Below are 103,272 nucleotides of genomic sequence, written 5' to 3' on the forward strand. Positions count from 1 at the left end.
CCCCCCCCCCCCCCCCCCCCCCCCCCCCCCCCCCCCCCCCCCCCCCCCCCCCCCCCCCCCCCCCCCCCCCCCCCCCCCCCCCCCCCCCCCCCCCCCCCCCCCCCCCCGGCCCGGATCAGATCAGTCGTGGTCACTCACCCGCAGGGGCGGCGTCGGCCGGAGCCTCGGCGGGCGTGTCGGCGCCGTCGGCGGCGACCGGCGCGAGGCTGATCTTGCCGCGGGCGTCGATGTCGGTGATCTCGACCTGCAGCTTGTCGCCGACGTTGGCGACGTCCTCGACCTTGCCGATGCGCTTGCCGCCACCGAGCTTGCTGATGTGGACCAGCCCGTCCTTGCCCGGGAGCAGGGAGACGAAGGCACCGAACGGCGTGGTCTTGACGACCGTGCCGAGGAAGCGCTCGCCGACCTTCGGCATCTGGGGGTTGGCGATGGCGTTGATCCGGTCCACCGCGGCCTGCGCCGAGGGGCCGTCGGAGGCCCCGACGTAGATCGTGCCGTCGTCCTCGATGGTGATGTCGGCGCCGGTCTCGTCCTGGATGGCGTTGATCATCTGCCCCTTGGGGCCGATGACCGCACCGATCTTGTCGACCGGGATGCGCACCGTGGTGACCCGCGGCGCGTACGGGCTCATCTCGTCCGGCGCGTCGATGGCCTCGTTCATCACGTCGAGGATGTGCAGGCGGGCCGCACGTGCCTGGGTGAGCGCACCGGCGAGGACGTCGGAGGGGATGCCGTCGAGCTTGGTGTCCAGCTGCAGCGCGGTCACGAAGTCGCGGGTGCCGGCGACCTTGAAGTCCATGTCACCGAAGGCGTCCTCCGCACCGAGGATGTCGGTGAGCGCGACGTACTCGGTCTTCCCGTCGACCTCGTCGGAGACCAGGCCCATGGCGATGCCGGCGACCGGAGCCTTCAGCGGCACACCGGCGTTGAGCAGGGCCAGCGTCGAGGCGCAGACCGAGCCCATCGAGGTGGAGCCGTTGGAGCCCAGCGCCTCCGACACCTGACGGATCGCGTAGGGGAACTCCTCGCGGTCGGGCAGCACCGGCAGCAGCGCGCGCTCGGCGAGTGCGCCGTGGCCGATCTCGCGGCGCTTGGGCGAACCCACGCGGCCGGTCTCACCCGTGGAGTACGGCGGGAAGTTGTAGTTGTGCATGTAGCGCTTGCGGTCCACCGGCGAGAGGGTGTCCAGCTGCTGCTCCATGCGCAGCATGTTCAGCGTGGTGATCCCCAGGATCTGGGTCTCGCCGCGCTCGAACAGCGCGGAGCCGTGCACGCGGGGCACGACCTCGACCTCGGCCGACAGCGGCCGGATGTCGGTGAGTCCACGACCGTCGATGCGCACCTTGTCGCGCAGGATGCGCTGCCGGACGACCTTCTTGGTCAGCGCGCGGAAGGCACCGGAGATCTCCTTCTCCCGGCCCTCGAACTGACCGGCCAGCGCGGCCTTGACCTCGTCCTTGAGCGCGTCGGTCGCGTCCTCGCGCTCCTGCTTGCCGGCGATCTGCTGGACCTGGGCCAGCTTGTCGCCGACCTGCGCCTCGACGGCGGCGTAGACGTCGTCCTGGTAGTCGAGGAAGCGCGGGAACTCCGCGGCGGGCTTGGCGGCCTTGTCGGCGAGCGCGGACTGCGCGTCGCACAGCGCCTTGATGAACGGCTTGGCCGCCTCGAGGCCCTGCGCCACGACCTCCTCGGTCGGGGCGGGCGCGCCGCCGGCGACCAGCTGGACCGTCTTCTCGGTGGCCTCGGCCTCGACCATCATGATCGCGACGTCGCCGTCCGGGAGGACCCGACCGGCCACGACCATGTCGAAGACGGCGTCCTCGAGCTCGGCGTGCGTCGGGAAGCCGACCCACTGGCCGTTGATCAGCGCGACGCGGCAGCCGCCGACCGGGCCGGAGAACGGCAGCCCGGAGAGCTGGGTGGACGCCGAGGCGCCGTTGATCGCCAGCACGTCGTAGAGGTGCGCCGGGTCCAGCGACAGGACGGTGATGACGACCTGGACCTCGTTGCGCAGGCCCTTGGCGAACGTCGGGCGCAGCGGGCGGTCGATCAGCCGGCAGGTGAGGATCGCGTCCTCCGACGGCCGGCCCTCGCGGCGGAAGAACGAGCCGGGGATGCGCCCGGCGGCGTACATCCGCTCCTCGACGTCGACCGTCAGCGGGAAGAAGTCGAACTGCTCCTTGGGCTGGCGCCCGGCCGTGGTGGCCGACAGCAGCATGGTGTCGCCCATGGTGACGACGACGGAGCCGGCGGCCTGACGCGCGAGCCGGCCGGTCTCGAAGGTGATCGAACGGCTGCCGAATGCGCCGTTGTCGATCACCGCGGTGGCGGTGGTGACCCCGTCCTCGGGGTCGAACTCGGCGGCGATGGGGCCGCTGGTGGTGGGTGCGGACATCTGTCCTTCTCTCGTCTCGTCGCGCCGGCCTCGTACCGGTTCGCGACTCCTCTTACGGCGAGCGTTCGCCGTCTGCGCCCGGGGCGACCGGTGCTCGATCGAAGCCCTCGGGCCATGCCGTTCCCCGTCCGGGGTCCGGCCACTCCTCCCGGGGGCCACTACCGAGGACCGGCCCTGTGCGGGCGGCCGACGGAGGTCCCGCCTGGCCCGTGCGGCGGGTGCCGCACGAGAGAGGGGACCGACCCGGTGATCCGGAGCGGTCCCCTCGACGTGCTAGCGGCGCAGGCCGAGCCGCTCGATCAGCGACCGGTAGCGGTTGATGTCGGTCTTCGCCAGGTAGTTCAGCAGCCGACGGCGGCGGCCGACCAGCAGGAGCAGGCCCCGCCGGCTGTGGTGGTCGTGCTTGTGCATCTTCAGGTGCTCGGTCAGGTCGCTGATCCGGCGGGTCAGCATCGCGACCTGCACCTCGGGCGAACCGGTGTCCTTCTCGACCGTCGCGTAGTCGGTCATGATCTGCTGCTTGGTCGCGCTGTCGAGCGCCATGGTTCGCCTCCTGGGCGGGTCACGTGTGGCCCTCGGTCCGACTCACGAGGGCAGGTGAACACACACGTCGGTCACCCGACGTTGCTGCCAACCTTACACACCGCCCGGGCGAGGACCGGGTCCCGCGTCAGCGGAGCCCGAGCAGACGCCGGGTGTCGGCCACGTCCTGCGCCATGGCGGCGAGCAATCCGTCGACGTCGGGGAAGGCGGCCATCGGCCGGAGCCGGTGGGCGAACTCCACGCCGACGTGCTCGCCGTAGAGGTCGCCGTCGTAGTCGAGCACGTAGGCCTCGACGGTGCGGCGGCTGCCCTGGAACGTCGGGTTGGTCCCGACCGAGATGGCCGCGGGGAACCGGTCGCGGCTGGCACCGCTGCGCGGGTCACGGGTCACGAGGTGGCCGGCGTAGACACCGTCGGCGGGGATCGCCGTGTACGGGGGCGTCTCCACGTTGGCCGTCGGGTAACCGAGGTCCCGCCCCCGGCGGTCACCACGCACCACGACGCCGTCCACCCGGTGCGGCCGGCCCAGCGCGCGGGCCGCCGGCACCATGTCCCCGGCGGCGACGCAGGCGCGGATGTAGGTCGAGGAGATGGTCACCTCACCGTCCTCCGACGCGTCCTGCGCCAGGGCCATCCCCTCGACCGCGAACCCGAAGCGCCGTCCCTCCGCGGTCAGCGACGCCACCGTGCCGGCGGCGCGGTGGCCGTAGGTGAAGTTCTCCCCCACGACGACCTGGGCCGCGTGCAGCCGCTCGACGAGCACCGTGTGGGTGAACGTCTCCGGCGGGAGCTTCATGAACTCCGGGGTGAAGGGCAGCACGCACATCGCGTCCACCCCGAGCTCCGCGACCAGCTCCGCCTTCCGGTCCAGCGACGTGAGGATCGCGGGGTGCGAACCCGGCCGGACGACCTCGGCCGGGTGCGGGTCGAAGGTCAGCAGCAGGCACGGACGGCGCATCGCCCGGGCGCGCGCGACGGCGGCCCCGATCAGCTCCTGGTGCCCGCGGTGGACGCCGTCGTACATGCCGACGGTGACCACGGTCCGCCCGAGGTCCCCCGGGGTGGCCTCCAGCCCCCGCCAGCGCAGCATGCGACCGCCTCCAGCCGCGATCAGGAGACCCGGTGCAGCCAGCCGTGGGTGTCGGCCACCCGCCCGTGCTGGATGTCCAGGAGGGTCTCCCGCAGCCGCATGGTCAGCGGGCCGGGCTCGCCGTCGCCCACGGTGAAGTCACCGGTCCGCGCCTTGACCTCGCCGACGGGGGTGATGACCGCGGCCGTCCCGCAGGCGAAGGTCTCGGTGATCGAGCCGTCGAGCGCGCCGCTGCGCCACTCGTCGAGGGTCACCTTGCGCTCGGTCACCCGGTGCCCGAGCTCCCGGGCGACGGTGATCAGCGAGTCGCGGGTGATGCCCGGCAGGAGCGTGCCGGAGAGCTCGGGGGTGACCAGCTCGGCGTCCTCGCCGGAGCCCAGGACGAAGAAGAGGTTCATCCCGCCCAGCTCCTCGATGTAGCGCCGCTCCACGGCGTCGAGGTAGACGACCTGGTCGCAGCCCAGCTCGCCGGCCTGCTGCTGGGGGCGGAGGCTCGCGGCGTAGTTGCCGGCGCACTTGACGTCGCCGGTTCCGCCGGGCGCGGCCCGCACGTAGTCCTCGGAGACGAAGACCGAGACCGGGTGCACGCCGCGCGGGAAGTAGGCGCCGGCCGGGCTGGCGATGACCAGGAAGAGGTACTCGTGCGCCGGGCGGACACCGAGGAAGGACTCGCTGGCCAGCTGGTACGGACGCAGGTACAGCGTCTGGTCGGGCCCGGTCGGCACCCACTCGCGATCGGCGTCCACGAGCGCGTCGACGGCGGCGAGGAACGCCTCCTCGGGCACCGGCGGCATCGCCAGCCGCTCGGCGCTGCGGACGAAGCGCGCGGCGTTGGCCTCCGGCCGGAAGGTGGCCACGCTGCCGTCGGGCTGGGCGTAGGCCTTGAGCCCTTCGAAGATCGACTGCGCGTAGTGCAGGGCGGCCGTGCCCGGGTCCATCGGCAGCGGGCCGTACCGGGTGAGCCGGGCGTCGTACCACCCGCGGCCGGCCTGGTAGCGGGCCACGAACATGTGGTCGGTGAAGTAGCGGCCGAACCCGGGGTCCGCCAGCAGCTCCTCGCGCTCGGCCGTGGGGCGGCGCTGCACGTCCTCCACGACCACCGGCACGCCCTCGACGAACGTCCGGGACGAGGTACGGCTGTCGGCGAGCGTCTCGGTCATGGCTCCTACCTGACGGGCGGGTGTTCGGACGGAGCGGCGAGCGCCGGATCCGCGGGCTCACCCTAGCCCGCGCCCGCGCGGGAGCCGACGGCGAAGCACCCCCGGCGCCCGCGGCCGCGCGACGATCGGCGGCCACCCCAGGGGCGGCGCCCGGTCACCCGGACGTCGCCCGGGGGCCACCCGGCCGCCCTAGGCTCCGGTGGATGGGCGGGGATCCGGCGCGGACCCCCGCGTCCGGGGCGCTTCGCGCCGTCGGGTTCGGGATCACCGTGCACGCGGCCCGCCTGGTGGTCATCCTGGCCACCCTCGCGCTCGGGCCGCTGGCCGGGATCTCCGGCTGGTACCTGGGGCTGGCGGCGAACGTCGCCTGCACCGTGTACGCCGTCGCGCTGGTCACCCGGATGCGGCTGTGGCGCTCGACGGGCCTGCTCCGCCTGCTGCCCTCCCGCCTGGCGCTGCTGTCCCTCCTCCCCCTGGTGGCGGAGGCGGCGCTGTGGGCGCTGCCCGGAGGCATCACCGTCCGGGCACCGGGGCTTCCGCTCTGGCTGCTGACCCTGCTGCTGGTCGGTGTCAACGAGGAGCTGATCAGCCGGGGCGTGGTGCTCTCCAGGCTGCGGCGCGACCTCCCGGTCGGGGTCGCCGTCCTGGTCACCGCTGCCCTCTTCGGCGCCCAGCACCTCTCGCACCTGGTCACCGGCGACCGCGCCCTCTCCGACGTCGCGGTGAACGTCGTCCTGTCCGGCGTCTACGGTTTCGCCCTCGCCGCCTTCCAGGCCCGTTTCACCTGGCTGTGGCCGCTGGTGCTGGTGCACGCGGCCACCGATGTCACGTCGGTGCTCGGGCAGGAGGCGCCCACCGGCTGGTACGTGGCGGCGCACGCCGGCCTGCTGGCCTACGGGATCCTCCTGCTGCGCGGCCGGCCGGCCGACCCGGTTCCGGGACGGCCGGCGTCCGGGTCCGCGACGGTCAGGCCTGGTGGTCCTGGTTGACCTTCGGCCCGGCGTACTCCAGCACCTCGTAGGTCCACACGTGCGCCGAGTGCGGGGCGGCCGAGGCGAGGGTGTCGCCGCCGCCGTCGTGGGCGCGGTCGAAGTCCTGGCTGGACTGCCATGCCTCGTACGCCTCGACGCTGCTCCACCGCGTGTAGACCAGGTACTGGTCGGTGCCCTCGACCGGCCGCAGGAGCTCGAACCACTCGAAGCCCGGGGTGCTCTCCACGGCTCCGGCACGCCCGCGGAACCGCTCCTCGAAGCGCTCCTGCTTGTCCTTCGGCACGGTGATCGCGTTGATCTTGACGACGCTCATGGTCGTCCCCTTCCCGGTCGGCGCGGCCGCCAACCCCACGGCCACCCGCCCGTGCGGCACGCTGGCGCAGGTGAGCGCACCCCGCACCACGGACCTGGGCTTCGCCCGCCTCGACCTCGACCGCGAGGCCCGCACCGGCACCCCCGAGGTGGTGTACGCGGCCGGCAAGACCCCAGCGCAGACGGTCGCCTGCCTCGCCGGCCTGCTCGAGGGGTCACCGGCGGCGTTCGCCTGGGCGAGCCGGGTCGACGACGCCACGGCCGAGGCGATCCGCGAGCGCTGGCCCGACGCGGTGGTCGACGAGGAGGCGCGGTGCGCGTTCGTGGGGACTCCGCCGTCCCCGGTCGGCGAGGTGCTGGTCCTCACGGCGGGCACCTCCGACGGCCCGGTGGCCGCGGAGGTGGCCGCCACCCTGCGCGCGTGCGGCGTGGGATACCGGCGGGTGGACGACGTCGGGGTGGCCGGCGTGCACCGGGTGCTGGCGGTCGCGCCGGACCTGGCGGCGGCCGACGCGATCGTCGTCGCCGCCGGGATGGACGGCGCGCTGCCCAGCGTGGTCGCCGGCCTGACCGACCGCCTCGTCGTCGCCGTCCCCACCTCGGTGGGCTACGGCGCGGCGTTCGAGGGGCTGGCAGCGCTGCTCACCATGCTCACCGCCTGCGCCCCCGGGGTGCTCGTCGTGAACATCGACAACGGGTTCGGCGCCGGGGTGGCCGCCGCCCGGATCGTGCGCTCGGCTCAGCGGTAGCGGACGGGGTCGGGCAGCAGCTCGTTCATCGCGCCCGACCGGAAGCCCCGGGGATCGAGCTCCACCCGGCCGAAGCCGGGGACGGCGGTGGGCAGGTCCACCCGGGCGGCGACCTCGTCCACCAGCGCGGCGTCCACCTCGACCCGGGCGACGTCGTCCCCCAGGTCGCGCACGCGCAGGTCGCGCACCGGCAGACCCGCACTCGCGAGGGCCGAGCGCAGCGCCACCTCCGCGCGCTCGACCCGGGCCAGGGCCTCGGCGCTCACCGGCACGCCGTAGGCGATCCGGCTGGCCAGGCATGCGGCGGCGGGCTTCCCGGCCAGCGGCAGACCCCAGCGCCGGGCGGCGGCGCGGACGTCGTCCTTGGTGAGGCCCGCCCGCGCCAGCGGCGCCCAGGCACCGCGTTCGGCGGCAGCCCGGATCCCCGGCCGGAAGCCGGCCACGACGTCGTCGGCGTTCGTCCCGGTGACGACGTCGGCGATGCCCAGCCGCGCCGCCAGCGGCATCAGGACGTCGACCAGCTCGGACTTGCAGAAGGCGCACCGGTCGCCGCCGTTGGCGCGGTACCCGGCGCGGGAGAGCTCGTCGGTGCGCGGCCGCTCGTGCCGGACGCCGAGCGACGAGGCGAACTCCCCGGCGCCGGCCATCTCGGCCGTGGGCAGGCTCGGCGAGACGGCCGTGGCCGCGACCACCCGCCCCGGGCCCAGCGCACGCACCGCGGCGGCGAGGAGCACCCCCGAGTCCACGCCCCCGGAGAACGCGACGACCACCCCGGGCAGCGGGCGGAGCTGCGCGTCGAGGTCGGCCAGCCGGGCGTCGAGGGTCACGGCCGCCAGGCTGCCACCGGCTCAGGCCGGCGGGAAGCCGACGACGACGCGGGCGGTGCGGCCGGCGTCCTCGACCAGCGCCGCCAGGCGGCCGTCGGGGTCCACGGCGGCGTGCAAACCGGCGGCCCCGGTGGCCGGGATGCGCTGCCCGTACCCCAGCGCCCGCGCCTCCTCGGCGGCGAGCGCGCGCTCGGGGAAGACCAGCCGGGCCGCCTCGGTGAGCCCCAGGAACCCGGGGCCGCCGCCGGCCACCAGGGAGGCGGCGGACTCCTCCACCGTGCCCGCCTGCGCGACGGTGAACGGGCCGGAGGCGGTGCGGCGCAGCGCGGTCAGGTGGCCGCCGACGCCCAGCGCCGCCCCGGCGTCGCGCGCGATGGCCCGGATGTAGGTGCCGGCGGTGCACTCGACGGTGACGTCGGCGTCGACCAGGTCCGGCTCCGGCCGGGCGATCCGGTGCACCTCGAGGCGGTGCACCGTGACCGCGCGGGGCTCGAGGACGACCTCCTCCCCCGCGCGCACCCGGTCGTAGGACCGGCGGCCGTCGACCTTGACCGCGCTCACCGCCGACGGCACCTGCCGCAGCGGCCCGGTCTGCGCCGCCAGGGCCGCGCGGACGGCGTCGTCCGGCACGTGGGCGGTCGAGGCGGAGCTCAGCAGCTCCCCCTCGCGGTCGTCGGTGACGGTGGCCTGCCCCAGGCGGATCGTGGCCTCGTAGGTCTTGTCGTGGCCGCCGACGTACCCGAGCAGCCGGGTCGCGGTGCCGACACCCAGCACCAGCAGGCCGGTGGCCATGGGGTCCAGGGTCCCGGCGTGGCCGACCTTGCGCACCGACAGGGCGCGCCGGGCGCGCGCGACGACGTCGTGGGAGGTCATGCCGCCGGGCTTGTCCACCAGCAGCAGACCGGGCGGTACGTCGGCGTCGGGGCGTCTCGGGCTCACCCGGCAACCGTCTCAGGTGCCCGCAGCCAGCGGTCACCCGCCACCCGCACCAGCACGGCGAGCAGGCGCAGCCCGATGAACAGCGTGAGACCGGTCCAGATGCCGGCCAGCCCCAGGCCCAGCGGGGCGGCGAGCAGCGACAGCGGCAGGAAGCCGACGAGGGCGGCCGCGATCGTGACGGTGCGCAGGTAGCCGACATCCCCGGCGCCCATCAGGACGCCGTCCAGGGCGAACACCACGCCGGCCAGCGGCTGGAAGCCGGCGAGGAACCACCAGACGACGGCGGCCTGCGCGAGCACCGCCGGGTCGTCGGTGAACAGCGGCGGCAGCACCCCGCGCAGCGCGACCAGCGCGGCGGCCACGAGGCAGCCGGTGACCAGCCCCCAGACGGCGACCCGACGCGCGGTCGCCCGGGCGTCGTCGGGACGCCCGCCGCCGAGCGCCTGCCCGACCAGGGTCTGCGCGGCGATCGCGTAGGCGTCGAGCACCAGCGCGAGGAAGAAGAAGAGCTGGAGCGCGATCTGGTGGGCGCCCAAGGCGGCGGTCCCGGCCCGGGCGGCCACGCCGGCGGCGACGAGGAACGACAGCTGCAGCACCGCCGCCCGCAGCAGCAGGTCCCGGCCGATGACCAGCTGGCGCACGATCGCGGCGGGCCGCGCCCGCCAGGCCGCCCCCTCGCGCAGCAGCGCCCGCACGAACAGCGCCGCGGTGAGCGCCTGCCCGACCACGTTGGCCACGGCGGAGCCGACCAGGCCCAGCCCCGCTGGGTGCACCAGCAGCGGGCACAGGACGAGGCTGAGCAGGCTCCCCGCGACGACGTAGCGCACCGGTCGGCGCAGCTCCTGCACGCCGCGGAGCCACCCGTTGCCGGCCAGCGAGACCAGCAGCAGCGGGGCACCGAGCGAGGCGACCCGCAGCCACTGCTCCCCCGCCTCGGCGACCGGGCCCGCGCCGCCGGCCAGCGCCCGGGTCAGCGGTCCGGCCAGCGCCTGGAAGAGGGCCAGCACGAGCAGGCCCAGACCGACGGCCAACCACGTCGCCTGCACGCCCTCCTCGACGGCGCCGGCCCGGTCGCCGGCCCCGGCCCGGCGGGCGGCCCGCGCGGTGGTGCCGTAGGCCAGGAAGTTCAAGAGCGCGGCCGCCCACGCCAGCAGGCCACCCCCGACGGCCAGGCCGCCCAGCGCGACCGTCCCGAGGTTGCCGACCACGGCGGTGTCCACGAGGAGGTACAGCGGCTCGGCAGCGAGGACGACCAACGCCGGCAGGGCGAGGGAGAGGACGGACGCCGGGCGCGACGGGAGCCCCGCCGGGTCCCGCTCAGCGCCCCGATCGGCCTCGGTGCGGGGGCCCGCGCCGGGCGTGCGAGGCGTGGGGGGCTCGGTCCTTCTAGGCACCTGGTCGCGGGGGGAGGCCGGAGGCCGACACCGCGTCCAGCTCGCGGCGCAGGGCCTCGATGGTCATCTCGCGATCGAGGGAGGAGGTGTACCCCGCGGCGGCCCGGTGCCCGCCACCGCCCAGCGCCATCGCCACACGGGCGACGTCGGTCCGGCCGCGGGAGCGGAGCGACACCGACCAGGACCCGTCGTCCTGCCCCTTGAGCACGCAGGCCACGTCGGCCTCCTCCGTGGCGCGGACGACGTCGACCAGCGCCTCGAGCTGCTCGCCGGGCAGGCCGTGCTCGCCGGCCTCCGCGGTGCTCGACCAGGTCCAGACCAGCCCGGCGCCGACCCCCGGTTCCAGGACCGCCCGGCCCGCGACGACCGAGAGCAGCCCGAGCCAGCTGAACGGCGCGGTGTCGAAGAGGCGGCGGCTGATCGCCGCGTGGTCGATCCCCGTGGCGAGCAGGCGCGCGGCGAGCTCGTGGGTCTCGGGGCGGGTGCTGCCGAACCGGAAGGAGCCGGTGTCGGCGGCCAGGCCGGCGTACAGGCAGGTCGCCAGTCGGTCGTCCAGCGCGACACCGAGGCCGTCGAGCAGGTCGGCCACCAGCGTGACCGTCGCCGGTGCGGCCGGGTCCACCAGGCGGACCCGGCCGAAACCCGGATTGCTCGCGTGGTGGTCGACGACCACGGAGGTCCCGGCACGGTCCAGCAGCGGGGCCAGCTCTCCCAGCCGTCCCGGGGAGGCCGCGTCCAGGGCGACGAAGACGTCCGGGGAGGACGGCACGTCGGCGGACGGCACCAGCCCCTCGGCGCCGGGGATCCACCCGAGCGAGGCGGGCAGCGTGAACGGACCGGGGAAGGTGGCGAGCACCCGGGCGCCGCGCCGGCGCAACGCCTCGGCGAGCGCGAGGCAACTGCCCAGCGCATCGGCGTCGGGCTGCACGTGGCCGGACAGCACGACGGTCGCACGCGATCGCGCGGCCTCGGCCAGTACCGCGGTCGCCGACCGGGTCGCGTCCGCCAGATCCGCGGCGGGGCGCTCGTCGGGGACGGGGGTCACGCGCCCGGATCGGGGTCGGCCATGCGGCCGCCCTGGTGCTCGGTGATGTCGCCCCCGCCCACCGGGTAGCCGGGGCCGCCGTCGTCGGGCTCGTCGGCCGCGATGCTGGGCGCCTCGCCGATCTGGCCGCGCTTTCCGCCGTCGGTCGGGTCGCCGGTGTCCGGCACGGGTGCACCGCCCAGCACCGATGTGCCGTGGCCCTCGTCGGGCTCGTACGGGTCGGGGTCGTTCTCGGTCACTGCGCACTCCTCGTGTCGGCGGCGTCCTCGGATCCGTCGTCGACGGGGTCGGACGCCACCATGTCGTCCTCGTCGTCGTCCGCGTCCTCCACCGGCTTCCGGTAGGGGTCCGGCTCGCCGGCGTAGCTGGCGCCCTCACGGGCGCGGGCCAGCTCCGCATCGGCGTGCCGCGCCCGCTCGAGCGCTTCCTCGAGCTCACGCGCGGTGTCGGGCACGATGTCGGCGACGAAGGTCAGCGAGGGGACGAACTTGATCCCGGTCTGCCGTCCCACGGTGGAGCGCAGCACACCGGTCGCACTGCTCAGCGCCTTGGCCGAGTCGGCGACCTGGGTCTCGTCGCCGTACACGGTGTAGAAGACCGTGGCCTCGCGGAGGTCGCTGGTCACCCGGGCGTCGGTGACGGTCACCATGCCCAGGCGGGGGTCCTTGATCTGGGACTCGATCGCGGCGGAGACGATCTGTCGGATGCGCACCGCGAGCTTGCGGGCGCGGGCCGGATCGGCCATCGGGACCTCCTGGTGCGTGGATGGAACGGCCCCCTCGCAGGGCCCCGCCGCGAGCCTGCGAGCGGTGGGGGGCGAGGGGGTCCTTCTAGTCGGTGTCGCTGAACAGCTGCCGGTGCGTGGACAGCAGCGTCACCTCCGGCCGCTCGGCCAGCAACCGTTCGCAGGCGTCCAGCACGTCGGTGACCTGGGCTGCCTCCCCCGCCACGGTGGCGACCGCGACCTGCACCCGACGGTGCAGGTCCTGGTCGCCCACCTCGGCGGCGGCGACGGCGAAGCGGCGGCGCAGTTCGGCCACGATCGGTCGCACGACCGATCGCTTGCCCTTGAGCGAGTGGACGTCGCCCAGCAGCAGGTCGGCGGTCAGTGCCCCGGTGAACACCGTGCACCTCCCACCGACCCGCTACTGGTGACGTACTGGAACGGCTCCGCTGCAGGGTCCCGGGCCGAGCTTGCGAGGCACGGGGGGCAGCGGGGTCCTTCTACTCGCGCGGCTTCTCGCGCATCTCGAAGGTCTCGATCACGTCGTCGACCTTGATGTCGTTGAACGACCCCAGGCCGATACCGCACTCGAAACCCTCGCGGACCTCGGTCGCGTCGTCCTTGAAGCGGCGGAGGGACTCCACCGTCAGGTTGTCGGCGACCACGGCACCGTCGCGGATGAGCCGCGCCTTCGAGTTGCGGACGATCGTGCCGCTGCGGACCAGCGAACCGGCGACGTTGCCGATCCTCGGCACCCGGAAGACCTCGCGGACCTCCGCCGTACCGAGCTGGACCTCCTCGTAGACCGGCTTGAGCATGCCCTTGAGCGCGGCCTCGATCTCGTCGATCGCCTGGTAGATGACCGTGTAGTACCGGACGTCCACCCCTTCGCGGTTGGCGAGCTCGGTGGCCTGGCCCTCGGCCCGGACGTTGAAGCCCAGGACGATGACGTCGTCGGCCAGCGCCAGGTCGATGTCGCTCTTGGTGATCCCACCGACGCCGCGGTGGATGACCCGCAGCGAGATCTCGTCGTCGACCTCGATCTTCATCAGCGCCTCTTCGAGCGCCTCGACGGTGCCCGAGTTGTCGCCCTTGATGATCAGGTTGAGCTGACGGTTCTCCTTGAGCGCCGCGTCCAGGTCCTCCAGGCTGATCCGCTTGCGCATCGAGGCGTTCTGCGCATTGCGGATGCGGGCCTGGCGGCGGTCGGCGATCTGCCGGGCGACGCGGTCCTCGTCGACGACGAGGAAGGTGTCACCGGCGCGGGGCACCGAGGTGAGCCCGACGACCTGCACGGGGCGGGCCGGCAGGGCCTCCTTCAGCTTGTTGCCGTGCTCGTCGAGCAGCGACCGGACGCGACCGTAGGCGTCGCCGGCCACGATCGAGTCGCCCTGGCGCAGCGTGCCGCGCTGGACGAGCACCGTGGCGACGGGGCCGCGGCCCTTGTCCAGCTTGCCCTCGATGACCACCCCCTGCGGGTCCTGCTCGGTGTTCGCGCGCAGGTCCAGCGAGGCGTCGGCGGTCAGCAGGATCGCCGCGAGCAGGTCGTCGAGACCCTGCCGGGTGATCGCCGAGACGTCGACGAACATCGTCTCGCCGCCGTACTCCTCGGCGACCAGGCCGTACTCGGTGAGCTGCTGGCGGATCTTGGCGGGGTTGGCCCCCTCCTTGTCCACCTTGTTCACCGCGACCACGATCGGCACCTCGGCGGCCTGCGCGTGGTTGAGCGCCTCGACCGTCTGCGGCATGACGCCGTCGTCGGCCGCGACCACCAGGACGACGATGTCGGTGGCCTTCGCGCCACGGGCACGCATCGCGGTGAACGACTCGTGACCCGGGGTGTCGATGAAGGTGACCGGCCGCTCGTTGCCGTCGAGCTCGGTGACGATCTGGTAGGCGCCGATGTGCTGGGTGATGCCGCCGGCCTCGCGCGCCACCACGTTGGTGTTGCGCAGGGCGTCGAGCAGCTTGGTCTTCCCGTGGTCGACGTGACCCATGACGGTCACCACCGGCGGACGGGGCGACCAGTCCTCCTCGTCGCCCTCCTCGTCACCGAAGGTGAGGTCGAAGGTCTCGAGCAGCTCGCGGTCCTCGTCCTCGGGGCTGACGACCTGGATGTTCCAGCCGATCTCGGCACCCAACAGCTGCAGGGTGTCCTCGTTCACCGACTGGGTGGCGGTAACCATCTCGCCCAGGTGGAACAGCGCCGTGACCAGCGCGGCGGGCTGGGCGTTGATGCGCTCGGCCAGATCGGTCAGCGAGGCGCCGCGGGGCAGCCGGACGGTCTGCCCGTTGCCGCGCGGCAGGCTGACACCGCCCATGCTGGGCGCCGCCATGGAGTCGAACTCCTGACGCCGCTGCTTCTTGCTCTTGCGCCCGCGGACCGGACCCCGGCCACCGGGACGCCCGAAGGCACCGGCCGTACCGGCACCCGAGCCACCGCGACCGCGACCACGGCCACCGCCGCCACGGAAGCCACCGCCGGCGGGCGCGCCGGCACCCGGGGCACCGCCACCGCCGCCGGGACGGAAGCCACCGCCGCCACCGGGACCACCCGGACGGCCACGACCCGCACCTCCGGGGCCACCACCGGGACGGCCGCCGCCGGCCGGCCGCGGCGGCATCATGCCGGGCGACGGGCGCTGCGGCATCATGCCCGGGTTCGGGCGCGGACCGCCCGGACCGGCCGCGGGACGCGGGCCACCGGCACCGGGGCCGGGACGCGGCCCGCCGGGCCCGGCCGGACGGGGACCGCCGGCACCGGGCGCAGGACGGGGACCGCCGGCGCTGGGCGCAGGACGGGGACCGCCGGCTGTGGGGCCGGGGCGCGGGCCGCCGGCCGCGGGGGCCGGGCGGGGGGCGCTGCTGAAGGGGTTGTTGCCCGGACGCGGGGCCGGCCGGGGACCGGGACGCGGACCACCGGGCGCAGATCCGCCGGCCGGGGCCGGGCGGGGGGCTCCGGGACGCGGGGCCGACGGCTGCTGCGGCGGGGCCGCCGGAGCCTGCGCCGCCGGAGCCTGCGCCGCCGGAGCCTGGGCTGCCGGGGCCTGGGCCGGAGGCTGCGGAGCGGGCGCCGCGGGACGCGGACCCGGGCGCGGTCCGGGAGCGGCCGGGCGCGCCGGCGCCGACGCCGCCGGGGCCTGCGGGGCCGGAGCCTGCGGAGCAGGCGCCGCGGCCGGAGCCGTGGGCGCGGCCGGCGTGGGAGCGGGGGCGCTCGGGCGCGGGGCTGCCCCGCCGTTGCCGCCACCGGTGGCGGCGCCGAGCGCCTCGCGGAGCCGTCGGGCCACGGGGGCCTCGACGGTCGAGGACGCGGACTTCACGAACTCGCCCTGCTCCTTGAGCTTGGCGAGCACGGTCTTGCTGTCGACACCGAACTCCTTGGCGAGTTCGTGTACGCGGGCTTTGCCTGGCACGGGTCTCCTCTTGGTGAGGCCGGCGGCTTGCCCGCTCGACCTCGTCGTTAGTGGCGCATGGTCATCGTGAGAACTTCACGGCTGAGTCATCCGACGGTGTCCTGTCGACGTGCGGACCGGCCTGGTGCCGACCCGACTGGGTACTGCTGTCCTCCCCCGACCCGGCCCCGGTGGCCTCCGCGGAGGCACCCAGGACGTGAGCCCGGAGCGGGCCGGCCCCCGGCGGTGTGCTGCATCGCAGCGCCCGCTGGAAGGCCCGGCGTCGCTCCGCTGCGCGCAGGCACTCCGCGGTCGGGTGCAGCGAGGCACCACGACCGGGGAGGCGCCGCCGCGGATCGGGGACGAGGTCCCCGGCCACGACGACGACGCGCAGCAGGTCGGTGACCGACGTCCGCTTCCGGCACCCCACGCAGGTGCGGACCGGAGTCGACGTTTCGGCCATCCTCAACTCTAGCGCGTGGCCGGTCCGCGTTGTTCCGCGCGGCGGGGAGCCGAGCGGGAACCCCCCGCGGGAGCCTGCGATCGGGCCCCGGGCGCCCCGCCACGCCCCCCGCCCGGGTGGGGTGGCAACCCGGACCGCAGCGGCGGGCGGCCTACCCCCGGAGAGGGGGATGCGTCGGCGTCGTCGGCCTGGGCGTCGCTGCGGATGTCGATCCGGCAGCCGGTCAGCCGGGCGGCCAGGCGGGCGTTCTGCCCCTCCTTGCCGATGGCCAGCGACAGCTGGTAGTCGGGGACGACGACGCGCACCGCCTTCGCCTGAGGGTCGACGAGGCGGGCGCTGCTCACCCGGGCCGGGCTGAGCGCCGAGGCGACGAAGTCCGCTGGGTCGTCCGACCAGTCGACGATGTCGATCTTCTCGCCGTGCAGCTCGCTCATCACGTTGCGCACCCGCTGCCCCATGGGGCCGATGCAGGCCCCCTTGGCATTCAGCCCGGGCACCGCGGTGCGGACGGCGATCTTCGAGCGGTGCCCCGCCTCGCGCGCGACGGCGACGATCTCGACGCTGCCGTCGGCGATCTCCGGGACCTCGAGGGCGAACAGCTTGCGGACCAGGTTCGGGTGCGTCCGCGACACCGTCACCTGCGGGCCGCGGAAGGTGCGGGAGACCGCCACCACGTAGGCCTTGATCCGGTTGCCGTGGGTGTAGGTCTCCCCCGGAACCTGCTCGGCGGAGGGGAGCACGGCCTCGACCTTGCCGATGTCGATCATCACGATGCCGCTGGCGTTGCGCCGCTGGTCGGCCTGGACGATGCCGCTGACGATGTCGCCTTCCTTGCCGGCGTACTCGCCGAAGGTCTGCTCGTGTTCGGCGTCGCGCAGCCGCTGGACGATGACCTGCTTGGCGGTGCTGGCCGCGATCCGGCCGAAGTCCGACGGGGTGTCGTCCCACTCGCGCACGACCTCGCCGTCGGCGCCGATCTCCTGGGCGAGGACGGCGACCTCGCCGCTCTTGCGGTCCACGTGCACGCGCACGTGCTTCGCCGCCCCGTCGGCGTGCCGGTAGGCGGTGACCAGGGCCGTCTCGAGCGCCTCGATGACCGTGTCGACCGGGATGCCCTTCTCCCGCTCCACCGCCTTCAGCGCGGTGACATCGATGTTCACTTCTCTCCTCCGTCGTCGTCCGCGAGCCCGGCCTGGTCCAGGTCGTCGAGCTCGGCGGCGTCGTGCTCCGCGGTGTCGTCGGTGATGTCCTCGGGGGTGTCGTCGGGGGAGTCGGCGCGGCCGAACTCGACCTGCACCCGCCCCGCCCCGAGCTCCGCCCACGGCACCTGGCGCGGCTGCGGGGGCCGCTTCTTCGCCCCCGGCTTCCCCTTGGCCTCGACCGCCAGGGTCACGCCGTCGCCGTCCACCGCGGTGATCCGTCCGGTGAGCTGCTCGACGGCCCCGGCGGGGCCCACCCCCACCACCACCAGCCGACCGGTGTTCCGGCGCCAGTGGCGCGGCTCGGTGAGCGGCCGGTCGACCCCCGGACTGGTCACCTCGAGGACGTAGGGCGTGCGGCCCATCCCGTCGTCGTTGCGGTCGAGCACGTCGGAGACCGCCCGGCTCACCTCGGCGATGTCGTCGAGGGTGACACCGGCGTCGCGGTCGACGACCACGCGGACGATGCTGCGCCGGCCGGCGGGGGTGACGACGAGCTCCTCCAGGTCGTACCCGGCCTCGGTGACGACCGGGCGGATCCAGGCGGTCAGCCGGTCGGTGGCGGGGTCGCTCCGCTGGGTTCCGCGAGAGGCGGACACGCTGGCCTCCTCAGGCTCGGTCGGCGGCACGGTGCCGTGCGCGCAGTTCTGCGGCCCGGCGCCGCGGACCTGCGTCGCTGGCCGGGCCCGGTGTCGAGGGGAAGAGCTCAGGTTACCGCCCACCCCGGGACGGCGGCCCGGCGCGGGGCGACCGGACCGCTCCGGCCGGACCCTGCGCCCACTGGGGCGCACGGGGGCAGGGTGACGCGGTGGACGTCCCGACGACGCGGCGCGCCCGCCCGACCGCGCGACCGGCTGCCGGTGCGGTCGAGCTGCGAGGATGGACGGCGATGTCTGGCACCCCTCGTCCCGGTCGGCGGGCGTTCACCCGTCGGACCCTCCTGGTGGCGTCCGCCGCCGGCGTCGCCGTGGTGGCCGCCGGCTGCACCTCCTCGCCGCCGGTCGAGGAACGCGACACCGTGACCAGCGCGCAGGCCGACGAGCTGGCGGCGCAGGTCGGCGTCCAGGAGACCCTCGTCCGGGCGTACGAGCTGGCCTTCGACGCCGACCCCGCACTCGCCGCTGCCGCCGGGAACCTGGCGACCCAGGCCGGCGAGCAGCTCGACCGCCTCCGCGCGGCCACCCCGGGCAGCAGCCCGTCGGCCACCCCGCCACCGGACACGCCCCCGGCCGGCGAGGGGCAGGCCTGGCTGCGGGCGCAGGTCGCCGTCGCCGCCACCTCCCACGCCGCCGCCGCCCTGGGCCAGACCGGAGGGCGGGCGGCGCTGCTGGGCTCCATCGCCGCGGGACTGCGCGGTCACGAGGCACGACTGGCGTGAGGAAGATCGGCCATGGCTGACGACGAGACCACCGGCCCCTCCCCCGAGGACGACGCCCTGAACGCCGCGCTGGCCGCCGAGCACGCCGCCGTGTGGGGATACGGCGTGGTCGGGGCGGCGCTGGGTGCGGGCGGCCGGGCGGCCGCCGCGACCGCCGAGGCCGGGCACCGCGACGTGCGGGACCAGCTGATCACCCTGCTCGACGGGCGCGGCACGGATCCCGTGCTGCCCGAGGCCGGCTACGCGCTGCCCTTCCCGGTGCTCTCGGCGGTGGACGCCGCCGCCCTCGCCGCGGTGCTGGAGGAGGGCGTCACCGCCGCCTGGGTGCGGGTCCTGGACCGGGCCGAGGAGCGGACCACGCGCACGCTGGCGATGGAGGTGCTCAGCGCCGCGGAGGTGCGGGCGGTCGGCTGGCGGGAGGCTGCGGGCCAGACGCCCGTGACGCGCGCCCTCCCCGGGCTGCCACCCCGGTAGCAGGCCCCCGCCCTCACTCCCCCGGCGCGAGGCGGGATCCGGACGCCGCGACGCTCAGAGTGCGCCGAGGAACGCGTCGGTGACCGCGACCGCGGCGCTGCTGGACTGCCCGCCCTCGACGAGCACGGCGAAGGCGATGTCACCGGCCGGTCCGGCGACCTGGTACCCGGCGAACCAGCCGTGGGAGTCCGGCGGCGTCTTCGTGCCGTACTCCGCGGTGCCGGTCTTGCCGTGGACCTCGCCCCGGTCGGCCAGGGCCTGAGCGGTCCCCGACAGCACGACGGCTCGCATCATCGGCCGCAGCGCGTCGAGGACCGCGGCCGATGGCCCGGCCGGAACCGGCCCCGCCGCCTCGGCGCCGACCACCTCGACCGGCGCCACCGGCGTGCCCCCGGCGACACCGGCCATGACGAGGGCCATCTGGGCCGGGCTCATCAGCACCCGGCCCTGGCCGATCGCGTCGGCCGCCTTGCCCGTGCCCGTGCTGTCACGCGGGACGCTGCCGCCGAAGATGTCGACCGGCAGCTCCCAGTCGGTGCCCACGCCGTAGGCCGCCGCCGCCTCGGCGAGCGCCGGGTCCGGCAGCTCGAGGGCCTGCTGGATGAAGGTCGTGTTGCACGACTGGGCGAAGGCCTCGGTGAAGGGGACGGTGCCCAGGTCGAACTGGTCCTGGTTCTCGAACTCCCGCCCCTCCACCGTGGTCGTGGCCGGGCAGGCGACCGGCGTCTCCGGGGTCAGGCCACCCGCCGTCAGCAGGGCGGTGGCCGTCATCGTCTTCATGCTCGATCCGGGCGGGAACTGGCCGCGCAGGGCGTTGCTCGGGTCCGCCGCCTCGTTCGAGGAGACAGCGAGGATCTCCCCCGTGCCGGGGCGGACGGCCACCAGGTGGGTGGGGCGGGACTCCCCCGCCACGGCGGCGTCGGCGGCGTTCTGGATCTCCGGCACCAGGGGGATTTGCACCGGCTCCCCGGCGACCGGGGCCACCGAGGCGATCTCCCGGCCTGCATCACCGGTCGCCTCGTCGGTGCTGACCACCGACACGGTGAACCCGGGTGTGCCGGTGAGCTGGTCCTGGTACGCCCGCTGCAGCCCGGACAAGCCGAGCTGGTCACCGGCGGCGTACCGCGGCTGCCCGTCCACCGAGGTCTCCTCGATGATCTCCGCGGTCGCCGGCCCCACCCGGCCGAGCAGGGCCGAGGCGAACCGCGCCGTCGGGGCGAGCAGACGGGTCTCGGTGGGGAAGACCGCACCGGGCAGGTCGAACACCTGCGCGCGGATCTCCTCGAAGTCGGGGCGGCGCAGGGAGATCACCGGCACGAACTGACCCTCCGGCGCCGCCTGGACGTCCGCGACGATCTCCTGGGGGTCGATGCCGGTGGCCGCCCCGAGCGCCGACGCCAGCGACGGCAGGTCGATGACGCGGGCCGGGTCGACGCCCACGTTGACCACCTCGGTGGGGGTGAACAGCGGGGCACCGGTCGCATCGGTGATCGGCGCACGATCGGGCAGGGTGCGGTCGAGCTCGAGGTGCTGACCCTCCGCCAGCTCGGGGTGCACCATCGCGGGCTCGGCGACCACCTCCCAGGCGTCGTCGCCCTCCCGCAGCCGCAAGGTGGCCTCGTAGCTCCACTCCGGTGCCGCTGCCAGGTCCCAGGTCGCGGTCCAGCCGACGGTGGCCGAGCCGTCGTCGACGGTCACCTCGCCGACCTCGGTGGCCAGCTCGGCGCCGGGCAGGTCGTCGGCCGTCTGCGCGAGCAGCGCCGCCGCAGCGTCCGGATCGGTGGTCGCGTCGGCCGCCGCAGGGACGTCGCCCGCCGCCCAGTCCTCGAGGAACGCCTGGGCCGCGGCCCGCACGTCGTCCTCGCTGTTGCCCGAGCAGCCGGCCAGCACCGGGCCGGTCAGCACGATCAGAGCGGCCGGGAGAGCGAGACGTCGTCGTGTCGACACGGTCACAGATTGTCAGACGAATGAGACGGCTCAGAAGAGGACGCTCGCGTACTCGCCGACCTCGCGGAACCCCACCCGACGGTAGGACGCGCGGGCCCGGGTGTTGTAGTCGTTGACGTACAGGCTGACGACCGGCGCGATGGCGGCTCGGGCGTACTCGACCACCGCTGCGGTGCAGGCCGTGCCGATCCCCCGGCCGCGCAGGGTCGGCGCGACCCACACGCCCTGCACCTGGCAGGCGGCCCGGCAGACCGCGCCGATCTCCGCCTTGAACAGCACGCGCCCGTCCTCGATCCACGCCAGCGACTGGCCGGCCCGGACCAGCTCGTCGACCCGCGCCCGGTACCCGGCGCCCCCGTCGACCCGGAGCGGGCTGACCCCGACCTCCTCGGTGAACATCGCGACGGCCGCCGGCAGCAGGACCTCGAGCTCGTCCGGGCGCACCGGCCGCACCCGGGGCTCGGGCGCGACGGCGGGCGGGCCGTCGATCGCCAGCAGCGGCTGCCGGGGCCGGTGGTCGCGGGCCGGGCCCCAGGAGGGCTCGAGCAGCTCCCACAGCGGTGCCACGGCGGCCGACGGGCCCACGATCGTGGAGCAGCGGCGCCCGGCCCGGCGGGCCCGCTCGGCGAAGGCGACGGCGGCGGGCCGCTCGGCCCCGGGCCGGGCGAACGGGACGAGGTTGGCGCCGGCCAGGCACACCGCGTCCAGCTCGCGGCCACTGCCGATGCCCCAGAGCGGGGCTCCGAGGGCGGGCGCCGCCGTCCCCGCGACCTCGACCCGTCCCGCGAGCACGCAGGCAGCAACCGGGTCGGTGGCCAGCAGCCGGTGCACCGCCGGCTCGTCGGCCTCGTCGAGGACGCGGGCGCTGGGCGTTCGGAGCACGGGTCAGCTGACGGTGACGACCGGCGGCCCGGAAGGCTCGCCGGCGTCGACGTGCTCCCCGGCGATCCGCATGGCCTCCTCGATGAGGGTCTCGACGATCTGGGACTCCGGCACGGTCTTGACGACCTCCCCCTTGACGAAGATCTGGCCCTTGCCGTTGCCCGACGCCACACCCAGGTCGGCCTCGCGCGCCTCACCCGGACCGTTGACGACGCACCCCATGACGGCGACGCGCAACGGCACCTCCATGCCCTCCAGGCCGGCGGTGACCTCGTTCGCGAGCTTGTAGACGTCGACCTGGGCCCGGCCGCAGGACGGGCAGCTGACGATCTCCAGCCCGCGCTGCTTGAGGTTCAGCGACTCCAGGATCTGGTTGCCGACCTTGACCTCCTCGGCCGGCGGCGCGGAGAGCGAGACGCGGATGGTGTCGCCGATGCCCTGGCTCAGCAGCGCCCCGAAGGCGACGGCGGACTTGATCGTCCCCTGGAAGGCGGGGCCGGCCTCGGTGACGCCCAGGTGCAGCGGGTAGTCGCACTGGGCGGCCAGCAGTTCGTAGGCGCGGACCATGACCACCGGGTCGTTGTGCTTGACCGAGATCTTGATGTCGCGGAAGTCGTACTCCTCGAACAGCGAGCACTCCCACAGCGCCGACTCGACCAGCGCCTCGGGCGTGGCCTTGCCGTACTTGGCGAGCAGCCGCTTGTCCAGCGACCCGGCGTTCACGCCGATCCGGATCGGGACGCCGGCGTCCTTCGCGGCCTTCGCGATCTCGCCGACCTTGTCGTCGAACTTCTTGATGTTGCCCGGGTTGACGCGGACGGCGGCGCAGCCGGCGTCGATCGCGGCGAACACGTAGCGCGGCTGGAAGTGGATGTCGGCGATCACCGGGATCTGCGACTTCTTCGCGATGATCGGCAGCGCCTCGACGTCGTCGGTGTCGGGCACGGCGACCCGCACGATCTGGCACCCCGACGCGGTGAGCTCGGCGATCTGCTGGAGGGTCGCGTTGATGTCGGCGGTCTTGGTCGTGCACATCGACTGCACGCTGACCGGGTGGTCGCTGCCCACGCCCACGCCACCGACCATCAACTGGCGGGTCTTCCGGCGCGGAGCCAGGACGGGCGGAGGAGCAGCGGGCATGCCGAGGCCCACGGGGATCGCCATGGGGCCAGTATCCCCCGCGGCGCGATCGATGCTGGTGGCACTGCTGTGACGTCGGTCGGGCTGGACGACGACGACCGCGCGGCGCCGCGCCCGCCGACCGGTCAGGCGCGGCCGGCGTCGCGGTCCCGGTAGGGCTCCGCCTCCGCCACGAGCTCGCCGAGCACCGTCCGCACCGCGCGCCGGGCGGCCTTGTCCGGGCGCGCCAGCGCCTCGACGATCCGCCCGGCGCGGAGGTCGGCCAGGGGCACCAGCGCCAGCCGCCCCTCGGCCCGCTCCCGGGTCGTGTGCCGCGGCAGCAGTGCGATGCCGTGCCCCCGGGCGACCAGCTTCTCCATCAGGGGCAGGTGCGTGGTCCGGCGCACGACGTGCACCGGTCGCCCCGCCCGCGCGGCGATCGCCGTCAGCACCCGGTCGATCGGGAACTCGGCCGGGGGCGCGATCCACTGCTCGCCGATCACGTCGAGCGGGCTCACGCGGGCCCGCCGGGCCAGCGGGTGGTCCAGGGGCAGGGCGACGTCCAGCGGCTCCCGCAGGAGCAGCCGGACCTCGGTACCCGCCCGGTCCGGGGGCACCACGTCGTCGGACCGGTGCGCGACCACGATGTCGTAGCCCGCGGTGAGCGCCGCGAAGCCGTCCTGCGACACGTCCTCGTCATACGTCTCGAGGGCGATCTGCGGAACCGCGGCCAGCCGGTCGAGCAGCCCGGGGACCAGCAGCTCGCCGGCGGAGTGGAAGACCGCGAGGCGGACCGTCCCGCCGGCGCCGCCGCGGTAACCGGCCCAGTCCGCCTCGGCGACGGCCAGCGCGGTGGCGACGCCGGTGGCAATGCCGGCCAGCGCCCTGCCGGCGTCGGTCAGGCGGACGCCCCGGCCGAGCCGCTCGACCAGAGGCACGCCCACCCGTCGCTGCAGCACCTTCAGCTGCTGGGACACCGCCGACGGCGTCCGCCCGGTGGAGCGAGCGGCGGCGGTCACCGACCCGTGCTCGGCCAGCTCGCGCAGGAGGAGGAGCTGCGCGGGGTCGACCCGGTCCCACAGGCCCGGGGCGTCGTCCATGTAGTGAACCTACAGGGACCGTTCACGACTTCGTGCTTGTCCTTCATCGAAGCGGAGACGCACGCTTTCTGGCGTGCCTCTCCGCGACCGCCTCCTCGCTTGCCTCGTCGCGGTGTGCTGGGGGTTGAACTTCCCGGCCACCGCCCTGGCGCTCGAGCAGTTCCCGCCGCTGTTCATGGTCGCCCTGCGCTTCGCCCTCGTGGGCCTGCCCGCGGTCCTGCTCATCCCCCGCCCTCCCGTTCCCCTCCGCTGGCTGATCGGGGTGGCGGTGGGCATCGGGATCCTGCAGTTCGCCTTCCTCTACGCCGGGATGGCCGCCGGCATGCCGAGCGGGCTGGCCTCCCTGGTGCTGCAGGCGTCGGCACCCTTCACCGTGCTCATCGCCGGCTTCTGGCTGCACGAGCGACTGTCCGCGCGGCAGCTCGCCGGGGTCGGTATCGCCGTCCTCGGCCTCGCCGCGATCGCGGTCCACCGGGCGCAGACGGCCGCCTGGCTGCCCGTGGTCCTCACCCTCTGCGGCGCGCTGGGCTGGGCGATCGGCAACGTCTGCAGTCGGCGGGCCCAGGCCCCGAACGCCCTGCACCTCACGCTCTGGACGGCGGCGATCCCACCGCTGCCGATGCTGGCCCTGGCGCTGCTCGTCGAGGGACCGGACCGCATCCTGCGTTCGCTGTCGACCGCGGTCACGGCCGAGGCGCTGCCGTCGGTGCTCGGCCTGCTCTACGTCGTCGTGGTGGCGACGCTCATCGGCTACGGCATCTGGAACACGTTGCTGTCGCGCCACCCATCGAACGTGGTGGCACCGTTCTCCATGCTCGTGCCGGTGGTCGGCGTCCTCGCGTCGTGGCTGGCCTTCGGCGAGATCCTCGACCCGGTGGAGCTCGTCGCCGGCGGGTTCGTGGTGGGCGGCGTCCTGATCGCCTCCCGGCCGGTCCGCCGCACCGCGGCACCGGCCGCGCCGGTCACCCAGCCAGCCTGACCGGGTTGACCACGTCGGCGATGAGCAGCAGCAGGGACAGCCCCAGGAAGAGCCCGGCGACGGCGTAGGCGACCGGCATCAGCCGGGCGATGTCGAAGGGACCCGGGTCGGGCTTGCCACGCAGCCGTGCGACGACCGATCGCGCCTTCTCGTACAGCGCCCCGGCGACGTGCCCGCCGTCGAGCGGGTAGATCGGCAGCAGGTTGAACAGGAACAGCACCAGGTTCAACCCGGCCAGCAGCTGGATGAAGTACCCGATCTTCTGCACCGGGGACAACTGCTCCAGCGCGAAGACCTCGCCGGAGATGCGGCTGACGCCCACGACCCCGATCGGCCCCAGCGGGTCGCGCTCCTCGCCCAGAAAGGCGGCGCGGAACAGCTGCGGCACCCGTTCGGGGATCTCGACCAGCCGGTCGACCGACCGGACCAGGATGTCGCCGAAGTGGCCGGGCACCTCGGCGAAGGACTGGCGCACCTCTCGCTGGAGGGGGCTGATCCCGACGAACCCGACGGTCTGGGTCGTCTCGCCCTCCTCGTCGGCGTAGACGAGGTTCTGGATCGGGGTGACGGTGAGGTCCACGCGTTCCCCGTCGCGCTCGACGGTGAAGACGACCGACTCACCCGCATTGGCCCGGATCGTCTCCTGCACCTGCTCCCAGCCGACGTCGGTCTCCCGGGGAACCGGCTCCCCGTCCAGGGCGACCACCGTGTCACCGGGCTGGAGCCCGGCCCGGACGGCGGGGCTGCGCGGCGGCAGGGAGCAGTCGGCCGCCCCGGCCTCGCAGCGTTCCCCCGCCGGCGTGATCGGGATGGAGCAGGGGTCCTCGGCCGTGGCGGTGGCAGCGCCCGCCGGCAGGACGCACTCGGGCACCTGGCGGATCGTCGTGGTGATCTCCGGGATGCCGAAGCCGACCAGCACGACCGTGAAGAGGACGACGGCGAGCACCAGGTTGTGGAAGGGGCCGGCGAACATGACGATGACCCGCTGCCACCACGGCTTCTTCCAGAAGACGCGGTCGCCGTCCGTGGGCCGCACGTCGTTGAGCGCCTGCCCCCGCACCTCGGCGATGAAGCTGCGCATGCGGGTGGCCCGCTTGCTCTCGCCCTCCTCGGCCGGCGGGATCATGCCGACGATGCGGATGTAGCCGCCCAGCGGGATGGCCTTGACGCCGTACTCGGTCTCGCCGCGGCGCCGGGAGAACACGGTGGGGCCGAAGCCCACCATGAACTGCGGCACCCGCATGCCGAACTTCCGCGCCCACCAGAAGTGGCCCGCCTCGTGGAAGGCGATGGAGAACATCAGGCCGAGGGCGAACAGGACGATCCCCACGACCGTCAGCAGGATCCCGCTCAGCTCAGCCTCCGGCGATGACGCCCCGGGCGTGCTCCCGGGCCCACTTCTCCGCCGCCAGCACGTCCTCGACGCAGGTGGGGGCGCCGAGGTCCGGCGCGGCGTCGAGGGTACGCGCGACGAGCTGGACGATTCCTGGGAACGAGAGGCGACCCGCCGTGAAGGCGGCGACGGCCTCCTCGTTCGCGGCGTTGTACATGGCGGGCACCACTCCGCCGGCCTCTCCCGCCGCGCGGGCCAGCCGCACGGCGGGGAACGCCTGCTCGTCCAGCGGGAAGAACTCCCAGGTGCTCGCGGTCGACCAGTCCAGCGGCGGCTGCACGTCGGGCAGGCGGTCGGGCCAGGCCAGCCCCAGGGCGATCGGCAACCGCATGTCCGGCGGGCTGGCCTGCGCGATCGTGGCGCCGTCGGCGAACGTGACCATCGAGTGGACGATCGACTGCGGGTGCACGACGACGTCGATGTCGGCGTAGGGGACGCCGAAGAGCAGGTGCGCCTCGATCAGCTCCAGTCCCTTGTTGACCAGGGTCGCCGAGTTGATCGTCACGACGGGGCCCATCGCCCACGTCGGGTGGGCCAGCGCATCCGCCACCGTGACCTCGGCGAGCTCGGCGGCAGTGCGGCCCCGGAACGGTCCCCCGCTGGCGGTGAGCACCAGCCGGGCGACCTCGGCGCGCGAGCCGCCACGCAGGCACTGGGCGAGGGCGGAGTGCTCGGAGTCGACCGGCACCAGCTGACCGGGGGCGGCCGCCGCGAGGACCAGGTCGCCACCGGCGACGAGCGACTCCTTGTTGGCCAGGGCGACGGTGCGCCCGGCCCGCAACGCCGACAGCGTCGGCCCCAGCCCGATCGAGCCGGTGATCCCGTTGAGGACGACGTCGGCCGGGCGGGTCGCCAGCTCCTCGGCGGCGCGCGGGCCGGCGAGGATCTCGGGCAGCGCGAACTCCCCCTTGGCCCAGCCGCGCTGCTGCGCCGCGGCGTAGAAGGCCAGCTGGAGGTCCTGGGCGGCGGTGGCCCGCGCGACGGCGACGGTGCGCACGCCCAGCGCCAGCGCCTGCTCGGCGAGCCGCCCGACGTCTCCTCCTCCTGCCGCCAGGCCGGTGATGCGGAGCCGGTCGGGGTTCTGCGCGGCGACGGCCAGCGCCTGCCGGCCGATGGATCCCGTGGAGCCGAGGACTGTGACCTCGCGCGGCTGGCTCATGCGGGCATCCTGCCAACCACGGGCGCCGATGGCGCCGGCGACGGGGGGATCGGGCGGGGGCGCCACTGCTGCGCACGGTGACACCCCACCAACAAGCCCCGATTGCTTGGCAGGACATGCCATAGCGCGAACCGTCCGCTCCGCGCCCATGGTGCGATCTGGCCGAGCGATGCGAATTTTCGCGGCGTGTCGTGGGCGATTGGCTACATCTGATTCCTCTGCGTGCCGATACTCATCTCGACGGCTCGGGAGTCCGGGCCCCTGACACATCGGAGCCCTCCATGTCGCACCGCACCACGAAGCGCGTCGCCGCCACCACCGGCTTCGCCGTCGCCACCGTCTCCCTCGGTCTGGCCTTCGCCCCGACCGCGCTCGCCGCGGACCTCCCCGCCTTGGCCGCCCCCAGCACCGTGGTCGCCGGCTCGACGTTCACGATCAGCGGCACCGGCTGCACCACGCAGGACGCCGGCTACGAGCCGATCGTCGCCATCACCACCGACAGCACCTCCACGAACCCCGACGAGGTGCTGTTCGGCGCGGAGCCCGACGCCAAGGGTGCCTGGGCCGCCGAGGTCTTCTTCCCGGCCGGCGACCGCGGCGACCACCTGATCGAGGCCGTCTGCCTGACCTCCTACGACGGCCAGGACAAGGACCTCTTCTACCCGCTCGTCGAGATCACCGTGACCGCGCCGTCCACCAAGACCCCGGTGACGACTCCCCCCACGGTCGCGCCGAAGGGCGAGATCCGCGGCACCTCGGCGAACACCCCCGGCGTCGGCCCGGCGACGAGCACCGCCGCCAAGAGCGCCGCGCCCGGCCAGAAGATCGTCAAGGTCATCAAGGGGTTCAAGCCCGGCGAGAAGGTCACGCTGACCATGCACTCGACCCCGACCACGATCGGCACCTTCACCGCCGACGGCGACGGCGTCGTCACCGCGGAGTTCACCCTCGCCGAGGGCACCGCCGCGGGCACCCACACCCTCGTGTACGAGGGTGACCAGGGCACCTACTTCCAGGAGACCCTGGAGGTGGCGGCCGCCACCACCAGCACCGACAGCCTGGCCTACACCGGCGCCAGCGTCGGCCTGCCGCTGGCCCTCGGCGCCGGCCTGCTCGTCGCCGGTGGCGGTGCGCTGGTCGTCTCCCGTCGCCGCGCGGGGGCCTCGCAGGCCTGAGCATGACTTCATCGCACGACCCGGACGCCGGCCAGGAAACCCCTGGCCGGCGTCCGGCGCGTTCCGAACCGCCCAGGTACCGACTGCCGGTGGTGCTGGTGGCGCTGCTCGTCCTCCTCGGGCTGGTGGCCGCCGACGTCGTTCTCGTGTCGACGCGGATCGACTCCGTGGCGGTCGACCTCGCGGGCGGTTCCGGTGACGCCGACGGGCGGACGTGGGTCATCGTCGGCCTGGACTCCCGCGAGCGGCTCCCCGCGGGTGCCGACCCGCGCGACTTCGGCACCGTGGAGGCGGTGCCGGGCAGCCGGGCGGACGTCGTCCTGGTCGTGCACCAGACCGACACCGGGACCACTGCGTGGTCGGTGCCGCGCGACCTGCTCGTCCGTCACGGCCGCACCGCCAACCGGCTCGCCCTGAGCTGGCTGGACGGGCCGCAGGCCACCGTCGACGCGCTGTGCGGCCTCGGCATCCCCACTGACCACCTGCTGACCGTCGACCTCGCCGGCTTCGCCGAGGTGGTCGACGCCGCCGGGGGGCTGCACGTGGAGGTTCCCGAGCCGGTGCGCGACCCCGCCGCGGGGTTGCTGCTCGAGACGGCGGGTCGCACGCACGTCGACGGGGCGACCGCGCTCGCGCTCGTGCGCTCGCGCCATCCGGAGCACCTGGTCGATGGCGCCTGGGTCCCCGCACCCGTCGACCCGGACGGACGGGCGAGCGCGGCCGGCGACATCCTCGCCGCGCTGGCCACCCAGGTGCAGGCGTCGGGTGTGCAGCCCTGGCGGCTGCAGTCTGTGGCGTGGGCCGTCTCCGGCGCCCTGGCCGTGGACGGCGAGACCTCCGTGGTCGACCTGCTCGACCTGGCCCTCGCCGACGTCCGCGACGTGCGCGTGCTGCCCGTCGGCGACCCGGTGGGCTCCGGCCTGGCCCGCCTCCCGACGGCCGGCACCGCCGCCGCGCTGGCCGGGACCGGGCTCACCTGCGACGGCTGACGACCCGCCGAGGAGCCACCTCGGGGCGTGCGCGGGACCGGCTCCTGCCAGAATGGCGGGGTGACCGAGGCATTGCACTCCCCGTCGACCCAGCGGGTCAACCAGCCCGGCCGTGAAGAGGCCGTCGTCCGCGCCGGCGAGCACCCCGTGGAGCACGAGCAGCCCGAGGACTGGGGCTGGCACGGCGAGACCGGGAAGTGGGGCCAGATCGGCGGCTGGATCGCGACCGCGGTGATCCTGCTCTACCTGGTGGGCAACCACGAGGGCCGGGTGGAGGACCTCTGGCTGATCGGCCTCGCCGCCGTCATGGCGACGGTCCTCATCTGGGACATCCGCCGCAAGAAGACCGCCTGGCGCCGCTAGTTCCTTCGTCCGGGACGCCGCCACGGCGTCCCGGACGGCGAACGGCGCCGGCTCAAGTGACCGCGACGCCGATCGCCGCACCGATCAGGTAGGTGACGCCCGCCGCGGCGGCGCCGAACAGCAGTTGGCGCAGGCCCGCGTACCACCAGGGCCGTGGGGTGAAGCGCGAGGACAGCGCACCGGCCAGCAGCAGACCCAGACCCCCGCTGAGCAGAGCCACCCACAGGACCGGGGCCCCCAGGAAGTACGGCAGCAGCGGCAGCACGGCGCCCGTCGCGAAGGTCAGGAACGACGAGACCGCCGCCACCCGTGGGGAGGGGCGCTCCTCCGGGTTGACGCCCAGCTCGGCCAGCACGTGCAGCCGCAGGGCGATCTCCGGATCGGCCGACAGCTGCACGGCGACCTGCCGGGCCAGCCGCGCGTCCACCCCGCGGTCCTGCAGCATCGCGGTCAGCTCCGCGAGCTCGCCGGCGGGGTTGCGGGTGAGCTCCCGCCGCTCCTTCTCGATCTCGAGGTCCAGCTGCTCGTTCTGCGTCTTGACCGAGGTGTACTCGCCCAGCGCCATCGAGACCGCGCCGGCGACCAGGCTCGCCACGCCGGCCAGGACGATCGCGCGCGGTGCGGCGCCGCCCCCGCCGACCCCGGCGACCAGGGCCGTGTTGGTGACCAGGCCGTCCATGGCGCCGAACACCGCGGCCCGGAGCCAGCCGCCCGAGACGTCGCCGTGGGTGTGCTCGTGGGCCTCGGCGTCGGGCAGCGCCGTGCTCACTCCTGGTCGGCCTCGGCGCCCAGCGGCACCGGCTCCTCGACGGCCGGGACAGGGATCGCGACGGCCGGCACTCCCTCGACCCGGTCGGCGGCGGCGAGCTGACCGCAGGCGCCATCGATGTCCTGGCCCCGGGTGTCGCGCACGGTGGTCGCGACACCGGCCGCCCGCAGCCGGGCGACGAACTCCCGCTGCGCGGGCAGCGGGCTGGCGTCCCAGGGGCTGCCCGGCGTCGGGTTCAGCGGGATGAGGTTGACGTGCGCGAGCTTCCCGGCCAGCAGCTTCCCGAGGAGGTCGGCGCGGAACGGCTGGTCGTTGACGTCGCGGATGAGCGCGTACTCCACCGAGTAGCGCCGGCCGGTCTTCCGCGCGTAGGCGTCGGCGGCGTCGATGACCTCGCCGACCTTCCAGCGGGTGTTGATCGGCACCAGGGTGTCGCGCAGCTCGTCGTCGGGGGCGTGCAGGCTGACCGCGAGGGTGACGTTGCGCCCCTCCTCGGTGAGCCGGCGGATCGCCGGCACCAGGCCGACGGTCGAGACGGTGACCGACCGCTGCGAGAGGCCCAGTCCGTAAGGGGCGGTGCCGAGCAGCGCGTCGAGGGTCTTGCGCACCCGGGCGTAGTTGGCCAGCGGCTCCCCCATGCCCATGAACACCACGTTGGACAGCCGCCCGGGCCCACCGGCGACCTCCCCGTTGGCCATGTCCGCGGCGGCCGCAACCGCCTGGCCGATGATCTCGGCCGCGGAGAGGTTGCGGGTGAGCCCGGCCTGGCCGGTGGCGCAGAACGGGCAGGCCATGCCGCAGCCGGCCTGGCTGGAGATGCAGACGGTGGCGCGGTCGGGATACCGCATGAGGACGCTCTCCACGAGCGCCCCGTCGTGCAGCCGCCAGAGCGTCTTGCGGGTGCGACCGTTGTCCGCGGTCTGGTGGCGGACGACGGTCAGCAGCCCGGGCAGCAGGGCCTCGCGCAGCGACTCGCGGGCGGCGGCCGGGATGTCGGTCATCAGTGCGGTGTCGGTGACCCCGCGGTAGAAGTGCCGGGCGAGCTGGTCGGCCCGGAACGCCGGCTGGCCGAGCTCGGCCACCGCCGCGCGGGCCTCCTCGCGGGTGAGATCGGCGAGGTGGCGCGGCGGCTTGCCGCGGCGGGGGGCATCGAAGACCAGGGGCAGGGCAGTCATAACCACTCCATGGTCCCACTCCCCCGGGCCACCGGGGCCGGTCCGGAGACCGAACTCACGCGAGCGGGGTGAATCCCTGGCAGGGTCTGGGGCCATGAGCCGGCTGGACGACGTCGACCTGAGCCTCTCCCTGGACAAGAAGGAGGGGACGAAACAGCTGGCCGCGGCGCAGGAGCGCCTGGTCCATCTGCGCCTGCTGCTGGGCGGGCAGATCGGGCCGGGTGAGCTCGGCCCGCCGCTGCTGGTGCTGTTCGAGGGCTGGGACGCCTCGGGCAAGGGCGGCGCGATCCAGCGGCTGGTCGGCGAGCTCGACCCCCGGCACGTCCGGGTGGCGCAGTTCGCCGCTCCCACGAACGACGAGAAGCGGCACCACTTCCTGTGGCGGTTCTGGCCGGTCCTGCCCGGCTGGGGCGGCATGGCCGTGCTCGACCGCTCCTGGTACGGCCGGGTGCTGGTCGAGCGGGTGGAGGGCTTCGCCACGGAGGAGGCGTGGCGCCGGGCCTACCAGGAGATCGTCGACCTGGAGACCTCGCTGGCCGCCGAGGGCACCGTGCTGGTCAAGTTCTGGATGCACGTCTCCCCCGAGGAGCAGCTCCACCGCTTCGAGTCCCGTCGCACGAACCCCTACAAGGCGTGGAAGCTCACCGACGAGGACTGGCGCAACCGGGAGAAGCGCGGCGAGTACGAGGCGGCGGTCGAGGAGATGCTCGACCGCACCGACACCCCGGTGGCCCCGTGGCACGTCATCCCGGCCGACGACAAGCGGTGGGCGCGCGTGGCCGTCGTTCGCACCGTGTGCGAGGCCGTCGAGTCGGCGCTGCACGCCCGCGGCATCGACCCCGATCCCCCGCTGCACCGATGAGTTCCGGTCGGCGCGCCGGTCGGAAGGGCATGACCACCACGCTGTCGCTGCCCGTACCGGGCGCCACCCTCGTCTACGACGTCCGCGGCCCCCTCCCGGCCGAGGACGGACAGCCGCCGCTGCTGATGATCGGCCAGCCGATGGACGCGAGCGGGTTCGGCACGCTCGCCGGCCTCTTCCCCGAAAGGACCGTGGTCACCGTGGACCCGCGGGGCCTGGGCCGCAGCACGCGCACCGACGGGCGCACCGATCACGATCCCGCCCGTCAGGCCGAGGATCTCCACCTGCTCGTCGAGGCCCTCGGCGCCGGTCCGGTCGACGTCTTCGCCAGCAGCGGCGGCGCGGTGACCGCGCTCGCCTGGGTGGCCGAGCACCCCGGCGACGTGCGCACCCTGGTCGCGCACGAACCCCCGATCCTGTCGGTCCTGCCCGACGCCGAGCAGGCCTTCGCCGCCGAACGGCAGGTGCAGCTCACCTACGACAAGAGCGGCTGGGGTGCGGGCATGGCCGCGTTCATCGCGCTCACCTCGTGGCAGGGCGAGTTCACCGACGAAATCGCCGCCCCCGACCCGGCCGTCTTCGGGCTGCCTGCCGAGGACGACGGATCGCGTACCGACCCCCTGCTCTCGGGCGCCTCCAACGCGGTCACCGCCTTCCGGCCGGACGCCGAGGCGCTCCGGTCCGCGGCCAGCCGGGTGGTGATCGCCGCCGGGACCGAGTCCCAGGGAACGGTCACCTGGCGTACCGCCGAGGCGACCGCACGGCTCCTCGGCTCCGAGCTGGCCGTCTTCCCGAGCCACCACGGCGGGTTCATGGGCGGCGAGTTCGGCCAGCCCGGCCAGCCAGAGGAGTTCGCGGCGCGGCTGCGGGAGGTCCTCGCGGGCTAAGCGGGACCGGCGTGCTGCCGGATCCACGCGTGCATGGCGATCCCGGCGGCGACGCCCGCGTTGATCGAGCGGGTCGAGCCGAACTGGGCGATCGAGACGGTGAGCGCCGCGCCGCCGCGCGCCTCCTCGGTGAGCCCCGGCCCCTCCTGGCCGAACAGCAGCACGCAGCGCTCGGGCAGCTCGGTGGTCTCGAGCGGGACCGCGCCGGGCCCGTTGTCGACGGCGACGACGGTGAGCCCCTGCCGGACCGCGAATGTCAGCAGCTCACCCACGTCGACGTGGTGGCGGAGGTGCTGGTACCGGTCGGTGACCATCGCCCCGCGCCGGTTCCACCGCCGTCGGCCCACCACGTGCACCTCAGCCGCGAGGAAGGCGTTGGCGGTGCGCACCACCGTTCCGATGTTCAGGTCGTGGCCGAAGTTCTCGATGGCGACGTGGAAGGGGTGCCGGCGCCGGTCGAGGTCGGCCACGATCGCCTCGACCGTCCAGTAGCGGTACCGGTCCACGACGTTGCGCCGGTCGCCCTCGGCGAGCAGCTGCGGGTCGTAGCGGGGGTCGTCCGGCCACGGCCCCGCCCACGGGCCGACGCCGACGGTCGTCCCCCAGTCGGTGGGGCCGGGCAGTTCGTCGTCGTGCACCCAGGGAGGATCGCAGGGGTGAGCACCGACGTCCTCCTGCACCTCCTGGAGCCGGCGCGGTGGCGCGCCGCCCTGCGGCAGGGGTCGATCCAGCCCGGCCCGGGCGGATTCGTCCACCTGTCGACGCCCGACCAGGTGCAGCTGCCCGCGCAGCGGCTGTCCCCCGGCCGCCGCGACCTCGTCCTGCTGGTCATCGACCCGGCGCGGCTCCGGCCCCGTCCCGGGTCCCACCCTGAGGCTGCGAAGGGTGGGGAGGAGGGGGTCCTTTCCCTCTACGGCGCCCTGCCGACGTCGGCCGTGGTCGCCGTCGTGCCCCACCGGCCGCCCGCGCCGCTCATCCTCCCCGCTCCCGACGACGCACTCGGGCGGGCGCTCGCGCTGTACACGTCCATCCCGCTCCGCCGGGCGATCGGTGTGGGCGACGTACCGGGCGGTGTCGCGGTGCTCGACCCGGACTTCCCGCACTCGCGGGACAACAACCGGCTGGTGCTCACCGGACCGGTGGACGCCGGCACCGTCGAGGCAGCGGCCGAGGAGGTGGGCGGCAACGCCGGCTGGACGCACCTCGCCGCACTGCTCGCCTGGCCGGGCGCCGGTCCGGTCGCCGCCGACCTCGCGGCCCGTGGCTGGAACGTCGAGGAGCTGGTGCTGATGGGCCGCTCCACGGCGCTCCCGGTGCCGGCTGCGGCGGTCGCAGCCGAGGTGGTGGACCAGCACGAGGTGCACGACCTGTGGGAGCGGGGCTGGCGCCGGGACCTGGCGTCGCTCGGTGAAGGGCTGGAGCCGGTGGTGCGGCAGCTCGTCGGTCGCGAACAGCTCAACGACCGGGTGGTCGCGGTGACCGACGTGGTGGTGCGGGAGGACGGCCGGGTGGTGGCCGCCGCACAGCTGCGGGTCGACGGCGCGACGGCGGCGGTGGAGTCGGTGATGACCGAGCCGGCCGCACGCGGGCGCGGGTACGGCGACGCGGTGCTCACCTGGGTACTGGGGCTGGCCGCCGAGGCCGGCTGCGACCTGGTCGTGCTGGAGGCCTCGGGCGACGACTGGCCGCGGCACTGGTACGCCCGCCGCGGGTTCACCGAGCTGGGGTCGACCTGGGCGGTCGACCGGCCTGCCTAGACCGGCGCGAGCACCGTCAGCAGCACGTAGGCGACGGCTGCGGACGGCAGCAGCGAGTCCAGCCGGTCCATGATCCCGCCGTGGCCGGGCAGCAGGTCGCCCATGTCCTTGATGCCGAGGTCGCGCTTGATGAGCGACTCGGCGAGGTCACCCACGGTCGCGGAGACGGCGAGCGCCGCGCCGAAGACCAGCCCGCCCCACCAGGGGGCGCCCAGGCCGAGGACCAGGATCGGCGTCGCCACGAGCATGCAGGTGAGCACCGAGCCCGCCATGCCCTCCCACGACTTCTTGGGGCTGATCGACGGCGCCATCGGGTGCTTGCCGAGCATCACCCCGGCGGCGTAACCACCGACGTCGCTGGCCACCACCGTGGCGATGAAGGCGATCACCCGCAGCGCGCCGTCGACGGGCACCAGGAGCAGCACGGCGAAACCGGCCAGCAGCGGCACGTAGAGCGCGACCAGCACCCCGGCGGCCGCATCCCTCCGGTAGCCGACCGGCCCGCCTGCCAGCCGCCACAGCAAGACCGCCAGCGCGGTGAGGAAGAAGCCGGCCAGCAGGCCGGTCGGGCCGCGCGTCCAGGCGAGGGCCTCCATGGCGAAGGCCCCCACGAGCAGCGGGACCAGCGGGGCGGAGAACCCGCCCTTGCCCAGGGCCCGGGTGATCTCGACGACGGCGACGAGGATCGCCGCGACGAGCACGCCCAGGAACGCCGGCCGCCAGAGGAGCAGCGACAGCAGGACGAGCGCGACCAGACTCACCCCGACGCCGATGGCCGCGCGCAGGTTCCGCCCGGCCCGGCTCACCGGCTGCTCCGTGGTGGGGAGCTGCGCGACCTCCTCGGGCAGGGGCAGAGCCGTGGAGGTGGGGACGTCATCGGGCTCGGCCACCTCGCTGTCGTCCGGGACCGGGACCGGCTGGCGCGGCGGGAGCGGCGGCAGCGGACGCGAGGCCGCGATCGGGACCGGCCCGGTGTCGCCGTCCCGACGGCGCTCGCCCGACATCGGGCCGCCGCGCCGCGGGAACGGCTGACCCCCCGGGCGCAGGGCACCCGGGCGGTCGGCGGAGGGAGACGACATGGTCGTGCGGCGGCCGGCGAGGTCAGACCTCGAGCAGCTCGCTCTCCTTGTTCTTCATCGCCTCGTCGACCTGCGCCACGTGCTGCTCGGTGAGGTGGTCGAGCTCCTTCTCGGCGCGGCGCACCTCGTCCTCACCGGCCTCGCCGTCCTTGGCGATGCGGTCGAGCTCGTCCTTGGCCCGGCGCCGGATGTTCCGGATCGCCACCTTGGCATCCTCGCCCTTGGCGCGGGCCTGCTTCACCAGGTCGCGGCGCCGCTCCTCGGTCAGCTGGGGGAACACCACCCGCAGGATCTGGCCGTCGTTGGTCGGGTTGACGCCCAGGTCGCTGTCGCGGATGGCCTTCTCGATGGCCGTCAGCTGGCTCATGTCGTAGGGCTTGATGACCGCCATGCGCGCCTCGGGCACGGTGATCGACGCCATCTGCGGCACCGGCGTGTAGGCGCCGTAGTAGTCGACCATGATCTTGTTGAACATCGAGGGGGCGGCCCGGCCGGTGCGCACCGACCCCAGGTCCTCCCGTGCCACCGAGAGGGCCTTGTCCATCCGCTCCTCGGCGTCGAGCAGGGTGTCGTCGATCACGGGGTGTCCCTCCTGCGGCGGTTGTCGTCCCGCCGGCGTCCTCGTCTGTGCGCGACCGGTGCGGCCGGCGTCAGGCCGGCTGGCTGATCAGCGTGCCGATCCTCTCACCTGCGGTGGCGCGGGCGATGTTGCCGTCGCGCAGCAGGTCGAACACCACGATCGGCATCTTGTTGTCCATGCAGAGGCTGATCGCCGTCGCGTCCGCCACCTTCAGCTGCTTGGCCAGCACCGTCGCGTAGTCCAGGTCCTGGTACATGACGGCGTCCGGGTTGGTGCGCGGGTCGTCGTCGTAGACGCCGTCGACGCCGTTCTTGCCCATGAGCAGGACCTGGCACTCGATCTCCAGCGCCCGCTGCGCGGCGACGGTGTCGGTGGAGAAGTAGGGCATCCCGGCGCCGGCGCCGAAGATGACCAGCCGCCCCTTCTCCAGGTGCCGGATGGCCTTGCGCGGAATGTAGGGCTCGGCGACCTGGCCCATGGTGATCGCGGACTGCACCCGGGTCTCCAGGCCCGCCTTCTCGCAGAAGTCCTGCAGCGCGAGGCAGTTCATGACCGTGCCGAGCATGCCCATGTAGTCGGCCTTGGTGCGGTCCATGCCGGCCTGGGACAGCTCCGCGCCACGGAAGAAGTTGCCGCCACCCATCACGACGGCGACCTGCGTGCCCCGCGAGACGACCTCGGCGAGCTGCTCCGCGATGCCCCGCACGATGTCGGCGTCGACGCCGACCTTGCCGCCGCCGAAGGACTCACCGGAGAGCTTGAGCAGCACCCGCTGGTAGCCGCTGCCGTCGGCCGGCTGGAAGGCGGTGGGGGCGGAGAGCGGCGCGGTGGTGTCGGTCAACGAATCATCCCTGGAGTGGTCGATGGGTGCTGTCGGTGGTGTGTGATCCTGCCGCATCCCGCTGCCCGGCTCCTGCCGAGCGGGGGGCGTCCGCACAGACGACCGGCCCCGTCCCACGAGGGAACGGGGCCGGTCATCCGTACCGGGTGCGGCTCAGGCCTGGCCGACCTCGAAGCGCGCGAAGCGCTCGACGGTCAGGCCGGCCTCGTCGACGATCTGCTTGACCGTGCGCTTGGGCTCGGTGATCGACGGCTGCTCGAGGAGGACGAAGTCCTTGTAGTAGGCGTTGACCCGACCCTCGACGATCTTGGAGATCGCCTGCTCGGGCTTGCCCTCCTCCTTGGCGGTCTGCTCGGCCACGCGGCGCTCGGTCTCGACCGCCTCGGCCGGGACCTCGTCGCGGCTGAGGTAGCGCGGCCGCGCGGCGGCGATGTGCATCGCCAGGCTGCGGGCGGCGTCCTCGCTGCCACCGGAGTACTGCACGGCGACACCGATGGCCGGGGGCAGGTCGGTGGCCCGCTTGTGCAGGTAGACGGCGGTGGTGCCGTCGAAGGCGACGAAGCGCGAGAGGACCAGCTTCTCGCCGATGCGGGCGGACTCGCCCTCGACGAGCTTCTCGACGGTCTGCCCGTCGGCCTCGGTGCTCAGCAGCGCCGCGGCGTCGGCCGCCTTGTTCTCGAGGCCGATCGCGAGCAGCCGCTCGGCGAGGGCGACGAAGTCGGCGTTCTTCGCGACGAAGTCGGTCTCGCAGTCGAGCTCGAGCAGGGCGCCGTCCTTGCTGACGACGATGCCGTTGGTGGTCGAGCGCTCCAGGCGCTTGCCGACGTCCTTGGCACCCTTGACCCGGAGCAGCTCGACGGCCTTGTCGTACTCGCCGTCGGCCTCGGTCAGGGCCTTCTTGGCGTCCATCATGCCGGCGCCGGTGGCGTCGCGGAGACGCTTGACGTCGGCAGCGGTGAAGGCAGGCATGTCTCTTCCCTCTGGTCGGGTGGTGCGTGCTGTGGAACGGCCGTGCGGCGGCGCCGCCCTCCCGCCGATCAGCGGGAGGACGGCGCCGGACCGTCAGACGGCGTTGGTCTCCTTGCCACCGGTGGTGGCGGGGACGTCCTCGACCGGGGCGACCTCGCCGACGGTGACGTCGGCCGGCTGCGCCGGGGTCTCCGGCAGCGGGGTGGCGGTGGCGTCGGCGTCGGCCGGCGCGGCAGCGGCGTCGCCACCGCCGGTGAGCAGCTCGCGCTCCCAGTCGGCCAGCGGCTCGCCGGCGCCGACGGCCGGCTCGCCGCCGTCCTCACGACCGGCGTTGGCCTGCGCGGCCGACCGGGCCATGAGCCCCTCGGCGACGGCGTCGGCGATGACCCGGGTCAGCACCGTGATGCTGCGGATCGCGTCGTCGTTGCCCGGGATCTTGTAGTCGACCTCGTCGGGGTCGCAGTTGGTGTCCAGGATCGCGACGACCGGGATGTTGAGCTTGCGCGCCTCGCCGACGGCGATGTGCTCCTTCTTGGTGTCCACGATCCAGATGGCGCTGGGCACCTTCTGCATGTCGCGGATACCGCCGAGGCTGCGCTCGAGCTTGGCCTTCTCGCGGCTGAGGACCAGCTGCTCCTTCTTGGAGAGGCTGACCAGCACGCCGGTCTGCTCCTGGTCCTCGAGCTCCTTGAGGCGCTGGAGGCGCTTGTGCACGGTCTGGAAGTTGGTGAGCATGCCGCCCAGCCAGCGCTGGTTCACGTAGGGCATGCCGACGCGCGTCGCCTGCTCGGCGACGACTTCCTGCGCCTGGCGCTTGGTGCCGACGAAGAGGATCGAGCCACCGTGCGCGACCGTCTGCTTGACGAACTCGTAGGCGTTGTCGATGTACCCGAGCGTCTGCTGCAGGTCGATGATGTAGATGCCGTTGCGCTCGGTGAAGATGAAGCGCTTCATCTTCGGGTTCCAGCGACGGGTCTGGTGCCCGAAGTGCACGCCGCTGTCGAGCAGCTGCTTCATGCTGACGACTGCCATATCGCAGCCCTTCTGCTCCGCGCGCGACCGAGGCCGCACGCATTCCGGTTGTCGCGGGCACCGGGTGGTGCACCGCCCTGGCGCCCTGCGGCACCACTCACCCGGCTGGGCCGGGACCGAGGTGGCGACTGCCCCGCCGATCGGCGGGAAGAGGACGCGCGAAGTCGACCCGCTCGCACGGGCCGCACCGGTCAGCATACCCGTCCACAGGCGCTGCTCGTCCGCCGGTCGGATCGCCGCCGGCATGCCACGCTGCCCCTCCGGAACCGGCCCGTCCCGCCGGTCGACGAGGAGGTCCACCCGTGAGCGTTGCGCCGGACAGCACGGAGCGCAGCCCCCGGTCCCAGACGCGGCTGCAGCGAGCCGTCCGGCTCGTGATCCTCGGGGTGCTGCCCACCGTCGTGGCCGCCTCGATCCTGGACGACCGACTGGCCCGCCCGCTCGCCCACCTCATGCCCTCGGCCACCAGCGAGGCGCTGGGTGCCGCGGTGCTCCCGCTGCTCGTCGCCCTCGCCACCGTGGCCGGGGAGCAGCGGCGGGCGCGGGGCGCCCCCTATCCCCCGTGGCTGACCGGCCTGATCTGCGGCTTCGTCCTCGCGATGCTGCTGCTGGCGCCGCCGCCGGGCCGCGGTGGCACGGGGAACTCGGTCGTGCACGACACCGTGCCGGTCTTCGTCACGGGCACGTGGGTGGGCTACGCGGCGCTGGCCGCCGGCTGGTTGGTGACCATGCAGCTGCGCAGCGCACGCGAGGAACGGGACTTCCGGCGGGGCCGGCTCGACCTCGCGCTCCCGCCCGCCCCGCCCGACGGCCGGGACGCGATCCTGCTCGGCCTCGCCGTGGCGTACGCGGTGCCCGTCAGCGTGCTCGTGGCGGTCCTCGCCGTCGGGTAGCGCGGCGGTGGCTGCCCCACCCGCCGTCCACAGCGCCGACAGGCGTCCACAGGCGACGCCGGGCGCCCTCCACCGGACCGCGGGGCGGCCAGCATCGAGGGGTGCCCTACCGCGCCGCGCCCTTCGCCGCCTTGCTCCTCGGTCTGGTGACGCTGGCCGGAGGCGTCCCCGCAGCGGCCGCGCCCGAGCGGGTCGTCGAGACCCGGCTGGAATCGATCTGGAGCCCTCCCCTGCCCGGCGAGCCCGTGGTCGGCCGGCCGTTCGAGCCGCCGCCGCACCGGTACGGGCCGGGGCACCGTGGAGTGGATCTCGCGGGTGCACCCGGCTGCCCCGTCCTGGCCGCGGGGGACGGGGTGGTCGTCTTCGCGGGGATGGTCGCCGGGCGGCCGGTGGTCAGCGTCGACCACCTCGGCGGGCTGCGGACGACCTACGAACCGGTGACGCCGTCGGTGGGCGCCGGCCAGGCGGTCGCCCGCGGAGCCGTGCTCGGCGTGCTGGCGACCGGGCACACCGGCTGCCGGGCGCCCGCCTGCCTCCACTGGGGTCTGCGCCGCGGTGAGGACTACCTGGACCCGATGTCACTCCTCCGGTCTCCGCAGGTCCGGCTGCTGCCCCTCGGCACAGGCGTCAGCCCGGACGCCGGGCGCTCCAGACCGTCCAGCGGTCGGCCTCCTCCAGCGGCCCGTCGGGCAGCCTGGTTCGCAGGGCCTGGACCAGCTCGGCGAGCTCGCCGTCGGTCAGCTCGTGGAGGATCGAGCGGCCGGTGCGGGCGGTGATCTCCGCCAGGTAGGGCTCCGGGCCTGGATACCGGCGACGGACCTCCCACAGCGACGTGGTGCCGACGTCGCCGAAGCCGGCCGCGGTGAGGGTCGCCAGGAACTCCACGGGGTCAGGTCGACGACGGTCCTCGACGTCCAGCAACCGCGGGAAGACCTCGAACAGCCAGCCTCGCGGGTGGCCGGGCGAGCCCGGCTGGGCGACGTCGTCGGCGGTGCGGTCCTGAACGAGGTAGGTACCACCGGGCCGGAGCAGCCGGAACGCCTCGGCGGCAACAGCCGACGGATCGGGCGTGTGGTGCACCAGCGCCCGTTCGAAGACGACGTCGGCGCAGGCGTCCGGTAGTCCGGTGGCGGTCGCCTCCCCGACGGTGAACTCGACGCCGGGGAGACCGCCGTGATCAGCGCGCGCGGAGACGAGGATCGGCCGGCTGGAGTCGACGCCGATGACGCGAACGGCGCCGAGCTCGTGCCATGCGCGGGTGTAGGGGCCCCCGCCGCAGCCGACGTCCACGACCACGGCGCCCGTCGGCTCGACCAGCCGACTGACGGTGTCGCGCCAGGAGGCGTCCACTTCCCGGCCCGAGTACGTCCGCCGGTTCCTGGCGTCGTGGAAGTCGATGGGCACGCGCCGCCTCCAGGTTCGCGCGGCCGATGCTCCGAGCATAGGACGTTCCGCATCCCGCCGACCGACAGCCGGTGACGGATCGTGCACCGCGAGCAGGCGCAGATCCCCGACGAGCCGGTGACCCGGCGCTACCGTCGGGGAGTGCGATTTGGACGCAAGCGGGCCGCGAAGTCCCGCGCGGGCGAGCCGACCGGCGCTCCGGCTGCCACGAACGAGCCGGTCGAGGGTGGGCCCGTCGAGGGCGGCCAGGATCCCGACCAGGTGCTCCGCGACCTGCGCCGGGTGATCGACACGTTCGGCTGGGCGGTCCTGCACGGCGGCGGCAACCCCGGCGAACCGCGGTACTCCTACACCGTGGGGCTCGCTGCCTGGCAGCACCCCGAGGTCATCGTGGTCGGGCTGCCCTTCCCCGCCGCAGAGAAGTACCTGAACCTGGTCGGCGAGGCCGTCCGCGCCGGGGCGCGTTTCATCCCCGGAGCGGCGACGACCGCACTCACCGACGCCGACTCCCCCGTGGTGTTCCTCCGCGTCGAGGAGACCGAGCGGCTCACCGTGGTCGAGCAGCTCCACGGCTCGGTGGACGCGCTGCAGCTGGTGTGGCCGGACTCCACCGGCCGGCTCCCCTGGCAGGAGGGGCACCGCAACCCGCCGGGGACCCAGCCCCTGCTGGGCCCCCGGACGGGGGACGAGCCCGCCGGGGACTGAGGGCCGGGGCGCACGCACGGACACGGCGACGGACGGGAGCTCGTCGTCGAGCCGCGCCTGGCCGCGGGCGAGGGCTCGGGGAGGCCGTGCTGAGTCACCAGAGAGACCACGACCGGTCGAACTGCACGTACAGGAGGACCCGCTCTCCGATGACGTGGATCCCAGTGCAGACGCGGCGCCGATCGAGCAGGCTGCGCGCCCTGCACACCTCCTGCGGCAGGCCGACGCTCGCCGCCAGGTCCGCGGCTGACTGACCGCGGGGCCCACGCAATGTCAGCTCGCGCCAGCAGCCACCGGACCCGCACGCCACCTCCTCCCGCGCGACCGTGACACCGGTGGGGAGCGCGGGGGTGTCCGAGGACGGCGGAACGGCGCCCTCGTCGAACGCCAGCCGCAACGTGGGCGCGGCGAGGACCAGAGCGGTGGCCACCGCGAGCACGGCGGACCACACCCGCAGCGATCGCCGGGACCGCAGCGCGCGGCCGCGCATCGCGGACGCACGAGATGACGAACCGCTGCCGTGCTGCCGAGGCAAGACGACTGCCCAGCTGTCGTCAGGGGATCGGCCTCAGGCGATGTCGGCGAGCTTGGTGCGCAGGTGCAGGACCGCCTTGGTGTGCAGCTGGCAGATCCGGCTCTCGGTCACGCCGAGCACCCGGCCGATGTCGGCGAGCGTCAGGCCCTCGAAGTAGTAGAGGGAGACGACGACCTTCTCCCGCTCGGGCAGCTGCTCGACGGCGCGGGCCAGCAGCTGCCGGGCCTCGCCGTGCTCCGCCATCGCCTGCGGGTCCAGCGCGCTGGGGTCCCGGAGCGTGTCACCGAGGCGCGGGGAGCCGCCGTCGTCGTCGGTGAGCAGCTCGTCGAGCGCGACGACGTTGACCAGGGAGAGCTGGCCGAGGAACTTCCGGATGTCCTCGACGTCCATGTCCATGGCGTTGGCGACCTCTTCGTCGCTCGGCGTCCGGTGCAACTTGCTCTCGAGCTCGGCGACGGTGCGCTCGAAGGCGCGCGCCTTGACGCGGACCGACCGCGGGATCCAGTCGGTGTTGCGGAGCTCGTCGATGATCGCGCCGCGGATGCGCGCCATCGCGTAGCTCTCGAACTTCACCTCGCGGGTCGGCTCGTAGCGGGTGATGGCGTCGATCAGCCCGAACGTGCCGTAGGAGATGAGGTCGGCCTGCTCCACGTGTGCGGGCAGACCGCTGCCCACCCGGCCGGCGACGTACTTCACCAGCGGCGCGTAGTGCAGGATCAGCCGGTCGCGCAGCCCGGAGTCCCGGCCCTCGACGTACCGCGCCCACAGGTCGGCCAGCAGGGCATCGCGGTCGTCATCGGACCCGTCGATGCGATGGATGGTTGCCTCAGACACGGTCGCGCTCCTCGGTCGTGCTGCGCGGGCACCGTCCGTGGTCCCGCGTGGTCATGACTGCCGCCGCAGGTCCCGCCCTCCGGCCGCCCGCCTCAGGCACGGGGATGCGCCTGGGCGTGGACCGCACGGAGCCGTTCGACCGTCACGTGCGTGTAGATCTGTGTCGTCGCGAGGCTAGCGTGGCCAAGCAGCTCCTGTACGGAACGCAGGTCCGCGCCGCCCTCGAGCACGTGCGTGGCGGCGGAGTGCCGCAGCCCGTGCGGGCCGATGTCCGGCGCACCCGGGACGTCGGCCGTCGCGGCGTGCACGGTGCGGCGGGCCTCGCGTGCGTCGAGCCGGCCCCCCCGCAGACCGAGCAGCAGCGCCGGACCGGAGTCCGGCCGGGCCAGCGCCGGCCGCCCGCGGGTGAGCCAGGCGTCCAGCGCCCGCTCCGCGGGGACGCCGTAGGGCACGCTGCGCTCCTTGCGCCCCTTGCCCAGCACCCGCAGCAGCCGGCGGCCCCGGTCGACGTCGTCGACGTCGAGCCCCACGAGCTCGCTGACCCGGATGCCGCTGGCGTAGAGCAGCTCGAGGACGACGGCGTCGCGCAACCGCGCCGGGTCGTCGGCCCCCGCCGCGGTCTCCACGAGCGCCCGCGCCTGATCGGGGGCGAGCACGTCGGGCAGGGTGCGGAGCGCCTTCGGGCTCACCAGGCGCTGTCCGACATCCTCGGGGGTCATGCCGGCCCGGCGCAGCCAGGCGGTGAACGAGCGCGCCGCCGAGGCGTGCCGGGCGGTGGTCGACCGGCTGTGCCCGCGGGTGCGCCCCTGGGCGAGCCAGCTGCGCAGGGTGGCGAGGTCGAGGTCGTGCGGCTGGGTGCCGCTGCGCCGGGCCAGGTGGTCCAGCAGCCGGGCGACGTCGCCGACGTAGCTGCGCACGGTGTTCGCCGACAGGTCGCGCTGCCCGGTCAGGTGCTCCTCGTAGCCGGCCAGCGCCTCGGCCAGCGCGGGCGGGAGCCCGGCGCGGACCTCGTCGGTGCTGGGGGTGGCCACGACTGCACCGTCCGTCGGTGCCCGGCCCCGGTCAAGCCGCCGCGCCGGGCGGCTTCGCCCGCGGGGCCAGCCGCCAGCCGGTGCCGGTCCACTCCACGAGGTCGGCGATCTCCAGGGCGGGCAGCACCCGCAGCACCTCCAGGACGTCGCACCCCGCCGTCCGGGCCAGCCGCTCCGGGCTCACGCCGATGCGCACCGGGCAGGCGTCGAGCACCCGGGCGGCGAGGTCGGAGAGCCCGTCCCGCGGGGACACCGGGCGCTCGACCGGGGGCGCCAGGTCGTCGCCGATGCGGCCGACCGCCTCGATGACCTGCGCGGCCGACGTCACCAGGGCCGCCTCGGACTGCCCGTCCCGGAGCAGCTCGTGGCAGCCGACCGACAGGGCACTGGTCACCGGCCCGGGCACCACGAGCACCGGGCGGCCCAGCTTCCGAGCGCGCGCGGCCGTCGCCAGGGCCCCGGATCGGGCGGCCGCCTCGACGACGACCGTTCCGCAGGTCAGCGCCGCGATGAGCCGGTTGCGGACGAGGAAGCGGTGCCGCAGCGGGGCGCAGCCGGGTGGCCACTCGCTCACCAGCAGGCCCGTCTCGGCGATCCGGTGGAACAGCGCCCCGTGGCCCGCCGGGTAGGGGCGGTCCACCCCGCAGGAGAGGACCGCGACCGTGGGCGCCCCCGCGGCCAGCGCTCCCCGGTGCGCGGCGCCGTCGATCCCGTAGGCACCCCCCGAGAGGACGGTCCAGCCCCGCTCGCCCAGCTGGTGGCCCAGCTCCGCGGCCACGTGCTCGCCGTAGGCGCTGGCGGCGCGGGCGCCCACCACGCCGACCGAGCGGGCGGTCACCTCGTCGAGCCGGGCCGGTCCGCGCACCCACAGCGCGAGGGGCGGAACGAGCGCCAGCGTGCGGTCGGTCTGCTCCCGACGGTCGAGCGGTTCCTCCGCGACCGCGACCGTGAGCGCGTGGAGCTGGAACGCCGGCCACTCGTCGTCCTCGGGCACGACCACCCGGGCGTCGCACCGCTCGGCGCGGCGCAGGTCGGCCAGGCTTGCTTCCTCTTCCGCGCGGGCGCCGACCAGCGAGCGGATACCGGCCGGTGCGGCACCGGTCCGGAGCCGCCGCACCGCCTCGACCGGGCCGACGTCCTCGACGTAGCGCCAGAGGTCGACGGTGCCCGGTTCGACCGCCCGGGTCAGCCACGCCCGCGCCCGGCGGACCCCCGGGTGCACCACCCCGCTTACCGCCGGCGCGGCGGCCGCGTCCTCCAGGTCCTCTTCGAGGGTGGTCACGCCGCCGCCCGCTGGAGCCGCATGCCGAGGGCCTCGGCGACGTCGTCGGCGTGGGGCACGGTCCGGCCGGCGAGGTCGGCCAACGTCCAGGCGACCCTCACCACCCGGTCGAAGCCCCGCACCGAGATGGCGCCGCGCTCCAGCGCCCGCTCAGCCAGCCGCAGCGCCGGGCGCGGGATCGCGAACGGCTCGCGCAGCAGGCGGCCTGGCACCTCGCTGTTGAGGGCGTGGCCGGTGCCGGCCAGCCGCTCCCGCGCCGCGGCACGCGCCCGGGCCACCCGCTGGGCGACGTCGGCGGTGGACTCCGGGGCGGGCAGCCCGTCCAGCCAGGCCGCCCGGGTGACCGGAGGCAGCTCGACCCGCAGGTCGACCCGGTCGAGCAGCGGACCGGACAGCCGCGACTGGTAGCGCCGCCGTACCAGCGGGCTGCAGGTGCAGGCAGTGTCACCGGCGGCGGTGGCGCACGGGCAGGGGTTCGCGGCCAGCACGAGCTGCGCGCGGCACGGGAACGTGGCGGCGCCGGCGGCCCGCTGGATGGTCACCTGCCCGCGCTCCAGCGGCTGGCGCAGGGTGTCCAGCACCGCGCGGGGGAACTCCGGCGCCTCGTCCAGGAACAGCACGCCGCGATGGGCCCGGCAGAGCGCGCCCGGCCGGATCTGGCCGGAGCCGCCGCCGATGAGCGCCGCCATCGTCGCGGAGTGGTGCGGCGCCTCGAACGTCGGCCGGGTGACCAGCGGCGCCTCCGGCGGAAGGGTGCCGGCGACGGAGTGGATGGCGGTGACCTCGAGCGCCGCCTCCTCGTCCAGCGGCGGGAGCAGCCCGGGCAGGCGCTCGGCGAGCATGGTCTTGCCGGCGCCGGGTGGTCCGGCCAGGTAGAGGTGGTGCCCACCCGCGGCGGCGACTTCCACCGCCCGGCGGCCCGCGGCCTGCCCGACGACGTCCCCGAGGTCGGGGACCGGCGGCTGCGGCGGCACCGCGCCCCGACCGTGCGGCACCAGCCGCTCGGTGCCCGTCAGGTGCGCGACGAGCTGGGTGAGCGTGCCGACGCCGAGCACTTCGACCCGATCCACCAGGGCGGCCTCGGCGGCGTTCGCGACGGGGACGACGACCTGCGCGTGCCCGGCCCGCGCGGCGGCCAGGACGGCCGGCAGGACTCCGCGGATGGCGCGCACCGACCCGTCCAGCCCCAGCTCGCCGAGGAGCACGAGCCGGTCCACGGCCCGCCGCCGCACGGCGCCGGCCGCGGCCAGCACTGCGGCGGCCAGCGCCAGGTCGAACCCGCTCCCCTGCTTGGGCATCGAGGCCGGCGACAGGCCGATGGTGACCCGGCGGGCGGGGAACTCGCCCCCGGCGTTGGCGATCGCCGCGCGCACCCGGTCGACCGACTGGCGGACCACGGCGTCGGGCAGCCCGACGAGGACGACGCCGGGCAGCCCGGCGGCGATGTCCACCTCGACCTCGACCATCGCGCCGCGGACCCCGGCGAGACCGACCGACCAGGTGCGGGCGAGGGTCACGAGAACGCCCCGCGCAGGTGGGTGACGACCGCCGGGCGCTCGGGGCGCGCCAGCACGCCCACGACGTCGAACCGCACCTCCGGTGCGTGCTCGTCGTGCGCCGCCAGCCAGCGCTGCGCCAGCACCCGCAGCCGCCGCTGCTTGGCCGGCGTGACCGCCTCGACGGGAGAGCCGTACCCGGTGCCCCGCCTGGTCTTCACCTCGCAGAAGACCAGGGCGTCGCCCTCCCGGGCGACGACGTCGAGCTCACCCTCGCGGCAGCGCCAGTTGCGATCGAGGACCTGCAGTCCGCGGTCGGTCAGGTAGGCGACGGCGATCCGCTCGCCGTGGGCGCCGAGTTCGGTGGTGGGAGGCACCCCTCGACCGTGCCGCTCCGGGGGCGGCGGGCAAAGGGGCGGCGGCGGTCTGTGGATGACGCCGCCGGGTGTGGACGGCTAGGGCAGGCGCGGGCCGTCCGGCAGCTCGAGGTCGGGTTTGTCGAGCTCCTCGACGTTGACGTCCTTGAACGTCAGCACCCGCACGTTCCGCACGAACCGGGCGGGCCGGTACATGTCCCACACCCAGGCGTCGGAGAGCTTGAGCTCGAAGTAGATCTCTCCCCCGGCCTCCCGCACCTGCAGGTCCACGGAGTTGGCCAGGTAGAACCGGCGCTCGGTCTCCACCACGTAGGTGAACTGCCGGACGATGTCCCGGTACTCGCGATAGAGCTGCAGCTCCATCTCGGTCTCGTACTTCTCGAGGTCCTCGGTGCTCATCGGTCCTCGGTGCTCGTCAGGGCTCGGGACACAGGGCGCATGGCCCCATCATCGACCATGGCGGTGCGACCGGTCAGGTGGGTGGTCCGCGCGGCGTGCAGGTCGCGGGCCCGGGCGACGTTGACGTACCGCATCCGGTGCTCCGGGCAGGGGCCGTGCCGCTCCAGCGCGGCGGTGTGCACGTCGGTGATGTAGCCCTTGTGGCCCGCGAAGTCGTACTCGGGCCAGCGCTCGTGCAGCTCGGCCATGATCCGGTCGCGGGTGACCTTGGCGAGCACCGAGGCGGCGGCGACGCAGGCGGCCACCCGGTCGCCCTTCCAGACCGCCAGCCCCGGGCGCGCGAGCCCGGGCACGGGGAAGCCGTCGGTCAGCACGTAGTCCGGGCCGGGGTCCAGCGTGCTGACCGCGCGGCGCAGCGCCTCGATGTTGGTGACGTGCATGCCCCTGGCGTCGAGGTCCTCGACCGGCAGGACGACGACCGACCAGGAGACGGCGCGCTGCACGATCTCCTCGTAGACGCGCTCGCGGGTGGCTGCGGTGAGCAGCTTGGAGTCGGCCAGCCCCGGCACCCGGCCGCGGCGCCCCGCGGGCAGCACGCAGGCCGCGGCGACCAGCGGACCGGCGCAGGCCCCGCGGCCGGCTTCGTCGGCTCCGGCGACGGTCTCGAAGCCGCGGCGTCGCAGCGCGCGCTCCATGTCCCACAACGCGTCGGGCTGGTCGTCGGCGACCGTCCTCCGGGCACGCACCACCGGCGCGGATCGAGGGTGGGTGGGACGAGCAGCCATCGCGGCACGACAGTACGACGACGGGCGCGGGGACGACGCCCGCCCCCGGACGCCCCGCGGGCCGGCTCCCAGGAGTTCGGGAGCCGGCCCACGGAGCCGTCGGAGGATCGGTCAGAGGTCGGCGGTCGCCTCGGGGGCGGGCGCCGGCAGGGAGTGGGCTCCACAGGTGCAGCCCGGCGTGCGGTTGGAGAGCACCAGCGACACCGCGTGGGCCCGGTCGCGGGCACCCAGCTTGCGCAGGATCGCCTTGACGTGGGACTTGACGGTGTCCTCGCTGATGAAGAGATTGCGGCCGATCTGCCGGTTGGACAGCCCCTGGAGCAGCTCGTCCAGGACGTCCTGCTCCCGGCGGGTCAGCGGCACCTCGGGTGCGAACGGCTTCGCCGCGGGCACGGCCGAGGGCTCCACCCGGCGGATCTGCGGGTCGACGACGACCCGGCCGGCGCGGGCGGCCAGGACCGCCCAGCCGAGCAGCGTCGGGGACGTGTTGATCATCAGGTAGCCGCGGATGCCGGCGGCCAGCGCCTCGTTGACCACGGCCGGGTCCTCCGAGGTCGCCAGGGCGACGATCGCGACCCGGGGGAAGCGGCGACGCAGGTCGCGGCAGGCGTTCAGCGTGGCCGGCCGGCCGGAGCCCAGCTCCACCACGACCGCATCGGGGCGTGCCGTCTCGACGAGGGTGAGGGCCCGCCGCAGCTCGCCGGGCGTGCCCACCGCCTGCATGCCGGCGGTCTCGTTGACCATGCTGACCAACCCGCGACGCAGGACGGGCGCGTCGGCGAGGAGGAGCACGCGGGTGACACCGCGTGCGGTGCTCGCCATGGGTGCGGACACGACTGACTCCGTTTCACTTCCGAGTAGGTTTTTCAATCTCTGCATCGGAAGGGTGAAACGGTTGCTTTAATGCTTTTCCAACCTTTCCTTCAGCCGTTATCGGCATCCGGAACGGTGCAATGCGTGAGTCACAGCCGTAACGGCGCGACCATTAGCGGGACGGCGGCACGCTCCTGGGCCACCGGCGCCGGCGCCAGGCGCTGATCGGCACGGCGCCGGCCAGCCCGGCCGCCCACGGCAGCACCGCCAGCGCCGCCCCGGCCGGGACCGGGGCCGGCTCACCGGCGGGCGCACCTGCCGCCGCCTCGACGCCCTGGATGTCCGGCGAGTCCAGCAGGCCGAACCGGTCCAGCGGCCACACGATGACCGCCGCCTTGCCGATGACGTCGTCGACGGCGATGGTGCCGGCGTACTCGTCGCCCATGTGGGAGCGCGAGTCCGCGGACGCCGAGCGGTGGTCGCCCATGACCCAGAGCCGCCCCTCGGGCACGGTCACCGGGCCGAACGCGCGTCGCTCGATGGGCGTGTCCTCGAAGATGTAGGGCTCCTCGAGCGGCTCGCCGTCCACGGTGACCCGGCCCTCGAGGTCGCAGCACTGCACCGTCTGGCCCTCGGTGGCGATCACCCGCTTGACGAAGTCGTCCTCGCTGGGCGGCGCGACGCCGATGGTGCGCCCCACCCACAGCAGCGCGCCGGTGAACCAGTTGTCCGGCTCGTCCACCGAGATCTCCGGCGTCCAGGTGTCGGGGCCGCGGAAGACGACGATGTCGCCGGGCTCGGGCTCGCCGAACCAGTACGGCACCTTGTTGACCAGCACCCGGTCGCCGGTGCAGCCGGTGCAGCCGTGCAGGGTCTGCTCCATCGACCCGGAGGGGATGAAGAACGCCTGCACGAAGAAGGTCTTGACCACCAGGGCCAGCACGAAGGCGATCAGCAGCAGGACGGGCAGCTCCCGCAGCAGCGAGCCCTTCTTCGCGTCCTCGTCCCGGCGACGGCGCCGGCCGGGCTTCTCGGCGGCCGGCGCACCGTCGTGCGTCTCGTCGGGCTCGTCGGGTTCGCCCGGAACGACGTCGGCGGGCCCCCCGGGCCGGTCGCTGCTCATCAGGAGCAAGCGTACGGCGCAGGGGACCCGCCGAGATCCAGCCGGTCGGGCCGGCTGCAGGCGTGTCCTCGCGAGGAGGTCAGCGCGCGACGGTCTCGCGCTTCTCCTTGATCTTGGCGGCCTTGCCGCGCAGCTCGCGGAGGTAGTAGAGCTTGGCGCGGCGCACGTCACCGCGGGTGAGCACCTCGATCTTCTCGACGACCGGGGTGTGCACCGGGAAGGTGCGCTCCACGCCGACGCCGAAGCTCACCTTGCGCACGGTGAAGGTCTCGCGGATGCCCCCGCCCTGGCGGCGGATGACGACGCCCTGGAAGACCTGGATGCGGGAGCGGTTGCCCTCGATGACGCGGACGTGCACCTTGACGGTGTCACCCGGGCGGAACGAGGGGATGTCGTCGCGCAGCGAGTCGGCGTCGAGTGCGTCCAGGGTGTTCATCTCGGCAGTCCTCAGTCTCAGATGGCTCGTTCTCGGTTCGGACAGCGGAACGCCCCGGCTGTCCGTTCCGGGGTGCTGCGGCTCCGGTGCGGAGCTCCCGACAGCCCGGCCGTCGGTCAGCAGCGACTCTCTACTGTGCCACATCGTCAGCCGACGATGCGCGGCGGCCCCGTCCACGGCCCCGCCTGCAACTCGGCCAGCAGCGCGGGGAGCTCGGCCGGCACGAGGTCCACGCGCGCCGCCAGTTCTTCCGCCGCCCACCACCGGTGCGGCTCGTCGGCCAGCACCTCCAGCTCGGTCAGCGCCCCGGGAACGACCTCGTGGACGACGTCGCGCAGCACGAAGAAGGTCTCGCGGGTGTCGTAGACCTGGTCGCCGAACGGGCCGACGTGCCGCCGGAGCCACACCGGCCCCTCCAGCGCGCCGGGCTCGACGTGCAGCCCGATCTCCTCGGCCAGCTCGCGAACGGCGGCCGTGCGGAGCGTCTCGCCGTCCTCCACTCCCCCGCCGGGCGTGTACCAGAACAGCACCTCGCCGGGCGGGACGGACGGGTCGGGCAGGCGCGCGCCGAGCAGCAGCACCCGGCCGGCCGGGTCGAGGACGACCACCCGCGCCGTCCTGCGCAGGACCGGCCGGTCACTCACCGGCCAGCGCCGCCCGCTCGGCGTCGGTGAGCGCGCCCTCCGGCAGCGCGGCGAGCAGATCCGGGCGGCGGGCCGCGGTGCGGCGCAGCGACTCGGCCCGGCGCCAGCGGTCGATCTCGGCGTGGTTGCCCGACAGCAGCACCGGGGGCACCTCGTGACCGCGCCAGGTCACCGGCCGGGTGTAGGACGGGCCCTCGAGCAGGCCGTCGGCGTGCGAGTCGAACTCCACGGACTCGCGGTTGCCGACGACGCCGGGGAGCAGCCGGGTCACGGCCTCGGTCATCACCAGGACCGCGGACTCCCCGCCGGCCAGCACGTAGTCGCCGATCGACACCTCGGAGACGGGTCCGGCGTCGGCGGCCCAGTCGGCGACCCGCTGGTCGATGCCCTCGTAGCGGCCGCAGGCGAAGACCAGCCCCGGCTCGGTGGCCCACTCCGCGGCCATGCGCTGGGTGAACGGCCGGCCGGCGGGGGTCGGGACGACCAGCCGGGTGCCCGGCGGGCGGACGGCGTCCAGCGCGCGGCCCCACGGCTCGGGCTTCATCACCATGCCGGGGCCGCCGCCGTAGGGGGCGTCGTCGACGGTGCGGTGGACGTCGTCGGTCCACTGCCGCAGGTCGTGCACGCCGACCTCGACCAGGCCGCGCTCGATGGCCTTGCCCAGCAGCGACTGACGCAGCGGCGCCAGGTACTCGGGGAAGATCGTGACGACGTCGATGCGGAAGGCGTCGCTCAGTGCACCCGGTTCGCTCCCGCGGGCCGCTCCGCTCCTCGCTCGTTCCTCGCTGCGATGCTCACGCCCCTGTCCGCTCACAGGTCGAGCAGCCCCTCCGGCGGATCGACGACCAGGAACCCTCCGTCGACGTCGACGGTGGGCACGATCGCCGAGACGAAGGGGATCAGCGCCTCGCGCCCCTCGGCGCGGCGCACGACCAGCAGGTCCTGCGCCTCGTGCCGGACGGCGGTGACCTCGCCGAGCACCGAGTCGTCGGTCAGCCGCGCGGTCAGGCCGACCAGCTGGTGGTCGTAGTAGGAGTCGGGCTCCTCGATCTCCGGCAGGTCGGCGACGCGGACCAGCAGGAGGGTGTTGCGCAGCTCGTCCACGGCCTCGCGGACGTCGTAGACCTCACCGGCCGGACCGGCCAGCTGCAGCAGCAGGGTGCCGCTGTGCCAGCGCTTGTCGACGACGGTGAGCGGGCCCCGGTCGGCCGGATCGGTGAGCAGCACCGCGCCGGGGGCGAAGCGGAGGTCGGGGTCGTCCGTGCGGACCTCGACGGTGGCGAGCCCACGGACACCGTGGGGCCGGCCGATGCGGCCGACCACCACGGTGTCGGTGGGTTCGTCCTGTGTCACGTGTTCGCGCTCGAAGAGCTCGTGCTCAGCGCCCGTCGGTGTCGACGACGTCGACCCGCAGGCCCCGTCCGCCGACTCCGGTCATCACCTGGCGCAGCGCCTTGGCGGTGCGCCCGCCGCGGCCGATGACCTTGCCGAGGTCGTCGGGGTGCACCCGGATCTCGAGGGTCTTGCCGCGGCGGTTGGTGAGCAGGTCGACGGTGACGTCGTCGGGGTTGTCGACGATGCCCTTGACCAGGTGCTCGAGCGCTTCTTCGAGCACGTCTTACTCGGCCGGCGTCTCGGCCGGAGCAGCGTCGGCCGCGGGGGCCTCGGCGGCGTCGGCCTTGGGAGCGTCGGCCTTGGGGGCGGCCTTCTTCTTCGGGGTGGTGGCACCGGCGGCCGGCTCGTCCATGCCGGAGCGGACGGCGGCCTCGTAGAGGGCCTTCTTGTCCGGCTTCGGCTCGGCGACCTTCATGGGCGGCGGCGCGGCCTCGCCCTTGAACTTCTGCCAGTCACCGGTGACCCGGAAGATGGCGGCGACGGCCTCGGTCGGCTGCGCGCCGACACCCAGCCAGTACTGCGCCCGCTCGGAGTCGACCTCGATGAAGGAGGGGTCCTCCTTCGGGTGGTACTTGCCGATCGTCTCGATCGAGCGCCCGTCGCGCTTGGTGCGGGCGTCGGCGACGACGATGCGGTAGTACGGCGCGCGCATCTTGCCGAGGCGCATGAGCTTGATCTTGGTTGCCACGGTGTGTGGTGTTCTCCTCGAACGCGTTTCGGTGCTCGCCGGAACGACGTGTGGGGGTACGCCGGGGCGGAGCCAGGGACACGGGCGTCAACGGTGAGAGGGCCGCTGCCGCCGTGTTCGACCGTTCATTGTGCCAGAAAGAGGAGCCCTCCCTCCTCCCGCCCTCGCAGGCCCGGGCGCGGGCCTCTGGACGGGGCCGAGGAGCTAGTCCTCCGCGGCGACCAGGAAGCCGCCCCAGCCGTCGTAGCTCCCGCCGTGCCGGTCGACGATGCCCACGACTTCACGGGTGAAGGCGGCCGCGGTGTCGGAGTCGACGGCGGTCATCGCGCTGAACTCCAGCCAGACGGTGAGGAACCGGCGCCGCAGCCCGTCGATCCGGTAGCCGGCGGCGACCAGCTCCTCCCCCGCCGCCTCGGCCGCCCTCCGCGACCGGAAGCCGGCCAGGTGGTCGATCGGCCGGGGCTGGTGCACCTGGTCGCCCATGCCCAGGCGCTGGTCCACCAGCTGGGCGCTGAGGGCCACCTGCTCCTCGACGTCCCGCGGCACGGCGCGGGGCTCAGCCGCGGACGGCGGCGACGACCCGGCCGGCCGCGCCGTCGACCGGGATCTCCTCGCGCTCGCCGGACTTCCGGTCCCGCAGCTCGACGACGCCCTCGGCCAGGCCGCGGCCGACGGTGACGATCGTCGGCATGCCGAGCAGCTCGGCGTCCTTGAACTTCACGCCGGGCGAGACCTTGGGCCGGTCGTCGTAGAGCACGGTGAGTCCCTGCCCCACCAGCTCCTGGGCGAGCGCCTCGGCGGCCTCGAAGACGGCGGCGTCCTTGCCGGTGGCCACGATGTGCACGTCGGCCGGGGCGACCTCGCGCGGCCAGACCAGACCCAGCTCGTCGTGGGTGGACTCGGCGATCGCGGCGACGGCGCGGGAGACCCCGATGCCGTAGGAGCCCATCGTGACGGTGACGAGCTTGCCGTTCTCGTCGAGCACCTTGAGGTCCAGCGCCTCGGCGTACTTGCGGCCGAGCTGGAAGATGTGGCCGATCTCCACGCCGCGGGCGAGCTCCAGCGGGCCGGAGCCGTCGGGCGCGGGGTCGCCGGCGAGCACCTCGGCGGCCTCGATGACGCCGTCCCAGGTGAAGTCGCGCCCCGCGACCAGGTCGAACACGTGCTTGCCGGGCCGGTTCGCGCCGGTGATCCAGCGGGTGCCCTTCACGACCCGCGGGTCCACCAGGTAGCGGATCCCCGACTCGCTCTCGCTGCCGAGCGCCTGGGGGCCGATGTAGCCCTTGACCAGCGCGGGGTGCTTGTCGAAGTCGGCGAACGGCTCGACCTCGGCGGGGGCGACCTGCGCCTCCAGCCGCTTGAGGTCGACCTCGCGGTCGCCGGGGATGCCGATGACCAGCGGCTCGCGGGTGCCGTCGGGGTGCACCAGCAGGACGACGACGTTCTTCAGCGTCGAGGCGGCGGTGTAGCCCTCCTCGGGGAACATCTCCTGCGCGACGGCGACGAGCGTCTCGATGGTCGGGGTGTCGGGAGTGTCCTCGACGTGCGCCTCCGGCAGGCCGTCGAGCGGGATCTCGTCGGGGACGACCGTGGTGACCGCCTCCACGTTGGCCGCGTAACCGCCGGGCGAGCGGACGAAGGTGTCCTCACCGATCGCCGTCGGGTGCAGGAACTCCTCGCTCTTGGAGCCGCCCATGGCCCCGGACATCGCCGAGACGATGGCGTACTCGAGGCCGAGGCGGTCGAAGATGCGGATGTAGGCGTCCCGGTGCGCGGCGTAGGACTTGTCCAGGCCGGCGTCGTCGACGTCGAAGGAGTAGCTGTCCTTCATCGTGAACTCGCGGCCGCGCAGCAGGCCGGCGCGGGGACGCGCCTCGTCCCGGAACTTGGTCTGGATCTGGTACAGCGACAGCGGCAGGTCCTTGTACGACGAGTACAGGTCCTTCACCAGGAGCGTGAACATCTCCTCGTGCGTGGGGCCGAGCAGGTGGTCGACACCTCGGCGGTCCTGCAGGCGGAACAGGTTGTCGCCGTACTCGGTCCAGCGGCCGGTGGCCTCGTAGGGCTCCTTGGGCAGCAGCGAGGGGAAGTGCACCTCCTGGGCGCCCATCCGGTCCATCTCCTCGCGGACGATCCGCTCGACGTTGCGGAAGACCCGGAAGCCCAGCGGCAGCCAGCTGAACCCGCCGGGGGCGGCACGCCGGATGTAGCCGGCGCGCACCAGCAGGCGGTGGCTCGGGACCTCGGCGTCGGCCGGGTCGTCCCGAAGGGTCCGCAGGAACAGGGAGGACATCCGCAACAGCACGGAGCGAGTCTCCCAGGCGGCCGCAGGCCGACGTCCACGGGACCGGCTTGGCGCGGCCGACGGCCGGGGGCGACCCGTCAGGCCGGCTCGGGCACCCCGCCCGGGTCGCCGCCGGGGTCGTCGGGCGAGGGCTCGACCGGCGCGGGCGGCAGCGTGTCGGGTGTGTCGGGCAGCAGCTCGCCCGGGTCGTCGGGCGCCGGCTCGGTCGGGTCGATCGGGGAGTCCGGTTCCGGGAGTGGCGTGACCATGCGACGAGTCAACCAGCGTCGCCGCGCGGTCGGCACGTCGTGACGGAGCGCCGTCCCGGTCTGCCGGACTGCCGTGGCCTGAGTCGCAGGCGCCGCCGCCCGGCGCAGCGTGGCTACGATCGAGCAGGTCAGAGGCTCGTCGACATCCCCCGCGCGGGGCCGATCCCGGGAGCGAGGAAGTTCGTGGGCCGAGACCGCCAGCAGGACGATCGCGGCGGTCGGCCGCTGCCCCCACGGCTCGACCCGCGCGCCGGCCTCCCGCCGCGTTCCCGCGCCGGTGCCAGCCCTGCCGGCCTCCGCGAGCGGGGCGGTCGCCGCCGTCTCGTGGTCGGCAGCCGGATCGTCGCCGGGCTGCTCTCGGCGCTGCTGCTCGCCGGCTCCGGGTGGGGCTGGTACCTCGGCCAGGTCGCCGACGCGACGGTCAACCGGACCGACGCCATCCCCACCGACGGCAACGACGACAGCGGGGACGTCGGCGAGGCGATGAACCTGCTGCTGGTCGGCAACGACAGCCGCAGCACGCTCACCGAGGAGCAGCTGGCCGAGTTCCAGGCCGGCACCGACTCCGGCATCAACACCGACACGATGATCCTCGTGCACGTCCCCGCCGACGGGTCGCGCGCCTCGTTCGTCTCCTTCCCCCGCGACTCCTGGGTGGAGATCCCCGGCCACGGCATGGACAAGCTCAACGCCGCCTACGCCTACGGCTACGCCGCCGCCGGCGACGCCGCCAGCGAGAGCGCCCGCCAGGCCGCCGGCGCCCAGCTGCTGGTGCGCACGATCAGCCGGCTGACGGGGCTGCAGATCGACCACTACGCCGAGGTGGACCTGCTCGGCTTCTTCGAACTGAGCACCGTCGTGGGCGGCGTCGAGGTCAACCTCTGCGAGCCCGTGGACGACCGCGAGTGGTCCGGCGCGGTCTTCCCCGCCGGCGAGCAGACGATCAGCGGCGCGGACGCGCTCAAGTTCGTCCGCCAGCGCCACGGGCTGCCGGGGGGCGACTTCGACCGCATCGTCCGCCAGCAGGTCTTCATCGCCGGGGTGCTGCGCAAGATGCTCTCCGACGACGTGCTGCTCGACCTCGGCAAGCAGCGCGAGCTCGTCCAGGCCGCCGCCGAGTCCCTGACGGTGGACGAGGACCTCAACCTGCTGCAGCTCGCCGAGCAGATGCAGTCGGTCACCACCGGCAGCATCGAGTTCCAGACCGTGCCCAACCTCGGGATCGACCGGGAGGGCAACGCGTCGATCGTCCGGCTCGCCGACGAGACCACCCTGCGCCAGTTCTTCGCCCAGCTGTCGGCCGAACCCGAGGAGGCCGCGCCGGAGGCCGCCCCGCCGGAGCCGGTCGACCCCGCCGAGGTGGCGGTCGCCGTCTTCAACGGCTCCGGCACCAGTGGCCTGGCCGCGCAGGCGGAGACCCAGCTGGAGGCCGAGGGCTTCTCGGTGGTCTCCACGGGCAACGCTGACTCCGCCGACTACGCGCAGACCGAGGTCCGGTACGCCGCCGGCGACGAGGCCCTCGCCGCCACCCTCTCCGCCGAGATCCCGGGCGCCGTCACCCGGGCGGTCGACGACGCCACCCCGGGCACCGTCCAGCTCGTCCTCGGCTCGGACTTCAACGGCATCGGCCAGGAGACGGACGTCCAGCCGCTGGTGGCCGAGGCCGAGGAGGAGGCCCGCACCGCCGCCGACACCGGCTGCATCAACTGACGCCCACGCAGCTGCGGGAAACGCCCGCTGATCAGGCGACGACGCGGCCGCGCAGGATGGTTCGTCGCGGTCGCTGCAACGAGTCGAGGTCGGCGCGCGGGTCGGTCTCGTACACGACGACGTCGGCCGTCGCCCCCTCCTCGATCCCCCGCAGCCCGAGCCACTCCCGCGCCCGCCACGAGCCCGCCGCCAGGGCCGCCTCGGCCGGGATGCCGGCCTGGCACAGCGCCCGGATCTCGTCGGCGATGACGCCGTGGTCGATGCCGCCGCCGGCGTCGGTGCCGGCGAACACCGGCACGCCCGCCTCGTACGCGGCCCGCACCACCGCACCGGAGTTCGCATACAGCCGCCGCATCGTGCTGGCGTAGCTGGGGAACTTCTGCTCCCCCGCCGCCGCGAACCCCGGGAAGTTCTCCACGTTCACCAGCGTCGGGACGACGGCGGTGCCGCGGCGGGCCATCTCGCCGATGAGCTCCTCGGTCAGCCCGGTGCCGTGCTCGATGCAGTCGATCCCGGCCTCGATCAGCGCCGGCAGCGCGTCGGTGCCGAAGGTGTGCGCGGTGACCCGGGCGCCCTCCTCGTGCGCCGCCGCGATCGCCGCGGCGACGACGTCGGCCGGCCACTCGGGGGCCAGGTCGCCGACCGACCGGTCGATCCAGTCGCCGACCAGCTTCACCCAGCCGTCACCCCGGCCGGCCTGGATGCGCGTCTGCTCGACGAGGTCCTCGGGCTCCAGCTCGACGGCCAGCCCCGGGATGTACCGGCGGGTGCGGGCGATGTGCCGCCCGGCCCGGATGATCGTCGGCAGCTCCGGGTCGCCGTCCAGCTCCCGGGTGTCCACCGGCGAGCCGCAGTCGCGCAGCGCCAGCACCCCGGCGTCCCGCTCCACCAGCGCCTGCGTGCGCGCGTGGGCGATGTCCTCGACGTGCCCGCCGCCGCGGGCGATGCCCACGTGGCAGTGCGCGTCGACCAGGCCGGGCAGCAGCCAGCCACCCCGGCTCACCGTCTCCGCTCCCGGGACCGGCTCGAAGGTGAACCGCCCGTCGCGCACCCAGACGTCGCGGTGCTCGCCCTCGGGCAGCACCACACCGGACAGGTGGAGGGCGGGGGCGGTCACCGCCCGTTGCCGTCCTTGAACTGGTCGAAGTTCAGCTTGGTGAGGTCAGGCATGCCCTGACCCGGGGGCAGCCCCGGCATCCCGCCGCCGCCGAAGGGGTTCGCCCCGAAGGTGTTGCCCGCGCCGGGCGGCAGCCCGGGGGCGCCCACGGGACGGCGCGCCGGGCCACCCTTGCCCTTGCCCTTCTTCCCCTTGCCCTTCTTCGACTGCGCCTGCATCTGCCGACCGCGAGCCTTCTTCGACATGGGGCCCATGCCGGGCAGACCCATGCTGCCGGCCATCTGGCCCATCATCTTCTGGGCCTGCGCGAACCGCTCCAGCAGGCCGTTGACCTCGGTGACCGTCACGCCCGAGCCGTTGGCGATGCGCACCCGGCGCGACGAGTTGATGATCTTCGAGTTGACCCGCTCCTCGGGCGTCATCGACTGGATGATCGCCGCCGTGCGGTCGAGATCGCGGTCGTCGACCTGCTTGAGCTGCTCCTTCATCTGGCCCGCGCCCGGGAGCATGCCGAGCAGGTTGGCGATCGGCCCCATCTTGCGGATCGCCATCATCTGCTCGAGGAAGTCCTCGAGGGTGAAGCCCTCGCGGGAGGCGAGCTTGCCCGCCATCCGCTCGGCCTGCTCGGCGTCGAACGTCCGCTCGGCCTGCTCGATCAGCGTGAGCATGTCGCCCATGCCGAGGATTCGCGAGGCCATCCGCTCGGGGTGGAAGACGTCGAAGTCGCTGAGCTTCTCGCCGGTGGAGGCGAACATGATCGGCTGGCCGGTCACGTACCGCACCGACAGCGCGGCACCACCGCGGGCGTCGCCGTCGAGCTTGGTGAGGACGACGCCGCTGAACCCGACGCCCTCCTGGAACGCCTGGGCCGTCGTGACGGCGTCCTGGCCGATCATCGCGTCGACCACGAACAGCGTCTCGTCCGGGCGGACCGCGTCGCGGATGTCGGCCGCCTGCTGCATCAGCTCGGCGTCGATGCCCAGCCGGCCGGCGGTGTCGACGACGACGACGTCGTGCATGGTCCGGCGGGCGTGCTCGATCGAGTCGCGGGCCACCTGCACCGGGTCGCCGACCCCGTTGCCCGGCTCCGGCGCGAAGACGTCGACCCCCGCCTGACCGGCGACGATCGACAGCTGGTTCACCGCGTTGGGGCGCTGGAGGTCGGCGGCGACCAGCAGCGGTGTGTGCCCCTGCGACTTCAGCCAGCGGCCCAGCTTGCCGGCGAGGGTGGTCTTACCGGCACCCTGCAGACCGGCCAGCATGATCACCGTCGGCGACTGCTTGGCCAGCCGGATGCGGCGGGTCTCGCCGCCGAGGATCTGGATGAGCTCCTCGTTGACGATCTTGACGACCTGCTGCGCCGGGTTCAGCGCCTGCGAGACCTCCGCCCCCCGGGCGCGCTCCTTGACCGCACTGATGAATGCCCGCACCGCGGGCAGCGCGACGTCGGCCTCCAGCAGCGCGATGCGGATCTCCCGCGCGGTCGAGTCGATGTCCGCGTCGGACAGCCGGCCCTTCCCGCGCAGGCCGGTGAACACCTTGTCCAGGCGGTCGGAGAGGGTCTCGAACACAGCACGTCCTCAGCAGTCTCGGGCGCGGGCTCGCCGCGCCACCTGTCTCCCAGCGTATCGAGTGGGGAGGTGACGGGGCGGCCCTCCCGCAGGGTCCCGCCGCCAGCCGGCAGGCGGTGGGGGGCGGGAGCCCCGCCCAGAGGCTCACGCCGAGCGTGCGAGGCGTGAGGGGGACGGGGAGTTTTCTCAGGCCGCGCGGGCGGAGCGGACCTCGGCGCGCAGCAGGGCCGTCTGACCGGTGACGATCGCGGTGCCGCAGTCGGCGCACGCCCACTCGGGGCACTCGCCGCCGTCCTCGGTGTGGCCGTCGACGCACGGCGGCTGCACGAAGTCCCGGTCGTCCCCGCAGGACGGGCAGGGCCAGTGGCGGCTCTCCACGAGTCGGCTCCTCTCGGCAGGTGGGACCGGTCCGTCCCCTCTGCCCACGACCGTCGCACGCGGGTACGACAGAACGAGGTAGCTCAGGACGGCGTGTCGGGTCCCGCCGCCACGGCCGGGCCCCGGGTGGCCGCGACGAGGGCCGCGTCGACCCGTTGCCGCTGCTCCGGGTCCACCGGGGAGCCCGAGGGGTCGGCCACGTAGAAGCAGTCGACCGCGTCCCCGCCGAGCGTCTCGATCCGGGCCGACGTGACGTCCAGCCCCTCCGCCGCGATCGCCGCGGTCAGCCGGTAGAGCAACCCGGTCCGGTCCCCCGCGCGCACCTCCACGATCCCGGTCGCCCGCCCGCTGACCTCGTGGTTGTGCCAGGAGATCCGCGGTGGCGCGGAGCGGGTCTCCTGGCGGTAGTCGGCCTCCCGCTGCCGCAGCCGCTCGGGCAGCGAGAGCGTCCCCTCCAGGGCGGCGCGCACGCCGTCGGCGAGGATCTCCGGCACCGGCGCCCGCCCGAACCGGGGCCGCACCGCGAACACGCCGGTGCCGTAGCCGTCGGCCACGGTCATCTTCGCGGCCCGCACGTCGAGCTGGTTCAGCGCGAGCACACCGGCGCAGGTGCTGAGCAGCCCCGGCCGGTCGGGGGCCCCGATCGTCACCTGCTGGCCGTCGGCCACCTCCTCGATGCCGACCGTCACGCCCCGGGTCGCGCCCGGGATGCCCGGCGCGAGCACTGTCGCCTGCGCCCGCGTGGCCGGGTGCAGCACCGGCTCCGGCTCGCTCAGCGGCGCGCCGCCGAGCTGCGCCTGCACCCGGGCCACCAGCGCCGCGACCAGGTGCGCCTTCCACGGTGACCACGCCGACGCGCTCGTGGCCGCGCCGTCGGCCTGCGCCAGCGCGTGCAGCAGGTGCAGCACGGAGGCGTCGCGGCCGATGGTGGCGGCCACCCGATCGATCGTCGCCGGGTCGTCGATGTCGCGCCGGGTCGCCGTCGCCGGCAGCAGCAGGTGGTGGCGCACCAGCGTGCCGAGCGTGGCGACGTCGGCCCCGGCGAAGCCCATCCGCGCGCCGATGGCGGCGGCGATCGGCTCGCCCACCTCGCTGTGGTCACCCGGCCAGCCCTTGCCGATGTCGTGCAGCAGCGAGGCGACCAGCAGCAGGTCGGGCCGGTCGACGTCGCGGGTGAGCTCCGCGGCCGCGGCCGCGGCCTCGATCAGGTGCCGGTCGACGGTGAAGCGGTGCCAGGGGTGCCGCTGCGGCAGCGACCGGATGCGGTCCCACTCGGGCAGCAGGCGGGCGAGCAGGCCCTCCTGGTCCAGCTGCTCCAGCACCGGCACGGCGGACCGGCCGCTGGCCAGCAGCCGGAGGAAGGACCACCGGACCTCCGACGGCCAGGGCTCCGGCACCGGCGGGCTGTGCACGGCGAGCACCTTGAGCGTGTACGGCGACAGGAGCAGGTCGGCCCGGGCGGCGGCCGCTGCCGCCCGCAGGAGCAGCCCGGGGTCGGCGGCCGGCCGGGCGTCCCGCGCGAGCACCACCTCGTCGCCCTGCCGGACGACGCCGTCGGCCAGCGGCTCGCGCCGCACCCGGCGGTAGCGGCCCCGGGGACGGCGGACCAGCCCGGCCTCCACCCGGCGCCACGTCTCGTCGGCGACGAACGCCAGCCGCCGCCCGGCCAGGCTCACCTCGCGCAGCAGCACGTCCTCGTCGGCCAGGCCCAGCGCGGCGGCCACCGCCCGCTGCTCCTGGCGCACCAGGACGTCGGAGGCCCGCCCGGACCGCCGGCGCAGTTCGTCGCGCACGTCGAGCAGGAAGGCGTAGGCCTGCTCGACCTCCGCGGCGGGCTCGTCGGCGAGCTGGGCGGCGGCCGCCGCACGCAGCATCTGCCCCTCGCGCAGGCCGCCGTAGGCCTCCTTCAGGTCCGGTTCCAGCAGGAAGGCGAGCTCGCCCAGGCGGCGGCCGCGCTCGCGCCGCAGGTCGCGCAGCTGCGGCAGGAGCCGGGAGGCGTGCTGCCGCCAGCTGGCCAGGGTCGCCGTGCGCAGCCGGGCGGCCAGCCCGGCGTCGCCGGCCACCAGCCGGGCGTCGAGCAGCCCGAGCCCGGCCTTGACGTCGGTGGAGGCGACGGCGACCGCCTCGGAGACCGAGCGCACCGAGTGGTCCAGCCGCAGGCCGGCGTCCCAGACCGGGTACCAGAGGGCGTCGGCGAGGGCGGCGACCTCCGGCCGGTCCTCGTGCACGAGGACCAGGTCCAGGTCCCCGTGCGGCGGGGGCTCCCGGCGGCCGAGGCTGCCGACGGCGACCAGCGCCACCCCGTCGGTGCCGGTCCGGGGCGGCGTCCCCCCGCGGCGGGTGTGCGACGGCGGGGTGCCGGCCACGGCGTCGTCCAGCAGCCCGGCGAGCCATCCGTCCAGGGCCGCGACGCGTTCCGCGCGGCTCAGGCCCGGCAGCGCCTCGGTGTCCAGCACACATCCCCCTCCGGTGGAGCAACGGTCGGAAGATGCGTCGGCCGGGGCGGTGGAGGAACCCACCACCCCGGCCGACGCGGGCCCCGTCCAGAGGCTCGCCCGAGCGGGCGAGGGATGAGGAGGACGGGGTCCTTCGACTAGAGCGCGTCGTCCCCGCGCTCGCCGGTGCGGACCCGGACGACCTCGTCGATCGTCGTCACCCACACCTTCCCGTCGCCGATCTGGCCGGTGGAGGCGGCCTCGACGACGGCGTCCACGACCCGGGCGGCGTCCAGCTCGCTGACGACCACCTCGATGCGGACCTTCGGCACGAAGTCCACCTGGTACTCGGCGCCGCGGTAGACCTCGGTGTGACCCCGCTGCCGGCCGAAGCCCTGGACCTCGCTGACGGTGAGCCCGGCGATGCCGATCAGCTCGAGGGCGTTCTTGACGTCGTCGAGCTTGAACGGCTTGACGATCGCGGTGACCAGCTTCATGACCTGATCCCTTCCGTGTTCCGGGCCTCGGCGCGCGCCTGGCCGGCCATTGGGGCGGTGGAACCGCTGCTGCCGAGAGAGGCGAGGTCGTAGCCCGACTCGGCGTGCACGACGGTGTCGATACCGGTGACCTCGTCGTCCTCGGTGAGGCGGAAGCCCATCGTCTTCTGGATGACGAATCCGATGACCAGCGTAAGGACGAAGGAGAAGACGAGGACGGCCACCGCCCCGACGACCTGCCGCCAGAGCTGGTCGACGCTGCCGCCGTAGAAGAGGCTCTCCACGCCGGCGGGGGCGTCGGGGTCGGCGAAGAAGCCGATGGCGATGGTGCCCCACAGGCCGCCGACCAGGTGGACGCCGACGACGTCCAGCGAGTCGTCGTAGCCGAGCTTGTACTTCAGGCCCACTGCCAGGGCGCAGAGCGCACCGGCGATCGCGCCGATGACGATCGCGCCGATCGGCGAGACCGCGGAGCACGCCGGCGTGATGGCGACCAGACCGGCGACCACACCGGAGGCGGCGCCCAGGGACGTGGAGTGCCCGTCCCGCATCTTCTCCACCAGCAGCCAGCCGAGGATCGCCGCACCCGTGGCGACGAGGGTGTTGACCCAGACCACCGAGGCGGTGTTGTCGGCGGCCAGCGCGGAGCCGGCGTTGAAGCCGAACCAGCCGAACCACAGCAGCCCGGCGCCGATCATGACCAGCGGCAGGTTGTGCGGCCGCATGGCGTCCCGGCCGAAGCCGCGCCGCTTGCCCAGCACCAGCGCCAGCGCCAGGCCCGCCGCACCGGCGTTGATGTGCACCGCGGTGCCGCCGGCGAAGTCGATCGCGGCCAGGTCGTTGGCGATCCAGCCGCCGACCACGTCGTCGCCGTCGAAGGCGAAGACCCAGTGCGCCACCGGGAAGTAGACGATGGTCGCCCAGATGCCGGCGAAGACCATCCAGGCACCGAACTTGGCGCGGTCGGCGATCGCACCGGAGATCAGCGCGACGGTGATGATGGCGAAGACGGACTGGAAGCCGACGAAGGCCATCGTCGGGAGCGCGGCGTCGGTGTCCTCCATCAGGCCGTTGAGCCCGAAGAACTCGAAGGGGCTGCCGAGGAGGCCCCCACCGATGTCGTCCCCGAACGCGATCGAGTAGCCCCAGAGCACCCAGAGCACGCTGATCAGCGCCAGGGCCCCGAAGCTCATCATCATCATGTTGAGGACGCTCTTCGCGCGGACCATGCCGCCGTAGAACAGTGCGAGGCCTGGGGTCATCAGCAGCACGAGCGACGCACTGGTGAGGATCCAGGCGGTATTGCCGGTGTCGAGCACGGCAACCTCCTGTGTCGGGTCGTCGGCCGGGCGGCCGTATCGGTGAGCTCGCGACCTCCGTGCGAGGAGGGCGACGCGGAGTTCACCGTGCCGGGCCCGTGTTTCCGGCGACGTCGGCGCCACGTTTCGGGGTCGTGAACTCCGCAGCGCGTGTCCCGCCCCCGCGTTGCGGGCGTGTTGCGCCGACCGGACCGTGTGATCCCTCGCACCCTCAGGGCGCGCGAACGCTCCGGCTGCTCACCCCGCCGATCCCGGGGTCACCCCTCGCCGACGAGCCCCTCGGCGAACGCCCTCGGCTCGAACGGCGCCAGGTCGTCGGGGCCCTCGCCGAGCCCGATCAGCTTCACCGGGATGCCCAGCTCCTGCTGCACCCGCACGACGATGCCGCCCTTCGCGGTGCCGTCGAGCTTGGTGAGCACCACGCCGGTGACCTCGACCGCCTCGGTGAACACCCGGGCCTGCACGACGCCGTTCTGCCCCGTGGTGGCGTCGAGCACCAGCAGCACCTCGGTGACCGGCGACTGCTTCTCCACGACCCGCTTCACCTTGCCCAGCTCGTCCATGAGCCCGGACTTGGTGTGCAGCCGCCCGGCGGTGTCGACGACGACGGTGTCCACCTCGGCCTCCATGCCGGTGCGCACCGCCTCGAAGGCGACGGCGGCGGGGTCGCCGCCCTCGCGGCCGCGGACGGTGAGCACGCCCACCCGCTCGCCCCACGTCTCCAGCTGGTCGGCGGCGGCGGCCCGGAAGGTGTCGGCCGCACCGAGGACGACGCTCTTGCCGTCGCCGACGAGCACGCGCGCGAGCTTGCCGACCGTGGTCGTCTTCCCGGCGCCGTTGACCCCCACGACCAGCACCACGCCGGGCCGGCCCTCGTGCCGGGCCGTGCCGAGCGTCCGGTCGAGGTCGGGGCCCAGGACCGCGGCGAGGTTGTCGACGAGGAGCTCGCGCAGCTCGGCCCCGGAGGCGGTGGCCAGCACCATCGACTGGGTGCGCAGCCGCTCGACGATCTGGGTCGTGGCCGCGACGCCGACGTCGGCGGCGAGCAGGGTCTCCTCGATCTCCTCCCAGTCGTCCTCGGTCAGCTTCTCGCGGGCCAGCACTGTGAGCAGGCCTCGGCCCAGCGAGGACTGCGAGCGGGCCAGCCGCGAGCGCAGCCGCACCAGCCGTCCCGCCGAGGGCGCCGGGGTCTCGAACACCAGCCCCGGCTCGGGCTCGGCCGGGGGCAGCTCCACGGTCGGCGGAGCCTCGGGGACCACCGCGTCGGGCTGGTCCTGCAGGCCCAGCCCCGAGGCGGTGGCACCGGTCGGCCGCGGCTGCTCGACCGGCGGAGCGGGGGGCCGGGGGCGGGTCAGCGTCGTGCCGCTGGCGGCGTCGTCGTCGAGCCGCGTCGTCCGCCGTCCACGGCCGACGAGCAGGCTGACACCGGCGATGAGGGCGACCAGCAGGATCGCGATCGCGATCAGCACGAATTCCATGCCCCGAGTCTTCCAGCCGCCGCCCGGCCGGCACCTCCGGGACACCGGGTGCCCGCACCCGGGGACGTAGGCCAGGCTGTCCCCATGCCGCCCTCCGTTCCCAGCGTCCCCGCCCTCGTGCTGGGCCCCCTCCTGCGGCACGTCGATCCCGTCTCCGCCACCGTCTGGATCGAGACGGACCGGCCGTGCGAGGTCGACGTGCTGGGGCGGCGGGCCCGCACCTTCGCGGTCAGCGGCCACCACTACGCGCTGGTGCTGGTGGAGGGGCTCGCGCCCGGCAGCACCACGCCCTACGAGGTGCGGCTCGACGACGTCGTCGTCTGGCCACCGGTGGAGAGCGGCTTCCCGCCCAGCCGCATCCGCACCCCCGGGCGGCCCGGCCCCTTCCGGCTCGCGTTCGGGTCCTGCCGGTACGCCAGCGCCCGGACGGTGGAGGAGTCGGAGGGCATCCCGCCCGACGCCCTCGACCTCTACGCCCGGCAGCTCGCCGCCCGGCCGGAGGACGAGTGGCCCGACGCGCTCGTCCTGCTCGGCGACCAGGTCTACGCCGACGAGCTCACGAAGCGCACCCGCGGCTGGCTGGCCCGCCGCCGGGACCGGGCGCAGCTCCGCCGGGCGCCGCGCGCGCAGGTCGCGGACTTCGAGGAGTACACGCAGCTCTACGTGGAGTCGTGGCGGGACCCGGAGGTGCGCTGGCTGCTCTCCACGATCCCGTCCTCGATGATCTTCGACGACCACGAGATGATCGACGACTGGAACAGCTCGGCCGCCTGGCGGCGGACGATGCGCGCGAAGGACTGGTGGCGCGGCCGGATCACCGGCGGCCTGATCAGCTACTGGGTCTACCAGCACCTGGGCAATCTCAGCCCGCGGGAGCTGGCCGAGAACAAGGTGTGGCGCGCGGTCCAGGACCTCACCGACGCCGCCGGGGACGCGACCGTCGACGCCGAGCCGGTCCTGCGGGAGATGGCCGTCCGCGCCGACGAGGACCCCACGAGCACGCGCTGGAGCTTCGTGCGGCACTGGGGCGACGCCCGGCTGGTCATGGTCGACAGCCGCGCCGGGCGGGTGCTGCAGGAGGACGGCCGGCGCATGCTCGACGACGACGAGTTCGACTGGGTGGAGGCGGCGATGCGGCAGGCCGCCGCCGACGAGGTGCAGCACCTGGTGATCGGGACGTCGCTGCCGTGGCTGCTCCCCCACGCCGTCGACTCGCTCGAGCGGTGGAACGCCACCCTGAACGTGCGCCACCACGGCCGGCTGCGGGGCCGGCTCGCCGAGCTGGTGCGCCAGCTGGCCGATCTCGAGCACTGGGCGGCGTTCGGGCACTCCTTCGACCGGCTCGGCCGCGCGGTGCTCTCTGTGGCCCGGGGCGAGTACGGGCCGGCGCCGGCGACCACCCTGGTGCTCTCCGGCGACGTGCACCACGCCTACTCGGCGGAGGTCGTGGCGCCGGTGGGGCTCACCTCGCGCGTGCACCAGCTCACCGTCTCGCCGCTGCACAACCAGGCACCGCACCCCATCAAGGTCGCCTTCCGGATCGGCTGGAGCCGGCGCGCCCGGCGGCTCACCGAGCGGCTGGCCCGCTGGGTCGGCGCCGAGCCCGCGGGCCTGGAGTGGGAGAAGCAGGCCGGCCCGTACTTCGGCAACCAGATCGGTGAGCTGTTCCTCGACGGCCCGGAGGCCCGCTTCGTGCTCTCCGTGAGCGAGCGGGGCTCCGCTGCCCTGAGCGAGGTCGCCGACATGCAGCTCTCCGAGCCTGAGAGGGTGGCGCGGTGACGAAGCCGGCCCCCGGTCCCGACCAGCCGCCGATCCCGGTCCGCCTGGTCACGTTCAACACCCACCACGGCGTGGGCGCCGACGCCCGCCACGACCTGCCGCGGCTGGCCACGCTGCTGGCCTCGCTCGACGCCGACGTGATCTGCCTGCAGGAGGTCGACCGCCACTTCGGGCCGCGCAGCGAGGACGTCGACCAGGCGCTGCTGCTGTCCCGGGCGCTGGACATGCAGCTCGCGTGGGGGCCGGCGATCGACGAGCAGCGACCGGGCGACCAGCCGCCCCGCCAGTACGGCAACGCCCTGCTGTCGCGGTTGCCGATCCTGATCAGCGACGTCCACCCCCTGCCCGGCAGCGGCGAGCCGCGCAGCGCGCTGCGGACCATGGTGGAGCTCGACGGCGGAGCGCTGTGGATCACCGCGACGCACCTCACCACGCGGTCGGCCGAGGAGCGGGCGGCGCAGGTGGCCGCGCTGGCCGGGCTGCACACCGACGCGATGGAGACCGGCGTCCTCGTCGGTGACTTCAACACCGCACCCGACGCCCCGGAGCTGGACGCGCTGCGGCAGCGGTTCACCGACGCCTGGCGACTGGCCCGCGCCCGCGACGACCAGGGCGCCGGGTGGCGGTTCTGGCAGGCCGACGCCGGTCACACCCATCCGGCGCGGTCGCCGCACCGCCGCATCGACCAGGTCTGGGTGTCGGCCGGGATCGCCGTCGCCGGGGCCCACGTGCTCGATGCCGAGGGCGCCTCGGACCACCTGCCGGTCGTCGTCGACCTGGAGGTCCGCTCCGGGGTCTAGGCATAGGAAGCTCTACCTACTATTCGGGCGCGGATCCGCAGGTAGAGCTTCCTATGCCCTTGGCACGCGCACCGGCGTTAGCCTCGCCGGGTGCGCGAGGTGTACCGGCGCTTCGCCGTGACCGAGGCCGCGATCTCGCCCCTGCACGCACACGTCGCCCGGGCCCTCGCCGGCTCCGACGCTGCGCTGCGTGCCCTCGGGGCGCTGCCGGCGCGCAGGCGGCACCCGGCCCTGGTCCTCGCCGCGCTGCACGACCTCGCCCTCGCCGGACGCGCCCCCGCGCTCGCCGCCGCCTACGCCACCGGGGACGGCGACGCGGCTGCCGCGGCGGCGATCGACACGCTGCTGCGGAGGACCGAGGAGCTCGTGGCCCTGGCCGGGCGCCGGCGGCCGCGCACCGACGGCACCGGCGCCTGCACCGTCCTCCACCCGGCCGTCGCCGAGGCGGCGCACCGGGCGGGCACCGAGGCGGTCGGGCTGGTCGACGTCGACTGCGCGGCGGGGCTCCGGCTCGCCGTCGACCGCGTCGGCATCACCTACGGCGGCGGCCCACCGCTGGGCGACCCGGCGTCCCCCGTGCAGCTGTCCTGCTCGGTCGTCGGCGACCGGCCCGTCCCGGCCCGGCCCCTGCCCGAGGTCGTCGCCCGGATCGGCATCGACCCCGATCCGCTCGACGTGACCGACGCGGACGACGCCCGGTGGCTGCGCGCGTGCCTGCGACCGGACGACGCGGAGCGGCGCGCCCGGCTCGACGCGGAGCTGGCGCTGGCGGCGACGGCCCCACCGGAGCTGCTGCGGGGCGACGCCGTCGAGCTGCTGCCCGAGGCCGTCGCCCGGGTGCCCGCCGACGCCCTCCCCGTCGTCGTCACGGCGTGGGCGCTGTCGCGCCACCCGCCCGAGAGCCGCCTGCGCTTCCTGCACCGCCTCGACGAGGTGGCCGCGCGCCGGCCGGTCGCGTGGGTGTCGGCGGAGGGCGTCGGCGTCGCACCGGGGGTGCCGACGCTCGGCGACCGGCGCGCCTCCGGCCACAGCATCCTCGGTCTGGCGCTGCTCGACGGACCGTCGCTGCGGGTGGAGGCCGTCGGCCGCTGCTGGTCGAGGGGACGCCTGCTGGCCTGGCTGGCCGGGTCCCGGGCACTCGGGAGCCGCTAGGCCGTCTCGAGCTCCCGCAGCCGCTGGCTGATGACGCCGGTGATCCCGTCGCCGCGCATGCTCACGCCGTAGAGCGCGTCGGCGATCTCCATCGTCCGCTTCTGGTGCGTGATGATGATCAGCTGCGAGGTCGACCGCAGCTGCTCCACGAGCACGAGCAGCCGGCCCAGGTTGACGTCGTCCAGCGCCGCCTCGACCTCGTCGAGCACGTAGAACGGCGACGGCCGCGCGCGGAAGATCGCCACGAGCAGCGCGACCGCCGTCAGCGACCGCTCGCCACCCGACAGCAGCGACAGCCGCTTGACCTTCTTGCCCGGTGGCCGGGCCTCCACCTCGACGCCGGTGGTCAGCATGTTCTCCGGGTCGGTGAGCACCAGCCGGCCCGAGCCCCCCGGGAACAGGGTGGCGAAGACCTGCTCGAACTGCCGCGCCACGTCGGCGAAGGCGGCGGCGAAGACGTCGTGGATGCGGCCGTCGACCTCGCGGACGACGGTCAGCAGGTCCCGGCGGGTGGTCTTGAGGTCCTCCAGCTGCGTGGCGAGGAAGGTGTGCCGCTCCTCCAGCGCCGCGAACTCCTCCAGCGCCAGCGGGTTGACCTTGCCGAGCGTGGCGAGGTCGCGCTCGGCCCGGGCCACCCGCCGCTCCTGGACGGCGCGCTCGTAGGGCACCGGTTCGGGTGCCGGCTCCCCCGCCGCCTCCGCCTCGGCCACCTGCTGCGGCGACGGCGGCACCGGCGCGGCCGGCCCGTACTCGCCGAGCAGGGTGGGCAGGTCGACGCCGAACTCCTCGGCCGCCCGGGTCTCCAGCGTCTCGATGCGGTAGCGCTGCTCGGTCCGCGCCACCTCGTCGCGGTGCACCTCGTCGGTGAGCCGGTCGAGCTCCGCGGTGGCCGCGCGCACCCGGCTGCGGACCTCCAGCAGCTCCGCCTCGGCGCCGCTGCGCGAGGACGCCAGCGCGTCGCGCTCGGCCGCGGCGCGGGCCAGGGACCGCTCCAGCGCCGTGAGGGCGGCCTCGGCGTCGGTGCGCACGGCTGCGGCGACCGCCGCGCCGCGCTGCCGTGCCGCCCGTTCGGCCGCGGCCCGCTCGCGGGCGGCCCGCTCCTGCCGGGCCTGCCGGCGCAGGGACTCGGCCCGGCCCTGCAGGGCCCGCGCCCGCTCCTCGGCGGTGCGGACGGCGAGGCGCGCCTCCGTCTCGGCCTGCCGGGCACCGGCCACCTCGGCCCGCAGTCGGTCCCGGTCCTCGGTGGGCGGCTCCTCCTCGACGGGCGCCGCCTCGGCCGCGGCCAGCTGCTCCGCCAGCCGGGTCAGCGTCTCCAGCGCCTGCTCCAGCGCCTGCTCCGCGCGCACGCGGGCGGCCAGCGAGCGCTCGGCCTCCGATGCCGCCGACCGCGCCGCGGCACCCAGCTCGGCCAGCGCCGCCGCCTCCGCAGAGCGGGTGCGGTCGGCGGTCTGGCGGGCGGCGAGCGCCTCCTCGACGGCGGCGGACCGCGCCTGCGCCTCCAGCCTCGCGGCGGCCAGCTGCTCGGCGAGCTCGGCGGCCCGGGCCGACGCGGCGGTCAGCTCGTCGCCCGCCTCGTCGACGCGGGCCCGCAGCTCCAGGTTCGACGGCGCATCGGCCTGCCCGCCCAGCGCCCAGTCGGCGCCGAGGAGGTTCCCGGTCGCGGTGACCGCGCGCACCCGGGGGTGGGTGCGGACCAGCGCGACGGCGGCGTCCAGGTCGGCGACCAGCGCCACCCGCTCCAGTGCCCGGGCCAGCGCCGGGCGCAGCGACTCGGGGGCCTGCACGGCGTCCAGCGCCCACCGGGCCCCGGCCGGCAGCTCCGGCCAGCCGTCCCGCGGGACCGGTGGCAGGCCGCCGGTCACGAGCAGCCCGGCGCGGCCGCCGTCGGTGCGGGTGAGGTGGTCCAGCGCCGCGGCGGCCTCCGCCACCCCGGCGACGACGACGGCCTCGGCCATGCCGCCCAGGGCGGCCGCCACGGCCACCTCGTCGCCGGGGGCGACGGTGAGCTGCTCGGTGACCGGGCCGACGACACCGGGCAGGCCTGCGCCGAGCACCGCGGCGGCGCCGTCGGCGGGGGTGAGCCCGAGGGCGAGCGCGTCGCGGCGCGCCTGCCAGGACGCCCGGTCCCGCTCGGCGGCGCGCTCGGCCTCGGCCAGCTCGGTCACCCGGCGCGCCGCGGCGGCGTGCGCGGCGGCGGCGTCCTCGTGCGCGGCGACCAGGGCGAGGTCGGTGTCCTCCTGCTCGGCGACCTGACCCCGCCGGTCGGCCAGCCGGTCGGCGGCGGCCTCGGCGCGGTCGGTGGCCTCGCGGGCGGCGACGGTGAGCCGCTCGATCTCCGCCTCACCGGCGTGCACGCGGGAGCGCGCCGCGGCGACCTGACCGGAGAGCCGGGCCAGGCCCTCGCGGCGGTCGGCGAGCGCGCGGGCGGCGGCGACCCAGGCCTTCTCGGCGGCGGCCAGGGCCGCCTCCAGCTCGGCCCGGCCCGCCACCACGGCCGAGAGGCGCTCGCGCTCGGCGGCCAGGCCGGCCGCCAGCTCCGTCTCGGTGGCCGCGACCCGGTCGGCCTCGGCGTCCAGCTGGTCCGGGTCGCGCCCGGTCGCGGCAGAGGGGGCGGCGGCCGAGAGGTGCCGGTGCCGCTCGGCAGCCAGCTGGGCGACGCTGCGGAACCGCTCCCCCAGGGCCGAGAGCCGGTACCAGGTGTCGGAGGCCGCCTGCAGGCGAGGCGCGCTCGCCGCCAGGCCGCTCTCCAGCTCGGCCTCGCGCCGGGAGACGACGGAGAGCTCGCGCTCGACGACGGCCCGCCGCTCGCGGGCCGCGGTCTCGTCGGCCACGTCGCGGTCGAGGGCGTCGCGCAGCTGCACCAGGTCGTCGGCGAGCAGCCGGAGGCGCGCGTCGCGGAGGTCGGCCTGGACGCCGGCGGCGCGCCGGGCCACCTCGGCCTGGCGGCCCAGGGGCTTGAGCTGGCGGCGCAGCTCGGCGGTCAGGTCGGCCAGCCGGTCGAGGTTGGCCTGCATGCCGTCGAGCTTGCGGAGCGCCTTCTCCTTGCGCTTGCGGTGCTTCAGGACGCCGGCGGCCTCCTCGATGAAGGCGCGGCGGTCCTCCGGTCGGCCGGAGAGGACGGCGTCGAGCTGCCCCTGGCCGACGATGACGTGCATCTCGCGCCCGATGCCGGAGTCGCTGAGCAGCTCCTGGACGTCGAGCAGCCGCACCTTGTCGCCGTTGATCTCGTACTCGCTCTCACCGGAGCGGTACATGCGGCGGGTGATCGACACCTCGGTGTACTCGATCGGGAGAGCGCCGTCGGAGTTGTCGATCGTGAGCGTCACCTCGGCGCGGCCCAGCGCCGGCCGCCCCGCGGTTCCGGCGAAGATGACGTCCTCCATCTTGCCGCCGCGCAGGCTCTTGGCACCCTGCTCGCCGAGAACCCAGGAGATGGCGTCCACGACGTTGGACTTGCCCGACCCGTTGGGGCCGACGACAGCGGTGATGCCGGGCTCCAGCCGCAGCGTGGTGGCGGACGCGAAGGACTTGAAGCCCTTGAGCGTCAGGCTGGAGAGGTGCACGGGACGTGGACTCTAGCCCGGTCACCGCGCGGCCGGGTGCGGCGCGAGGCCGGTGGTGCGCCTGTGACGGATCAGTTCGCGAGCTGGGAGGTCCGAGCTACGCGAGCGCGGGCTCGGCGGTGTCGCCGGTCATCGACAGCAGCTCGTGCGCGATGGCGGCGTCCCGCTGGGCGCGCAGCTCGGCGAGCTCCTGCTCCAGCCGCTGCACCCGGGCCCGCAGGGCTGCGTTCTCCTCGACCACCCGGAGCTCCGCAGGGGTGACGACCGAACCGAACAGGGCCTTGGCCATGGCTGTGACGGCCTTTCGAGAGCGAGAGGGGATGACCGGCGCCCCGGTAGACGGTCGGCGCGGGCTGGATGTTCCCAGGGTGACACCACCATCGGCGCTGGTCAACGGCGACGGGGCAGGGCCCCCGTGTCGGGGGGATGTCGGCTTCGTCACGCCGTGGTGAAGCCCGACAGCCCTTCCGGCGTCGCGAAGCGGACGTCGACGTCGGTGACCCGTCCCGGGGCGTCCGGGCCGTCGAGGGCAGCGACCACGTCGCGCACGGCCTGCTCCGGCCCCTCGGCGATGACCTCGACCCGGCCGTCGGCTCGGTTGCGCGCGACCCCGGCGAGGCCTGCGTCGCGCGCCAGGCCGCGCACGAAGGCGCGGTAGCCGACGCCCTGGACGTGGCCGGAGACCAGCGCCTCGACCCGGACGGTCATGCTCGCCGCGCTCTCGGTCGGGGCTGGCAGGTGGGGCAGCTGTAGCTCGAGCGGTTCATGAAGGACTCCCGGCGGATCGGGGTGCCGCAGCGGGGGCACGGCCGGTCCTCCTGCCCGTAGACGGCCAGGAACCGGGAGAAGTAGCCGCTCTGCCCGTTGACGTCGACGTACAGGGAGTCGAACGAGGTGCCGCCCTGGGCGAGGGCCTCCCCGAGCACGTCCCGCACCCCGTCGAGGAGGTCGGCGACCTGCGCCCGGGTGAGCCGGTCGGTGGGCCGGGCGCCGTGCAGGCGGGCCCGCCACAGCGCCTCGTCGGCGTAGATGTTGCCCACCCCGCCGATGAGCGTCTGGTCGAGCAGGGCGCGCTTGACCTCCGTGCGGCGCCGGCGCAGCGCGGCGGTGAACGCGTCGACGTCGAAGGAGGGGTCGAGCGGGTCGATCGCGATGTGCGCCAGCCGCGACGGCACCCCGCCCTGCTCGGGCACGTCCTCCACCGCCAGCCCCCCGAAGGTGCGCTGGTCGACGAAGCGCAGCTCGCGCCCCCGGTCGGTGAAGGTGAAACGGGCCCGCAGGTGGGTCTCGTCGGGGGCGGACGGCTTCTCGACGAGCAGCTGGCCGCTCATGCCGAGATGCCCGACGAGCGCCTGCCCGGTCGGCGTCCCGTCGGCCTCGGCCAACGGCAGCCACAGGTACTTCCCCCGGCGGTGGGCGGCGGTGAGGGTGCGCCCGGTGATCGCCGCCACGAAGTGGTCGGCGCCCTCCAGGTGCCGGCGGACGGCCCGCGGATGGTGCACCTCGACGGTGGCCACGGTGCGCCCCGCCACCCACTGCTCCAGCCCCCGGCGCACGACCTCCACCTCGGGCAGCTCGGGCACGGGGTTACTCCTCCGAGAGCGAGCGCCAGGCGGCCTCGGCGGCCTCCTGCTCGGCGGCCTTCTTGGTGCGGCCCGCGCCGGTCCCCCGCACGATGCCGGCGAGCAGCACCTCGGCCCGGAACGTCTTGGCGTGGTCGGGACCGTCGTCGTCCACCTTGTAGACGGGCGCCCCGAGCCCCTGCGCCGCCCCGAGCTCCTGCAGGCTGGTTTTCCAGTCGAGGCCGGCGCCGCGGGTGGCCGCCTCGACCAGCAACGGGTCGAACAGCCGGTGCACCACGGCGGAGGCGGTGTCCAGCCCGCAGCCCAGGTGCACCGCGCCGATGAGGGCCTCCATCGCGTCGGCGAGGATCGAGTCCTTCTCGCGGCCGCCGGTGGTCTCCTCACCCCGGCCGAGCAGCAGGTGCGGGCCGAGCCCGCCGTCGCCCAGGCGCCGGGCGACCCGGGCCAGCGACGTCATGTTGACCACCGAGGCACGCAGCTTGGCCAGCTGCCCTTCGGGGAGGTCTGGCTGGCTGCGGTAGAGCTCGTCGGTGACGACGAGCCCGAGCACCGAGTCGCCCAGGAACTCAAGGCGCTCGTTGGTCGGCAGGCCACCGTTCTCGTAGGCGAACGACCGGTGGGTCAGGGCGAGCGGCAGGAGGCCACCCGGCAGCGCGACGCCGAGCGCGTCGAACAGCCAGGTGGCGGCGCGCTCGGCGTGCTCCGCACCGCCCGGAGGCGCCGCGGGGACGCGACCGTCGACGGCATCCCCGTCAGGATGCCGAGCGGCGGCCGTCGTCCCCATGGCGGTGCGGGTGTGCGAGATCAGACCGACAGGACCTGGCGGCCGTCGTACTGCCCACAGGTCGGGCAGGCCTGGTGCGGGGGCTTGAGCTCGCCGCAGGCGCGGTTCGGGCACGGCGACAGGGTCGGCGCGCTGGCCTTCCACTGCGACCGGCGCATGCGGGTGTTGGCACGCGACATCTTCCGCTTCGGAACGGCCACGATCAGTTCTCCTCTGGGATGGTGGATTCGCCGGGGGTGCCCGGCGAGGAAGCAGTGGTGCCGAACTTCGCCGCGAGGCCCGCCCAGCGGGCGTCGACGACCTCGTGGGCGTGATCGGCGGGGAGATCGTCCAGGCGCTGGCCGCAGTCGACGCACAAGCCGGAGCAGTCCTCGGTGCAGACCGGGGCCAGCGGGAGGCTCAGGACGACGACGTCGCGGGCGAGCGGCTCCAGGTCGAGGAAGTCGCCCTCGATCCGGCGCACCTCGTCCTCCTCGCTCGTCGCCTCCGTGGTGCTGCCCGCGTAGGCGTACAGCTCCTGGACGTCGAGGCGGAGGACGTCCTCGATCGGCTCCAGGCAGCGCGCGCAGGAGCCCGCGACCGGGACCGAGAACTCGCCGGTGACCAGCACGCCCTCCATGACCGACTCCAGACGCAGGTGCAGGTGGACGTCGGCGGCCTCGGGCACGCCGAGCAGCTCGACCCGCCAGTCACCGGGAGCCGGCGCGGTCCGATCCAGCTCCTGCATCGACCCCGCCCGCCGGCCCAGCTCCCGGAGGTCGACCTTCCAGGGGTTGGCGGCGGGACGCCGGTCCTCGTGAGGCACGGCGCCGGAGCGGTTCGGCGAAGCAGCAGGCATGTCGGTACTCGCGGTCGGGAGCGGGAGGGGTGGACGGCCGGGCGTGAAGCCGACGGCCGGACCAGGGATCGAGACTACCCGATCCCCGCCACCGACCGGGGCCAGGGACCGGAACGGCCGCCGTCCAGGGACCCGCCCCGAGCGTGCGAGGGGTGGGGAGGACGGTGGTCCTTCACCTACTCCCGGAGGGTGCTGCGGGCCTTGTCCACCGAGCGCAGCATCCGCTCCAGCGTCACCCCGAACTCGGCCAGCCTGCTGTCGACGTACTCGTCGACCTCCGCCCGCATCCGCGCGGCCTCGGCGTGCGACTGCTCGCCGAGCTCGTCGGCGCGGGTGACCGCGGAACGGTAGACCTCGGTCTCGGTGATGAGCCGCTCGTGCTCGGCGTGCGCCTCGGCGATGAGGGCGGCCCGGTGCTGCTGGCCCTCGGCGACCAGCGCCTCGGCCTCGGCCTCCGCCTCCAGCAGGATCTGCTCGGCGTCGGTCTGGGCCTGGGCCAGCAGCTCGTCGCGCTGCCGCCGGGCCGTGCCGACGATCTCGTCGCGCTGCCGCTTGGCCTGGGCGAGGAGCTGCTCGCTGTCCGCGCGGGTCCGGCCGGTGAGCCGCTCGGCCTCGGCCTGCGCCTGCTGCAGGATCTCGGTGCGCTGCTCGACGATCGCACCGGCGGCCTGCACGTCCTCGGGGAGCGACTCGCGCAGGTCGTCGAGCAGGTCGAGCACGTGGTCGCGCGGCACCATGCAGGAGCTCGACATGGGCACGCTTCGGGCGTTCTCGATGACCGTGGTCAGCTCGTCCACGGTCTCGTAGAGGCGGTAGACGACTTCGGTGGTGTGGCCGCGCCCGGGCCGGGTCACGAGCGCCCCTCCCGGGCCCGCTCGCGCAGCCGGTCGTCGACGGCCTTGGGCACCAGCCGGGAGACGTCGCCGCCGAAGGTCGCGATCTGCTTGACCAGGCTGGAGGAGAGGTGGCCGACCTGCGGGGCCGTCGGCACGAACAGCGTCTCGACGGCGGCGAGCTCCCGGTTCATCTGCGCCATCTGCAGCTCGTACTCGAAGTCGCTCACCGCGCGCAGACCCTTCACGATGACCGGGATGTCGTGCGCGCGGCAGTAGTCGACCAGGAGGCCCTGGAAGCTGTCGACCCGCACGTTGGGCAGGTCGGCGACGGCCTCCCGGAGCAGCTCCATGCGCTCCTCGACCGAGAACAGCCCCGCCTTGCCGGGGTTGACCAGCACGGCCACGACCAGTTCGTCGTAGAGCCCGGCGGCCCGGTTGATGACGTCGACGTGCCCGTTGGTGACCGGGTCGAAGGAACCTGGGCAGACGGCACGCCTCACGGACGCCGACCGTACCGGAGCACGGCCTCGCCGTAGCGTCGCTCGCGCAGACCTTCCAGGGGTGTCGGCCACTCCCACTCCTGTTCCCGGCTGGACCGCTCGACCACGACCACGCCTCCGGGGGCCAGCCACTCCCCCGCCACCAGGGCGCTGAGCACCTCGCGGACCTCCTCGGCTGGCGTGGCGTAGGGCGGGTCGGCGAGCACGACGTCGAAGGCCTGCGGGGCCGGGCCGGTGACGACGGCGGGGACCGAGCCCGCCACCACCCGCCCGCCGAGCAGGCCGACGGCGGCGAGGTTGGCCCGCAGCACGGGGAGCACCTTCGGGCCCGACTCGACGAACACCACGGTGGCCGCGCCGCGGGAGAGCGCCTCCAGGCCCAGCGCGCCGGAGCCGGCGTACAGGTCCAGCACCGCGGCCCCGTCGAGGTCGACCAGCGTGCCGAGGGAGTTGAACAGGGCGCCGCGGGCCTTGTCCCCGGTCGGGCGGACCCCCGCCGGCGGCACCTGCAGGCGCCGGCCCCCGGCGAGCCCGGCGATCAGCCTCGTCACTCCCGCCTCACGCCTTCTCCAGCCACTCGGCGCGCTCGTCGCTGGCGAGGGCTGCGACCTCGGCGGCGAGCCCGGGGTGGTCGGCCAGCCCCCGCTCGGTGGACAGCAGGGTGGTCGCCTCGGCCCGCGCCTCGGCGATGAGCTCCTCGTCCTCCAGGAGCGAGAGGAGCTTGATGCCCGACCGCCGGCCGGACTGGGCAGCGCCGAGGACGTCGCCCTCCCGCCGGGTCTCGAGGTCGAGCCGGGCCAGCTCGAAGCCGTCGGAGGTCGACGCGACCGCCGCCAGCCGCTGCCCGGTCGGCGACGCCGACGGCGCCTCGGTCACCAGCAGGCACAGCCCGGCGTGCTGTCCCCGGGCCACCCGGCCGCGCAGCTGGTGCAGCTGGCTGACGCCGAACCGGTCGGCGTCCATCACCACCATGACGGTGGCGTTCGGCACGTCGACGCCGACCTCGACGACGGTGGTGGCCACGAGCACGTCGATCTCCCCCGCGGCGAAGTCGCGCATGACGCCGTCCTTCTCCTCGGGGGTCATCCGCCCGTGCAGGACGGCGAGGCGCAGCCCGGCCAGCGGGCCGGCGCGCAGGGCGTCGGCGACGTCGAGGACGGCCAGCGGGGGCCGGCGGTCGCTGCGGCCGTCCTCGTCGGGCGGTGCGCCGTCGGCGTCCTCGAGCTCCTCGTCGGCGCCGGCCTTGTCCTCCTCGACGTCCCCGATGCGGGGGCACACCACGTAGGCCTGCCGGCCCGCGGCGACCTCCTCGCGGAGCCGCTCCCACGCCCGGTCGAGCCAGCCGGGCTTCTCCACGACCGGGACGACGGAGCTGGCGACACCCCCGCGACCGCTGGGCAGCTGCCGGAGGGTGGAGGTCTCCAGGTCCCCGTAGACGGTCATCGCCACGGTTCGCGGGATCGGCGTGGCGGTCATGACGAGCACGTGCGGGGGCCGGCTCCCCTTGGCCCGGAGGGCGTCCCGCTGCTCCACGCCGAAGCGGTGCTGCTCGTCGACGACGACCAGCCCGAGGTCGGCGAACTCGACGCCCTCCTGCAGCAGGGCGTGGGTGCCGACGACGATGCCGGCCCGCCCTTCGGCGACCTCGGCCCGGGCCTCGCGGCGGGCGGCGGCCTTGAGCGAGCCGGTGAGCAGGGTGACGCGGGTGCCGGCGGGGTCGCCGTCGAGCTCACCGGCGCGGCCCAGCGGCCCGAGCAGGCCGCGGATGCCGCGGGCGTGCTGGGCGGCGAGCACCTCCGTCGGTGCGAGCAGCGCGGCCTGGCCACCGGCATCGACGACCTGGGCCATGGCCCGGAGGGCGACCACGGTCTTGCCCGACCCGACCTCCCCCTGCAGCAGCCGGTGCATGGGCTGGTCGCGGTCCAGCTCGGCAGCCAGCTCCTCCCCCACCTCCCGCTGCCCCTCGGTCAGCGCGAACGGGAGCGCCGCGTCGACGGCGTCGAGCAGGCCGCCGGGCCGGCGGGGCCGCGCGGTGCCCGGCTCCAGGGCGGCGGCCCGGCGGCGGGCGGCCAGCGTGAGCTGGAGGGTGAGCGCCTCGTCCCACTTCAGCCGGCGCTCGGCGCGCTCGACGTCCCGGCTGGTGGTGGGGCGGTGGATGTCGAGCAGGGCCGCGGGCAGGGACAGCAACCCGTGCCGGGTGCGGATCTCCTCGGGGAGCGGGTCGGTGACCAGGTCGGCGAGGTTGCCCGCGCCGCCGAGCAGCAACTTCACCGACTTCTGGATGACCCAGCTGGAGACGTCCTTGCTCGCCGGGTAGATCGGCACGAGCTCGCGCGCCCAGTCGTCGTCGTCATCGTCGCCGCTGAGCAGGTGCATGTCGGGGTGCGTGAACTGCAGCTTGCCCTGGTAGCTGCCGACCGTGCCGGCGAACATGCCCCAGACGCCGGGCGCCAGGCGGGCGTGCTTGTGGCTGAAGAAGACCAGCTTCATGGTGCTGGCGCCGTCGCCGACGGTGACCTCGGTGATCGTGCCGCGGCGCTGCCGCATGGGCCGGGTGCTCACGGTCTTCACCTGGGCGAGCACCGTCACCCGGTCGCCCGGCTGCAGGTCGTCCAGCCGGGCCATCTCCCCGCGCCGCGCGTAGCGGCGGGGGTAGTGCCGCAGCAGGTGGCGGACCGTGTGCAGGCCCAGCTGCTCGGCCATGCCGGTGGCGGTCTTGGGTCCCAGCACCCGCGCCAGCGGGGTCTCCAGGGTCACCGCCACGTCACTCGACCCCGATCTGCAGCGGGATCGAGCTGGGGCCCCCGCCGTAGCGGACCACCTCGACGGTGGGGTGCACCGTCGCGAGGTGGTGGCAGACCGCGTCGCCGAGCGCCTCGTCGGGGCCGACGACCAGGGTGGCCATCTCGCCGCCCGCCGAGAGCAGCCGGTCGAGCAGGTCGCAGGCGACGGCGGCGAGCTCCGCGCCGATCACGACGACGTCCCCCTCGGCGGAGCCGAGCACGTCGCCCGGCCGGCAGCGGCCGGCGGAGGTGAGCGCCTCCTGGTCGGCGACGGTGAGCTCGGCCCAGCGGGTGGCCGCCGCGGCCTCGGCCATGGTGATGACGTCGTCACCGAACCGCTGCTGCGGATCGGCGACCGCCACCGCGGCCAGGCCCTGCACCGGGGAGCGCGTGGGCACCACGCCGACCTCCCGCCCGGCCTCCCGCGCCCGGGTGGCCGCCCGGGCGGCGAGCGCGTGCAGGCCGGCGTCGTTCGGGAGCACCACCACCTCCTGGGCGGCGGCGGCGACGATCTCCTCGTACAGGTCGTCCTCGGTGACCCCACCGGCGTCGCAGACGACGACGCGGACGCCCTCGGCGCGGAAGAGCTCGGCCAGGCCGTCGCTGTGCACCGCCGCGACGGCCGCGCGCAGGCCGGGCACCGGCGCGGCCGGGGGCACCGGCGCCAGCGGGGTGACCGTGATGCGGTGCGGCCGGCCGGCCTCGATGCCCGCCTCGATGGCGGCACCGACGTCGGAGACGTGCACGTGGACGTTCCACTCGCGGCCGGTCGGCGTGTCCACGCCGACGACGACGAGGCTGTCGCCGAGCTCGGCGAGGCGCTCGTGCAGCCGGGCGACCGCCGTCTCGTCGGCGTCGGCGAGGAGGTACTGCACCTCGCTGCCCGGGCCGGGCGGCGGCTGGTGCGGGGCGTGCTCGACGCCGTGCCGGTGGGGCCGGCGCCCTTCGCGGCGGGCCAGCGCCGGGCGGACCGGCTGCACGCCGGTGACGGTGCGCACGAGGGCGTCCAGGACGATCGACAGACCGGCTCCCCCGGCGTCGACGACGCCCGCCTCGCGCAGCGCGGCGAGCTGGCCGGGGGTCCCCTCCAGGGCGCGCCGCGCACCGTCGGCCGCGGCCAGGACGACGTCCGCCAGCGCCGCGCGCCCCTCGTCGACGGCCGCCACGGCCGCCTCCCCGGCGGCCCGGGCGACGGTGAGGAAGGTGCCCTCCTCGGGGTCGGCGACGGCGGTATAGGCGCTCTCGGCGGCCTTGTGCAGTGCGGCGGCGAAGGCCGGGCCGTCGGCCGGGGCCTCCCCGGCGAGCTGGTCGGCCAGCCCGCGCAGCAGCTGGGCGAGGATGGTGCCGGAGTTGCCACGGGCGGACAGGACCGCGCCACGGGCCACGACCGCCCAGCCGGACTCCCCCGGGGCCGCCGCGTCCAGCGCCGCGCGGGCGCCCTCGGCGGTGTGCAGGAGGTTCGTGCCGGTGTCCCCGTCGGGCACGGGGAAGACGTTGAGGTCGTCGAGCCGCCCCCGGGCGTCGGACAGCGCCTCGACCGCGGCCCGGCACCACTGACCGACCGCGGCGTCGTCCAGCGCCGTCAGCACGGGAGCAGGCTACCCACCGGTGCCGACACGGCCCGGCCTCGTGCGCGGCGGGCCCCCGTCCGGAGGGTGCCGCGACATCACCTCCGCGGAGCGGTTAGACTGCTGGACGGTCTTGATGCGGGTGCTGCCTTGCCCCGCCGTCTGTGAACGATTCTTTCTGGGAGTGATCCACCGTGGCTGCCGTGTGCGATGTGTGTGGCAAGGGCCCCGGTTTCGGTATGTCGGTGTCGCACTCGCACCGCCGCACGCCGCGCCGTTGGAACCCGAACATCCAGTCCGTGCGGGCGCTGATCGCCCCCGGCAACCGTCGCCGGATCAACGCGTGCACCTCGTGCATCCGCGCCGGCAAGGTCGCCCGCGCCTGACGCCGGGCCCCCGCGGGGGCTCGTGAACCACCACCGAGGAGCCCCGGAGGTCGTCGACCTCCGGGGCTCCTCGCGTGCACCTCAGCGCCCGATGCCGCGTCCCCGCGCCGCGGTCACCACCAGATCCACGACGGTGTCCAGCGGGAGCTCGGTGCTGTCCACGACCAGGTGGTAGTGGCCGGCCGCGGCCGGGTCGCAGCGGTAGAAGTGCCGCACGTACGCCTCCCGCGCCCGGTCGTTGGCGGCCATCTCGCGCGCCACCTCCTCGCGGGGCCGCCCCGACCGCGCGACCGCCGCGGCCAGCCGCCGGTCCCGCGGCCCGTCGAGCCGGACGTGCAACGCGTCGGTCCGGTCCCGCAGCACCATCGCCGCGGCGCGGCCGAGCACCACCCCGCCGCCACCCGCCGCGATCTCGGCGAGCACCCGCTCGGTCTGCTCCCGGTAGGCCCGCGCGTCGGGCAGCGGCGCCCCGGGCACGACCCCGCCCACCGGGTCGGGCATCGTCCCCAGCGAGGCGACCAACCGCCAGAGTCCGCGCACGACCGTCTCGTCGTTGGCCTCGGCCTCCTCCACCGGCACCCCCAGCCGTCCGGCCACCTGGGCGGGGATCGCCCGGTCGTGGAACGGCAGGCCCAGCTGGGCGGCCACGGCAGGCCCGACCTCCGCTCCCGCGGCGCCGTAGGGCGCCGAGATGGTCACGATGCCCACGTCGCCTCCTCCCCGCTCCCGGGGAGCGGCAGGTCCTTGCCGAGGAACACGGCCTCCGGCGAGCAGGCGTAGACCCCGTACCCCTGGACGGGGTCGTAGCCCAGCTCCCGGTACAGCGCGACCGCCTCCGGCTGCCGCTGGCCCGTGTTGAGCACCACCGACCGGTGGCCGGCTCGGGCGGCGGTGGCCTCCAGCTCCGCCATGAGCACCTGCGCGAGCCCGCGGCGGCGGAACGCGGGCGCCACGTAGACCCGCTTGATCTCCACACCGCCCGGCGGGTAGACGCGCCACGCTCCGCACCCCGCCGCCGCGCCGTTCATCTCGGCCACGAGGAAGAGCCCGGCCGGCGGCAGGAACTCGGCGGGGTCGACGACGGCCTCGTCCCGGCCGCCGTACCGGCGCACGTACTCCTGCTGGACGGCCTCGACCAGCTCCTGCGCCACGGGGTCGTCGTAGGGCACCGGCCGCAGCCGGGCCACCGATCCGTCCCGCAGCACCCGCTCAGCCGAAGTGGACATGCCCCGCCCGCTCCGCTCCCAGGGCCGCCAGCACGTCCGCGGCGGCCACCCCGTCCACCCGCACCCCCGGCCGTGGCTTGCCCGGGCGCACGACGCCGATCGCCGTCCACCCCGGCGGGAGCGCCACCTTCCGCGGGAACGTGGCCACCAGCGCGTGGTCCTCCCCACCGGTGAGCACCCACACCAGCGGGTCCACGCCCAGCGCCGACCCCACCTGCTGCAGCGGCCCCACGGGCTCCAGGCACGCCTCCGCGAGGGCGCCGCGGTCCAGGTCCATGACGACGCCGCTCGCCTCGGCCAGGTGCCCGGCGTCGGCCAGCAGCCCGTCGCTCACGTCGCACATCGCGGTGGCACCGGCGTCGGCCGCCACCGGACCCGACACGTACGGCGGGGTCGGGCGGCGGTGCGCGTGCACGACGGCCAGCGGGCTGGTGAACCCCCGGCGCAGCACCGCGAGGCCGGCCGCCGACCACCCCAGCCGCCCGGCCAGCGCCACCACGTCGCCGGGACGGGCGCCCGAGCGCAGCACCGGCGCCCGTCCCCCGAGGTCGCCCAGCGCGGTCACCGACACGACGATGCCGGCGCTGTCGGGGGCGGACGCCACCGTGTCCCCGCCGACGACGGCTGCCCCCGAGCCCGCGCACTCCTCCGCCAGGCCGGTGGCGAGCCCCTCCAGCCAGCTGGTGGGGGTGTCCGGCGGGCAGGCCAGCCCGACCACCAGCGCCGTCGTCCGGGCGCCCATCGCGGCGACGTCGGCCAGGTTGGCCGCGGCCGCTTTGTGCCCGACGTCCTCCGCCGAGGACCAGTCCCGCCGGAAGTGCCGGCCCTCCACGAGGACGTCGGTTGTCACCACGACGCGCTGGTCGGGCGTGCGCAGCACCGCGGCGTCGTCGCCGGGGCCGACGTCGGCCGCCGGGGCGGTGCCGGACCGGGCCAGCACGCGGGAGATCACGCCGAACTCCCCGACGACCCGCACGGTGTCGGCCGGATCACCGCGCGGGACCAGGGGACGGGGTCGGCTCATCGATGCTCTCCAGTCACTGCGGTAGGTTGCCGACGAGTCCGCCAGCCGGCGGGGACGACGTCTCGGCACTGTTGCCGGAGGAAGGATCTCCCGTGGTCCACGCCTACATCCTCATCCAGACCGAAGTCGGCAAGGCCGCCCAGGTCGCCTCGACGATCAGCGAGATCAGCGGCGTCACGAAGGCCGAGGACGTCACCGGCCCGTACGACGTCATCGTGCGCGCCGAGGCGGACACCGTCGACGAGCTCGGTCGGCTGGTGGTCGCCCGGGTGCAGTCGGTCGACGGGATCACCCGGACGCTGACCTGCCCGGTCGTCAACATCTGAGCGCTCGCCCCGTGGACCCGCTGCGCCGGGCCGCGATCCTGATCACGGCGATCACGCTGCCGGTGGTGATCGCGCTCGTCGTGCTGGTCAACGTGCGCGGCGAGGAGCCGGCCTCCGCACCGGAGGGCCCGGCCCAGATCGAGGGCGCCGCCCCGGTCCGTCCCGAGGACCTCCCGGTGCTCGAGGTGGACACACCGGAGATCACCCCCGAGGCCGAGGCGCACTGCCCCGCGCTGATGGAGAACCTGCCGCTGGAGCTGGCCGGGGAGCCGTCGCGCCGGGTGCGGTCCGAGAGCCCCTTCGTCTACGCCTGGGGCGAACCGGCTGCAGTGCTCACCTGCGGCGTCCAGCGGCCGGAGGGGTGGACCGTCGGCGCGTCGGCCATCCAGATCAACGGTGTCCAGTGGCACGTCGACACCAGCGACCCCGACGCCACGGTCTGGACGGCGGTGGACCGCCCGGTCTACGTCGAGATGCGGCTGCCCGCCGGCGTCGACAGCGCACCGGTCACGGCGCTGACCGTGCCGCTGGCCGAGGCGCTCCCCTACCAGGAGCCGACACCCGGCCCCTGAGCCCGCAGGAGCGCTCACCCGGGCGGCAGCAGGTCCAGCTGCGTCTCCAGCACGGCGCCGACCTCCCGCACCGCATCGGGGACCGATCCGGCCACGGCGGTCACCGACACGCTGAAGACGCCGTGCCAGCACCACGCGAAGGCCGCCGGGTCGACCAACCCCGCCGCCGGCACGGGCGCGTCCACGGTGAGCAGCCGGCAGTTGGCGGGCAGCTCGGGTGGGTCGACGCTGAGGACGCCCCCGTACAGCTCGGCGTCGTTGCGCGCCAGGTTCTCGGCGTACGCCCGGGCACCGGCCCGCTGCTCGAACTGGTCGACGAACACGCCGGTCATCGGGCCGGACTCCCGGCCCCAGAAGCGCTCCCACCCGTACCGGTAGCCGTAGCTCTCCAGCACCGCGAGCTCGCGCTCCGGGTCGGGCGCGTAACCGGCGACGTCCTCCAGCCGCTTGGGTCCGGCCGGTGGCTCCAGCTCCTCGTCGCGCAGGCGCGGCAGCCCCGAGGGCACCTCCCGGACGATGAGCTCCTCGAGCTCCGCCGGGGAGGACGGCCGGTCCGACGGCGGCCCGGCGGTGGCGACGCCGTCGACCGTGCGCCCGCACCCGCTCAGCAGCGCGGCGGCGACCACGACCACGGGGACGACCCCGGACCGGGTGGCGGCCGCGTTCCGCGGAGCCGGCCGCCCCGCGGTCACCGGCCCGGCCGCGCACCGCCGGCGAGCGCCCCGCTCACCAGGCGGTCCACCAGGTCGGCGAAGTCCACGCCGGTGGCCGCCCACATGCGGGCGAACATCGAGATCGGGGTGAACCCCGGCATCGTGTTGACCTCGTTGATCACCAGGCGGTCCGCGCCGTCGGGGCCGGTGCCGAGGAAGAAGTCGACCCGGGCCAGCCCGCGGCAGTCCAGGGCGAGGTAGGCGCGGCGCGCGGCGGCCTGCACCGCGGCGAGCTGCTCCGGGGTGAGGTCGGCCGGGATGTCGAACTCCGCGGCGTCGTCGAGGTACTTGGCCGCGAAGTCGTACCAGTCGACGCCCGGCCGCAGCCGGATCTCGGCGGGCAGGCTCGCCTCGGGCAGCCCCGATCCGCGGGCGGCGAGGACGCCGCACTCGATCTCCCGACCGGGGACGGCCGCCTCCACGATCACCTTCGGGTCCACCGCGGCGGCCGCCGCGACGGCCGCCGGGAACTGCGCCCAGTCGGTGACCTTGCTGATGCCGATGCTGGACCCGGCACGGGCCGGCTTCACGAAGACCGGCAGGCCGAGGCGCTCCCGCCCGGCCTCGTCGAGCACCGCCGGGTCGGCGCAGACCGCGCCGTGCTCGTCGCGCAGGACGACGTGTTCGCCCTGCGGCAGGCCGGCCGCGGCCAGGAGCTTCTTGGTGAACTCCTTGTCCATGGAGGCGGCGCTGGCGAACACCCCCGAGCCCACGTAGGGCAGCCCGGTCATCTCCAGCAGCCCCTGGACCGTGCCGTCCTCGCCGAAGGCGCCGTGCAGGACCGGGAAGACGACGTCGACCTCGGTGAGCGCCCGGCCGACCGCCGCACCGGGCTCCAGGACGGCCAGCCCGCGCGCCTCCGGGTCACCGACCAGCGAGACCGCCGTGCCGCCGGTGACCTCGGGCAGCGCGCCGTCGGTGAGGGCGAGCTGCTGGCCGGCGTCGGGGAGCACCCAGCGCCCGTCCTTGGCGATGCCGACGGGGACGACCTCGTAGCGGTCCGGGTCGAGCGCGGCCATCACGCTGCCGGCGGAGATGCAGGAGATGGCGTGCTCCTCGCTGCGCCCCCCGAAGACGACGGCCACACGCACCTTGCCCTGCTGTCCGCTCATTGCCGCGACCCTAACCGAGGCCGCGTTCCGGGCCCCGCCGCGTCGTCGGTGCACGGCTCGGCCCGCCGGGTCGAGCGTGGTGTGGCAGCCTCGTCGCCGTGCACGACGACCCAGCCCACCAGACCGCACCCGGGGCGGTGCGCACCAGCGACGGGACCGGGCACTCCCGGCGCCTGCGCCTGGCCGGCGCGGCGGTGCACCTGTACACCGCCAGCGGCTCGGTGCTCGGGCTGCTCATCGTCCTGGCCGCCTTCGACGGCGCCGTGGAGACCGCCCTGTGGCTGATCCTCGCGACGCTGTTCATCGACGGCACGGACGGGATGCTGGCCCGGCGCACCCGGGTCAAGCAGACGATCCCCTGGTTCGACGGCGCCCGGATGGACGACATCGTCGACTACCTGACGTACGTCTTCGCACCCGTCGTGCTGCTCTGGACGACCGACCGGCTGCCCGGCGGCGCCCTCGGCTGGGTCCTGGCCGCGCTACCGCTGCTCGCCTCCTGCTACCAGTTCTGCCGGACCGACGCGAAGACCGAGGACCACTACTTCCTCGGCTTCCCCAGCTACTGGAACGTGGTCGCGTTCTACGCGATCATCCTGGACGTCGGCACCACCGGTGTCGGCATCGCGCTCGCGGTCCTGACGGTGCTGGTCTTCGTGCCGGTCAAGTACGTCTACCCGTCCCGCACCAAGCTGCTCCGGGGGCTGAACCTGGGGCTGGCGACGGTCTGGCTGGTCGCCTCCGCGGTGCTGGTCGTCCAGTACCCCGACCCGCACCCGCTGGTGGTCGCGCTGAGCATGGCCTACCTCGCCTACTACTTCGGCGTCAGCATCTGGCTCACCGTCGCGGGCAACCGCCGCCGGTCGTCGTCAGCCGAGGGCGTCGAGCGCGTGGGATAGGTCGGCGACCAGGTCGGCGGGGTCCTCGATCCCGCAGGACAGCCGCACGAAGCCCGCGGGCACCGCGTCCCCGCCCCACTGCGCGCGCCGGTCGATCGTGCTGTGGACGCCGCCGAAGCTCGTCGCCGCGGCCCACAGCCGGCTCTCCGCCAGCAGCCGGGCGACCGCGGTCTCGTCGGCCAGCTCCGCGGACACCACGCCGTTCGGGCGCAGCATCTGGCGCGCGGCCAGCGCGAACGACGGGTCACCCTCGCGCCACGGCCAGCGCAGGTTCGTGACGGCCGGGTGCCCCGCCAGCAGCTCGGCGACCGCCGCCGCGTTCGCCGCCTGACGGGCCAGCCGGAGGTCCAGGGTGCTCATCGACCGGTGCCCGAGCCAGGCCTCGAACGGCCCCGGCGTGCTGCCGGTGCGGTCGCGGAAGCCCTTCACGGCCGCGTACAGCTCCTCGTCGGTCACGGTCACGTGCCCGAGCAGCACGTCGCTGTGGCCGGTGAGCGCCTTGGTGTCGCTGCCCACGGTGAGGTCGGCCCCCAGCGCCAGGGGACGCTGACCCAGCGGGGTGGCGGTGGTGTTGTCGACCGCGACCAGCGCGCCCGCGGCGTGGGCGGCCGCGGCCACGGCGGCGATGTCGCAGACGTCCAGCTGCGGGTTGCTCGGCGTCTCCAGCAGCACCATCCGGGCGCCCGCGAGCCCCCCGTCGGCGGCGACGCGCCCGATCTCCGGCGTGGGCACGTACTGCACCTCGATGCCGAAGCGGGCGAGCTCCTCGGCGGCCAGCAGGCGGGTCGTGTAGTACCCGTCCGACGGCAGCACGACGCGGTCACCGCTGCGGGTGGGGGCCAGCACGGCGGCGGTCAGCGCCGCCATCCCGGTGGCGAAGGACAGGCAGCGCCCGCCGTCGAGCTCCCCGACGGCGGACTCGAAGTGCCGGAGCGTCGGGTGCTCGGTCCGCGCGTAGGCGTCGGCCCCGCCCGCACGCGGGGGCTGGTCACCGAGGTGGAAGGGGGCGGCGAACACCGGCGAGGGCCGCATCGGCTCGCCCGGCGCCGCGGGCCCCTCCCCCGCGCGTACCGACCTGGTCCCGTCGCCCCATCCGCTGTCCACGTCCGCAGACTCCATCACTCCGGCTTCGCCTCGCGCGACATGATCTCGCGCACCATCCGGCCGGGCGCCTCGCCCTCGTGGCACACGCGGACGACCGCCTCGGTGATCGGCACGTCGATGCCGTGCGCCCGCGCGAGGTCGAGCACCGACCGGCAGCTCTTCACGCCCTCCGCCGTCTGCCGGGCGCTCTGCTGGACCTCCTCCACGGTCATGCCGCGGCCGAGCTTCTCGCCGAAGGTGCGGTTGCGCGACAGCGGCGAGCTGCAGGTGGCCACCAGGTCCCCCAGCCCCGCCAGCCCCGCGAAGGTGGTCAGCTCGGCGCCCAACGCGATGCCCAGCCGGGCGGTCTCGGCCAGCCCGCGGGTGATGAGCGAGGCGCGGGTGTTGTCCCCGAAGCCGAGCCCCTCGGCGATACCGCAGGCCAGGGCGATGACGTTCTTCACCGCTCCGCCCAGCTCGCAGCCGACGACGTCGGGGTTGGTGTAGGGGCGGAAGTACCGGGTGTGGCACGCCGCCTGGAGCACCGCGGCGCGGTCGGGGTCCGAGCACGCGATCACCGTGGCGGCCGGCTGCTCCTCGGCGATCTCCCGGGCCAGGTTCGGGCCCGACAACGCCGCGACGTGCGCAGCCGGGGAGCCGGTGATCTCGCAGATCACCTCGCTCATCCGCATGGTCGTGCCCAGCTCGATGCCCTTCATGAGCGAGAGCAGCGTGGCGTCCGGCGGCAGCAGCTCCCGCCAGGCCGTGAGGTTGCCGCGCAGCGACTGCGAGGGGACCGCGAGCACGACGACGTCGGCGTCGTCCAGTGCCTCGGCCGGGTCGACGGTCGCCCGCAGCCGGTCGGGCAGGCGCACACCCGGCAGGTAGTCGGGGTTCTCCCGCGTGTCGGTGATGGCATCGACGAGCTCCGGCCGCCGCGCGTGGAGCCGGACGTCGCAGCCGGCGTCGGCGAGCACCTTGGCGAACGTCGTGCCCCAGGAACCGGCGCCCAGGACCGCCGCCCGGGTCACGCGGCGCTCCCGGGCAGGTCGCCGTGCCGCTCCCGGCGGGGAGCGGGGTGGACCACGCGCGGCGCGGGCTCCCCGCGCAGCTCGGCCAGCTGGTCGCGGACCCGGGACATCATCTGCTCCGTCGTCTCCCGCAGCAGCGCGGGCTCCAGGGGGCGGCCGGCGCGCACCTCGGCCCGCGCCGCGGAGAGGTCGATCGGCTCGCCCACGAGGTAGTGGGTGGGCGTGCGGAGCCGCAGGTGCAGCTTCTTGGTGTGGTAGTCGTGCACCCGCTGCGGCCCCCACTGGGCGACCGGGACGACCACGGCGTCGGTGGTGAGCGCCAGATGGGCCGCCCCCGTGCGCGCCTGCATGGGCCACCAGTCGGGGTCCCGGGTCACCGAGCCCTCCGGGTACACCACCACGATGTTGCCCGCATGCAGATCGGCCTCCGCCGCCGCGAGCGCGCCGCGGGCGGCGCTGGAGAACCGGGCGACGGGGATCTGGCCGGCCGCCCGCAGGATCGTGCCGGCCAGCCCCCTGAAGACCGCCTCCTTGGCCAGGAAGTGCGGGATCCGACCGCGGTCGAACACCAGGCGGGCGCAGGCCAGCGGGTCCAGCACCGACACGTGGTTGACCACCAGGAGCACCGGCCCGGTGACCGGGATGCGCTCGGCGTGGTGGTAGCGCAGCCGGAAGATCAGGGCGGACACCGGGTAGATCACCACGATGCACAGCCACAGCGGGAAGGAGATGCGCCCCCGGGTGCGCCACTTGGCAGCGCGGCGGGCACCGGGTGCGCGCACCGGTCCGCCCGCGCTCGTCCCGCGCGGGGACGTCTCGTCCGACACCGGCTCCCCTCCCTGTCCTGCGAGCCAGCCCATGATCGACCCGTGCGGCCGCCGGGGGAGCACCGGGTCCCGGCCGACGGGGTCCCGGGTCACCGTGTGCTGACATTGTCGTCGTGTCCAGGTGGTCGGTCGTGGTCCCGGCGAAGCGCCTCGCCGCCGCCAAGACCCGGCTGCGGCCGCTCACCGGCGTCCCCGGCGGCGACCACGGCGCCCTGGTCCTCGCCCTGCTGGCCGACACCGTGGCCGCGGCGCTGGCCTGCGAGCGGGTCGGGTCGGTGGTGGTCGTCACCGACGAGCCGGTGGCCGCCGACCTGGTGCGCGGGCTGGGCGCCCGCGCGGTGCCCGACGAACCGGACGGCGGCCTGAACCCCGCGCTCGAGCACGGCGCCGGGAGCGCTCCCGGGGACGCCGTCGCCGCGCTCTCCTCCGACCTGCCCGCCCTCCGCCCGGTGGAGCTGGCGGCGGCGCTGGCGGAGGCGGAGGCGGCGCCCCGCTGCTTCGTGGCCGATGCCCAGGGAACGGGCACCACCCTGCTGACCGCCGTCGGCACGCCGTTGCGCCCGCGGTTCGGCCGCGGCTCCGCCGCAGCCCACCAGGCCGGCGGCGCGGTTCGGCTCACCGGCGCCTGGCCCGGCCTGCGCCGCGACGTCGACGTCCCCGCGGACCTCCGGGCAGCGCTGGCGCTGGGGGCCGGACCACGCACGTCCGCGCTGGTGCGGGGGTCGTCCTCGCTCGCCATCCGGGTCCGTACGGCACGATGAGGGAGTGGCAACAGAGAGCGCTCCCCGGACCGATGCCCTCCCCGTCGACCGCTACCTGAACCGAGAACTGTCCTGGCTGGACTTCAACGCCCGCGTGCTGGAGCTCGCCGAGGACGACTCGCTGCCGCTGCTGGAGCGGGTGAAGTTCCTCGCGATCTTCGCCAGCAACCTGGACGAGTTCTACATGGTGCGCATCGCCGGTCTGAAGCGCCGGCAGAGCACCGGTCTCACCGTCCGCTCGCCCGACGGGCTGACCATCCGCGAGCAGCTGGAGCGGGTGACCGCCCGCACGCAGGAGCTGGTGCAGCGGCACTCCGACGTCTTCAACAAGGACGTGCTGCCCCGCCTCGAGGAGGCCGGCATCCGGATCGTCCACTGGGACGACCTGGACGAGGACGCGATGCGCCGGCTCCGGGACTACTTCCGCGACCAGGTGTTCCCGGTGCTGACCCCGCTGGCCGTCGACCCCGCGCACCCGTTCCCGTACATCAGCGGCCTGTCGCTGAACCTCGCGGTGTCGGTGCACGACCCGGACACCAACGCCCCCCGCTTCGCGCGGCTCAAGGTGCCCAACAACGTGCCGCGCTTCGTGTCGGTCAACTCGCAGGACGACACCGTCATCTTCCTGCCCCTCGAGGACCTGATCGCCGCCCACCTGCCCCAGCTCTTCCCGGGGCTCGACGTGCTCGACCACCACTTCTTCCGCGTCACCCGCAACGCCGACGTGGAGGTCGAGGAGGACCGCGACGAGGACCTGCTCCAGGCGCTGGAGCGGGAGCTCGCCCGGCGCCGGTTCGGCCCCGCGGTCCGCCTCGAGGTCGCCGAGCCGATGGACCCCCGGATCCTCGAGGTGCTCGTCTCCGAGCTCGAGGTCTCCCCGGACGACGTCGTGCACGTGCCGGGGCTGCTCGACCTGGCCTCGCTCACGGCTCTCTACGACCTGGACCGGCCGGAGCTCAAGGACGAGCCGTTCGTCCCGACCACCCACCCGCGGCTGAGCGAGGGCGAGACGCCGAAGAGCGTCTTCGCGACCCTGCGCGAGGGCGACGTCCTGGTGCACCACCCCTACCACTCGTTCGCCACCAGCGTGCAGCGGTTCATCGAGCAGGCGGCCGCCGACCCGAACGTGCTGGCGATCAAGCAGACGCTCTACCGGACCTCGGGCGACTCCCCCATCGTCAACGCGCTGATCGAGGCGGCGGAGGCCGGCAAGCAGGTCGTGGTCCTGGTGGAGATCAAGGCCCGGTTCGACGAGGAGGCCAACATCAGCTGGGCGCGCTCGCTGGAGCGGGCCGGCTGCCACGTCGTGTACGGACTGGTCGGGCTGAAGACGCACTGCAAGACGGCGCTGGTCGTGCGCCGCGAGCAGGGCGTGATCCGCCGCTACTGCCACATCGGCACCGGCAACTACAACCCGAAGACGGCGCGGATCTACGAGGACCTGGGCATCCTCACCGCCGACCCGCGGGTGGGCGCGGACCTCACCGACCTGTTCAACGTCCTCACCGGCTACTCGCGGCAGACGAACTACCGCACGCTCATGGTGGCGCCGCACAGCATCCGCAACGGGCTCATCGAGAAGATCCGCCGCGAGGCGCGGAACGCGCGCGAGGGACGCCCCTCGGGCATCCGCATCAAGGCGAACTCCATCGTCGACGAGCGCCTCATCGACGCCCTCTACGAGGCCTCGCAGGCCGGTGTGCCGGTGGAGCTGTTCGTCCGCGGGATCTGCGCGCTGCGACCGGGCGTGGCCGGGATGTCGGAGACGATCCGGGTGCGCTCGATCGTCGGCCGGTTCCTCGAGCACTCCCGGGTGATCTCCTTCCTCAACGGCGGGGACCCGGAGTGGTGGATCGGCAGCGCGGACCTCATGCACCGCAACCTCGACCGCAGGGTCGAGGTGCTGCTGCGGGTCTGCGACGAGGCGGCCCGCAGGCAGCTGGAGGAGACCCTGCGCCCGGCCATGGAGCCGGGGGTGCGGTGCTGGGAGCTGCGCAGCGACGGGCAGTGGGACCGGCTGGACGGGCGGGACTACCAGGCAGAGCTGATGCACCGGATCCATGAGCTCGCCGGCTGAGCGGCGACCGATCGCGGCCGCCGGCGGCGTCGTGTGGCGCCCGGCCGGGGACGACGGCATCGAGATCGCCGTGGTCCACCGGCCCCGCTACGACGACTGGTCACTGCCGAAGGGGAAGCTCGACGCCGGTGAGCACGCCCTGGCCGCCGCGTGCCGCGAGGTGGTCGAGGAGACCGGGCTGCGCATCGTCGCCGGACGCCGGGGCCCGACGACCCAGTACGCGGTCGACGGCGTGCCCAAGCACGTCGACTACTGGCTGATGCGGTGCGTGGGGGGCTCCTTCGGCGCCAACGACGAGGTGGACGAGCTGCGCTGGCTCGCCCCCGACGACGCCGCCGCGCTCGTCACCCACGAGCACGACCGGCTGGTGATCGCCGACGCCGGCCGCACCGACGTGCCGCGCGAGGTGGGCCTGCTGCTGGTGCGGCACGGCCGCGCTGGCAGCAAGCAGGAGTTCGGCGGCCCGGACGAGCTGCGGCCGCTGGATGACAAGGGCCGGCGGCAGGCCGAGCAGCTGGCCGACGCCCTGACGTGGTTCGCCCCGGACGAGGTGTTCAGCACCCCGAAGGTGCGCTGCACGCAGACGGTGGAGCCGCTGGCCGAGCGGCTGGCCGTGGACGTGCGGCCGTCACCCCGGATGGGTGAGGAGTCCTTCGCCGACGACCCGCAGGCGGGGATGGCGCTCGTGGCGGAGCTGCTGGAGCGCCCCGGGGCGACGGTGCTGTGCAGCCAGGGCGGGGTGATCCCCTCGGTGCTGCAGACGCTCGGGGTGCACGGCCACGGTGTCCGCGGCCTGCTCCCGCCGGCCGCCAAGGGCAGCGTCTGGGCCCTCGGCGGCCGGCCGGGCGCGCTGGTCGCGGACTACTACCGCGACTTCGAGCCCGACCCGGACGCCCCGCTGCCTCAGCGCGCGGGCAGCGCCGCCGGGAGCCAGGCCGGGCGCGCCGCCTCGTAGGCCTCGATGTCGTCGAGGTGCCGCTCGGTGAGGCCGACGTCGTCGAGCCCCTCCAGCAGCCGCCACCGGGTGTAGTCGTCGATCTCGAACGGCACCGCCACGTCGCCGTACGTCACCTGCTTCGCGCGCAGGTCGACCGTCACCGGTGTCGCCGGGTCGGCCTCGACCGCGGTCCACAGCGCCTCGACCTCGGCCTGCGGCAGCACGACGGTGAGCAGCCCCGACTTGGTCGAGTTGTTGCGGAAGATGTCGGCGAACCGGGAGCTGATGACGACGCGGAACCCACCGTCGAGCAGCGCCCAGTTGGCGTGCTCGCGGGAGGAGCCGGTGCCGAAGTCGGGGCCGGCCACCAGGATCGAGGCGTCGGCGTACTCGGGCTTGTTGAGCACGAAGTCCGGCTCGTTGGTCCGCCAGGCGATGAACAGCCCGTCCTCGAAGCCGGTGCGGGTGATCCGCTTGAGGTACTCGGCCGGGATGATCTGGTCGGTGTCGACGGCGCTGCGGCGCAGCGGCGCGGCGGTGCCGGTGTGCGTGGTGAAGGCGTCCATGGCTCAGGCTCCGATCAGGTCGGCGGGGGCGGTGAGGCGGCCGGTGAGCGCCGTGGCGGCAGCGACCGACGGCGAGACCAGGTGGGTGCGCCCGCCCTTGCCCTGGCGGCCCTGGAAGTTGCGGTTGCTGGTCGAGGCCGACCGCTCGCCGGGCTTGAGCTGGTCGGGGTTCATGCCCAGGCACATCGAGCAGCCCGCCCCCCGCCACTCGGCGCCGGCCTCGACGAAGACCTTGTCCAGGCCCTCGGCCTCGGCCTGCAGCTTCACGCCGACCGAGCCGGGGACGACGAGCATGCGGGTCTCCGGATCGATCTTCTTGCCCTGCAGGAAGGCCGCGGCGGTGCGCAGGTCCTCGATCCGGCCGTTGGTGCAGGACCCGAGGAACACGGTGTCGACCTTGATCTCGCGCAGCGGGGTGCCGGGGGTCAGCCCCATGTAGGCCAGCGCCTGCTCGGCGGCCCGCCGTTCGCCGTCGTCGTCGAACTGGGCCGGGTCGGGCACCACGCCGTCGATCGGCAGACCCTGGCCGGGGTTGGTGCCCCAGGTGACGAACGGCGTCAGCGTCGAGGCATCCAGCGTCACCTCGCGGTCGAACACCGCCCCGTCGTCGGTGCGCAGCGTGCGCCAGTGCTCGACGGCGGCGTCCCAGTCGTCGCCCTGCGGGGCGTGCGGGCGGCCGCGCAGGAAGTCGAAGGTGGTCTGGTCCGGCGCGATGAGCCCCGCCTTCGCGCCGGCCTCGATCGACATGTTGCAGATGGTCATCCGGGCCTCCATCGAGAGCGCCTCGATGGCGCCGCCGCGGTACTCGATGACGTGTCCCGCCGCACCGTTGGTGCCGATCTGGGCGATGACGGCCAGGATGATGTCCTTCGCCGACACCCCCGGAGCGAGCTCGCCGTCGACGGTGACCGACATCTGCTTCGGCCGGTACTGCGGCAGGGTCTGCGTGGCCAGCACGTGCTCGACCTCGCTGGTGCCGATGCCGAAGGCCAGGGCGCCGAACGCTCCGTGCGTGGAGGTGTGGCTGTCGCCGCAGACGATGGTCATGCCGGGCTGGGTGAGCCCCAGCTGCGGGCCGATGACGTGCACGATGCCCTGGTCGCGGTCACCCATCGGGGCCAGCCGGATGCCGAACTCGGCGGCGTTCCGGCGCAGCGCGTCGACCTGCGCACGGCTGATCGGGTCGGCGATCGGCTTGAGGATGTCCAGGGTCGGGACGTTGTGGTCCTCCGTGGCCATCGTCAGGTCGGGGCGACGCACGGTGCGCCCGGCGGCGCGCAGGCCGTCGAAGGCCTGCGGGCTGGTGACCTCGTGCACCAGGTGCAGGTCGATGTAGAGCAGGTCGGGCTCCCCCGACGTGCTGCGCACGACGTGGGCGTCGTAGACCTTCTCGGCCAGGGTCTTCGGCACGGGCGCGTCCCCTTCGGGTGACTGGTCGATCCCGAGTTGACTGTCTCAGTGTTCGGGATGCGAGTATTGCTGTGTGGGACAGCCTAACCCGGTCGCGGTTCTGGACAAAGCGGTGTCGATCCTGCACGCCGTCGCACAGGAACCGGCCACCCTCGCCGAGCTCGTCACGCGCACCGGCCTACCCCGGGCCACCGCCCACCGGCTCGCCGTCGCCCTGGAGGGGCACCGCCTCGTCCGGCGCACCGACAGCGGCAGCTGGGCACCGGGTCCGGCGCTGGCGGAGCTCGGGCGGACGACCGCCGACATCGGCGAGATCGCCTCGCGTCACCTGGTCACGCTGCGGGACGCCACCGGCGAGAGCGCCCAGTTCTACGTCCGCGACGGCGCGACGCGCGTGTGCGTCGCCGCCGCCGAGCGGACCAGTGGCCTGCGCGACACCGTCCCGGTCGGCGCCCGACTGCCCATGACCGCGGGCTCGGCGGCGCACGCCCTGCTGGCGTTCATGCCCGCCGACGAGGTGACCCGCCTGCTGCCGTCGGCCAGCTTCACCGCCCGCACCCTGCTCGACGTGCGCCGCCGCGGCTGGGCGCACAGCGTGGCCGAGCGGGAGGCCGGCGTGGCGTCGCTGTCGGCCCCCGTCCGGGACGGCAACGGGTCCGTGCTGGGCGCCGTCTCGATCTCAGGGCCGGTGGAGCGCCTGGGCCGGCGCCCCAGCCCGGAGGTCATCGGCGCCGTGCTGGACGCCTCGGCGGCCATCGCCCGCGCCGCGCGCTGAGCTCGCCGGGAATCGCCGCCCGATCAGCGCCGACGGCCGGGCGCTCGACCCCCTGGCCTACTAGTACGTAGGTACGTATATTCGTCGTATGCAGCGCACCGGGTCCGCTCTCGTACGCACGCTCCGAGGTGCCCTCGCCGGCTTCGTCGTCGGCTTCGTCGTGGGCCTGCTGGTCCACGTCGTGGACGACGCCGCGGTCAACCCGTTCTTCTTCGGGTCGATCGGCATCGCGGTGGGCGCCGGGCTCGCCGGCGACCGGCCGCGGCGGGAGAACGACCGGCCGGTCGACGCACCATGACCGACGAGGACCGCTTCACCCGGATCGAGCAGCGCCTCGCCGCACTCGAGTCAGCCGCGGAGCGGGCCGGCCGGCCACCCGCGGCACCGGCGGAGACCGGGTCGCAGGAACGGTTCTGGGCGCTGGACGGCCTCGCCGAGGACGCGGCCGCCCTCCCCGGTGGCGCCGTCGTCTACGCGGGCTCGGTGCGCCTGCCCAGCGGGGAGCAGTACGCCTGGCAGCGCACGCACGGCGCGGAGGATGCGCTCGGCGACGGCTCGGCCGACGCGGAACTCGCCGCCGAGCTGTCCGCGCTGGCCCACGCGGTCCGGCTCCGGCTGCTGCGGGAGGTGCTGGGCGGGACCCGCACGACCGCCGGGCTCGCCGCGCTCCCGGGACTGGGCACGACCGGGCAGCTGCACCACCACCTCCGCCAGCTCACCGCAGCGGGGTGGCTCCGCGCCACCGCCCGCGGGAGCTGGGCCGTGCCCGCCGAGCGGGTGGTCCCGCTGCACGTCGTCCTCGCGGCGGTGTCGTCGTGAACCCGCGCGTCCTCGCGGCCCGGTGCCGCGCCCCGCTGGCACCGGCCGGCGTCCTGCTCATCGCCGTCGGCGGGAGCGGCGTGCCCGCGGCCGCCCTCGCTGGGTTCCTGCTCGTCGTCGGCTTCCTGGTGCTCGACCGGGTGCGGCCGCCCGAGCACCCGGTGACGGTGGTCGAGCCGCCGGTCGCGGGCCGGTGGCGGGCCGTCAACTCCCCCGCCTCCGGCGTGCCCTCGCACGGCACCAACGGGCTGGGCCAGACATGGGCCATCGACCTGGCGGCCGAGCCCGGCGACGGAGCGCGTCCCGCGTTCGGCTCCGGCGGTCAGTGGCGGCGGCCGACCGACTACCCGGCGTTCGGCCGGCCGGTGCGCTCCCCCGTCGACGGCCTGGTCGTGCGGGTCCACGACCGCCGTCGCGACCACCGGGCGCGCAGCGGGTGGGTGTCCCTGATCGTCCTGCTGGTCGTCGAGGGCTTCGTACGCCAGGTGGCCGGCACGCGGTGGATGCTGGGCAACTACGTCGTCGTCCGCCGGGACGACGGCACCCATGCCGTCCTGGCCCACCTGCGCCGCGGCTCGGTGCGGGTGGCCGTCGGCGACCGCGTCGCAGCCGGGCAGCAGGTCGCGGAGTGCGGCAACTCCGGCAACAGCAGCGAACCGCACCTGCACGTCCAGCTCACCGACTCCGCCCGGGTGGCCGCGTCCTGCGGACGCCCGATGGCCTTCCGCGCGGCGGCGCCGGACGGCTCCGACGGGCTCCCGGGCAACGACGAGCTGCTCCAGGTCTGAGCCCGCCGCTCAGTGGCCTGGGAACGGCGAGAGCCCCCGACCGGGTGGTCGGGGGCTCTCGATCGCGTAGCCCCGAAGGGATTCGAACCCTCGCTACCGCCGTGAGAGGGCGGCGTCCTGGGCCGCTAGACGACGGGGCCGTGCTGTGTCACTGCTGTACTGCAAGAGGAACCAGGCTTCCTCGCTGGGGTACCAGGACTCGAACCTAGACTAACGGAACCAGAAACCGTCGGGCTGCCAATTACCCCATACCCCATGGGTAGCACCTCGCGGCGCCGGAGAGAACTGTACCCGACGCTGCGCGGGCGGGTGGCACCACCCCCCGGTCGGCGGGTCAGCCGGCCGGGGCGGGCGCCGCGGCCCGCGGGAGGCGCAGGTCCAGCGCGGGCGTGTGCAGCTCCGGCCGCGCCCGCCGCCGCCACCGGGCGACGAGCAGGACGTAGCCGCCGAAGCCGACCGCGGTGAGCGTGAGCGACACCGGAACCAGCCCCGCCGGCACCACGTCCGTGGCCACGGCATCACCCAGCAGCGCCACCAGCAGGAACAGCACCACGTTGTTGACCGCGTGCAGGACGACCGCGGCCTCGAGCCCGCCGGTCAGCCAGACGACGGCGGAGGCGGCCAGGGCGAAGGCGAAGCGGTCGAGGAACGTGGCGAGGTCCGGCGGGAGGTGCGCGAGGGAGAAGAGCGCGCCGGTGACCACCGCGGCCACCACGGCACCGACGCGCGGGCTGCGGATCCAGCCGGCGATCGCCTGGCTCAGGTAGCCGCGGAACAGGTACTCCTCGGCCGCGGACTGCAGCGGTGTGGTGAGCAGGACGACAGCCAGCAACCAGCCCCACGAGGGGACCGGTCCCGTCACCTCGACCTCCTCCGCGGTGATCCCCAGGAGCACGGAGAGGCCGATCACGACCCCGATCGAGGCCAGCGCCAGCAGCGTCAGCCGGGGCAGCAGCCGCCACCGGAACCGGGCGAGCACCGACGACGACCAGCCGGGGCGCATGCCGTGCGCCACCGCCCAGGCCAGCCACACCACCGGGATGCCCACGGCCAGGGTCGCGTTGGTGACCAGCAGCGTGCCCGGGTCGGTGAGCTCGATCAGGGCCAGGTCGGGGCTGAGGCCGGTGAGGATGCCGATCACGCCGAGCAGCGCGCCGGCCACCAGGAAGACCACCCCCAGCAGGAGCAGCCCCAGCAGCGGCCGCCACCAGGCCCAGTCGCGGGTCCGCATGATGCGCAGGTACGGCTGCGGGACGTCGTGCGGCGGTGTGCCCGGCGGGAGGGCCCAGCCGGCCGGGGGAAAGGGCGCCGGGGGGAAAGGAGACTGCGGGAACGGGCCCGGGGCATACCCACCCGGCGGGAACGGACCCGGGGCGTACCCACCCGGGGGGAACGGACCCGGGGCGTACGCACCCGGGGGGAACGGACCCGGGGCGTACGCACCCGGCGGGAACGGCGCGGGCGGCTGCGGCCAGGGCGGGACCGGGAACCGCCCGGGGTCCGGCCGCAGGGTCGGGGGGGGGGGGGGGGGGGGGGGGGGGGGGGGGGGGGGGGGGGGCGGGCCCCCCCCCCCCCCCCCCCCCCCCCCCCCCCCCCCCCGGCGGCGTTCTCCGGCGCGGCGACGAGCGGTGCCGCGGCAGGGTCACTCCACCTGGACTGTGACCTCGATGCCTCGTTCCCGGTCGTCGCGCTGCGAGGAGTAGAAGACGTACTCGCCGGGCTC

General features: G+C 74.7%; 108 protein-coding genes, 2 tRNA genes and 2 pseudogenes. 29 read left to right on the plus strand and 83 right to left on the minus strand.

Annotated features, from left to right (window positions below; genetic code table 11):
* Positions 1-130 precede the first annotated feature (130 nt).
* The 4 genes from ACI799_RS11645 to ACI799_RS11660 all read right to left on the minus strand — a co-directional run bounded on the left by ACI799_RS11645 (position 131) and on the right by ACI799_RS11660 (position 5,188).
* Entirely contained in the window at positions 131-2,395 is a 2,265-nt protein-coding gene (locus ACI799_RS11645; protein WP_456588747.1) for a polyribonucleotide nucleotidyltransferase, read from the minus strand.
* A 273-nt stretch (positions 2,396-2,668) separates the two neighbouring features.
* Positions 2,669-2,938, minus strand: a complete 270-nt coding sequence (rpsO, locus tag ACI799_RS11650; RefSeq protein WP_113812701.1) for a 30S ribosomal protein S15 — start codon at positions 2,936-2,938, stop codon at positions 2,669-2,671.
* Positions 2,939-3,065: 127 nt separating this feature from the next.
* On the minus strand, positions 3,066-4,028 hold the full coding sequence (locus ACI799_RS11655) for a bifunctional riboflavin kinase/FAD synthetase (protein WP_456588748.1): 963 nt from the start codon (positions 4,026-4,028) through the stop codon (positions 3,066-3,068).
* Positions 4,029-4,048: 20 nt separating this feature from the next.
* A complete protein-coding gene (locus tag ACI799_RS11660; protein WP_456588749.1) occupies positions 4,049-5,188 on the minus strand; it encodes a branched-chain amino acid aminotransferase in 1,140 nt (379 codons plus the stop codon).
* A gap of 203 nt (positions 5,189-5,391) precedes the next feature.
* Here ACI799_RS11660 and ACI799_RS11665 point away from each other — a divergent pair, with 203 nt between their 5' ends.
* A complete protein-coding gene (locus tag ACI799_RS11665; protein ID WP_456613117.1) occupies positions 5,392-6,177 on the plus strand; it encodes a CPBP family intramembrane glutamic endopeptidase in 786 nt (261 codons plus the stop codon).
* Here ACI799_RS11665 and ACI799_RS11670 read toward each other — a convergent pair.
* The gene (locus ACI799_RS11670; protein ID WP_456588751.1) at positions 6,155-6,493 is read right to left on the minus strand and encodes an antibiotic biosynthesis monooxygenase family protein; all 339 of its coding nucleotides are present in this window, start codon (positions 6,491-6,493) and stop codon (positions 6,155-6,157) included. The two genes, ACI799_RS11665 and ACI799_RS11670, sit on opposite strands and share 23 nt — an antisense overlap.
* Between ACI799_RS11670 and larB the strand changes: the two genes are divergently transcribed.
* Positions 6,474-7,241, plus strand: a complete 768-nt coding sequence (gene larB, locus ACI799_RS11675) for a nickel pincer cofactor biosynthesis protein LarB (protein WP_456588752.1) — start codon at positions 6,474-6,476, stop codon at positions 7,239-7,241. The two genes, ACI799_RS11670 and larB, sit on opposite strands and share 20 nt — an antisense overlap.
* On the opposite strand, the gene larE is transcribed toward larB, so the two are convergent.
* From larE to rimP, 12 genes and pseudogenes are all read right to left on the minus strand, one after another.
* Entirely contained in the window at positions 7,232-8,068 is an 837-nt protein-coding gene (larE, locus tag ACI799_RS11680) for an ATP-dependent sacrificial sulfur transferase LarE (RefSeq protein ID WP_456613118.1), read from the minus strand. The two genes, larB and larE, sit on opposite strands and share 10 nt — an antisense overlap.
* A 21-nt stretch (positions 8,069-8,089) precedes the next feature.
* On the minus strand, positions 8,090-9,007 hold the full coding sequence (truB, locus tag ACI799_RS11685; RefSeq protein WP_456596893.1) for a tRNA pseudouridine(55) synthase TruB: 918 nt from the start codon (positions 9,005-9,007) through the stop codon (positions 8,090-8,092).
* Positions 9,004-10,263 (minus strand): MATE family efflux transporter, encoded by a 1,260-nt coding sequence (locus ACI799_RS11690; protein WP_456599904.1) that lies wholly within the window; start codon positions 10,261-10,263, stop codon positions 9,004-9,006. The genes truB and ACI799_RS11690 overlap by 4 nt, the downstream gene beginning before the upstream one ends.
* A gap of 130 nt (positions 10,264-10,393) precedes the next feature.
* Positions 10,394-11,446: a DHH family phosphoesterase gene (locus tag ACI799_RS11695; protein WP_456599903.1), complete on the minus strand. Its 1,053-nt coding sequence runs from the start codon at positions 11,444-11,446 to the stop codon at positions 10,394-10,396.
* The gene (locus ACI799_RS11700) at positions 11,443-11,685 is read right to left on the minus strand and encodes a hypothetical protein (RefSeq protein ID WP_456599902.1); all 243 of its coding nucleotides are present in this window, start codon (positions 11,683-11,685) and stop codon (positions 11,443-11,445) included. Before ACI799_RS11700 ends, ACI799_RS11695 begins: the two co-directional genes overlap by 4 nt.
* Entirely contained in the window at positions 11,682-12,191 is a 510-nt protein-coding gene (rbfA, locus tag ACI799_RS11705) for a 30S ribosome-binding factor RbfA (protein WP_456588758.1), read from the minus strand. The genes ACI799_RS11700 and rbfA overlap by 4 nt, the downstream gene beginning before the upstream one ends.
* A gap of 85 nt (positions 12,192-12,276) precedes the next feature.
* A complete protein-coding gene (locus tag ACI799_RS11710) occupies positions 12,277-12,570 on the minus strand; it encodes a DUF503 domain-containing protein (protein WP_456596898.1) in 294 nt (97 codons plus the stop codon).
* 100 nt (positions 12,571-12,670) lie between these two features.
* Positions 12,671-14,506: a translation initiation factor IF-2 gene (infB, locus tag ACI799_RS11715; RefSeq protein ID WP_456588903.1), complete on the minus strand. Its 1,836-nt coding sequence runs from the start codon at positions 14,504-14,506 to the stop codon at positions 12,671-12,673.
* A gap of 933 nt (positions 14,507-15,439) precedes the next feature.
* Positions 15,440-15,583: pseudogene (locus ACI799_RS11720) on the minus strand (translation initiation factor IF-2 N-terminal domain-containing protein); the annotation flags it as partial.
* Positions 15,584-15,644: 61 nt separating this feature from the next.
* Positions 15,645-16,025 (minus strand): YlxR family protein, encoded by a 381-nt coding sequence (locus ACI799_RS11725; RefSeq protein WP_456588760.1) that lies wholly within the window; start codon positions 16,023-16,025, stop codon positions 15,645-15,647.
* 8 nt (positions 16,026-16,033) lie between these two features.
* Positions 16,034-17,185, minus strand: a complete 1,152-nt coding sequence (gene nusA, locus ACI799_RS11730) for a transcription termination factor NusA (RefSeq protein WP_456588761.1) — start codon at positions 17,183-17,185, stop codon at positions 16,034-16,036.
* Positions 17,182-17,823 (minus strand): ribosome maturation factor RimP, encoded by a 642-nt coding sequence (gene rimP / locus ACI799_RS11735; protein WP_456613119.1) that lies wholly within the window; start codon positions 17,821-17,823, stop codon positions 17,182-17,184. The genes nusA and rimP overlap by 4 nt, the downstream gene beginning before the upstream one ends.
* 290 nt (positions 17,824-18,113) lie before the next feature.
* Between rimP and ACI799_RS11740 the strand changes: the two genes are divergently transcribed.
* Together ACI799_RS11740 and ACI799_RS11745 are read left to right on the plus strand one after the other, a co-directional pair.
* Entirely contained in the window at positions 18,114-18,602 is a 489-nt protein-coding gene (locus ACI799_RS11740) for a hypothetical protein (RefSeq protein WP_456588763.1), read from the plus strand.
* 12 nt (positions 18,603-18,614) lie between these two features.
* A complete protein-coding gene (locus ACI799_RS11745; RefSeq protein ID WP_456588764.1) occupies positions 18,615-19,076 on the plus strand; it encodes a ferritin-like domain-containing protein in 462 nt (153 codons plus the stop codon).
* A 54-nt stretch (positions 19,077-19,130) separates the two neighbouring features.
* Here ACI799_RS11745 and ACI799_RS11750 read toward each other — a convergent pair whose 3' ends face one another.
* The 4 genes from ACI799_RS11750 to ACI799_RS11765 form a co-directional block, all read right to left on the minus strand.
* Positions 19,131-21,023, minus strand: coding sequence for a penicillin-binding transpeptidase domain-containing protein (locus ACI799_RS11750; protein ID WP_456588765.1), 1,893 nt, complete (start codon positions 21,021-21,023; stop codon positions 19,131-19,133).
* Between the two features lie 30 nt (positions 21,024-21,053).
* The gene (locus ACI799_RS11755) at positions 21,054-21,905 is read right to left on the minus strand and encodes a GNAT family N-acetyltransferase (protein WP_456588766.1); all 852 of its coding nucleotides are present in this window, start codon (positions 21,903-21,905) and stop codon (positions 21,054-21,056) included.
* A 3-nt stretch (positions 21,906-21,908) separates the two neighbouring features.
* Positions 21,909-23,069, minus strand: a complete 1,161-nt coding sequence (ispG, locus tag ACI799_RS11760) for a flavodoxin-dependent (E)-4-hydroxy-3-methylbut-2-enyl-diphosphate synthase (RefSeq protein ID WP_456613120.1) — start codon at positions 23,067-23,069, stop codon at positions 21,909-21,911.
* Positions 23,070-23,170: 101 nt separating this feature from the next.
* Positions 23,171-24,124 (minus strand): LysR family transcriptional regulator, encoded by a 954-nt coding sequence (locus tag ACI799_RS11765; protein ID WP_456613121.1) that lies wholly within the window; start codon positions 24,122-24,124, stop codon positions 23,171-23,173.
* A gap of 73 nt (positions 24,125-24,197) precedes the next feature.
* Between ACI799_RS11765 and ACI799_RS11770 the strand changes: the two genes are divergently transcribed.
* Complete coding sequence (locus tag ACI799_RS11770; RefSeq protein ID WP_456588769.1) at positions 24,198-25,103, plus strand: EamA family transporter; 906 nt, start codon at positions 24,198-24,200, stop codon at positions 25,101-25,103.
* On the opposite strand, the gene ACI799_RS11775 is transcribed toward ACI799_RS11770, so the two are convergent.
* Positions 25,087-26,433 (minus strand): M50 family metallopeptidase, encoded by a 1,347-nt coding sequence (locus ACI799_RS11775; protein WP_456613122.1) that lies wholly within the window; start codon positions 26,431-26,433, stop codon positions 25,087-25,089. The genes ACI799_RS11770 and ACI799_RS11775 overlap by 17 nt on opposite strands.
* Positions 26,434-26,458: 25 nt before the next feature.
* On the minus strand, positions 26,459-27,655 hold the full coding sequence (gene dxr / locus ACI799_RS11780; protein WP_456588771.1) for a 1-deoxy-D-xylulose-5-phosphate reductoisomerase: 1,197 nt from the start codon (positions 27,653-27,655) through the stop codon (positions 26,459-26,461).
* Between the two features lie 281 nt (positions 27,656-27,936).
* Here dxr and ACI799_RS11785 point away from each other — a divergent pair, with 281 nt between their 5' ends.
* The 3 genes from ACI799_RS11785 (at position 27,937) to ACI799_RS11795 (ending at position 30,182) form a co-directional block, all read left to right on the plus strand.
* Positions 27,937-28,830: a hypothetical protein gene (locus ACI799_RS11785; RefSeq protein ID WP_456613123.1), complete on the plus strand. Its 894-nt coding sequence runs from the start codon at positions 27,937-27,939 to the stop codon at positions 28,828-28,830.
* An 89-nt stretch (positions 28,831-28,919) separates the two neighbouring features.
* Positions 28,920-29,819, plus strand: a complete 900-nt coding sequence (locus ACI799_RS11790; protein WP_456613124.1) for an LCP family protein — start codon at positions 28,920-28,922, stop codon at positions 29,817-29,819.
* Positions 29,820-29,879: 60 nt separating this feature from the next.
* On the plus strand, positions 29,880-30,182 hold the full coding sequence (locus tag ACI799_RS11795; protein WP_456588774.1) for a DUF2631 domain-containing protein: 303 nt from the start codon (positions 29,880-29,882) through the stop codon (positions 30,180-30,182).
* Between the two features lie 52 nt (positions 30,183-30,234).
* On the opposite strand, the gene ACI799_RS11800 is transcribed toward ACI799_RS11795, so the two are convergent.
* Positions 30,235-30,951, minus strand: a complete 717-nt coding sequence (locus tag ACI799_RS11800) for a VIT1/CCC1 transporter family protein (RefSeq protein WP_456588775.1) — start codon at positions 30,949-30,951, stop codon at positions 30,235-30,237.
* The gene (gene rlmN, locus ACI799_RS11805; protein WP_456613125.1) at positions 30,948-32,126 is read right to left on the minus strand and encodes a 23S rRNA (adenine(2503)-C(2))-methyltransferase RlmN; all 1,179 of its coding nucleotides are present in this window, start codon (positions 32,124-32,126) and stop codon (positions 30,948-30,950) included. Before rlmN ends, ACI799_RS11800 begins: the two co-directional genes overlap by 4 nt.
* A 94-nt stretch (positions 32,127-32,220) precedes the next feature.
* Here rlmN and ACI799_RS11810 point away from each other — a divergent pair, with 94 nt between their 5' ends.
* A complete protein-coding gene (locus ACI799_RS11810) occupies positions 32,221-32,988 on the plus strand; it encodes a polyphosphate kinase 2 family protein (RefSeq protein ID WP_456613126.1) in 768 nt (255 codons plus the stop codon).
* 29 nt (positions 32,989-33,017) lie between these two features.
* Positions 33,018-33,875 carry an alpha/beta fold hydrolase gene (locus tag ACI799_RS11815; RefSeq protein ID WP_456588778.1) on the plus strand — a complete coding sequence of 286 codons (858 nt, stop codon included), beginning with the start codon at positions 33,018-33,020 and terminating at the stop codon, positions 33,873-33,875.
* Here ACI799_RS11815 and ACI799_RS11820 read toward each other — a convergent pair.
* On the minus strand, positions 33,872-34,513 hold the full coding sequence (locus ACI799_RS11820) for a TrmH family RNA methyltransferase (protein ID WP_456588779.1): 642 nt from the start codon (positions 34,511-34,513) through the stop codon (positions 33,872-33,874). The genes ACI799_RS11815 and ACI799_RS11820 overlap by 4 nt on opposite strands.
* Before the next feature lie 18 nt (positions 34,514-34,531).
* On the opposite strand from ACI799_RS11820, the gene ACI799_RS11825 reads away from it, so the two are divergent.
* Positions 34,532-35,632: a GNAT family N-acetyltransferase gene (locus ACI799_RS11825; protein WP_456588780.1), complete on the plus strand. Its 1,101-nt coding sequence runs from the start codon at positions 34,532-34,534 to the stop codon at positions 35,630-35,632.
* Here ACI799_RS11825 and ACI799_RS11830 read toward each other — a convergent pair.
* The 5 genes from ACI799_RS11830 to rpsB form a co-directional block, all read right to left on the minus strand.
* Positions 35,629-36,522 carry a phosphatidate cytidylyltransferase gene (locus tag ACI799_RS11830; RefSeq protein WP_456588781.1) on the minus strand — a complete coding sequence of 298 codons (894 nt, stop codon included), beginning with the start codon at positions 36,520-36,522 and terminating at the stop codon, positions 35,629-35,631. The two genes, ACI799_RS11825 and ACI799_RS11830, sit on opposite strands and share 4 nt — an antisense overlap.
* Before the next feature lie 211 nt (positions 36,523-36,733).
* Positions 36,734-37,291: a ribosome recycling factor gene (gene frr, locus ACI799_RS11835; protein WP_456588782.1), complete on the minus strand. Its 558-nt coding sequence runs from the start codon at positions 37,289-37,291 to the stop codon at positions 36,734-36,736.
* 70 nt (positions 37,292-37,361) lie between these two features.
* Positions 37,362-38,132: a UMP kinase gene (gene pyrH / locus ACI799_RS11840; protein ID WP_456588783.1), complete on the minus strand. Its 771-nt coding sequence runs from the start codon at positions 38,130-38,132 to the stop codon at positions 37,362-37,364.
* Positions 38,133-38,285: 153 nt separating this feature from the next.
* Positions 38,286-39,101 carry a translation elongation factor Ts gene (tsf, locus tag ACI799_RS11845; protein WP_456588784.1) on the minus strand — a complete coding sequence of 272 codons (816 nt, stop codon included), beginning with the start codon at positions 39,099-39,101 and terminating at the stop codon, positions 38,286-38,288.
* A gap of 93 nt (positions 39,102-39,194) precedes the next feature.
* A complete protein-coding gene (rpsB, locus tag ACI799_RS11850; RefSeq protein WP_456588785.1) occupies positions 39,195-40,133 on the minus strand; it encodes a 30S ribosomal protein S2 in 939 nt (312 codons plus the stop codon).
* 302 nt (positions 40,134-40,435) lie between these two features.
* Here rpsB and ACI799_RS11855 point away from each other — a divergent pair, with 302 nt between their 5' ends.
* Together ACI799_RS11855 and ACI799_RS11860 are read left to right on the plus strand one after the other, a co-directional pair.
* On the plus strand, positions 40,436-41,026 hold the full coding sequence (locus ACI799_RS11855) for a hypothetical protein (RefSeq protein WP_456613127.1): 591 nt from the start codon (positions 40,436-40,438) through the stop codon (positions 41,024-41,026).
* 302 nt (positions 41,027-41,328) lie between these two features.
* A pseudogene (locus tag ACI799_RS11860) lies at positions 41,329-41,589 on the plus strand (M23 family metallopeptidase); the annotation flags it as partial.
* 64 nt (positions 41,590-41,653) lie between these two features.
* Here the strand turns inward: ACI799_RS11860 and ACI799_RS11865 are convergent.
* A complete protein-coding gene (locus ACI799_RS11865) occupies positions 41,654-42,430 on the minus strand; it encodes a class I SAM-dependent methyltransferase (RefSeq protein ID WP_456588787.1) in 777 nt (258 codons plus the stop codon).
* Between the two features lie 81 nt (positions 42,431-42,511).
* Here ACI799_RS11865 and ACI799_RS11870 point away from each other — a divergent pair, with 81 nt between their 5' ends.
* Positions 42,512-43,135: a DUF4262 domain-containing protein gene (locus tag ACI799_RS11870; protein ID WP_456613128.1), complete on the plus strand. Its 624-nt coding sequence runs from the start codon at positions 42,512-42,514 to the stop codon at positions 43,133-43,135.
* A 94-nt stretch (positions 43,136-43,229) separates the two neighbouring features.
* Here the strand turns inward: ACI799_RS11870 and ACI799_RS11875 are convergent, their stop codons facing one another.
* The 19 genes from ACI799_RS11875 to ACI799_RS11965 form a co-directional block, all read right to left on the minus strand.
* The gene (locus ACI799_RS11875; RefSeq protein ID WP_456613129.1) at positions 43,230-43,625 is read right to left on the minus strand and encodes a hypothetical protein; all 396 of its coding nucleotides are present in this window, start codon (positions 43,623-43,625) and stop codon (positions 43,230-43,232) included.
* A gap of 78 nt (positions 43,626-43,703) precedes the next feature.
* Entirely contained in the window at positions 43,704-44,504 is an 801-nt protein-coding gene (gene whiG / locus ACI799_RS11880) for an RNA polymerase sigma factor WhiG (RefSeq protein WP_456613130.1), read from the minus strand.
* Between the two features lie 92 nt (positions 44,505-44,596).
* Positions 44,597-45,535 (minus strand): tyrosine recombinase XerC, encoded by a 939-nt coding sequence (locus tag ACI799_RS11885; RefSeq protein ID WP_456588791.1) that lies wholly within the window; start codon positions 45,533-45,535, stop codon positions 44,597-44,599.
* Between the two features lie 31 nt (positions 45,536-45,566).
* Positions 45,567-46,817 (minus strand): DNA-processing protein DprA, encoded by a 1,251-nt coding sequence (gene dprA, locus ACI799_RS11890; RefSeq protein WP_456588792.1) that lies wholly within the window; start codon positions 46,815-46,817, stop codon positions 45,567-45,569.
* On the minus strand, positions 46,814-48,334 hold the full coding sequence (locus ACI799_RS11895; protein WP_456613131.1) for a YifB family Mg chelatase-like AAA ATPase: 1,521 nt from the start codon (positions 48,332-48,334) through the stop codon (positions 46,814-46,816). The genes dprA and ACI799_RS11895 overlap by 4 nt, the downstream gene beginning before the upstream one ends.
* The gene (locus tag ACI799_RS11900; RefSeq protein ID WP_456596924.1) at positions 48,331-48,690 is read right to left on the minus strand and encodes a YraN family protein; all 360 of its coding nucleotides are present in this window, start codon (positions 48,688-48,690) and stop codon (positions 48,331-48,333) included. Before ACI799_RS11900 ends, ACI799_RS11895 begins: the two co-directional genes overlap by 4 nt.
* Before the next feature lie 78 nt (positions 48,691-48,768).
* Complete coding sequence (locus ACI799_RS11905) at positions 48,769-49,089, minus strand: DUF2469 domain-containing protein (RefSeq protein WP_347057571.1); 321 nt, start codon at positions 49,087-49,089, stop codon at positions 48,769-48,771.
* The gene (locus ACI799_RS11910) at positions 49,086-49,874 is read right to left on the minus strand and encodes a ribonuclease HII (protein WP_456599885.1); all 789 of its coding nucleotides are present in this window, start codon (positions 49,872-49,874) and stop codon (positions 49,086-49,088) included. Before ACI799_RS11910 ends, ACI799_RS11905 begins: the two co-directional genes overlap by 4 nt.
* Before the next feature lie 111 nt (positions 49,875-49,985).
* Positions 49,986-50,708, minus strand: coding sequence for a LuxR C-terminal-related transcriptional regulator (locus ACI799_RS11915; RefSeq protein ID WP_456588796.1), 723 nt, complete (start codon positions 50,706-50,708; stop codon positions 49,986-49,988).
* Positions 50,709-50,859: 151 nt separating this feature from the next.
* On the minus strand, positions 50,860-51,810 hold the full coding sequence (lepB, locus tag ACI799_RS11920) for a signal peptidase I (RefSeq protein ID WP_456613132.1): 951 nt from the start codon (positions 51,808-51,810) through the stop codon (positions 50,860-50,862).
* Between the two features lie 79 nt (positions 51,811-51,889).
* The gene (gene rplS, locus ACI799_RS11925; RefSeq protein WP_091933693.1) at positions 51,890-52,246 is read right to left on the minus strand and encodes a 50S ribosomal protein L19; all 357 of its coding nucleotides are present in this window, start codon (positions 52,244-52,246) and stop codon (positions 51,890-51,892) included.
* A gap of 146 nt (positions 52,247-52,392) precedes the next feature.
* Positions 52,393-52,890: an NUDIX hydrolase gene (locus tag ACI799_RS11930; protein WP_456588798.1), complete on the minus strand. Its 498-nt coding sequence runs from the start codon at positions 52,888-52,890 to the stop codon at positions 52,393-52,395.
* On the minus strand, positions 52,883-53,704 hold the full coding sequence (gene trmD, locus ACI799_RS11935; RefSeq protein WP_456613133.1) for a tRNA (guanosine(37)-N1)-methyltransferase TrmD: 822 nt from the start codon (positions 53,702-53,704) through the stop codon (positions 52,883-52,885). Before trmD ends, ACI799_RS11930 begins: the two co-directional genes overlap by 8 nt.
* Positions 53,701-54,243 carry a ribosome maturation factor RimM gene (gene rimM, locus ACI799_RS11940; RefSeq protein WP_456588800.1) on the minus strand — a complete coding sequence of 181 codons (543 nt, stop codon included), beginning with the start codon at positions 54,241-54,243 and terminating at the stop codon, positions 53,701-53,703. Before rimM ends, trmD begins: the two co-directional genes overlap by 4 nt.
* A 25-nt stretch (positions 54,244-54,268) precedes the next feature.
* The gene (locus tag ACI799_RS11945; protein ID WP_113799223.1) at positions 54,269-54,505 is read right to left on the minus strand and encodes an RNA-binding protein; all 237 of its coding nucleotides are present in this window, start codon (positions 54,503-54,505) and stop codon (positions 54,269-54,271) included.
* A 3-nt stretch (positions 54,506-54,508) separates the two neighbouring features.
* Positions 54,509-54,973: a 30S ribosomal protein S16 gene (gene rpsP, locus ACI799_RS11950; RefSeq protein ID WP_456596928.1), complete on the minus strand. Its 465-nt coding sequence runs from the start codon at positions 54,971-54,973 to the stop codon at positions 54,509-54,511.
* A 204-nt stretch (positions 54,974-55,177) separates the two neighbouring features.
* A complete protein-coding gene (locus ACI799_RS11955) occupies positions 55,178-55,519 on the minus strand; it encodes a ribonuclease E inhibitor RraB (RefSeq protein WP_456588802.1) in 342 nt (113 codons plus the stop codon).
* Positions 55,520-55,529: 10 nt separating this feature from the next.
* Positions 55,530-57,278 carry a proline--tRNA ligase gene (locus ACI799_RS11960; protein ID WP_456588803.1) on the minus strand — a complete coding sequence of 583 codons (1,749 nt, stop codon included), beginning with the start codon at positions 57,276-57,278 and terminating at the stop codon, positions 55,530-55,532.
* Positions 57,279-57,355: 77 nt separating this feature from the next.
* Positions 57,356-57,526 (minus strand): hypothetical protein, encoded by a 171-nt coding sequence (locus ACI799_RS11965; RefSeq protein WP_456588804.1) that lies wholly within the window; start codon positions 57,524-57,526, stop codon positions 57,356-57,358.
* Between the two features lie 324 nt (positions 57,527-57,850).
* Between ACI799_RS11965 and ACI799_RS11970 the strand changes: the two genes are divergently transcribed.
* Positions 57,851-59,236 carry an LCP family protein gene (locus ACI799_RS11970; protein ID WP_456613134.1) on the plus strand — a complete coding sequence of 462 codons (1,386 nt, stop codon included), beginning with the start codon at positions 57,851-57,853 and terminating at the stop codon, positions 59,234-59,236.
* A gap of 31 nt (positions 59,237-59,267) precedes the next feature.
* Here the strand turns inward: ACI799_RS11970 and ACI799_RS11975 are convergent, their stop codons facing one another.
* The 7 genes from ACI799_RS11975 to ftsY form a co-directional block, all read right to left on the minus strand.
* Complete coding sequence (locus tag ACI799_RS11975; protein ID WP_456588806.1) at positions 59,268-60,353, minus strand: amidohydrolase family protein; 1,086 nt, start codon at positions 60,351-60,353, stop codon at positions 59,268-59,270.
* Positions 60,350-61,924 carry a signal recognition particle protein gene (ffh, locus tag ACI799_RS11980; RefSeq protein ID WP_456613135.1) on the minus strand — a complete coding sequence of 525 codons (1,575 nt, stop codon included), beginning with the start codon at positions 61,922-61,924 and terminating at the stop codon, positions 60,350-60,352. The genes ACI799_RS11975 and ffh overlap by 4 nt, the downstream gene beginning before the upstream one ends.
* Positions 61,925-62,110: 186 nt before the next feature.
* Positions 62,111-62,302: a hypothetical protein gene (locus ACI799_RS11985; protein WP_456588808.1), complete on the minus strand. Its 192-nt coding sequence runs from the start codon at positions 62,300-62,302 to the stop codon at positions 62,111-62,113.
* Between the two features lie 83 nt (positions 62,303-62,385).
* On the minus strand, positions 62,386-64,758 hold the full coding sequence (locus tag ACI799_RS11990; protein WP_456613136.1) for a [protein-PII] uridylyltransferase: 2,373 nt from the start codon (positions 64,756-64,758) through the stop codon (positions 62,386-62,388).
* A 137-nt stretch (positions 64,759-64,895) separates the two neighbouring features.
* On the minus strand, positions 64,896-65,234 hold the full coding sequence (locus ACI799_RS11995; protein ID WP_135146504.1) for a P-II family nitrogen regulator: 339 nt from the start codon (positions 65,232-65,234) through the stop codon (positions 64,896-64,898).
* On the minus strand, positions 65,231-66,553 hold the full coding sequence (locus tag ACI799_RS12000; RefSeq protein ID WP_456588810.1) for an ammonium transporter: 1,323 nt from the start codon (positions 66,551-66,553) through the stop codon (positions 65,231-65,233). Before ACI799_RS12000 ends, ACI799_RS11995 begins: the two co-directional genes overlap by 4 nt.
* Before the next feature lie 257 nt (positions 66,554-66,810).
* Positions 66,811-68,031, minus strand: coding sequence for a signal recognition particle-docking protein FtsY (gene ftsY / locus ACI799_RS12005; RefSeq protein ID WP_456613137.1), 1,221 nt, complete (start codon positions 68,029-68,031; stop codon positions 66,811-66,813).
* An 84-nt stretch (positions 68,032-68,115) separates the two neighbouring features.
* On the opposite strand from ftsY, the gene ACI799_RS12010 reads away from it, so the two are divergent.
* From ACI799_RS12010 to ACI799_RS12020, 3 genes are all read left to right on the plus strand, one after another.
* Positions 68,116-69,810 (plus strand): alkaline phosphatase D family protein, encoded by a 1,695-nt coding sequence (locus tag ACI799_RS12010; protein WP_456613138.1) that lies wholly within the window; start codon positions 68,116-68,118, stop codon positions 69,808-69,810.
* The gene (locus tag ACI799_RS12015) at positions 69,807-70,610 is read left to right on the plus strand and encodes an endonuclease/exonuclease/phosphatase family protein (protein ID WP_456588813.1); all 804 of its coding nucleotides are present in this window, start codon (positions 69,807-69,809) and stop codon (positions 70,608-70,610) included. Before ACI799_RS12010 ends, ACI799_RS12015 begins: the two co-directional genes overlap by 4 nt.
* 90 nt (positions 70,611-70,700) lie before the next feature.
* Positions 70,701-71,762, plus strand: coding sequence for a DUF2332 domain-containing protein (locus tag ACI799_RS12020; RefSeq protein ID WP_456613139.1), 1,062 nt, complete (start codon positions 70,701-70,703; stop codon positions 71,760-71,762).
* Here the strand turns inward: ACI799_RS12020 and smc are convergent.
* The 12 genes from smc to ACI799_RS12080 form a co-directional block, all read right to left on the minus strand.
* A complete protein-coding gene (smc, locus tag ACI799_RS12025) occupies positions 71,759-75,325 on the minus strand; it encodes a chromosome segregation protein SMC (RefSeq protein ID WP_456613140.1) in 3,567 nt (1,188 codons plus the stop codon). The genes ACI799_RS12020 and smc overlap by 4 nt on opposite strands.
* Before the next feature lie 97 nt (positions 75,326-75,422).
* Complete coding sequence (locus ACI799_RS12030) at positions 75,423-75,614, minus strand: hypothetical protein (RefSeq protein WP_456588816.1); 192 nt, start codon at positions 75,612-75,614, stop codon at positions 75,423-75,425.
* A 149-nt stretch (positions 75,615-75,763) separates the two neighbouring features.
* Positions 75,764-76,033, minus strand: a complete 270-nt coding sequence (locus tag ACI799_RS12035) for an acylphosphatase (RefSeq protein WP_456613141.1) — start codon at positions 76,031-76,033, stop codon at positions 75,764-75,766.
* On the minus strand, positions 76,030-76,908 hold the full coding sequence (mutM, locus tag ACI799_RS12040) for a bifunctional DNA-formamidopyrimidine glycosylase/DNA-(apurinic or apyrimidinic site) lyase (RefSeq protein ID WP_456588818.1): 879 nt from the start codon (positions 76,906-76,908) through the stop codon (positions 76,030-76,032). The genes ACI799_RS12035 and mutM overlap by 4 nt, the downstream gene beginning before the upstream one ends.
* A gap of 4 nt (positions 76,909-76,912) precedes the next feature.
* Positions 76,913-77,692 (minus strand): ribonuclease III, encoded by a 780-nt coding sequence (gene rnc, locus ACI799_RS12045; protein ID WP_456596946.1) that lies wholly within the window; start codon positions 77,690-77,692, stop codon positions 76,913-76,915.
* 20 nt (positions 77,693-77,712) lie between these two features.
* Positions 77,713-77,892: a 50S ribosomal protein L32 gene (rpmF, locus tag ACI799_RS12050; RefSeq protein WP_456561099.1), complete on the minus strand. Its 180-nt coding sequence runs from the start codon at positions 77,890-77,892 to the stop codon at positions 77,713-77,715.
* Between the two features lie 2 nt (positions 77,893-77,894).
* Complete coding sequence (locus tag ACI799_RS12055) at positions 77,895-78,530, minus strand: YceD family protein (protein WP_456613142.1); 636 nt, start codon at positions 78,528-78,530, stop codon at positions 77,895-77,897.
* 176 nt (positions 78,531-78,706) lie between these two features.
* Entirely contained in the window at positions 78,707-79,384 is a 678-nt protein-coding gene (locus tag ACI799_RS12060; protein WP_456588821.1) for a hypothetical protein, read from the minus strand.
* A complete protein-coding gene (coaD, locus tag ACI799_RS12065) occupies positions 79,381-79,866 on the minus strand; it encodes a pantetheine-phosphate adenylyltransferase (protein WP_456613143.1) in 486 nt (161 codons plus the stop codon). Before coaD ends, ACI799_RS12060 begins: the two co-directional genes overlap by 4 nt.
* On the minus strand, positions 79,863-80,417 hold the full coding sequence (gene rsmD / locus ACI799_RS12070) for a 16S rRNA (guanine(966)-N(2))-methyltransferase RsmD (protein WP_456613144.1): 555 nt from the start codon (positions 80,415-80,417) through the stop codon (positions 79,863-79,865). The genes coaD and rsmD overlap by 4 nt, the downstream gene beginning before the upstream one ends.
* 7 nt (positions 80,418-80,424) lie before the next feature.
* Positions 80,425-82,629, minus strand: coding sequence for an ATP-dependent DNA helicase RecG (recG, locus tag ACI799_RS12075; protein ID WP_456613145.1), 2,205 nt, complete (start codon positions 82,627-82,629; stop codon positions 80,425-80,427).
* Between the two features lies 1 nt (position 82,630).
* Positions 82,631-84,238 carry a DAK2 domain-containing protein gene (locus ACI799_RS12080; protein ID WP_456613146.1) on the minus strand — a complete coding sequence of 536 codons (1,608 nt, stop codon included), beginning with the start codon at positions 84,236-84,238 and terminating at the stop codon, positions 82,631-82,633.
* Positions 84,239-84,420: 182 nt separating this feature from the next.
* Here ACI799_RS12080 and rpmB point away from each other — a divergent pair, with 182 nt between their 5' ends.
* Entirely contained in the window at positions 84,421-84,603 is a 183-nt protein-coding gene (gene rpmB / locus ACI799_RS12085) for a 50S ribosomal protein L28 (protein ID WP_454970731.1), read from the plus strand.
* 81 nt (positions 84,604-84,684) lie between these two features.
* Here rpmB and ACI799_RS12090 read toward each other — a convergent pair whose 3' ends face one another.
* The 3 genes from ACI799_RS12090 to ACI799_RS12100 are packed head-to-tail and all read right to left on the minus strand — an operon-like array spanning position 84,685 to position 86,853.
* Positions 84,685-85,311, minus strand: a complete 627-nt coding sequence (locus ACI799_RS12090) for a cytidylate kinase-like family protein (RefSeq protein ID WP_456588826.1) — start codon at positions 85,309-85,311, stop codon at positions 84,685-84,687.
* Complete coding sequence (locus ACI799_RS12095; RefSeq protein ID WP_456599871.1) at positions 85,299-85,829, minus strand: GNAT family N-acetyltransferase; 531 nt, start codon at positions 85,827-85,829, stop codon at positions 85,299-85,301. The genes ACI799_RS12090 and ACI799_RS12095 overlap by 13 nt, the downstream gene beginning before the upstream one ends.
* Positions 85,813-86,853 carry a thiamine-phosphate kinase gene (locus tag ACI799_RS12100; protein WP_456588828.1) on the minus strand — a complete coding sequence of 347 codons (1,041 nt, stop codon included), beginning with the start codon at positions 86,851-86,853 and terminating at the stop codon, positions 85,813-85,815. The genes ACI799_RS12095 and ACI799_RS12100 overlap by 17 nt, the downstream gene beginning before the upstream one ends.
* A gap of 92 nt (positions 86,854-86,945) precedes the next feature.
* Here ACI799_RS12100 and ACI799_RS12105 point away from each other — a divergent pair, with 92 nt between their 5' ends.
* Complete coding sequence (locus ACI799_RS12105) at positions 86,946-87,179, plus strand: Lrp/AsnC ligand binding domain-containing protein (protein ID WP_224500414.1); 234 nt, start codon at positions 86,946-86,948, stop codon at positions 87,177-87,179.
* A gap of 11 nt (positions 87,180-87,190) precedes the next feature.
* Positions 87,191-87,751 carry a DUF3515 domain-containing protein gene (locus ACI799_RS12110; RefSeq protein ID WP_456599870.1) on the plus strand — a complete coding sequence of 187 codons (561 nt, stop codon included), beginning with the start codon at positions 87,191-87,193 and terminating at the stop codon, positions 87,749-87,751.
* Between the two features lie 14 nt (positions 87,752-87,765).
* Here ACI799_RS12110 and ACI799_RS12115 read toward each other — a convergent pair whose 3' ends face one another.
* A complete protein-coding gene (locus ACI799_RS12115) occupies positions 87,766-88,383 on the minus strand; it encodes a hypothetical protein (protein WP_456613147.1) in 618 nt (205 codons plus the stop codon).
* A 56-nt stretch (positions 88,384-88,439) separates the two neighbouring features.
* Positions 88,440-89,576, minus strand: a complete 1,137-nt coding sequence (locus tag ACI799_RS12120; protein ID WP_456599869.1) for a D-alanine--D-alanine ligase family protein — start codon at positions 89,574-89,576, stop codon at positions 88,440-88,442.
* 98 nt (positions 89,577-89,674) lie between these two features.
* Here ACI799_RS12120 and ACI799_RS12125 point away from each other — a divergent pair, with 98 nt between their 5' ends.
* Positions 89,675-90,475, plus strand: a complete 801-nt coding sequence (locus ACI799_RS12125) for a CDP-alcohol phosphatidyltransferase family protein (protein WP_456596958.1) — start codon at positions 89,675-89,677, stop codon at positions 90,473-90,475.
* Here the strand turns inward: ACI799_RS12125 and ACI799_RS12130 are convergent.
* From ACI799_RS12130 to ACI799_RS12140, 3 genes are read right to left on the minus strand one after another with little or no spacing between them, the layout of a single operon-like run.
* Complete coding sequence (locus ACI799_RS12130; protein ID WP_456599868.1) at positions 90,446-91,579, minus strand: cystathionine gamma-lyase; 1,134 nt, start codon at positions 91,577-91,579, stop codon at positions 90,446-90,448. The two genes, ACI799_RS12125 and ACI799_RS12130, sit on opposite strands and share 30 nt — an antisense overlap.
* Before the next feature lie 14 nt (positions 91,580-91,593).
* On the minus strand, positions 91,594-92,589 hold the full coding sequence (locus ACI799_RS12135) for an NAD(P)H-dependent glycerol-3-phosphate dehydrogenase (protein WP_456613148.1): 996 nt from the start codon (positions 92,587-92,589) through the stop codon (positions 91,594-91,596).
* A complete protein-coding gene (locus ACI799_RS12140; protein WP_456588835.1) occupies positions 92,586-93,416 on the minus strand; it encodes a lysophospholipid acyltransferase family protein in 831 nt (276 codons plus the stop codon). The genes ACI799_RS12135 and ACI799_RS12140 overlap by 4 nt, the downstream gene beginning before the upstream one ends.
* Positions 93,417-93,529: 113 nt before the next feature.
* Here ACI799_RS12140 and cofC point away from each other — a divergent pair, with 113 nt between their 5' ends.
* From cofC to ACI799_RS12155, 3 genes are read left to right on the plus strand one after another with little or no spacing between them, the layout of a single operon-like run.
* Positions 93,530-94,177, plus strand: coding sequence for a 2-phospho-L-lactate guanylyltransferase (gene cofC / locus ACI799_RS12145; RefSeq protein WP_456588836.1), 648 nt, complete (start codon positions 93,530-93,532; stop codon positions 94,175-94,177).
* 4 nt (positions 94,178-94,181) lie between these two features.
* Positions 94,182-96,254, plus strand: coding sequence for an RNA degradosome polyphosphate kinase (locus ACI799_RS12150; RefSeq protein ID WP_456613149.1), 2,073 nt, complete (start codon positions 94,182-94,184; stop codon positions 96,252-96,254).
* Entirely contained in the window at positions 96,238-97,209 is a 972-nt protein-coding gene (locus tag ACI799_RS12155) for an NUDIX hydrolase (RefSeq protein WP_456613150.1), read from the plus strand. Before ACI799_RS12150 ends, ACI799_RS12155 begins: the two co-directional genes overlap by 17 nt.
* Here the strand turns inward: ACI799_RS12155 and leuD are convergent.
* Positions 97,158-97,757 (minus strand): 3-isopropylmalate dehydratase small subunit, encoded by a 600-nt coding sequence (gene leuD, locus ACI799_RS12160; protein WP_456588839.1) that lies wholly within the window; start codon positions 97,755-97,757, stop codon positions 97,158-97,160. The two genes, ACI799_RS12155 and leuD, sit on opposite strands and share 52 nt — an antisense overlap.
* A 3-nt stretch (positions 97,758-97,760) precedes the next feature.
* Positions 97,761-99,167, minus strand: coding sequence for a 3-isopropylmalate dehydratase large subunit (gene leuC / locus ACI799_RS12165; RefSeq protein ID WP_456588840.1), 1,407 nt, complete (start codon positions 99,165-99,167; stop codon positions 97,761-97,763).
* Between the two features lie 112 nt (positions 99,168-99,279).
* Between leuC and ACI799_RS12170 the strand changes: the two genes are divergently transcribed.
* The 4 genes from ACI799_RS12170 to ACI799_RS12185 all read left to right on the plus strand — a co-directional run bounded on the left by ACI799_RS12170 (position 99,280) and on the right by ACI799_RS12185 (position 101,549).
* On the plus strand, positions 99,280-99,942 hold the full coding sequence (locus ACI799_RS12170; protein ID WP_456588841.1) for an IclR family transcriptional regulator: 663 nt from the start codon (positions 99,280-99,282) through the stop codon (positions 99,940-99,942).
* A gap of 88 nt (positions 99,943-100,030) precedes the next feature.
* A complete protein-coding gene (locus ACI799_RS12175) occupies positions 100,031-100,240 on the plus strand; it encodes a hypothetical protein (RefSeq protein WP_456588842.1) in 210 nt (69 codons plus the stop codon).
* Entirely contained in the window at positions 100,237-100,761 is a 525-nt protein-coding gene (locus ACI799_RS12180; RefSeq protein ID WP_456599865.1) for an ArsR/SmtB family transcription factor, read from the plus strand. The genes ACI799_RS12175 and ACI799_RS12180 overlap by 4 nt, the downstream gene beginning before the upstream one ends.
* A complete protein-coding gene (locus tag ACI799_RS12185; RefSeq protein WP_456613151.1) occupies positions 100,758-101,549 on the plus strand; it encodes a M23 family metallopeptidase in 792 nt (263 codons plus the stop codon). Before ACI799_RS12180 ends, ACI799_RS12185 begins: the two co-directional genes overlap by 4 nt.
* Positions 101,550-101,616: 67 nt before the next feature.
* On the opposite strand, the gene ACI799_RS12190 is transcribed toward ACI799_RS12185, so the two are convergent.
* From ACI799_RS12190 to ACI799_RS12200, 3 genes are all read right to left on the minus strand, one after another.
* A tRNA-Glu gene (locus ACI799_RS12190) sits at positions 101,617-101,689 on the minus strand.
* Between the two features lie 44 nt (positions 101,690-101,733).
* Positions 101,734-101,805: transfer RNA gene (locus tag ACI799_RS12195), tRNA-Gln, on the minus strand.
* Between the two features lie 78 nt (positions 101,806-101,883).
* Positions 101,884-102,780, minus strand: a complete 897-nt coding sequence (locus ACI799_RS12200) for a CPBP family intramembrane glutamic endopeptidase (protein WP_456588845.1) — start codon at positions 102,778-102,780, stop codon at positions 101,884-101,886.
* Positions 102,781-103,272 lie beyond the last annotated feature (492 nt).

This window comes from Blastococcus sp. SYSU DS0753, assembly GCF_054051175.1.

Excerpts from the sequence above, each read along its gene's own strand:
- ACI799_RS11645 (WP_456588747.1), bottom strand. The coding sequence starts at position 2,395 with ATGTCCGCACCCACCACCAGCGGCCCCATCGCCGCCGAGTTCGACCCC.
- rpsO (WP_113812701.1), bottom strand. The coding sequence starts at position 2,938 with ATGGCGCTCGACAGCGCGACCAAGCAGCAGATCATGACCGACTACGCG.
- ACI799_RS11655 (WP_456588748.1), bottom strand. The coding sequence starts at position 4,028 with ATGCTGCGCTGGCGGGGGCTGGAGGCCACCCCGGGGGACCTCGGGCGG.
- ACI799_RS11660 (WP_456588749.1), bottom strand. The coding sequence starts at position 5,188 with ATGACCGAGACGCTCGCCGACAGCCGTACCTCGTCCCGGACGTTCGTC.
- ACI799_RS11665 (WP_456613117.1), top strand. The coding sequence starts at position 5,392 with ATGGGCGGGGATCCGGCGCGGACCCCCGCGTCCGGGGCGCTTCGCGCC.
- ACI799_RS11670 (WP_456588751.1), bottom strand. The coding sequence starts at position 6,493 with ATGAGCGTCGTCAAGATCAACGCGATCACCGTGCCGAAGGACAAGCAG.
- rbfA (WP_456588758.1), bottom strand. The coding sequence starts at position 12,191 with ATGGCCGATCCGGCCCGCGCCCGCAAGCTCGCGGTGCGCATCCGACAG.
- infB (WP_456588903.1), bottom strand. The coding sequence starts at position 14,506 with ATGGCGGCGCCCAGCATGGGCGGTGTCAGCCTGCCGCGCGGCAACGGG.
- ACI799_RS11725 (WP_456588760.1), bottom strand. The coding sequence starts at position 16,025 with ATGGCCGAAACGTCGACTCCGGTCCGCACCTGCGTGGGGTGCCGGAAG.
- ACI799_RS11740 (WP_456588763.1), top strand. The coding sequence starts at position 18,114 with ATGTCTGGCACCCCTCGTCCCGGTCGGCGGGCGTTCACCCGTCGGACC.
- ACI799_RS11745 (WP_456588764.1), top strand. The coding sequence starts at position 18,615 with ATGGCTGACGACGAGACCACCGGCCCCTCCCCCGAGGACGACGCCCTG.
- ispG (WP_456613120.1), bottom strand. The coding sequence starts at position 23,069 with ATGGCGATCCCCGTGGGCCTCGGCATGCCCGCTGCTCCTCCGCCCGTC.
- ACI799_RS11765 (WP_456613121.1), bottom strand. The coding sequence starts at position 24,124 with ATGGACGACGCCCCGGGCCTGTGGGACCGGGTCGACCCCGCGCAGCTC.
- dxr (WP_456588771.1), bottom strand. The coding sequence starts at position 27,655 with ATGAGCCAGCCGCGCGAGGTCACAGTCCTCGGCTCCACGGGATCCATC.
- ACI799_RS11785 (WP_456613123.1), top strand. The coding sequence starts at position 27,937 with ATGTCGCACCGCACCACGAAGCGCGTCGCCGCCACCACCGGCTTCGCC.
- rlmN (WP_456613125.1), bottom strand. The coding sequence starts at position 32,126 with ATGACTGCCCTGCCCCTGGTCTTCGATGCCCCCCGCCGCGGCAAGCCG.
- ACI799_RS11810 (WP_456613126.1), top strand. The coding sequence starts at position 32,221 with ATGAGCCGGCTGGACGACGTCGACCTGAGCCTCTCCCTGGACAAGAAG.
- ACI799_RS11815 (WP_456588778.1), top strand. The coding sequence starts at position 33,018 with ATGACCACCACGCTGTCGCTGCCCGTACCGGGCGCCACCCTCGTCTAC.
- tsf (WP_456588784.1), bottom strand. The coding sequence starts at position 39,101 with ATGCCTGCCTTCACCGCTGCCGACGTCAAGCGTCTCCGCGACGCCACC.
- rpsB (WP_456588785.1), bottom strand. The coding sequence starts at position 40,133 with ATGGCAGTCGTCAGCATGAAGCAGCTGCTCGACAGCGGCGTGCACTTC.
- ACI799_RS11875 (WP_456613129.1), bottom strand. The coding sequence starts at position 43,625 with ATGCGCGGCCGCGCGCTGCGGTCCCGGCGATCGCTGCGGGTGTGGTCC.
- ACI799_RS11905 (WP_347057571.1), bottom strand. The coding sequence starts at position 49,089 with ATGAGCACCGAGGACCTCGAGAAGTACGAGACCGAGATGGAGCTGCAG.
- ACI799_RS11910 (WP_456599885.1), bottom strand. The coding sequence starts at position 49,874 with ATGGCTGCTCGTCCCACCCACCCTCGATCCGCGCCGGTGGTGCGTGCC.
- lepB (WP_456613132.1), bottom strand. The coding sequence starts at position 51,810 with ATGAGCAGCGACCGGCCCGGGGGGCCCGCCGACGTCGTTCCGGGCGAA.
- rplS (WP_091933693.1), bottom strand. The coding sequence starts at position 52,246 with ATGAACACCCTGGACGCACTCGACGCCGACTCGCTGCGCGACGACATC.
- ACI799_RS11965 (WP_456588804.1), bottom strand. The coding sequence starts at position 57,526 with ATGGTCACGCCACTCCCGGAACCGGACTCCCCGATCGACCCGACCGAG.
- ACI799_RS11995 (WP_135146504.1), bottom strand. The coding sequence starts at position 65,234 with ATGAAGCTGGTCACCGCGATCGTCAAGCCGTTCAAGCTCGACGACGTC.
- ftsY (WP_456613137.1), bottom strand. The coding sequence starts at position 68,031 with ATGGAATTCGTGCTGATCGCGATCGCGATCCTGCTGGTCGCCCTCATC.
- ACI799_RS12010 (WP_456613138.1), top strand. The coding sequence starts at position 68,116 with ATGCCGCCCTCCGTTCCCAGCGTCCCCGCCCTCGTGCTGGGCCCCCTC.
- ACI799_RS12030 (WP_456588816.1), bottom strand. The coding sequence starts at position 75,614 with ATGGCCAAGGCCCTGTTCGGTTCGGTCGTCACCCCTGCGGAGCTCCGG.
- ACI799_RS12035 (WP_456613141.1), bottom strand. The coding sequence starts at position 76,033 with ATGACCGTCCGGGTCGAGGCGCTGGTCTCCGGCCACGTCCAGGGCGTC.
- rnc (WP_456596946.1), bottom strand. The coding sequence starts at position 77,692 with ATGGGGACGACGGCCGCCGCTCGGCATCCTGACGGGGATGCCGTCGAC.
- ACI799_RS12055 (WP_456613142.1), bottom strand. The coding sequence starts at position 78,530 with ATGCCTGCTGCTTCGCCGAACCGCTCCGGCGCCGTGCCTCACGAGGAC.
- ACI799_RS12095 (WP_456599871.1), bottom strand. The coding sequence starts at position 85,829 with ATGTCCACTTCGGCTGAGCGGGTGCTGCGGGACGGATCGGTGGCCCGG.
- ACI799_RS12100 (WP_456588828.1), bottom strand. The coding sequence starts at position 86,853 with ATGAGCCGACCCCGTCCCCTGGTCCCGCGCGGTGATCCGGCCGACACC.
- ACI799_RS12120 (WP_456599869.1), bottom strand. The coding sequence starts at position 89,576 with ATGAGCGGACAGCAGGGCAAGGTGCGTGTGGCCGTCGTCTTCGGGGGG.
- ACI799_RS12155 (WP_456613150.1), top strand. The coding sequence starts at position 96,238 with ATGAGCTCGCCGGCTGAGCGGCGACCGATCGCGGCCGCCGGCGGCGTC.
- leuD (WP_456588839.1), bottom strand. The coding sequence starts at position 97,757 with ATGGACGCCTTCACCACGCACACCGGCACCGCCGCGCCGCTGCGCCGC.
- ACI799_RS12175 (WP_456588842.1), top strand. The coding sequence starts at position 100,031 with ATGCAGCGCACCGGGTCCGCTCTCGTACGCACGCTCCGAGGTGCCCTC.
- ACI799_RS12180 (WP_456599865.1), top strand. The coding sequence starts at position 100,237 with ATGACCGACGAGGACCGCTTCACCCGGATCGAGCAGCGCCTCGCCGCA.
- ACI799_RS12200 (WP_456588845.1), bottom strand. The coding sequence starts at position 102,780 with ATGCGGACCCGCGACTGGGCCTGGTGGCGGCCGCTGCTGGGGCTGCTC.